This is a genomic window from Streptomyces sp. HUAS TT11, from assembly GCF_051553595.1.
Lineage (GTDB): Bacteria > Actinomycetota > Actinomycetes > Streptomycetales > Streptomycetaceae > Streptomyces.
The window spans coordinates 4505465-4620170 of sequence record NZ_CP196184.1; the positions used below are offsets into that span (position 1 = coordinate 4505465).

Sequence of the window (114706 nt, forward strand, 5' to 3'; positions counted from 1 at the left end):
CGACGTGTACTCGCTCGGCTGTGTGCTCTACCAACTCCTCACCGGGCACCCGCCGTTCCGCGCCGACACCGCGATCGCGATCCTCCACCAGCACCTGGACGCCGCCCCGGTGCCGCCGCGCGAGCTGGGCGTCACACTGCCGCCGGCGTTCGAGAACTACCTCCTCGGACTGCTCGCCAAGCGGCCCGAGGACCGGCCCACCGCCCGGCAGGCCGCCGACTGGTTCGCCACGGGTGCCTGGCAGGGCCGTCCCGAACCGCTGCCGGCCACCGCCCCCGAGCCACGTCACGCACCGGTACCGGCGGTGGAACCGCCGGCGCTCCCGCGCGGTGCGGCGGGCCCGGCGACGACGTACAAGCTCCCGTCCGCGCCCGGGGCGCCGAACCGTCGCGCGTCCCACCGGCAGCGGCTGTCGACGGCGGCGCATCGCGAACGCCCCGCGACGGGCGGTCACCGCGAGCGGACGCCGGTGGGCGCCCGCCGGGACCGGCAGCCCACGGCGGCGCACCGCGACCGGGCGGCGGCGGGGCGCCGGGAGCGCCCGTCGATCCGCGCGTTGGCCGCCCGCTCACCGCGCACGGTGGGGTTGATCGCCGCGGCGGCGCTGTTCCTGACCGCGATGCTGGTCAGCATGGCGATGTTCTCGCCGGACAGCAGCTCGGCGCAGACACCGGAGGAGACCCGGTCCGGTCCGGCCACGCCCACACCCTGACCACCGGGGCGCACCGGCATCCACCCCTCCCCTCCCAACTTTCGTTCTCCGCCGTCGAGTTGAGTTGACGGAAGGTTGACCGATCGAAAAGAGAACGGTGGTGGTCGCCGACTGTATGTTCACCGGCATGCCCCCACAGCCCCCACGTCTGCCGGTGCTGCCGTACCGCAAGCCCACACGCGGCCGCGACTACTGGGTCCTCGACGACGTCCTGCCGAACGTGGACGAGGTACGGGCCCGGTGTCTCGCCAAGGACGAGGACGACTGGGCCAAGGGGTTCCCGTACACGCAGGAGAGCTGGCCGGGGCTGCGCACCATGCCGGGTCTCGAGCCGGACGAGCTCGCGCGCGTCGAGGGACTGGTGCGCAAGGAGACCGGGGCGCAGACCCTGTGGCAGGAGACGGCGCCCGGCGGCGGCACCCTCAACCACAACTGTGTCCAGGTCGTCGGCAAGGACGAGGGTGAGCCCCGTCCGCACACCGACTCGCGCGCCCTGTGCCGCTATGCCGCGGTGCTCTACCTCAGCCCGAACGTCCCGAAGGACTGCGGCACGAGCTTCTACCGGCAGAGCCTGCCCGGTGGGGTCCTCGGCGGCAACATGGTGCAGGCGCCGCACACCAATCTGGTCGAGGCCCTCGGCACCCGGTACGTCTCCCCGGACGCGTTCACCGAGGACATCCGTGTACCGCAGCGCTACAACCGGCTGCTGCTGTACAAGGCCAACATCATGCACAGCGCGACCGGCTACTGGGGCGGCGCCCTGGACGAGAGGCGCATGACCGCCGTCTTCTTCTGGATGGCCTGACCGGACCTCCCGGCGGTTCGTCCGCGGGACCGGGACCGGGACCGGGACCGGATCGCGGGCGCGCGGGTGGTCCGTCGTCAGCGGGACGGGGCGAGCGGAAGGTCGTCGGTGTAGGCGTTCACCGGGCGGGTGATCCGCTCGACGGTACGGGTGTCGAGCGCGACCGGCGCGGACGGCGTCCCCAGGGTCCCGCCCGGGTGCCAGGTCCCCGTGACCGCCACCCAGGTGTCGGCGGGCGGGGCCGCGGACCCGTGGATCCGCACCTTCACGGTGCGTGCGTCCGCCGCACAGCACGAGAAGATGATCCGGGTCAGGTACCAGCCGCCTCCCCTCCCCCGCGGTGTGACGAACCCGGTCATCTCGATGTCGCGTCCCTTGACGGCCCGGGCGCGGTCCTGGCGCACACGGCCGGTGAAGTCGGAGAGGGTCATCGGGACGGGCGATGCCGCGGGCAGCGGATCGAAGTGCTGCCGCTCGTCGACGGCCGTGGGGGTCTCCCGGGTGGCGGTGTACGCGCCGAGGGCCGGCGGGGCGTACAGGAGCAGGCTCAGCACGGGGAGGAACAGCAGCCATGCGGCGCGGGGCATGCCGGAGTGGTCGTGACCGTGCCCGCCGTCCTCACCGTCGTGGCCCTGTGCCTCGCGGTTCTCCCGGCCGGGGGCACCGACGTCGTGGCCGCTCTGCCCGTGCCGCTCTCCGCGGTGCCGCCACTGCGACACCGCGTCCGCCGCTCCGAGCAGAAGCAGCAGGACACCCGAGGCGATCAGCACCGGGCGCAGGTCCTGTTTGACGTATCTCAGATACAGATCGGTGAGGAGCGAGGCGCGCAGCAGGCCGAGACCGCCGAGCACGAGCAGTACAACCTGGACCGGCCGTTTCACAGCAGCGCCCCTCCGATCAGCGCGCTGCACAGCACCGCGACGACCAGGGTGGCGGCGGAGAACCGGACCGCGAAGGCCCGGCCGAAGGTGCCCGCCTGAAGGGCGATCAGCTTCAGGTCGACCATCGGCCCGACCACCATGAACACCAGTCGTGCGAGGGGCGAGAAGCCGGTGAGCGAGGCCGCGACGAAGGCGTCCGCCTCGGAGCAGACCGCGAGGAGGACGGCCAGCCCGGCCATGAACAGCACCGACAGCCAGGGCGAGCCGGAGAACACGTCCAGCACGGACCGTGGGACCGCCACGTTGAAGGTGGCCGCCGCCATGGCTCCGAGCACGAGAAAGCCGCCGGCGTGCAGGAAGTCGTGCTGGAAGCCGAGCCGGAACTCCCGCAGGCGGCTGTGGCCCGGCCGGTGCCCGGTGTGCCGCACGGCCGGCTTGAGCCACTCGTCACGTCCCAGCCAGAGCCACAGCCAGCCCATCGCGGCGGCGGTGGCGAGCGAGGCGAGCAGCCGGGCCAGGACCATGGCGGGGCTGCCGGGGAAGGCGATGGCCGTGGCGGTCAGCACGACCGGGTTGACGGCGGGTGCCGACAGCAGGAACGCGAAGGCGGCGGCCGGGGTGACGCCCCGGCGGATCAGGCTGTTCGCCACCGGCACCGAGGCGCATTCGCATCCGGGCAGGACGACTCCCGCGACCCCCGCGACGGGGACGGCGAGCACCGGCCGCCGGGGCAGCACACGGCTGAACATCCGGGCCGGCACGAACGCGTTGATCGCTCCGGACAGCGCCGTGCCCAGCAGCAGAAAGGGCAGCGCCTGCACGGTGATGGCGAGACACACCGTCCGCCAGGCCTGCACGGCAGGTTCGTCCAGCCAGCGGGCGAGGACAAGAAGGACCGGACCGGCGAGGGCGGCCGCCACGAACAGGAGCGGCCAGGGCAGGCGCCGGCCCCGTTCGGAGGCCTCACCGGCAGCCGCCGGCACCGCGGCCGCCGAGGACGCCTCCTCGGCCAGTTCTTCCGTCTTCTGCATGCCGGCTCCGAATGTCGGATGTTCGGATCGAACATAACGGGCGCCCCTGCGTGCACCCCGTCACCGCCACGCGCCCGCACAGGGGAATCCTCGGCCGCGCGGACAGCACCGGGCGCACGCGCCGCGAGGGTGGAACCGGCCGGCCGCTCGGCGCCGCGCGCCGGGGACGCCCGTCCGGTCTCCCGGGCCGTGGCCGCCGCCCGCCGCTCGTGGCCCGTGGCCCGGAGGCCGGAGGTCGGGGCCGGAGGCCGGAGGTCGGAGGTCGGGGCCCGTGGCCCGGGGCCCGTGGCCCGGAGGCCGGGGGCCGGAGGTCGGAGGTCGGGACCCGTGGCCCGGGGGCCGTGGCCCGGGGCCCGTGGCCCGTGGCCCGGGGGCCGGGGGCCGGGGGCCGGAGGTCGGGGCCCGTGACCCGTGGCCCGGGGGCCGGGGCCCGGAGGCCGGAGGCCGGGGCCGGGGGCCGGGGCCGGGGGCCGGAGGCTTCGCGGTGTGACGACCCCCACAGCGCGGGTCGTCAATTTTGCCTCGGGGAAAGGTTCTTGGTCCCGGCTGTACCCGTACCTCTGGGCGTACGAACAACCAGGAGGTGCCATGCGCATTTCGCGGAGCGCGGCCGGAACCCTTTTTGTGGTCGGCGCCCTGACGCTGACACTGACGGCTCTCGTCTATCCCTCGATGCTGGGCGTACAGACCGTGTCCAGCTCCCCGACGCGCGTGATCGCCACCACCTCGTCGGGACCGCTCACCGAGGCGGACCGCGACTTCGTCGTCAAGGTGCGGGCGGCCGGCCTGTGGGAGTTCCCCTCCGGAGAACTCGCCCTGAAGAAGGGCACCACCCCCGCCGTACGCACCGCCGGTCAGCACCTGATCAACGGACACGCCAACCTCGACGCGACCTGCCGGAAGGTGGCCACGCAGCTGGGCATCACGCTGCCGAACCAGCCGAGTCCCCAGCAGCAGGGGTTCGTCGCCACGCTGACCGCGGACCAGGGCAAGAAGTTCGACCAGGACCTCGCGAACATCCTGCGCGTGACACACGGCCAGATCTTCCCGGTCATCGCCAACATCCGCGCCACCACCCAGAACACCCTGGTCCGCCAGCTGGCCGACCAGGCCAACGACACGGTCCTCGACCACATCACGGTCATGGAGCAGACGGGTCTGGTGAACTTCGACTCGGTCCTGTTCCAGGAGACCACCCCGCCGAAGCTCCCGAAGAGCAGCATGACCCCACCGGCCCCGGCGCCCGGCGAGCCGACGGTGATCCTCTCGCCGCCCGCGGGATTCACCCCGCCGCCCTCGACAACCCCCTCACCGGCCCCCACCACGGGCTGAGCCCGCGTACGCAAGAAGGTGGGCCCGGCGCTCTCCGGGGGAACAGAGCGCCGGGCCCGTGGAGGATGGTCACGAGGACGCCGCGGACGTCACGCCCGGGTTCGGGACGTACGGCGCCGTGTGGCGAGCGCGATGCCCGCGCCGGCCGCGACGAGGACCGCCGCGCCCGCGGCGATCGGCAGCGCGTTGCCGCCGCCCGTCTCGGCGAGGTCGCCGGGCGGGGTGGACGAGCCGCCGTTCGGTGTCGGCGCCGCGGGTGCGCTGGACTCGTCGGCGGGCGGGGTGGAGGCAGAGGCGGAGGGCGAGGCCGGGGTCGCCGGGCTCGACGCGGGCGGGGTGGTGGCCGGCGCGGAGACGGGCGGCGTCGAGGCGGGCGGCATCGACGCGGGCGGCGTGGTCTCCGGGGTGCTCGGCGGCTGCGCGGTGCAGTCCTTCGTGCCGCCGTTCCAGGAGGCGATCAGCTTGTCCTTGATCACCGGGCGGTCCGGGCCCTTGGGCAGGTCACCGTGGTCGAAGCCGTCGTTCGCGCCGAGGTTCCCGTCGTACTTCACCTTGCCCCGGTACAGGTCGATCTGCGCGAAGCAGCCCGCGTCCGGCACCGAGATGTCCAGCGAGTCGGTCGCACCCCGCTCCACCGTCACCGAGTCGAAGTCGTGGAAGACCTGCAGGCCGGAGGTGTTGAAGGTGGCGCCGTGCGCCCGGTACGAGGCGAGCGAGGCCGTGCAGGTGGTCGCGTCGCCCGCGACGCGGACCCTGATGTGGATCTTGCCGTCCTCGGTGGGCCTGAGGTTCTGGTCGTCGACGCGGACCGAGTCGGTGAAGGCGCTGCCGTCCAGCGAGAACTGGCAGTGGTCGGCCTGCGTCACCGTACCCGGGCCCTTGCCGGACGCGTAGCCGCGGCCGCCCTTGTTCCAGCCGTCGCCGCCGGGTGTGCCGCCGGCCCACGCGGCACCGCCCGTGACGGCAGTGAGCGTGAGCGCCGCGGCGCCCGTCATCAGCAGCCGGCGTACGGTGGCACGTCTGGCAATGGACATGCGTTCCCCCACATTCATGAACCGGGACCCGGGCAGGGGCAGCGCGAAGCCGCCGGCACCGTGGCCGGGAAGGAGTGGTCGAAGAGAAACACCGGGCTCACTGGTCACATGAGCCACAGTTCGAGCACATAATCGATCAACCGGAATGTGCTGTCAACCTCGTTGAAACCACTACTATGTGACGGCCCATCACCTTTCGGCCACATAAGGAATCGGATGCTCCGGCAGGCGGCGAGCGGCGCCACCTCCCCCCGGGCCCGGACTCCGTCCTCGCGTCCCGGGCCCGGCGACCGTCAGATCACTCCGGCACGGCCGCGGCCCGCACCATCACGCAGTCGAACTCCACCACCCGTCCCGTGGACGCCTCCCGCGTGACGGGGTACATCCCGGTGATCTCGAAGCCCCGGCTCTCGTACTCGGCGACGGACTCCTGCATGCGCGGGCTGCCCTCGTACAACCGAAGCAGCGCCACCTCCGACTGGAGCCCGACGAACTCACCGGCCCGCTCACCGGCGCCCTCGAAAACCTGCAGGTCGTAGCCCTGAGTGTCCATCTTCAGATAGGGACGCGGGTGATCGATGCCGGCCATCGCCTTGTCCATCACCCCGTCGAGCCGGCGGATCTCGATCTCCTCCGTCTGCGACTTCGCGAACCGGAGGTAGCGGTCGCGGCCGTAGTCGCTCGGCGGCAGCAGGGAGTTCATGGTGTTCCAGGCCGTGTGGATGGACATGGTCTCGTCCTCGCGGCCCAGCCCGAAGGGGTACACCGTCCAGTCCGGGTCCCCTTCCGCGGCCTTCTCGAGCTTGGCGAACGCCGCGGCCGTGGGTTCGAACGACACGATGCGGCCGGCATAACCGTGACGGCGCAGCCGGCGTGCGTACTGACCGGTGTTGGCGCCCACGTCGAACACGCAGTTCACCTCGTACCGCGCGAGCAGCGCGGCCACGTGGTGGGCGCACAGATACTCGGCCGCCGCCAGCTGGAGCCCTCGCTCGTCGGCCGCCGCCCGCGGGTCGAGCACCAGGTGCCCACCGCTGCTCCCCAGCCGCACGCTCTGCCATGCGCCGCCCGGCGCCTCCGGCTCCCCGGCGGCCCCCCGGGTGACCAGCCACTGCTCCGGCCCCATCTGCGACACCGCGTACGGGCGGCGGCCGGTCCGGGCCACCAGATCCGCGCCCGGCCCCACGGGAATCCGGGCACGGGCTCCGCGACGCGAGACGACGGCCTCGCCGGGGCCGAGGTCGACCACCTGCACCCCGAGTCGGGGGAGCAGCTTGAGCAGGCTTCGATAAAGGGTCCGCATCAAGCCACCCTGCCAGAGGCAGGCTCGAACACTCCACCGAGTGACGTTAAATTCCTCACACTGGTCACGATCGCCGCGGACCGCGGCGGCGGGTGCCGCCGCGGTCCGGACCACGGCCCTGCGGCGTGGCCCGCTTGGCCGAAGTCGTCGCACTTACGGATGACTTACGTCCCCCGCCTCGCGGGCCGGGAACTTCGCCGCCTGCACCGTCGGTTCACAGGGGCGACGGCTCGGCGTGCGGCACTCCCGGACGCCGGCCGGCGTCGAAGGACGACAGTGCGACCAGTGAAGGAGCGACACCGGCATGGTGTTCAAACGACTGCTCGGCGCGATCGGGGTGGGCGGTCCCGCGGTGGACACGGTGCTCGACACCGGCGTGGCACTGCCCGGCGGTCCGCTGTCCGGGCAGGTGCATCTGCGCGGCGGCGACGCGGCTGTGGAGATCGAGCACATCGGTCTCGAGCTGGTCGCACGCGTGGAGGCCGAGCACGAGGAGGGCGAGAGCGAGGGCACGGTCGCCTTCGCCCGGTTCACGGTCGGGGGCGGCTTCCGGCTGGGCGAGGGGGAGCAGTGCAGTGTGCCGTTCGGCGTGACGCTGCCGTGGGAGACGCCGATCACCGAGCTGTACGGGCAGCAGCTGGGCGTCGTCCTCGGCGTGCGTACGGAGCTGGCGGTCGCCGGTGCCAAGGACAAGGGCGACCTGGATCCGCTGGCGGTGCGCCCGCTGCCGGTCCAGGAGGCGGTGCTGGAGGCCTTCGGCCGACTCGGTTTCGGCTTCCACTCGGCGGACCTGGAGTACGGGCGCATCGGCGGCACGGGACAGCGACTGCCCTTCTACCAGGAGATCGAGCTGACCCCGGCACCGCAGTACGCACACGCGGTCGACGAGATCGAGCTGACCTTCCTCGCCGCACCCGAGGGTGTGGAGATCGTCCTGGAGGCGGACAAGCGGGGCGGTCTGTTCTCCTCGGGCCATGACGCGCTCGTCCGCTTCACGGCCGGTCACCAGGACGTCCACACCCGTGACTGGGTCGCGGATCTCGACGGCCGGGTCGGGCAGCTGGTCGAGCACCGATCGGCCCACGGTGGGCACGACCCGTACGCGGGTCACGGCCACCACGGCGATCACCACGGCCACCACGGCGGGCATCACTCCGGCCCCGGTATCGGCACGGCGGTCGCCGCGGGCGCGGCGGGGCTCGCCGTCGGGGTGGTCGGCGGTCTGGTGGCGGCCGAAGTGGTGGACGAGATCGGGGACTTCTTCGAGGGGGACGAGGACTGACGCGTCCGCATCACGGCCTCAGGTCCTGATCCGCGCCGGCCGCACGCGCCCGGTGGTGCGCGTGCGGCGCTCGCTCGCTGCGGGGGGCGTCGATCGGGGCGCAACGGGGCCTCGGGCCGCTCGGTCCGGAAAGGACGAGCGGCCCGGTGGGCCACCACGGGGTCAGGGGGTGCCGGTGCCGCCGAAGAAGGAGACCGTGCCGGTCGGCCTCGGTGTCGCGGGCACGCCGCGGACCTCGGAGGCCCCACGGAGCGGGTCGGAAGAGGACCCGCCGCCCTCGATCTCGACCACGTCCCCCACACGCAGGTGCCCGTGCAGCCACTTCGCGTTGACGAGGTCCAGACCGATCCAGCCACTCGTCACGTCGTAGTGGCCGGGAGCCTTGGCGTTGTACATCAGGCCGCCGAGATAGGTCGTGGTGCCGTCCGCCGCGCGGAGTTCGACCACCCAGCGGACCTTGGCCCGGTAGGGGCCCTTGAGTCCGACGTCCTTGCCGGACACCGTCTTCATGCCCGCCAGGGCGGTGACCGTCATCCGTCCGGTCGGTGTGCGGGCGCGCACCGTGCCCGCGGAGACGGGAAGTTCACGCCCGCCGACGGTGAGCGTCCGCCGGGTCAGGTCCACCGTCGCCGCGGGTCCCGCCTGGGGACTCCGCGCGCTCGACGGCATCGCGGCCTGGGAGGTCCGCGAGGGGGGTGTGTCCGCTCCGGTGAAGCCCAGCAGGGCCACGACGCCCAAGGCCGCCGTGGCGCAGGCACCGGCGAACGCTGCCGTCGTACGACGGCGGCGCCGGCGCACGCCCGCGCGGCGCCTGATCTCCGCACCGGGGACGGGGGGCGGGGCCTGGCCGGACTCGGCCAGTGCGCGCAGCCCGGCGGTGAGGTCATCGGACACGGTCGTCCTCCCTCTCCTCCTCGCCGGCGGCCAGTTCTCGCGCCAGCGCCGCCCGGCCCCGGGACAGCCTGGCCTTGACCGTCCCCACCGGGGCACCGGTCTCGGAGGCTACCTGCTCCACACTGAGGTCGCACAGATGGTGCAGGACCAGGGCCATCCGCTGCGGCTCGGGCAGTTTGCGCAACGCGGTGACGAGCACGGCCCGTTCGGGGCCGGGCCCCGGAGTGTGCTCCAGCGGCGGAGTACTGCGCACCAATTCGAGCCAGCGCCGCGCCCGCCGCCAGCGGCTGACCGCGAGCCGCATCGCCACGGTCCGTATCCAGGCCTCGGGCGCCCCGTCGGCCAGGAACTCCCGACGCCGGTGCCAGGCCCGTACGAAGGCCTCCTGCACAACGTCCTGCGCCTCGCTGTGATCCCCCGTGAACGCGTAGAGCTGGCCGGTCAGCCGTGGGAACGCGGTGGCGTAGAACGCGTCGAACTCGTCTTCGGTCATGCCCCCGCCACGCTCTCGGTCATGCCCCCGCCACGTGCTCGCCCATGGCCCCGCCTCACGTTCCTGCGACGTTCCGGACTTCGTGGTGCAGACCGGTCGTCGCGCCCGTGCGTAAAGGTCCCGTACGTCGCACATGGAAACACACCACGGGGGCGCCCCGACGAGCCGCGGAGCCTGGAGCGGGCGCCGGGGGCCCGTCCGGGCGGGCGGGCCGGTCCGCGGCGACCTCGAACGGGCCTCCACCGCTGGCCCCCCGCATTCCCCGCCCGGAAGCTGGGCCCATGGACGCCGCGCCCCGTGACGGTCTGCCGCTCTTCGAGGACCGCACCGACTTCGAGAACGCCGACCGCGGGTTCGTCTCCGCCCTCGTGCCCGGGGTGGTGACGGCCGACGACGGGCGGGTGGTGTGGGACGGGGACGCGTACGGATTCCTCGACGGCGACTGCCCCGCCACCGCGCACCCCGGCCTGTGGCGGCAGTCGCAACTGTGCGCACGGCAGGGGCTGTACGAGGTGGCCGAGGGCGTCTACCAGGTGCGCGGGCTGGACCTGGCCAACATGACCCTGGTGGAGGGGCACGACGGCGTCCTCGTCATCGACCCGCTCGTCTCCAGCGAGTGCGCGGCGGCCGCCCTCGCGCTCTACCGGCGGCACCGCGGGGAGCGGCCCGTCACCGGGCTGATCTACACCCACTCCCATGTGGACCACTTCGGCGGTGCCCGCGGGGTGCTGCCGCCCGACGCGGAGTCGGGCGTGCCGGTCCTCGCACCCGTCGGATTCCTGGAGCACGCGGTCAGCGAGAACGTGTTCGCCGGACCCGCGATCGCCCGGCGGGCCGGCTTCATGTACGGGGCATCGCTGCCGAAGGCGCCGGACGGGCAGATCGGCACGGGGCTCGGCGCGACCGTGTCGACCGGTACGGTCACCCTCGTTCCGCCCACCGTCGACATCACGCACAGCGGGCAGACGGAGGTCGTCGACGGGGTGCGGATCCTGTTCCAGCTGACGCCGGGCACCGAGGCCCCGGCCGAGATGAACTTCCTCCTCACCGAGCAGCGCGCCCTGTGCCTCGCCGAGAACGTCACCCACACCCTGCACAACATCCTGACCCTGCGCGGCGCCCTCGTCCGCGACGCCCGGGTCTGGTCCCGCTACCTCGACGAGGCCATCGACTTCTTCGGCGACGCCTACGACGTGGCCTTCGCCTCCCACCACTGGCCGACCTGGGGACACGAGAACGTCGTCCGGCTGCTCGCGGAGCAGCGGGACCTGTACGCGTATCTGCACGACCAGACGCTGCGGCTGCTGAACAGCGGACTGACGGGACCGGAGATCGCGGAGGAGCTGCGGCTGCCGCCCGCGCTGGAGGCCGCCTGGCACGCCCGGGGCTACTACGGTTCCGTCAGCCACAACGTCAAGGCCGTCTACCAGCGCTACCTGGGGTGGTACGACGGCAACCCCGCGCATCTGTGGGAGCACCCGCCGGTCCCGCTCGCCGAGCGGTACGTGGAGATGGCGGGCGGCCCCACCGCGATGCTCGCCGCGGCACGCCGGTACGCCGACGCCGGGGACCTGCGCTTCGCGGCCACCCTCCTCAACCACCTCGTCTTCGCCGAACCGGGCGACGAGGAGGCGAGGCGGATGCTGGCGGACGTGTACGAACGGCTCGGGCACGGGTCCGAGAACGGGCCCTGGCGGAACATCTATCTGACCGCAGCGCAGGAGTTGCTGACGGAGGCGGGCGGTCCCGCCGTCACCACCGACTCGGCCGAGCTGACGTCGGCGCTCTCCGTCGGCATGCTGCTGGATTCCCTCGCGGTGCGCATCGACGGGCCCCGGGCGGCGCGCGAGCCGCGCCTGATCATCGATCTGGTCGTGATCGACGAGCAGCGCCGGCACCGGATCAATCTGGAGCACGGCGCCCTCACGCACCGCAGCCTGCCGCTGCACCGCACCCCCAGGCCGCAGGCCGGACTGACACTCACCCTGACCCGTCCGGAACTGCTCGGGCTGCTCGCGGGCAAGGGCCTTGCGGGCATCGGGACGGAAGGGGACCGGGAGCTGCTGAAGCGGCTGTTCTCCCATGTGTCCCGACCGGACCGCGGGTTCCCGATCGTCACGCCCTAGCGTGTCCCACCGCTCCCCGGTCCGCGCCGCCCGGTTCCGGCCGCGGGCCGTCGTCAGAGCGGCGGCTGCGCGGGGGCCGGACCGAGGGTCGTCGTGCCGGGCGCGGTGCGGTGGCCGAGGCCCGTGCGGTAGGCGTCGAGGGCGGCCTCCACCCGGCCGGTGCGGCGCAGCAGATCGCCGAGCAGCCGGCACAGGTCCGCGAGGTCGCCCGCCGCGCCCGCCCGCTCCAGCAGGCTGAGCGCACGCACATAGTGCTCCTCGGCGGCCTCCGTGTCCCGGGCGTCCTCCGCGATGATGCCGAGGAGGCGGTGCGCGGCGGCGGAGTGCACCGCGCCGCGCTCGGGGCCGATGTCGCCGAGGACGCCGTGCAGCAGCTCCGCGGCCTCCTCTGACCTGCCGCGCCGGTGCAGCACGTCCGCCAGCTCCACCGCGACCTGACTGCTGTAGAGGGCGGCCCGCTTCTCGGCGAGCATGGCGAGAGCCTCGCGCAACTCCTTCTCCGCGCGCTCGAGTTCGCCGTTCTGGACGTACAGATATCCGCGCATCCAGTGGCAGTTGGCCAGTTCGGTGCGGATCTGCAGCTGCCGGTACAGCTCGGCGGCCTTGGCGAGGGAGGCGTCCGCCTCGGCGACCCGGCCCTCCGCGAGGAGCGTGCGCGCCACGGATCGGTGCATGCGTGCGACGAGTGCCGGGTCGTCGACCTGGGGCGCGAGGGCCAGGGCGAACTCGGCCGCCTGGGCGGCCCGCGCGTGCGCCCCCATGTCCATGTACGGGCCTATGGCGCTCGCGTAGAGCAGCAGGAGGGCGTCCGGGTCGTGCAGTCCGGAGCGGTTGAGCTCGTCGAGCGTCGACTCCAGCAGATAGCAGGCGTAGCGGAGTTCCCCGGCGAGGTAGTGGGAGACGGCGCGGCCGCGCAGCGCCGGGACCCGGCTGGGCAGCGGCGCGTCGGCCAGGCTCTTCTCCGCACGCTCGAAGTGCCGCCGCGCCACCGCCAGATCGCCGACGTCCAGGGCGCACTCGCCCAGTCCGAGCTGCGCGGCGGCCTGCTCGGCGTCGAGCCCGTGCCTCTCGGCCTCGGCCAGCAGCGCGGCGTACTGCTCGGCCGCCGCCTCGGCCTCCCCGGTGGCCAGGGTGCGCTGTGCGTCGGTGAGCCCGAGCCGCAGGGTGGTGGCGAGATGGGCGGGGCGCCCGGTGGCCAGCTCGTCGAACTCGACACCGAGCCGCTCGGACAGATGCCGGAGCGCCTCGTCGGAGGGACGGACGCGTCCGGCCTCCAGGGTGGAGATGTAGGCGGGTGTGTACGCGGGCTCTGCCAACTGTTTCTGCGTCATGCCGCGTTCACGCCGCAGTTGCTGCACCCTGCGCCCGATGATCTCCGGGTCGTCTCGCTCCGCCATGCGATTAATCATGCCATTAAGCACAGTTATCGAGCCCGGTTTCTTGACCAGGGGTCAATCTTGCGTTCGAAGGGTCCAACTTCCCTTGGCGCTCTTCCGGTTCGACCGTCCCACCCCCTACGTTAGAAGCACTTTAAGCATGCTTAATCCATCGCTGTCATTGCGAGGTCGGTTGCCGTGCTCGGACGCCTTTCCGTTCACCGCGGACGTATATCGCCCCGCTACGCCAGAGGACTCGCCGCAGCCGTCGTGGCCGTGGCCGCCCTGATCACGGCGGCCAACACGGGCCCGGCCAGGGCGTCGGGACCACTGCCCGCCCAGCACGTCGCACAGGACTCGCGCTGAACCGACCGGACAGGGCGAGCGGCGACGGGACGACCCGGGCGGCGGCCGCCGGCGGAGGCCCCCCTCCCGTCGGCGGCCGCCTGCTTCCTGTGCCGCGGTGGGCTTCGAAAGCCCCGGTGCCGGTGAACGGCCCGGCGCATACCCTGGCCCCGTGACCTCTCCCGCCGCACACACCGCGCTGGACCTCACCGCCGACCTCCCGACCACCGCCCTGGAGGAGTGCTACCGGGATCTGCACCGTCATCCGGAACTGTCACTGCGTGAGCACCGGACCGCCGGGAAACTCGCCGGACTGCTGCGCGCGGCCGGCTACGACACCGCCGAGGGCGTCGGCGGCACCGGGATCGTGGGTGTGCTGCGCAACGGCGACGGCCCCACCGTCCTGCTGCGCGCCGACATGGACGCGCTTCCGGTCGCCGAGGAGACGGGTTTGCCGTATGCCTCCCAGGTGCCGGGCGTGATGCACGCCTGCGGGCACGACCTGCACGTCACCTGGCTCGCGGGGGCGGCCGGGGCGCTGGCCGCGGGGCGCGACGCCTGGTCGGGCACGCTGCTGGTGGTGGGCCAGCCCGCCGAGGAGAGCGGTCAGGGGGCCCGCGCGATGGTCGCGGACGGTCTGTACGACCGCGTCCCGCGCCCCGACGTCCTGCTCGCCCAGCACGCGGCCCCGGGCCCGGCCGGCCTCTACGCGCACTCACCGGGACTGATCCTGTCCGCCTCGACGGACGTGGACATCGTCGTGCACGGCCGGGGCGGTCACGGCTCGCGTCCGGAGTCGACGGTGGACCCGGTGGTGACGGCCGCCTACCTCGTCACCCGGCTTCAGACGGTCGTCAGCCGCGAGGTCGCGCCGCGTGATGCGGCGGTGCTGACGGTGGGCCGGATCGAGGCGGGCACCGGCAACAACATCATCCCGTCGCATGCCCGCATCGCACTGAACCTGCGTACCCAGTCGGCCGTGGTCCGCGACCGGATGGTCGCCGCGATCCGGCGCATCGCGACGGGCGAGTGCCTGGCCGCGGGCTGTCCGCGCGAGCCCGAGGTGACCTTCGGCGCCGACTTCCCGGTCACGGTCAACGACGCCGACACCGACCGCCGCGTCGCCGCCGTGCACGGCGAGGTGTTCGGCCCGGGTACCGTGTTCGACCCCGGCCCGGCGATGGGCAGCGAGGACTTCTCCGAACTGGCGCCGGACGGCGTCCCGTACGCGTACTGGTTCGTGACCAGCACTCCGGCCGCCGTCTGGGAGGCGGCGCCCGGCGCGGACCTCATGGAGAAGTTCGCGGCGGTACCGAGCAACCACAGCCCCCGCTTCGCGCCCGACCTGTCCACGGTCGGACCCGGCGTGCGAGCCCTGGTGTCGGGAGCGCTGGCGCACCTGTCGCCGGCCTGACCGGGCCGTCACCCGTTCCGGGGCGGGTGCGCCCCGCCGCACGGCGTCACGGCTGTGTCTGGAGCCCGCCCTGCAGCCGGCGAAGACGCTCCTGTACGTGGTGCAGGGCGCCCTCGCGCCGTCCCGGTACCCGTTCCCGCAGTGCGACGAGCGCGGGACCCAGTGCCCGGGCCCGCCCCGGATCACTCATGTGGCCCCACTGGTGGTGGGCGCGGTCGACGGCCGCCTCCACCGCCGGGTCGGCCGGGCTCCGGCCGGCCGTGAGCCGGGCGGCGGCCACCGCGAGCCAGGTCTCGCAGCTGCGGCCGGGGTCGCCCGCGAGCATCGCGAGGTCCGCGCGCACCTCCATCCAGTGCAGTGCCTCCTCGGACCCGGGTCCGTGCGCCCGCAGCGCGATCTGCTCCCACTGCGCGGCGAGCACGGCCGCCTCGGCGTGCCGGCCGTCCTGGACGGCGGCGGTGAGCGCGGCGTGCGGGTCCGGGGGTGCGGCCGCGGGCGGCACGGGCACGAAGGGCGGCGGCATGAGCGGGCCGCGTCCCGGGACCGGCGCACCAGGGGCGAGCACGATGTCCCCCTGCCCGCCCGTGTCCGCGTGTGCCCGGGTCAGCGCCTGGTGGTGCAGGGTCGGCGGATCCGGGCGGTGGCCGCTGCGCAGGATGGTCGCCACGGCCTTCATGTACGCGGGGACCGCCAGCGCACGGCGCGGTGGCGGCGGGGCCACACGGCCGTAGAGGGGGACGGCCGGACCGCAGTCGAGAGGCGCGGTGTGCAGATGGCGCCAGGTCTCCGGGTCCGCGTGCAGATCCGCGAACACCGTCGTGGTCCCGGGCACCCGCAGCCGCAGCTCCTCGCGGATCCAGTGCCAGGGGAAGCCGGTGTAGCGGACCGTGGCCGGGGTGGTGCGCGCCAGCGCCAGATGCGGCAGGTGCTGGCGGCGGTCGAGCTGGAGCTGTCCGCTGAGGAACACCGTCAGCGGGCCGGGGGCGGTCGCGGCGGCCCGCAGCCGGGTGAGCACGGCCTGCGGCTCGAGCGGGTCGGCGAGCTCGACCACGTTCGCCGTGTCCGTGCCGGACAGCACCGGCGGGGCCACGGCCGCGAGCACCGGAAGCACGGACGCCGCGTCCACCAGGCACCCCTTGCCCGCCGGTGAGGCCGCGAGCAGCAGCACGGTTCCGGGCATCGTTCCCTCCCCCGATCGATCAGCCACGGCAGCACCGTAACCGCTGCGCCTGCAAAGCTGCGACGGAGGAAGAGCAAACGCACGCGTATGGACTGCCGGCGCGCCCGGGTGCGGGGCACGGTCCAGCCCCGCGGGACACGGCCTCACCTGCCGTCGGCCGCACGGCGCCGCAGCGCGAAGATCGTCGTGTCGTCGGCGAGATGGCCGCCGCAGTGGCGCAGCGTGCTGTCACGGACGAAGCGCACCAGACGCCCGGGCTCGGCGATGCGCGGATCCTCGGCGAGCGCGTGCGCCAGGGTGTCGCGCAGCGGGAAGAACTCCCCCGCGGCGTTCCGTGCCTCGGACACCCCGTCCGTGAACAGCAGCAGGGTCTCGTCGTCCGCGAGCGGCAGACGCAGCGCCGGTGGCGGTCCTCCGGCCAGCCCGGCCAGCCCGAGCGGGAGCCGCTCGCCGATCGGCAGGGACCGTACGCCGTCGGGCGCGACCACCAGCGCGGGCTCGTGCCCGAAGTTGATCACCTCCACGCACCGGGTCCCGGTCTGCGGGAAGCCGACCAGCACGGCGGTGGCGAAGCGGTCGTCGTCGTCGCGGCCGATCTCGGCGCCGTAGCGCACATGCCGCCGCATCCGGGTCTCCAGCCGTTCGGCGACCGTGGCGAGAAGGGGCTCGTGGTATCCGGCCTCGCGGAACGTGCCGAGCAGCGCCGACGCCGCCGCGACCGCGTCGAGCCCCTTGCCCTGGACGTCGCCGAGCAACACGCGGGTGCCCCGGGGGCCCGGCTGGATGTCGTAGAAGTCGCCGCCGACGCGGGCGACGCTGTCCGCGGCGAGGTAGGCCGCCGCGTGCTCGAGTCCGCCCCAGCCCGCCGGCATCGGCCGCAGCACCGTGCGCCGGGTGGTGTCGGCGATGTCCTGCATATGCAACATCCGCCGCTCGCCGCGCAGGCGGACCGCACAGGCCAGCACGGCGAGGCCGCTGCCCACGACGACGAGGATGAAGTCGGGCACCCCGGTCCGGAACTGGTGGGGCCAGGCGTTGTCCTCCAGCTCGTAGGTGAGGACGGCCAGCACGGCGATGCCGATCGTGGTCCACAGCCCGCAGATCGCGGCGGCGATGCCGGGGACCAGCACCACCCACGAGATGGTGCGGAACTCGCCGGCGGTCTTCCAGTCGACCACGGCGATGGCCGCGAGGAGCACGAGCGGTGGTACCCAGGCGACGCTGTACCCGCCCACCCGCAGGAACTGGTGTTCCGCGGGCCCGCCGCCGGAGCCGGGAAGGTCGGGCAGCAGGTGGTGCGCTCCCGCCGACCCGCCGCGAACCGCCGTCGCGTGTTCGTCCTCCGGGGCCCGGGGCGGCGCCCCTTGCGCCGCCGAGGCGTCCGAGGGGGCGGTCCCGAGGACCGCCGCCCCGGGGGCGCCGCGGGAGCCGCCGAAGTGCGGGAGGGCGCGCCGCCTGCGGGGCTCGGTGGCGTCCTGCTCCTTCCGGCTCTTCTCCGGCCGGCCCCGGGACGGCCGCCTGGCGGGCACCGGCGCCCCCGTCCCTCAGTAGGCCACGGACATACGGGCGCGCGGATGCGTCTCCTGCTCCAGCTCGTCGACGAACGCGACCGCGAAGTCCTCGGCGCTGATCCGGCTGTTGCCGTACACGTCGGTGAGCAGGCCGTCGTCGTCCGACCGGAAGCGGCCGGTGCGCTCGCCCGGGGCGATCTCGGCGGCGGGGGAGACGCAGGTCCACTCCAGATCGTCGACCGTGCGGTAGTACTCCAGGACGGCACGGTGGGCGAGCGCCTCGGGGAGCAGCTCCTTCGGGAATCCGGGCTGGTCGCACAGCTGCTGCCCGGGCGCGACCTCCAGACTGCCCGCGCCGCCGACCACGACGAACCGCCGCACTCCGGCGTCGCGTGCGCCCTGCACGAGAGAGTCGTTCAGGGTGAGGAACGGTCCCTTCGGGTCCGACCCGTCCCGCGGCGGCGCACACGCGTTCGCCACCGCGTCGGCCCCCGCCATCAGCGCGGAGGCCTTGGCCACGTCCGAGGCGTCCGCGGCAGCGGCGGTCACCCCGGGCACGGGGGACCGGCCGGAGCGGCTGACGGCCGTGACGCGGTGCCCGCGCCGTGCCGCCTCCGCGGCGATCCGGCTGCCGACCATTCCCGTCGCCCCGAACAGCACGATCTTCATGGGCCCCAGCGAAACACGGCCCCGCTGACCACGCATCCCGACTTGCCGGGTGCCCCCACCAGGTGTGCGCTGGAAGGCGGGGGCGAGGAGAGAGGAGCGTTCCCATGGCTCATGCGGCACCCGTGCCGGGGACATCGCACACACCCGCCACAAAGCCCCGTGGAACCGTCGCGACCTACCGCCCGCCCGAGGTCTTCGAGCCGCGCACGCACGCGATGGCGCGGATCGTGGGACCCATCGCCATCGGACTCGTGTACGGGTACTGGGCCGCGGCGATCCGCCGCGCAGGCGGTCCGATCACCGGCTGGAACGTGCTGTTCGGCTTCGTGTGCGTGATCGTGTTCGCGGCGCTGTGCATCGGCCTGCTGCGGGTGGCACCGCACCTGTCCCGCGGACCGCACGCGCTGGCGTGGGCGGTGTTCGCGGGTATCGCGTTCGGCTTCCTGTACAGCCAGACCGGCCACAGCGTGCTGCGCAGCATCGGTATCTCACTGGCGGTCGCCGTGGCCACGTTCGTCTTCGACTACTACCGCTACTACGTGCACCAGGAGCCGCTGGGCGAGCACTGGGCGAAACGCTGACCTTCCGGTCGGCCCGCCTTCCGGCGCACGAAGCCCCGGCCGTCGGCCCACGTCGACGCCGGGGCCTCGTGCGTCTCCCTCACTCACCCGTCTCCCGGAGTTGCGTCCCGGGAGCGGTCGAGGAGCCCGAGCCGTCCTTTTCCCCATCACCAGGTAACACCCGTTCGGATGAACCCTCCACCGGAGGGCATACCCGGCGAGCGGTCCCGGTCCGGTGGACGCCACGCCGTGACCCGCCCATCGGATCGTCATATGCACCCATTTGCAGTCAAACAGCTCGCCGATCGCCCGCTGACGCGGTTCTCTGGTGACGTGTCTCGACGTGCCCGGAGCCTGCTCTCCGCCGTGCTGGTCGGCCTCGCGTGCCTGCTCGCGCCGCTGGGCCTGCTCGCCGTGTGGGCGAAGTACGGCATCGAGGACAGCGCCCGGTACGCCGCAACGACCGCGCCGCTGGCCTCCGACGCGCAGGTCAGGGACGCCATCGCCGCCGCCGTCACGGACGGCATCATGCGCGAGGTGCACGTCGGCACCCCCCTGGAGGGCTCGGTGCAGGCCTTCGTCCACGACGCGGTCCGCTCGTTCACCGACACCGCGGCCTTCCGCACCGCCTGGGACACCGCGAACCTCAGCGCACACGACGCCGTGATGCGCGCCCTGCGGAACGACGGCGACACCCCCGTGACCATCGACCTCGCCCCCGCCACCGAGCGCATGAAGAGGCAACTCGTCGACGAGCACGTGCCGTTCGCGGGCCGTATCCCGATCGCGCACACGGAGATCACCCTGCTGCAGTCGAAGGACCTGACGAAGTTCCGGAAGGGGTTCCGCGTGCTCGAAGTGACCGGCTTCTGGCTGCCCGTGGCCGCGGTCGTCTTCGCCGTGAGCGGGATGCTGGTGTCGGTGTGCCGCCGCCGGGCGGTGCTGGCGACCGGTCTCGGCACGGCGCTGGGCGCGGCACTGCTGGCCGTCGCGATCGCCGTGGGCCGCCGGATGACGCTGCGGGACCTGCCCCCGGACGTCTCCCACCCCGCGGCGGCCGCGGTCTACGACGCACTCACCGAGACACTGCGCACGGCAGCCTGGGTGATGATGGCGCTCGGGCTCACTGTCGCCCTGGTCGCATGGCTCACGGGGATGTACGCGCGACGTCGGCGAGCGTCCGCAGGGCCCCCGCAAGCTCCCTCGGAGGAGCCGACGCAAGTCCGAGCCTGACGCAGTCCGCGGCGGAGCCCTCCGATCCGCTCCCACCCGCGGCGAAGGCGGGTCCCGGGGTCACCGCGATCCCCCGCTCGGCCGCGGCGGCCACGAACGTGTCGGCGCGCCACGGCCGCGGCAGCTCCCACCAGGCGAAGTACGCCCGCGGATCGCTCCGCACGGCGAAGCCGTCGAGGTACCGCTCGACCAGCCGCCCGCGTGCCCGTGCGTCCGCCTGCTTGACCGTGACGAGCCGCTCGACGGTCCCGTCCCCGATCCACCGCACCGCCGCCTCCAGCGCGAACCGTCCCGCCGTCCAGCCGCCCGACCGCAGTGCCCCCGCGGCCTCCTCGCCGCATCCCTCGGGCACGACGAGGAATCCGACGGTGAGCCCGGGCGCGACCCGTTTGGACAGCCCGTCGACGACGTAGGTGCGCTCCGGCGCGTGGGCGGCGAGGGGCCTTCCGCTCTCCTGCCCGCACAGGAACGCCCAGATGCGGTCCTCGACGACCGGCAGCCCCAGGAGCCGCACCGTGTCCGCGAGTCGGCGCATCCGCTCCTCCCCCGTCGTCGCGGACGTCGGATTGTGCAGCGTCGGCTGCACGTACAGCGCGGACAGCGGCGTGGAGCGGTGCGCGGCGACGAGCGCGTCCGGGCACAGGCCCTGGTCGTCCATGGCGAGCGGGACGAGGAGTATGCCCAGGCGCGACGCGATCTCCTTGACCAGCGGATACGTCAGTCGTTCGACACCGACGCGACCGCCGGGCGGCACGACGGCGGCGAGGGCGCCCGCGATGGCCTGCCGCGCGTTGCCCGCGAACAGCAGCCGCTCCGGGTCCGGACGCCAGCCACCGGCCGCCAGCAGGCCGGCGGCGGCCTCGCGCGCGGCCCGGGTTCCCGTGGCGGGCGCCGTGCGGGTCGCCCCGGCGAGGACGTCGGGCCGCAGCAGCGGTGCGAGCCCGGCCGCCAGCAGCTCCGACTGGCCGGGGGCGGAGGGGTAGTTGAGCTCCAGGTTGACGGGCGCCGTGGTCGCGGGCTCGGCGAGCGCACGGCCCGTCGGCACCGGGGCGGCCCGGACGAAGGTGCCCCGTCCGACCTCGCCCACGACAAGGCCCCGCCGCACGAGTTCGCCGTACACCCGGCCCGCCGTGGAGGCCGCCAGCCCGTGCCGGCGCGCGAACGCCCGCTGCGGCGGCAGCCGTTGACCGGGGCGCAGCCGTCCTGCGGCGATGTCGGCGGCGATCCGGTCGGCGATGCGCCGGTAGTCCTCCACGGGTCCCCCTTGGATTGCACCGAGAGCAAAGATCTTATTGCACCGAGGAGTTGGCGACCCTAGGGTCGAGGCCATGGCACCCTTCCTTGCATACGAGGACAAAGGCGCGCATACATCGCGGCTGCCCCTCGTCCTCGTCCACGGCCATCCCTTCGACCGCACGATGTGGACCCCGCAGCTCGCCGCCTTCGCCCGCACGCGCCGCGTGATCGCCCCGGATCTGCGCGGCTACGGCGCCTCCCCGGTCGTCGCCGGCGTCACCCCGCTGTCGGTGTTCGCGGACGACATCGCCTCGCTCCTCGACGACCTGGAAGTGGGCCGCTGCGTCCTCGTGGGGCTCTCCATGGGCGGCCAGATCGCCATGGAGTGCTGGTCCCGCTTTCCCGGGCGGATCGCCGGGCTGGTGCTCGCGGACACCTTCCCGGCCGCGGAGACCGAGGAGGGCGGGCGGGCCCGGTACGCCATGGCGGACCGGCTGCTGCGCGAGGGCATGCGCCCGTACGCCGACGAGGTGCTGTACCGGATGGTCGCGCCGCACGCCGACCCCGCGGTGGCGGCGCACGTGCACCGCATGATGGCCGCCGCGCCCCCGGAGGGCACGGCGGCGGCCCTGCGCGGCCGGGCGGAGCGCCCCGACTACCGCGACCTCCTCACCCGTGTCTCGGTCCCGGCGCTCGTCGTGGTCGGCGCGGACGACACATACACACCCGTCGCGGACGCGGAGGCCATGCACGCCGCCCTGCCCGACTCCACGCTCCGGGTGGTGGCGGACGCCGCGCACCTGCCGAACCTCGAACGCCCGGAGGAGTTCGACACGGCACTGGAGGCGTTCCTGAAGCGCGTGGACGCCTGACGCGCCGCGCCGACGATCACCCGATCGGCCTACCTCCTCCTGCGTCGCTGCTCCTTCGGGGCGAATCTGCGGATGAACGTCCCGTCCAGAGGAGGCGACCCCATGGTCCAGAACACCGCACGCGCCACGCACCCGAAACGCGAGGCGTGGTCGACCGGCGGCACGACGTTCGCCGGGGTCCTGATGATCGTCGGCGGGATCGTGGGCGTGCTGAACGGCATCGCGGGCATCGCCGCGAACAACGTCTACGTCAGGGTCGGGAACTACGTGTACGAGTTCAGCCTCACCACATGGGGCTGGATCCACCTGGTCGTCGGCGCACTGGTCGTGATCACCGGCTGGGGGGTGCTCCAGGGCATGGAGTGGGCGCGCGCGGCGGGTGTGGGGCTGGCGGCCCTGTACATGATCCTCTACTTCATGTTCCTGCCCTACGCCCCGATCTGGTCCATCATCGCCATCGCGATCGGGGGCTTCGTGATCTGGTCCCTGGTGACGGCGGACCGCACCAGGACGACGCTGTAACCGGTCCCGGGGACCACGGCCCGTGGTCCCCGGGCGGCGCCGCCCGGCAACCTTTTTCCCTCCCACCCCGTCTTCGGGGGAGGATTCGGACATCGGGTCCGACGAGGGGAGGGCGGCGCCACGTGCGGACAGCGACCGCGGAACGGACCGGGCCGGCCGACACCCGGCGCCGGCCCCGGGGGCGGAGCGCGGCGGCCTGGCTCGCCGGGCTGGTGCTCGCCGGTGTGAGCGTCGTCGTGGGCTGCCGTGCCGCCGACACCGACGCGATCACACCGGTCCCCCAACTGCTGGCCTTCCTGCCGTGGTTGCTCGCCCCGGCCGCCTTCGCCCTCCTGCTGGCCCTGCTCGCGCGCTGGCGCACCGGCATGGCCTGGAGCGTCCTCGTGCTGGCCGCGCTCGCCTGGTTCATCGAGCCCTACGGCAGGCCCGCCGAGCCCACCGGCACCCCGCTCGCCGAGTTCCGGGTGCTGACCTCCAACGTGGAGTTCGGTCGCGGCACGGACTCCCTCCTGCCCGCGATCCGCCGTGAGCGCCCGGACATCGTGTTCGTCGAGGAGTGCGAGTACCGCTGCTCGGCCGCACTGGAGCGGGCCTTCGGCGGAGCGGCCGGCGCCTACCCCTACCGCCGGGCCGTCGAGGGCGCCGGTTCCGACGGGTCGGTCATCCTCAGCCGGTTCCCGCTGAAGGCCGCGCCCGGTGTGCCCGGCACCATGGGCATGCCCGGGGCCGTCGCCGACGTCCGCGGCCACACCGTACGTCTCCAGCTCGCCCACCCCATGCCCCCGCTCCCCGGCCAGCTCGCGCTCTGGCACCACGAGCTGGGTGAGCTGCGCAGCTACGCGGAGGCCGCCGGAAGCACCCCCACGATCGTCGCCGGGGACTTCAACGCCTCCCAGGACCACGCCGCCTTCCGCCACATCCTCGACACCGGCCTGCGCGACGGCGCCCGTCTCGCCGAGGCCCCCCGCACCCCCTCCTGGCCGGCCAGGACCGCCCCGCCGCTCGGCGCCCAGATCGACCACGTCCTCGTCTCCGGGGACTTCTCGGCGAACTCGGCCCGCTTCCTCGACATCGCGGCCACCGACCACCGCGCCCTGCTCGTCGACATCACCCTCCACCGGCACACCTAGGGCCTGTCGTCCGGGGACGACGGCCGCCCGGCATGCGGACGGGTGCGGACACCGCCGCGGACACGGGGAAGGGGCGGCGTCCGGCCGGCCCCGCCCCCGCGTCCTGCCGTGCCCGTGACGGGTCCGCCCCGAGGATCAGACCCCTATGTCGCAGCCGTCCGCGCGCCACACGGCGACGACGGCAGGACGGACGATCCTCCCGGGCCCGTCGGGCCAGGCGCCGGCCGGCTTCTCGACGGTCGCACCGTCGAGCTCGCCCGGGTGCTGCACGGCCACGACCACCCGCCGGTCCTCGATGATCGGACCGCAGGTCTCGGCGCCCTTCGGCACGGTCAGGAACTGCTTGAGCTCACCACGCCGCTCACCGCGCGTGGCGACACCGAAGAGGCCGTCGTGGGATCCCAGCTGGTTGCCGTCGGTCGAGATCCAGAGGTTGCCGTGCGGATCGAACGCCACATTGTCCGGGCAGGAGATCGGGCTGACCCGGCCCTTGGGGAATCCGGCGAAGTACGTGGAGGGGTCGGCGGGGTCCCCGGCGACGAGGAAGAGCGACCAGGCGAACGACGTGCTCTCCGCGCGGCTGTGGCGTTCGGTGAGCTCCAGGATGTGCCCGTGCTTGTTGCCGCTCCGCGGGTTGGCCTCGTCGGCGGCCGGCGAGCCTGCCTTGCCGCGGTTGGTGTTGTTGGTGAGGACGACGTACACCTTCCCGGTGTGCGGGGAGGGCTGGATGTCCTCGGGCCGGTCCATCTTGGTGGCGCCGACCTTGTCGCCCGCGAGCCGGGTGAACACGAAGACCTCGTCGGCGCTCATGCCCTCGACGTGGGACACGGCCCCGTGGGCGGTCGCGGTGGCGAGCGGGATCCAGGTGCCGGAGCCGTCGAACTCGCCGTCGCCCGGAAGCTTGCCGCTGCCGTCGATGTCGGTCGCCGGGGAGTCGCCGGTGAGCTTCGCGACGTAGAGCGTTCCCTCGTCGAGGAGCGAGAGGTTGTGCTCGCGTGCGGACCGGGAGTTCCCGTGCCGCATCCGCTTGCTGCCGACGAACTTGTAGAAGTAGTCGAACCGCTCGTCGTCACCGGAGTAGACGACGGGCCGCCCGTCGTCGGTGAGCCGCACGGTGGCGGCCTCGTGCTTGAAGCGGCCGAGCGCGGTGTGCTTGCGCGGCGTGGAGCCGGGGTCGTACGGATCGAACTCGACGACGTACCCGAAGCGGTGCACCTCGTTGGGCTCCTGGGCCAGGTCGAAGCGGCGGTCGAACCGCTCCCACTTGCGCTCGGTCGCGGCGGTGCCGATGCCGTACCGCAGGTCGGTGGCGCTGGACCCGTTGGCGAAGTACTGGTTGAAGTTCTCCTCGCCGTGCAGGGTGGTGCCCCAGGGGGTGGTGCCGCCGGAGCAGTTGTTGAGGGTGCCGAGGACCTTGCGGCCGCTCGGGTCGGCCGACGTCTTCAGCAGGTCGGAGCCCGCGGCCGGGCCGGTGAGACGGAATGTGCTGGTCGCGGTGACCCGGCGGTTGAGGGGATGGCGGGGGACCGCGGTGAGGCGCCCGCTCCTGCTGTCCTCCTCGACGACGACGGCGGTGAGACCGTGGGCGGCCCAGGCCACCTCCACCTGCCGGCGGGTCGGGTTCTGGGGGTCGTATCCCCGGAACATGAGCACCTCGTCGGTGTACTCGTGGTTGGCGACGAGGAGCCGGCGGTCGCGCTCGCCGGGGACCGGCAGCAGGGCGAGGAAGTCGTTGTTGTATCCGAACTGGCCGGCCTGGGCCGCCGCGGTCTGGTTCTCGGGGTCGAAGGCGGGAGCGCCGCGGAGAATGGGTTCGCCCCAGCGGATGACCACGTTCTGGCGGTAGCCGTCGGGCACCGTGACGGCGTCGGCGGTGTTGGGGGCGACGGGGGCGAAGCGGAGACCCCGGGCGGCGGCGGTGTGCGCCCCGCCGTTCCGGCCCGCGGGGGCCGCGGCTGCCTGCGGGACCGTGGCGGCGGTCGCCGCGCCGGTGGCGGTCGCGACCGTGACGACGGCTGCGGCACGCAGTGCGGAACGGCGGCTGAGGGCCCCCGCGATGACGTCGCCGACGTATTCGTTGTCGCTGGTGTTGGGCACCTCGTGGAAACAGGCGTCGCCGCAGCGGTAGCGGCAGGTCAGGGCGGACCGTCCGCCGGGATGCGAGCCGGACGTCGTTCCGATCAGCGGCAGCAGCTTGCGCACTTTACTCTCCCCTTACGATCCCTTGGTGTGGCCGTGACGGTAGGGGCATGGATGTGCGGGAGCAGGGCGGGCACATGAACGACCGGTGAACCGGAGAGATCCGTACGGGGGTTGATGCGCGAGATCTCGGCGTACGGCCGGCGGAGCCGGGCGCGGTGCCGCCGGGGCGGGCCGCACGCTCGGTGACGGCGGGATCGCGGTGTTGACATCGGGCCCTTCCGATGGTCGGACCCTACCCAAGATCGCCGTCTGTGACCGCTAACCTTACGTGTCCGTCCTGGCCAGGGATTGACGGGCATCAACTCATGCGAAGGGTTGCGCACATGGGCATTCTCACTCTCCTGCGGAACGCGTTCGGCCGCTCACGCAAGGGTCGCTCCGCCGAGGGGGAGCCCTCGCGGGAGACGCAGGCGGCCTCGGAGCCGACGGTTTCGGAGACCGCGGCGGCGCCTCAGCCGCCGGCCGCGAAGTCCCCCCGGCCGGCCGCGACCCCCGAGATCCCGGCGCAGCAGTCGTCGGGCCCCGGGGACGAGCACGAGCTGGTGTCGGCGGCGTTCGACAACGTGACGGTGCCCCGGCAGGCGACCCCGATGGAGGAGCCGTCGCCGGAGATCGCGCCGGCGCCGAAGGCTGCCGAGAAGACGAAGCCCGAGGTCGCGCAGGCGACGGCGACCGAGGCCGCCACCGTGGTGGCCGCCGAGGCTGAGACCGAGGTCGCCGCGGAGCCGGAGACCGCCACCGAGGCCGAGACCAAGGCCGAGGTCCCGGCAGAGGCCGCCACCGAGGCTGAGACCGTCGTCGAGGCGGACGCCGACCCGGAGCCGGAGATCGCGGAGACGACGGCGCCCGAGGCCGCCGCGGAGTCCGAAGCCGAGGTCGAGCCCGAGGTCGCCGCGGAGCCTGAGGCCCAGGCCGAGGCTGAGGCCACCCCCGAGCCCGAGGCCGAGGTCGAGGCCGCCGCGGAGCCCGAGGCCGAGGTCGAGGCCGCCGCGGAGTCCGAGGCCGAAGTCGAGGCCGCCGCGGAGCCTGAGGCCCAGGCCGAGCCCGAGGCCACCCCCGAGCCGGAGACCGAGGTCGAGGCCACCCCCGAGCCCGAGGCCGCCGCGGAGCCTGAGGCCCAGGTCGAGGCCACCCCCGAGCCCGAGGCCCAGCCCGAGGCCGCCGCGGAGTCCGAGCCGGAGACCGCCCCCGAGGCCACCCCCGAGGCCGTCGCCGAGGTGCCCGAGCCGAAGGTCGCGGAGACGCCCGAGCCCGAACCTGAACCCGAGGCCGCCCCCGAGGTCACCGCCGAAGCGGAGCCCGAGCCGGAGACCGAGCCCGAGGCCGCCGAGCCCGAGCCCGAAGCCGCCGACGCGGAAGCCGCCGGACCTGAGGCCACCGCCACCCCGGAGCCCCAGGCGGAAGCCGACCCCGAGGCCGTACCCGAGCCCGTCGCCGCCGAGGCCGGTGATTCGGCGGCCGCCGAGCCCGCCCTCACCCTGGCCGGTCTCACGTCGCGCGCACCGGGGCTGACCTCCGCCTACGAGGCCGCAGGGGCCGCCCTCGACAAGCACGGCCTCACCGGCACCCGGGCCGGGGTCTACCTCGTCCTGGACCGCTCCGCCTCCATGCGCCCCTACTACAAGGACGGCTCCGCCCAGGCCCTCGGCGAACAGGCCCTCGCGCTCGCCGCGCACCTGGACCCCGAGGCCAGCGTCCACGTCGTCTTCTTCTCCACCGAACTGGACGGCACCGGCGAACTGACCCTCACCGACCACGAGAACAAGATCGACGAGCTGCACGCGGGCCTCGGCCGCATGGGCCGTACCAGCTACCACGTCGCCGTGGAGGAGGTGCTCGCCCACCACGAGAAGTCGGACCCGGCCGTTCCCGCCCTGGTGATCTTCCAGACGGACGGCGCCCCCGACGCGAAGACCCCGGCCACCCAGTCCCTCACGGACGCCGCGAAGAAGCACCCCGCCGTCTTCTTCTCCTTCGTCGCCTTCGGCGACCCCGCGCACAAGGCCTTCGACTACCTGCGCAAGCTCAAGTCGGACAACACCTCCGCCTTCCTGGCCGGAGAGACCCCGCTCGAGCTGACGGACGCGGAGGTCTACGAGGGCATCCTGGCGGCCTGGCGCCCGTAATCCGGGTCCGCCCGGCAGGCCACACCGCGGCCGCCCCTTCCCACCCTGCACAACGGGAAGCGGGCGGCCCACCCATGTCGGCTACGATTTCAAGGTTCGTAGACGATGCAGACGACCTGAAATCGGACGCGCCGTCACCCCACGTAGCGACTTGGGAGCAGCCCGCGATGGCTCGACACCTCATCACCAGCGCCCTTCCGTACATCAACGGGATCAAGCACCTGGGCAACATGGTGGGGTCCATGCTCCCGGCGGACGTGTACTCCCGGTACCTCCGCCAGCGTGGCCACGACGTCCTGTACATCTGCGCGACGGACGAGCACGGCACCCCCGCCGAGCTCGCGGCCAAGGAGCTGGGGCTTCCGGTCGCCGAGTTCTGCGCCCAGGCCCACGACGCGCAGAAGGCCGTGTACGACGGCTTCAACCTGGCCTTCGACTACTTCGGGCGCAGCTCCTCCCCGCAGAACCGGGACATCACGCAGGAGATCGCCCGCGAACTCAAGGCGAACGGGTTCATCGAGGAGCGGGCCATCCGCCAGGTGTACTCGAACGCCGACGGCCGCTTCCTGCCCGACCGGTACATCATCGGCACCTGTCCGCACTGCGGTTACGACAAGGCGCGCGGCGACCAGTGCGAGAACTGCACCCGTGTCCTGGACCCCACGGACCTGATCGAGCCGCGCTCGGCGATCAGCGGCAGCAGCGACCTCGAGGTCCGCGAGACCAAGCACCTGTTCCTGCTCCAGTCCGCGCTGGCCGGCGAGGTCGAGGCGTGGGTGGACGAGCGCGCCGACGACTGGCCGGTGCTGGCCTCCTCGATCGCCCGCAAGTGGCTCACCGAGGGGCTGCACGACCGCGCGATCACCCGTGACCTGGACTGGGGTGTCCCGGTCCCCGCCGACACCTGGCCGGAGCTCGCGTCCGAGGGCAAGGTCTTCTACGTCTGGTTCGACGCCCCGATCGAGTACATCGGTGCCACGAAGGAGTGGGCGGACCTCGACCCGGAGAACCGCGACTGGCGCTCGTGGTGGTGGAAGTCGGACGCGGACGTCCATTACACGCAGTTCATGGGCAAGGACAACGTCCCCTTCCACAGCGTGATGTTCCCGGCGACCCTGCTGGGCACCCGCTCGCCGTGGAAGAAGGTCGACGTCATCAAGGCCTTCAACTGGCTGAACTACTACGGCGGCAAGTTCTCGACGTCCCAGAAGCGCGGCGTCTTCACCCACGACGCGTTGGAGATCCTGCCGGCGGACTACTGGCGCTACTTCATGATGGCGAACGCGCCGGAGTCCGACGACTCCTCCTTCACCTGGGAGCACTTCACGGCCACGGTGAACAAGGACCTGGCGGACACGCTGGGCAACTTCGTCAACCGCGTGCTGTCCTTCTCCCGCAAGCGCTTCGGCGACGAGGTGCCGGCCGGCGGCGAGCCGGGCGAGGCGGAGGCGAAGCTCGGTGCGGAGATCGCGCGACTGCTCGCCGAGTACGAGGAGCACATGGAGGCCATCCAGTTCCGCAAGGCGGCGGCCTCGCTGCGCGCCCTGTGGTCGGCGGGCAACTCCTACCTCGAGGAGAAGGCCCCCTGGCTGGAGATCAAGACGAACAAGGAGGGCGCGGCCCTCACCCTCCGCACGGCGATGAACCTGATCCACCTCTACGCGGTCGTCTCGGAGCCGTTCATCCCGACGTCCTCGGCGGCCATGCGCGGCGCCTTCGACCTGGCGGACGACACCGCCGTGTGGGTGACGCAGGAGGAGGCCAGGTCCCTCACCGCCGTCGCCGCGGGCACGCCGTTCACCGTCCCGCCGGTCCTCTTCGCCAAGCTCACGGAAGAGGATCTGGAGAACTACAAGGAGCGTTTCGGCGGCGAGACCGCGTAGGACCGCGGAACGCAGGCCGGCAGGACCTCAGGGGGCCCGGGAAGCAGCACGCTTCCCGGGCCTCTCCGTCGGGTCACCGGGGCGTTTCATCACGCCCGGTGAGGACGTCGGGTGGCTGCTGCCGGCGCCGCAGACGCGCCGGGACCCCGGGGCACCACACGGGCATGGTCCCTCTCCGTGACTACGGGTACACCTTCTCGCCCTTCGCCAGCATCGCCACGTACTTCTCGATCCGGCGCGCCCGGGTCCCGGCCTTCTTGGCGTCCTGGATCCGGTACAGGATCGCGTAGCGGTTCTGCCGGTCCAGTGTCTCGAAGAACTCCGCGGCGCCCGGGTCGGCGGTCAGGGCCGCCGCGAGGTCGTCCGGCACCGTGGCGGTCTTCGCACCGTCGTAGGCCGCTTCCCAGCGGCCGTCCGCCCTGGCGCGGTCGACCTGGGCCTGCCCCGGCGGACGCATCCGACCCTGCTCGATCAGAGCGGCCACCTTGTCCCGGTTGACCTTGGACCACTTGCTGCGCGGCGTGCGCGGCGTGAACCGCTGGGTCCACCACTGGTCGTCGAACTTGGCCTTCTGGCCGTCGATCCAGCCGTAGCAGAGTGCCACGTCGAGCGCCTGGGCGTAGTCCAGCGCGACGATTCCGGGGCCCTTCTTACGAAGCTTGAGCCAGATGCCGGGCGAGACGGCGTGGTTCTCACCGAGCCATGCCTCGAACGCCTCGGCGGATGCGAATGCGACGATCTCCAAGTCCTGAGTCACCCCAGCAGCGAACCACACCCGGCCGATTGTCATGACCTATTCGGGCACGGCCCCGGATGCAGGGGGGTGTCCGTCGCACGGGTCGAGCGGCCGGCCGACGGAAGGCGCCGAGTTCACCTGGTCACGGCCGACGAGAGGGCCAGGGCCCGCCCGGGCTGCGGGGTGTTCGCCACCCGGGTGAAGGGCTCGGCGGTGACCCGGCCGCGCGATCTCTCTTGCGAAGATCGGGCAGCCGCTGCCGGCGGCCTGGATCGCCGAGGAGAACCTGCGCACCCTCCTCGCCCTGGCCCGCACCGGCGCCGACCGCCACCAAGTCGGCCGCACCCGCCGGAAGTTCCTCACCTGGTGCGCGGACTCCGACATTCCCGAAGCCCGCCGGCTCGCCACCACCGTCGACCGCTGGCGGCCCGAGATCGCCGCGTTCATCAACACCGGACACAGCAACGCCAAGAGCGAAGGGATCAGCCTCGTGATCAAGCTCGTCGCCCGCAACGCGTTCGGCTTCCGCAAAGCCGAGAACCAACGCCTGCGGACGCGCTGCGTCACCACCCGCCGAGCCCGCGGACACCTCCACACCGCTCACCTTTGAAGACCCGGAGAAGGACGGGCCCGGAACCCCTGCCGGGGTTCCGGGCCCGCTCTCGTCGCGCGCGCCTACTTCGGCTGCGGCTTGCGGATGGACAGGTGCAGCTCGCGCAGCCGCGTCTCGTCCAGCTCCGTCGGCGCGCCCATCATCAGGTCCAGGGCGTTGCCGTTCAGCGGGAAGGCGATCGTCTCGCGGATGTTGGGCTCGTCGGCCAGCAGCATGACGATGCGGTCCACGCCCGGCGCGATGCCGCCGTGCGGCGGGGCGCCGAAGCGGAAGGCACGCAGCATGCCCGAGAACTTGTCCTCGACGGTCTCCCGGTCGTAGCCCGCGATCTCGAAGGCCTTGAGCATGATCTCCGGCTCGTGGTTCCGGATGGCGCCGGAGGACAGCTCGACACCGTTGCAGACGATGTCGTACTGCCAGCCCAGGATGTCCAGCGGGTCCTGGGTCTCGAGCGCCTCCAGGCCGCCCTGCGGCATCGAGAACGGGTTGTGCGAGAAGTCGATCGCGCCGGTCTCCTCGTCCTTCTCGTACATCGGGAAGTCGACGATCCAGCAGAAGCGGAACACGCCCTCCTCGAAGTGGCCCGCGCGCTTGGCGGCCTCCACCCGTACGGCGCCCATGATCTTGGAGACCTCGTCGAACTCGCCCGCGCCGAAGAAGACGGCGTGGCCGGCCTCCAGACCGAGGCGCTCGGTGAGGACCTTGACGTTCTCCTCGGTGAGGAACTTGGCGATCGGGCCCGTCAGCGAGCCGTCCTCGGCGACGCGCACCCAGGCCAGTCCCTTGGCACCCAGCGAGACGGCGTAGTCGCCGAGCTGGTCGAAGAACTTGCGCGGCTGGTCCTGCACGGCCGGCACCGGCAGCGCACGCACGTGCTTGCCCGCGAAGGCCTTGAACTCCGAGCCCTCGAAGACGTCGGTGATGTCCACAAGCTCCAGCTTGGCGCGCAGGTCCGGCTTGTCCGAGCCGTACTTCAGCATCGCCTCGCGGAACGGGATCCGCGGGAAGGGGGAGGTGACGTGACGGCCACCGCCGAACTCCTCGAAGATCTCCGTCATGAGCTTCTCGATCGGCTGGAAGACGTCCTCCTGCTCGACGAAGCTCATCTCGACGTCGAGCTGGTAGAACTCGCCCGGCGAACGGTCCGCACGGGCGTCCTCGTCACGGAAGCAGGGCGCGATCTGGAAGTAGCGGTCGAAGCCGGAGATCATCAGCAGCTGCTTGAACTGCTGCGGGGCCTGCGGCAGCGCGTAGAACCTGCCCGCGTGCAGACGGGAGGGGACGACGAAGTCGCGGGCGCCCTCCGGGGAGGTCGCGCTGAGGATCGGCGTCGCCATCTCGTTGAAGCCCATCGCCGCCATCTTGTGGCGGATGGACGAGATCACGGAGGTGCGCAGCATGATGTTGCGGTGCATGCGCTCACGGCGCAGGTCCAGGAAGCGGTGCTCCAGACGCCGCTCCTCGTTCACCCCGTCCTCGGCGTTGATCGTGAAGGGGAGCGGGGCGGCCTCGCCCAGCACCTCCACCTCGCCGACCTCGATCTCGACCTCACCGGTCGGCAGGTCGGGGTTCACGTTCTCCGTGCCGCGGGAGACGACCTTGCCGTCGACACGGACGACCGTCTCCTTGGAGAGCTTGTCGAGCGTCTCGTAGGCGGGCGTGCCCGGACGCGCGACGAGCTGCGTGATGCCGTAGTGGTCGCGCAGATCGATGAAGAGGATGCCGCCCAGGTCGCGCCGATTGTGCAGCCAGCCGCTCAGCCGGACGTCGCTGCCGACGTCAGAGGCGCGGAGCTCGCCGCAGGTGTGGGACCTGTACCGATGCATCGTCGTTCATCCAGTCTTCGCGAATCGAGGTCTTTCCGGGGTCGCGCCCCGGAGCCTCCGGGCGGTCACGGCCCGGACCTATCAAGGGTACCGGCCGCCCCAAGATCGCCTCCCCCTCATTTCGCCCGGGGCGCGCCCGGATCCCGGTCCCCCACGTCGTCCGCAGAAGCACCGGGTCGCTCCGGGCCTTCGCAAGATCCGTGATTTCCGGCGATCGGTGGCACCCTTCGATCACCTCTTCTTACAGTGGGGCAATGCGCACTGGTGAGCCCCTGCCCGCCGTAGGGGACGTCCTGGCCGCTCTCGCGACCGGTCTGTGGCGCTACGACGCCGCCGCAGGACTCGTGACGCTGGACGCCGAGGCCGCGCGGCTGGTAGGGCTGCCCGCGCAGGCGACGACGCTCACCCAGGCCGGGATCCGCGCCCGGTTCCACCCCGTCGACTGGAACGAGGTCGACGGCGTCGTCCAGCTCGCCCTGGCCGAGGGCACCATCGCCGAGGTGCGGATGCGGATCATGGACGGGCACGGGCGCGTCGTCCGTACGGTCCGCAGCCGCTCCAAGCCGTCGATCGACCCGCGGACGGGCAGGTACGAGCTGGTCGGCACCCTCCAGGAGGTCACCGACCCCTCCCCGAACGCCGCACGCTCCCCCATCACCGGCGACTGGCGCCGCTCGCGCGAGGCGTTCCTGCTGGACGCGGGGCGCGCCCTCGCCGAGGCACGCTCCACACAGGAGGTGCTGCGGGTGGCGGCCGGGCTGGCGATGCCCGGCTTCTCCCCGGACGGGCTCGCGGTCTTCGGGGCCGAGGGCGACCGGCTGACCGTCGTCGGGCACCACGGGCACGAACCGGGGGACGAGGAGCCCTTCACCGAGATGTCGCTCGGCACGGACTACCCGGCCGCCGAGGTCGTGCGCACCGGCCGGGCGGTCTATCTGTCCTCGCCCGAGGAGTACCGGGCCCGCTATCCCGCCTCCTGGCCGCTCGCGGCGCCCTTCGGCCGCCAGTCGTGGGCCTATCTGCCGCTGACCGTGGCGGGCCGCACGATGGGCGCGTGGATGGCGGCCTTCAAGTACCCGGTCACGTTCACGCCCGACGAGCGCTCGGTGCTCACCACCGTCGCCCGGATGCTCGCCCAGGCGCTCTCCCGGGCGGGTGCCGCCGAGACGGAGCGGGAGCTGACGGACGGACTGCAGCGCTCGATGCTGCCCACGCTGGGCCCGGAGATACCGGGGATGGCCGTGGCAGCGCGCTACATACCCACCGGCGGCGGACTCCAGGTGGGCGGCGACTGGTACGACATGATCCAGCTGCCCGGCGGCCGGTTCGCGCTCACCATCGGCGACGTCCAGGGCCATGACGTGCGTGCCGCGGGCCTCATGGGCCAGCTGCGGATAGCGCTGCACGCCTACGCCTCCGAGGGCCATCGCCCGGACGCGGTCCTCTCCCGCGCCTCACGTTTCCTGCACGGCATGACCTACGGCGAGGACGGCGCCGACCTGCGCTTCGCGACCTGCCTCTACGTCGAGGTGGACCCGGCGACCGGAACGCTGGAGATCGCCCGCGCCGGACATCCCGACCCCGCCATCCGCACCGCCGACGGGACGGTGCTGATGCGCCCGACCGCGGGCGGACTGCCGCTCGGCATCGACCCCGACGCGGACTACCCCACCACCCGGCTCGTCCTGGAGCCCGGCGAGACCATGCTCATCTGCACGGACGGGCTGATCGAGACCGGCGGACACGATCTGGACACCGGCTGGCGGCGGATACGGCGGATCCTGGAGGAACACGAGGGCGACACGGAGGAGTTGGCCGAGGCGCTGGTCCAGGCCGTGCACGGGCCCTCCTCGCACCACGCCACGGGGCCGCTGACCGACCGGCGCGAGGACGACATCGCCGTACTGCTGCTGTGCCGGTCCGGCGACGGGAACCGCAGCACCGCCGTGTCGGGCGGCCGGCATGTGGTGCGCCGCACGATGCTGACGGTCAAGCAGGCCGAGCCGGAGCGGGTCGCGGTCGCCCGGCAGCAGGTGCGCGAGCTGCTGCACGACTGGTCCTCCGAGGATCAGGTCAACTCGGCCGTCCTGCTGGTCTCCGAGGTGCTCACGAACGTCCTCGTGCACACCGACACCGACGCGCTCCTCGTCGCGGAGGTCTTCAGCGACCCCGACGGCCTGGACAGTGCGGACGGCAGGCGCGGGCGCCTGGTGCGCGTGGAGGTCACGGACGGCGGCGACGACCTCCCGCACAAGCGCGACCCGGGGGAGCTCGCCTCCTCCGGACGCGGTCTGGTTCTCATCGAACTGCTCGCCGACGCCTGGGGGGTGGACCCGCGGGGCAAGGGCAAGAGCACCTGGTTCGAGCTGCACGAGGAGCCCGCGAAGGAGGACGGGGAGGTTCAGGACCCGCTTCGGTGAGGGGCGGCGAGGGCGTCCCGCACACCGCCGGGCTCACCGTCCGCCCCCGGGTTCCGGTGGCGGGGTCCGGTCCGCCTCGCCGTCGCCGTAGCGCGCCTTGAGCTCGTGGGCGACGCCGAACGCCGCCGCCGTCAGCGGGACGGCCAGCAGCATTCCCAGGATCCCGGCGACCGACGCGCCCGCGGTGATCGCCAGCAGGACGGCCGCGGGATGCATCTGCACGGTCCGGCTCTGGATCACCGGCTGGAGCACATGCCCCTCCAGCAGCTGCACGGCGACGACCACACCGAGCGCCCACAGGGCGATGACGAACCCGCGGTCGGCGAGGGCGACCAGGATCGCGACCGCGCCGGAGAGGAAGGCCCCGAGGTAGGGGACGTAGGCGCCGACGAAGACGAGCGCACCGAGCCCGATCGCACCCGGCACGCGCAGGATCAGCAGCCCCACGGTGATGCAGATCGCGTCGATGAGCGCGATGATCGTGGTCCCGCGCATGAACCCCTCGACCGCCTCGAAGGCGCGCCGCGCCATGACCTCGACGCTGTCGGCGGCACCGTGCGGGACGAGCGAGCGCAGTACTCCGGTGACCCGGTCGGAGTCGCGCAGGAAGAAGAAGACGAGGAGCAGGGCCAGGACGGCCATGGCGATCGTCTCGCCGACGACGCTGACCCCGCTGATGACGTTGGAGGCGGCGGTCCCGCCGAACTTGGTCAGCAGTTCCCGGGAATGGGACACCAGGTCGTCCAGTGAGGTCCCGGCGGCCCCGAAGTGCTGCGCGAGCGACTTCGCGGCGTGTCTGAGCGAGTCGACGATCTGCTGGCCACTGTCCATGAGCGCCGTGACGACGACGTACACGGCCCCGCCCACCACGGCCACCACGGCGACACAGGTGATCACGGCGGCGAGCGACCGCTGCACGCCGATCTGTACGAGCCGCCGGTACAGGGGCCCGAGGAGCGCGGTTCCGAGGAGCGCCAGCAGCACCGGCACGACGGCTGTGCGGAACACTCCGCACAGCCGGATCACGACCCAGCCGACCCCCGTGACCAGCAGGACGACGGCGCACCACGCGGCGAGCCGGCGAACGGGGTCGGGAAGGAGCTGCACCTTCCAAGACCAGCATGCCGAGGGCGGGCTGTCCTGTGCGGACGGCCCGCCCGGGTGACGCGGCGTCAGGCCCGCTCGGCCGCGCGGCTCGTGGTCAGGAGCCCTGCGGACCGCTCTCGGTCATCCCGTGCACCGCGGGGACCGTGCCGAGCCGGCCCTTCTGGAAGTCCTCGAAGGCCTGCTGCAGCTCCTCACGGGTGTTCATCACGAACGGACCGTAGTGCGCCATCGGCTCACGGATCGGCTGCCCGCCCAGCAGGACGACCTCCAGGTCCGGCGTGTTCGAGTCCTGCTTCTCGTCCGCGCGGACGGTCAGCGAGGAGCCCGCTCCGAACACGGCGGTCTGGCCGACGTGGATCGGCCGCCGCTCCGCGCCCACGGTGCCCCGTCCGGCCAGGACGTACGCGAGGCCGTTGAAGTCCTCGCGCCAGGGCAGGGTGACCTCCGCGCCCGGCGCCACGGTCGCGTGGACCAGGGTGATCGGGGTGTGCGTGATGCCCGGGCCCTTGTGGCCGTCCAGCTCACCGGCGATGACGCGCAGCAGCGCGCCCCCGTCGGGGGTCGTCAGAAGCTGCACCTGGCCGCCGCGGATGTCCTGGTAGCGCGGGGCCATCATCTTGTCCTTGGCGGGCAGGTTGACCCAGAGCTGGATGCCGTGGAACAGGCCGCCGGACATGACCAGCGACTCCGGCGGGGCCTCGATGTGCAGCAGGCCCGAACCGGCGGTCATCCACTGGGTGTCGCCGTTGGTGATGGTGCCACCACCGCCCTGGGAGTCCTGGTGGTCGAAGATCCCGTCGATGATGTAGGTGACGGTTTCGAAGCCGCGGTGGGGGTGCCACGGGGTGCCCTTGGGCTCGCCCGGCGCGTACTCCACCTCGCCCATCTGGTCCATCATGATGAACGGGTCGAGGTGGCGGTAATGGATCCCGGCGAAGGCGCGACGGACCGGGAAGCCCTCGCCCTCGAAACCGCTGGGTGCGGTCGTGACACCGAGCACGGGTCGGGCCACCGCGTCGGCCGAAGCGACCACGCGGGGCAGGGTCAGCGGGTTTTCGACGGTCACTGCAGGCATGTCGGTACCTCCTTGTGCTCTTACTTTAGTTGATGGTTGAACTTTCTGCCACCCGGAACACGGAAAGCCCGGAGGGAATTCCCTCCGGGCTCCCGTCGCCGCACCGGTGTGTCACTTGGTGAAGTACAGGCACTTCCGGGCGCCACACACCGTGGAGTTCACGGTGCCGCCGGGCCTCGGAGTCCACCGAGCAGGGCCGGCCCGGCCGGGGCGGATCCCGCCGCGGCCGCGCTCGGCGCGACCGAACCGGATGAGGACCGCGAGCGCCGTCGCGGCCGAGGTGCTGCGCACACGCACAGTGCTGGAACCCCCGCAAGAGATCCCGGGATCGCCGGGAGACGAGGGCGCCGCGCGACACGCGGACACCACCGCGTGAGGGTCGGTCGGCATGCGGGCGCGGCCGCCGGAGGGAACTCTATGTCATGCCCGTGACAAAAATGGCGGGGATCACCCTGCGGCCGGGAGCAGCACGGTCCGGGAGATCGGCCGTCCGTGCGGCCGAGGCATACGGCTCACGGCCGGACATGGGCGTCGGACATACGCGGCACATGCGCCCGGCCGCCCGCACGGCAACGGCGACCCGTCGTCGGCGTGGAGCGGGTGTCCAGCCGAGGAGCGGGTGTCCAGCCGTCGGTGAAGCGGTGGCGCCCCGCGACGCCGGCATGATCCGAACGGCAGGCCCTAGCCGTACATCCGCCGCATCGCGAACTCCACCATCTGCTCGACCGCCTTCGCGTCGAAGACCATCCGGTGCTCACCCTCCATGTCGAGGACGAACCCGTACCCGGTCGGCAGCAGATCGATCACCTCGGCCCCGGTGATCACGAAGTACTTCGACTCCTTGCCGGCGTACCGGCGCAGCTCCTTGAGCGAGGTGAACATGGGGATCACGGGCTGCTGGGTGTTGTGCAGCGCCAGGAATCCCGGGTTGTCGCCGCGCGGGCAGTACACCTTGGACGTGGCGAGGATCTGCTGGAAGTCCTCGGCCGACATCGATCCGGTGGTGAACGCCCGGACCGCGTCCGCGAGCGACGGCGGGGACGGCTCGGGGTACAGCGGGGGCTGCTGGCCGTACCCGCCGGGCATCTGCCCGCCCGGCATCTGCTGCCCGGGCATCTGCTGCTGCGCCGAGGCGTACTGCTGCTGCGCGCCCGTGTTCTGGTAGCCGTACATGCCCCAAAGAGTAGTGGGCCACATCAGGGCCATGAGGGGTTGATTCTTATTACCGACGGGTAGCATCATCGGAGCTACTAGTTGGTATGTGAACCAGATGCGAGGAGACAGTGCCTCGCCGATCCCGCTACGGAGCCGTCGCCATGGGGCACTACAAGTCGAATCTCCGCGACATCGAGTTCAACCTCTTCGAGGTGCTCGGGCGCGACAAGCTGTACGGCACCGGTCCGTTCGCGGAGATGGACCCGGACACCGCCAAGAGCGTCCTCGCGGAGCTCACCCGCCTGTCCGAGAACGAGCTGGCGGAGTCCTTCATCGACGCCGACCGCAACCCGCCGGTCTTCGATCCCGAGACGAACACCGCGCCCGTCCCGGCGTCCTTCAAGAAGAGCTACAAAGCCTTCATGGACGCCGAGTACTGGCGCCTCGGACTGCCGGAGGAGATCGGCGGCACCGCCACCCCTCCGTCGCTGATCTGGTCGTACGCGGAGCTGGTCCTCGGCTCGAACCCGGCGATCTGGATGTACTCCTCCGGCCCGGCGTTCGCCCGCATCCTCTTCGAGGAGGGCAACGAGGTCCAGAAGAAGATCGCCCGGATCGCCGTCGACAGGACCTGGGGCTCCACCATGGTGCTCACCGAGCCGGACGCCGGCTCGGACGTGGGCGCCGGGCGGGCCAAGGCCGTCCAGCAGGAGGACGGCTCCTGGCACATCGAGGGCGTGAAGCGGTTCATCACCTCCGGTGAGCACGACATGGAGGAGAACATCCTCCACTACGTCCTCGCCCGTCCCGAGGGTGCCGGCCCCGGCACCAAGGGTCTGTCCCTCTTCCTCGTCCCGAAGTACCTCTTCGACTTCGAGACCGGCGAGTTGGGCGAGCGCAACGGCGTGTACGCCACCAACGTCGAGCACAAGATGGGCCTGAAGGCCTCCAACACCTGCGAGATGACCTTCGGCGACCGCCACCCGGCCAAGGGCTGGCTGATCGGCGACAAGCACGACGGCATCCGCCAGATGTTCCGCATCATCGAGTTCGCCCGCATGATGGTCGGCACGAAGGCGATCTCCACGCTGTCCACCGGCTACCTGAACGCGCTCGAGTACGCCAAGGAGCGCGTGCAGGGTACGGATCTGGCCAACTTCATGGACAAGGCCGCGCCCAAGGTCACCATCACGCACCACCCCGACGTGCGCCGCTCGCTGATGACGCAGAAGGCCTACGCGGAGGGCATGCGCGCCCTCGTCCTGCACACCGCCTCCGTCCAGGACGCGATCGCGGTCAAGGAGGCGAACGGCGAGGACGCCTCCGCCGAGCACGCCCTGAACGACCTGCTCCTGCCGATCGTCAAGGGATACGGCTCCGAGAAGGGCTACGAGCAGCTCGCCCAGTCCCTGCAGACCTTCGGCGGCTCCGGCTTCCTGCAGGAGTACCCGATCGAGCAGTACATCCGCGACGCCAAGATCGACACCCTGTACGAGGGCACCACCGCCATCCAGGGCCAGGACTTCTTCTTCCGGAAGATCGTCCGCAACCAGGGCGCGGCACTGAACTCCCTCGCCGAGGACATCAAGAAGTTCCTGGCACTCGGCACGGGTGGCGAGGATCTGGCAGGTGCCCGCGAGCACCTGGCCAAGGCGGCCGTCGAGCTGGAGGCCATCGTCGGCCTGATGCTGACCGACCTCGCCGCCACCGAGAAGGACGTCAAGAACATCTACAAGGTGGGGCTCAACACCACCCGCCTGCTGCTGGCCTCCGGCGACGTCATCGTCGGCTACCTCCTGCTGAGGGGTGCCTCGGTCGCCGCCGAGAAGCTTCAGACGGCCTCCACGAGGGACAAGGCGTTCTACACCGGCAAGATCGCGGCGGCGAAGTTCTTCGCGGCCAACGTCCTGCCGGGCGTGACGCTGGCCCGCAAGGTGGCCGAAGGCGTGGACCTGGACCTCATGGAGCTGGACGAGGCCGCCTTCTAGGACGCCGCCGGCCCGGTCCCGTCGCCCGCGGCGTCCGCGCGGGCCCGCAGGCGCTCCGGCCCGTCCGGAACCCCGACTCTCCACATCCCCCTTACGAGGGCCCGCTCCCGATCACCGGGAGCGGGCCCTCGTCCGTCGTTAAGGTGAACACATGAGCACAAGCCTCCGCTTCGACCGCGGCCACACCGACGACCTCATGTCCTTCCTGGCGGCGAGCCCATCGCCGTACCACGCCGTGGCGCACGCCGCCGAGCGGCTGGAGAAGGCGGGCTTCCGCCAGGTCGCCGAGACGGATGCGTGGGACGGTACGAGCGGCGGCAGGTACGTGCTGCGCGGGGGCGCGATCATCGCGTGGTACGTCCCCGAGGGTGCCGAAGCCCACACGCCGTTCCGGATCATGGGCGCGCACACCGACTCCCCGAACCTTCGGGTGAAGCCGCGGCCGGACAGCGGTGCGCACGGCTGGCGGCAGATCGCCGTGGAGATCTACGGCGGCCCCCTGCTCAACTCCTGGCTGGACCGCGACCTCGGCCTCTCGGGCCGGCTGTCCCTGCGCGACGGCTCCACCCGCCTGGTGAACGTCGACAGACCGCTGCTGCGCGTGCCGCAGCTGGCCATCCACCTGGACCGCTCGGTCTCCGCCGACGGGCTGAAGCTCGACAAGCAGCGCCACCTCCAGCCCGTCTGGGGTCTGGCCGACGACGTGCGGGACGGGGACCTGATCGCCTTCCTGGAGGAGGAGTTCGGCCTGGCCGCGGGCGAGGTGACGGGCTGGGACCTGATGACCCACTCCGTCGAGCCGCCGGCCTACCTGGGCCGCGACAAGGACCTGGTGGCGGGGCCGCGCATGGACAACCTGCTGTCGGTGCACGCGGCCACCGCGGCACTGGCGGGCGTGGCCGCCTCCGACGCCGGGCTGTCGTACATCCCGGTGCTCGCGGCCTTCGACCACGAGGAGAACGGCTCCCAGTCGGACACGGGTGCCGACGGCCCGCTGCTCGGATCGGTGCTGGAGCGCTCGGTGTTCGCCCGCGGCGGCACGTACGAGGACCGGGCCCGTGCCTTCGCCGGCTCGGTCTGCCTGTCCTCCGACACCGGGCACGCCGTCCACCCCAACTACGCGGAGCGGCACGACCCGACCCACCACCCCCGCGCCAACGGCGGCCCCATCCTCAAGGTGAACGTCAACAACCGCTACGCCACGGACGGTTCGGGCCGGGCCGTCTTCGCCGCGGCCTGCGAGAAGGCGAACGTGCCCTTCCAGTCCTTCGTGTCGAACAACTCGATGCCCTGCGGCACGACCATCGGCCCCATCACCGCGGCCCGCCACGGCATCCGCACCGTCGACATCGGCGCGGCGATCCTGTCCATGCACAGCACCCGCGAGTTGTGCGGCGCGGACGACCCCCACATGCTGGCGAACGCGCTGGTGGCGTTCCTGGAGGGGTGAGGAACGGAGCCGCGCCCGCCGCCGCGCATGCCCACCCCGGACCCGGGTACCCGGGTCCGGGGCCGGAAGGGCCGGCCCCGCAGGGAGGGCAGGAGACATGGGCCTGGGCGGATGCATCATCCTGATCGCCGTGGGGGCCATCCTCGCGTTCGCGACCGACTGGCACATGCAGGGCGTCGACCTTCAACTGGTCGGAGTCATCTGCATGATCGTCGGCCTGATAGGGGTGGCCACGTTCAGCAGCATCTACCGCCGCAGGCGGGTCGTGGTGCCGCCACCGGTCGTCGAGGAGGAGCGGCACCACCCCCGGGACGGGTACGGGCTCTGACCCCGGACCCGCCCGGCCCGTCGGGTACTACTCCGCGTCCATGCCCGCCAGCACCAGGGGAAGCCGCTCCGCTCCGCCCTGTGTCAGACGGACGGGGACTCCCCAGTCCTGCTGGTGGACGTGGCACGCCGGGTACTCGTTGGCGGGATCGTCGTCGCAGGACGCGGCCATCGCCGAGACGTGCAGGACGCCCTCGGACACGGCCGGGTTCAGCTCCAGCTCACGCGAGAGGTCCGTGTCCGCTCCCTCGCCCTTGAGCAGCAGCTCGGGCGGGGTCGAGGAGACCAGCAGCCGGGTCGAGGGGCCGTAGCGGGTGTCGAGCTTCTGACCGGCCGGAGCCTGGAAGATCACATCCAGCCGCAGCCCGCCCGGCGCCACCTCGGTCGCCGCCCGCTGGGTGCGGTGGGCGACCGAGGCGACCTGGACCGCCTCCTCGGGCAGCCGCAGCCGGGTCAGCCGGTGGCGGGCCGACTCCACGACCACGATGTCCTCGCCGACGAGCACCGCGTCCGAGGGCTCCCGCAGATCCGTCGCCAGCGTGCTCACCTCGCCGGTGGCCGGATCGTAGCGACGCAGGGCGTGGTTGTAGGTGTCGCTGACCGCCACCGAGCCGTCCGGCAGGGCGGTCACGCCCAACGGGTGCTGGAGCAGCGCCTGCTCCGCCGCGCCGTCGCGGTGCCCGAAGTCGAAGAGCCCCGTGCCGACGGCCGTGCGGACCGCGCCGTCCCGGTCCACCCAGCGCAGGGCGCTCGTCTCGGAGTCCGCCAGCCACAGCCGCTCCCCGTCGGTGGAGACCGCGAGCCCGGAGGGCTGGGCGAACCAGGCCTCGTCGCCCGGGCCGTCCACCAGCCCCTCGTTGGTGGTCCCGGCCGCCACCGCGACCGAGGCCGACTCCGGGTCGTACGTCCACAGTTGGTGCACACCGGCCATCGCGATCCAGACCCGGCCGCCGAAGACCGCCACGTCCCACGGTGAGGAGAGGTCCACCTCCCGGGCGGGACCGGACGTGGGCGAACCCTGCCACCACTGCCTGCCGGTGCCCGCCAGGGTGGTGACCTCGCCGGTCGCCAGGTCCAGTCGGCGCAGCGCGTGGTTCACGGTGTCGGCGACGACCACCGCCCCGTCGTCCAGCAGCGCGAGTCCCTGCGGTTCGCTGAAGGCCGCCGCATCCGCCGGGCCGTCCGCGAAGCCCCGCGCGCCCGACCCGATCCGGCGGACGACCTCCTCCCCGTCCGCAGCCAGCTCCACCAGCTGGTGCCGGGTGGTGTCGCTGACCAGGAACGTCCCGGACGGCAGCAGAAGCGCCTTGCCCGGGAAGCGCAGGGATGTGGGGCTGGGCTCCGGCGCCACGTACGGCCCGTCGCCGCGGCGCAGGGTGCCCTTGGCCGCGTGCTCCTCCTCCAGCTCGGCAACGAGCCGCGCTATCGCGTGCGCATGCCCCTCCCCCGCGTGCTGGGCGACCACATAGCCCTCGGGGTCGATGACCACGAGCGTCGGCCACGCGCGGACGGCGTACTGCTTCCACGTGGCGAGTTCGGGGTCGTCGAGGACGGGGTGCTCCACTCCGTACCGCTCGACGGCGTCCACCACCGCCTGGTGCTCCGCCTCGTGGACGAACTTCGGGGAGTGCACGCCGATGATCACCACGGTGTCGCGATGCTTCTCCTCCAGCTCGCGCAGCTCGTCCAGGACGTGCAGGCAGTTGATGCAGCAGAACGTCCAGAAATCGAGGATGACGATACGTCCTCGCAGGTCGGCGAGGGTGTACTGCTCACCGCCCGTGTTCAGCCAGCCACCCTTGCCGATCAGCTCGGGGGCACGGACACGGACGCGACGCGGTGCGGAGTGGTTCATGGGTCAAGAGTGCCATCCGGGGCGAGATCACCGCGGAGCCTGTGGACAACTTCGGTGACCGTGCGTACACGCCCGTCCACCGGATGCGGTCGTGCGGTCACCGGGAGATGCTCGACCCAGACAGGGGGGTCATCGCAAGGGAGCAGTTCCATGCCACGAGACATCGACGACCAGATGCCCCGCCGGGACCGCGCACGCGAGTACGGCGAGATCTCCGGCGAAGGGTCGCGCGACCGGGACGGGCACGAGCAGGACCCGGGCGGGTCCGACGCCTCGGACCCCGACCTGCGCCGTGAGCGCGGTGACGGTCGCACGTCGTGGGACGACGACGATGACGACACGCAGCAGGGCTATCGGTAGGCCCTGTCCCGGCCCCGGGCTCCGCCGGTGGCCCCACTCGCGGTGTCCGGGCGAGTCCCCCGCGGTCCGGCGGGGGACTCGTCGGCGTCACCAGGGCCAGGGCCGCCGGCCCTGGGACTCATCGGGCCAGCGGGTGCCCCGTGGTCGCGTCCACATGGCCGGGGATCTCCTCGTGGCGGTCGCCGACCGTCACGGTCCCGGTCGGCTCGAACATGAGGATGGAGGCGCCGGCGGGGGCGGACGGCTTGTGCGCCGTACCCCGGGGGACGGTGAAGACCGAGCCCCGGGGCAGCGTGACAGTGCGCTCGCCGGCCGGCTCGCGCAGCGCGATGCTCAGTTCGCCGTCCAGGACGAGGAAGAACTCGTCGGTGTGGTCGTGCGTGTGCCAGAGGTGCTCGCCCTCGACCTTGGCGACGCGGACGTCGTAGTCGTTGACGGCGGTGACGATGCGCGGGCTCCACAGCTCGGTGAAGGAGGCGAGGGCCGCGGCGAGGGAGACGGGTTCCTTGGGTTCCATGCCGCCATCGTGCGGGTGTTCCCCGGCCCGCACGAGTGCTAGAAATCGCATATGCCGCAAGGATCCTCTCAGGCGTCGTCCGTGCACCGGGTCGTCCTGGTCGTGGACGAGAACTCGAACCCCTTCGAGATGAGCTGCGCCATCGAGGTCTTCGGGCTCGAGCGGCCCGAGCTGGGCCGCAGGCTCTACGACTTCCGGTTGTGCGCGGCGGCGCCGACGACCCGGATGCGGGACGGCTTCTTCTCACTGACCGGCGTCGCGGGCCTCGAGGCCGTCGACGACGCGGACACACTGATCGTGCCGAACCGGCCCGACACCGACACCCCGCGCTCGCCGGAGGTCCTGGACGCCGTACGCGGGGCGCACGCACGGGGAGCACGGCTGATCGGTTTCTGCTCCGGCGCCTTCACCCTCGCCGAGGCCGGGCTGCTCGACGGGCGGCGCGCGGCCTGCCACTGGATGTGGGGCGCGTCGTTCCGGGCGCGGTTCCCCCAGGTCGAGTTGGAGCCGGACGTGCTCTTCGTGGACGACGGCGACATCCTCACCGCCTCCGGCAGCGCGTCGGCCCTGGACCTCGCGCTGCACGTCGTGCGCCGCGACCACGGAGCCGAGGTCGCCAACGCCGTATCCCGCCGGCTGGTCTTCGCGGCGCACCGCGACGGCGGACAGCGGCAGTTCGTGGAGCGGCCGGTGCCCGAGGTGCCGGACGAGTCGCTGGCACCGCTTCTGGCCTGGACGCAGGAACATCTGGCCGAACCGCTCACCGTCGCCGGCCTCGCGGCGCGCGCCGCGGTGAGCACCGCCACCCTGCACCGCCGCTTCCGCGCCCAGCTGGGCACCACTCCGCTGGCCTGGCTGACCGGCGAGCGTGTCGCCCTCGCCTGCCGGCTGATCGAACGGGGGGAGGCGCGGCTTGACGTGGTCGCGACGCGCAGCGGCCTCGGCACGGCCGCCAACCTGCGGGCACGTCTCCGGCGCGAGACCGGACTCAGCCCGTCGGCCTACCGGCGGCGTTTCGGACCGGCCACGGGGGAAGCCCTTCTCGTATGAGATTCCTCGTACGCGACCGGCTCCTCGGCTTCGGTGACGACTACTGGATCGAGGACCAGCACGGCAACAAGGTCTTCCTGGTCGACGGCAAGGCGATGCGACTGCGGGACACCTTCGAACTGAAGGACACGCAGGGGCGGGTCCTGATCGACATCCACCAGAAGATGTTCGCCCTGCGCGACACGATGATCATCGAACGTGACGGCGAACCGCTGGCCAGGATCAAGCGCAAGCGGCTGTCCCTGCTGCGCAACCACTACCGCGTCTCGCTGGCGGACGGCTCGGAACTCGACGTCAGCGGCAAGATCCTCGACCGCGAGTTCGCCATCGACTACGACGAGGAGCTGCTCGCGCAGATCTCCCGCCGCTGGCTGCACGTCCGGGAGACGTACGGCGTCGACATCGTGCGCGAGGACCTGGACCCGGCCCTGCTGATCGCGGTGGCCGTGTGCGTGATCCACCTGGCCGAGAAGGAGCGCGAGGAGGACTGAGCGGTCCGGCCGCAGGGTGCTGCCGGGACGGACGGACGGCACCGGGTCGGTCCGGTGCCCTCCTGCGGCCTGCCCGGGAACCGGCCCCCTTCAGGGCCGGCCCCCCTGCCTCACTTCGTCACCGCGAACGCCAGGAAGATCGCCGCCGTGAGTTCCGGGTCCCCCTCGGCCTTGATGCGGTCCGCCACGACGTCCGCGGGGACGCGACCGCAGGCGAGTCGGACATAGGTCTCCCAGTCGAGCGTGAGCGACACCGCGGGGCCGAGGGAGGGCGCGCCGTCGATCGAGCCGCGGCCCTCCGCGTCGAGCCGGACCGTCCGCAGGAACTCGACGGGGCCGTGGACGTCGAAGACGGTCGCCGAACCGGCGGGCGCCCCGGCCTCCTCGACCACCTTCGGCAGTGCGGCCAGCAGTTCGTCCCGCGTGATGTACGCGCCGGGCGAGTCCAGGTTCCCCGGCCGGCCGAGGGCCGCCCGCAGGTCCTGCTCGTGCACCCATACGTCGAACGCGCGGTACCGCATGGCCTCTTCGAGGGTCTGCTCGGTGCCGAGCGGACCGCGCACCTTGGCCCCCGGGTCCCGTGTCTCGTTCCGCAGCTGACGGTTGCGGCGGATGATCGTGTACTCCAGCTCGGAGGTCATCTCCGGTGCCGTGTGATGGCGGCGGACGTCGACCTGCATCTCCATGTAGCGCTGGTGCTCGTTCGTGACGTGGAACAGGTCGCGCGGGAGCGTGTGGATCGGCCGCGGGTCGCCGAGCATCTCGCAGTCCATGCCGATCACATGGGAGACGATGTCGCGCACCGACCAGCCGGGGCAGGGGGTCCTGCGGTTCCATTCGCCTTCGACCAGCGGCTGAACCAGTTCGGATATCGCTTCGATGGAGTGGGTCCAAGCGTCGGCGTAGGGCTGGAGAGTGGGATGCAGACTCACGGAACGGGACCCCTCGGGCGGTCGGTGCACGGGCGGTTGGTGCGGCAGTGTCGACGGGCGGCGACTGTCGGCGGGTGTCTCGGAACGTTAAGTTACGCTGCTGTGAGGCACCCCGGCAGTGCTTTCGTGTGACGATCGTAGGCCCGAAGAGACGGCTCGAATGCCAGGACGGTGGTAGTGTGCGCGCCTCCCTCATCCAATTCCGGGTAGACGACGACGAATCGGTCGATTCGCGTCGCCGTCGCGCCGCGGCTCTGGTGCGCGATCAAGCCGGAGTCGATCTGGTGGTGCTGCCCGAGCTGTGGACGACCGGGGCGTTCGCCTACGAGCGGTTCGGAACCGAGGCCGAGCCGCTCCGGGGGCCGACGTACGAGGCGATGGCCGAGGCGGCGAGGGACGCGGGCGTGTGGCTGCACGCCGGGTCGATCCCGGAGCGGGGCGCGTCCGCGGGCGGCGCGGACGACGGCCCCCTGTACAACACCTCGCTCGTCTTCTCCCCCTCCGGTGAGCCGGCCGCCTTCTACCGCAAGATCCACCGCTTCGGCTTCGACAAGGGCGAGGCCGTGCTGATGGGCGCGGGCACCGAGACGGTGACGGTGCGTCTGCCGGAGACGACGCTCGGCGTGGCCACCTGCTACGACCTGCGCTTCCCCGAGCTGTTCCGCTCGCTCGTGGACGCGGGGGCCGAGACGCTGGTGATCCCCGCGGGATGGCCCGAGCGCCGCCGGTCCCACTGGACGCTGCTGGCACAGGCGCGGGCGGTCGAGAACCAGGCGTACGTCCTCGCCTGCGGAACGGCCGGCACGCACGCCGGGGTTCCGCAGGCGGGTCACTCGATCGTGGTGGATCCCTGGGGCGAGGTCCTCGGGGAGGCGGGGGCCGACGAGGAGATCCTCACGGTGGAGTTCGACCCGGCGAAGGTCGCGACCACCCGGGACCAGTTCCCGGCGCTGAAGGACCGGGTGCTGGGCCTGGACCGCCCGCACCGCTGACGGGACGTTCCGCGAGCGGGCGGCGTCCGCGCCGCCCGCGCCCCGGCACCGGCGGCCGATCACCGGCCGGCCGCGTGACCGACCGGCCCGGACAGCACACCTAGGCCGGTACGTGCACCGTCTCCACCCGGCTCGCCACCAGCCGCTCGCGCTCCCGGCGCGCCGCCTGTTCGCGCAACCGCAGGATCTGGCTGAGCCCCAGCGCCTGGAGGACGAACACCGTGCAGAACGCCACGGTGTAGTTGTCGCCGGTGGCGTCCAGGAGCACACCGATCGCCAGCAGCGTCGTCATGGAGGCCACGAAACCGCCCATGTTGGTGATGCCGGAGGCCGTGCCCTGACGCTCCGGCGGGTTCGCCGGGCGGGCGAAGTCGAAGCCGAGCATGGAGGCCGGGCCGCAGGCCCCGAGCACCGTGCACAGCACGATCAGCAGCCACGTCGGCGCGTGCGGGCCCGGGTAGGCGAGCGTCGCCGCCCAGACGGCCGCCGTGGCGCCGACCGTCCCGAGCGCCAGCGGCAGCCGTGCCGCGTGGTGCCGGGCGACGATCTGCCCGTAGACCAGTCCGACCACCATGTTCGACAGCACCACGAGCGTCAGCAGGTCACCGGCCGTCGCCCTGGACAGGCCCTGGGCCTCGACCAGGAACGGCAGGCCCCACAGCAGCAGGAACACCATCGCCGGGAACTGCGTCGTGAAGTGGACCCACATGCCGAGGCGGGTGCCCGGCTCCTTCCAGGACGCGACGATCTGCCGCCGCACGTAAGCCGAGCCGTGGTGCGGGAACGGCTCCGGCTCGTACCCCTCGGGGTGGTCCCTGAGGAAGACCAGAAGCAGCACGAAGACGACCGCTCCGGCGAGCGCGCTGCCGCCGAACGCCGCGGTCCAGCCCACCCCGTGCAGCAGCCGGGCCAGCACCAGGGTCGAGACCAGGTTGCCCGCCATGCCCACCAGACCCGCGAGCTGGGCGACCAGGGGACCGCGCCGGGCCGGGAACCAGCGGGTGCCGAGCCGCAGGACGCTGATGAAGGTCATGGCGTCGCCGCAGCCGAGCAGCGCACGCGAGGCGAGCGCCATGCCGTACGACGGGGAGAGGGCGAACCCCACCTGGCCGGCCGTGAACAGGACGACCCCGATGGCCAGCACCTTCTTGGTGCCCAGCCGGTCCACCAGCAGGCCGACGGGTATCTGCATGCCCGCGTAGACGAGGAGTTGCAGGATGGAGAAGGTCGACAGGGCCGAAGCGCCCACATGGAAACGGTCCGCGGCGTCGAGTCCGGCCACGCCGAGGGACGTGCGGAAGATGACGGCGACGAAGTAGACCGAGACACCGACGGCCCACACGGCCACGGCACGACGGCCGCCCGGCGGATCGCCGGGCAGCGACGCGGTTCGGGCGCCCACGGAGCGGGAACTCATCGCACCTCACCCCGTGCGAGGTGGGAGAACCAGCTGACGTGGCGGTGGACGATGTCGACGGCCGCCGCGGCGTCGCCGGACCGCAGGGCGTCCAGGATCTCCTCGTGCTCGGTGAGCGTCTTGGCGATCCGGTCGGGGTGCGAGTGCATGACCGCGACCCCCATCCGCAGCTGGCGGTCGCGCAGTTGGTCGTACAGACGGGAGAGGATCTCGTTGCCGCCGCTGCGCACGATCTCTGCGTGGAAGGCGCGGTCCGTGACCGCGGCTGCGGCCAGGTCGCCGGCGGCGGCCTGCTCCTTCTGACGGGCGAGCAGTTCCTCCAGGCGGGTGATCAGGCCGGCCGGGGCGGGCACGGCCTTGCGGGCCGCGTGCTCCTCGACGAGCTGGCGTGTCTCGACCACGTCCGCGATCTCCTGGGCGGAGACGGGCAGGACGAGGGCCCCCTTCTTCGGGTAGAGCCTGATCAGTCCCTCGACCTCCAGCCGCAGCAGCGCCTCCCGCACCGGGGTCCTCGAGACGCCGACCGCCTCGGCGAGCTCGCCCTCGGTGAGCAGCGTCCCGCCCTCGTAACGGCGCTCCAGGACACCCTTCTTGACGTGGGCGTACACACGGTCGGCGGCGGGCGGCTGCTTGACGGACGGCTTCTCGGGCGCCGGCGCGGCGGACGGGGCTGAAGGCATGCGCACATCATAGATACAACGCGTACACATGCCGATGGACGTCCATCATGCGGACGGCGCCCCCATCCGAAAAATCCCCCCGCCAACCGCACATCCATCTGACCCACTTACGAGTCTCACGAGAAGGCGGCCTTGCCATCTGGCCGTCCTCCAGGGGCATTTGGATGTTTTCTGAGGCATCAAAGACGCAATCGGAGCGTTTGACTTGATTACCGGCATTAAGGGCACGCGAGTTCGCAGGGCCGTAGCGGCAGTGATCACCACCGGTGCCGTGCTCACCACCGGAGCTCTCACCGCGGCGCCCGCGCAGGCCGTCACGAAGCCCTCGATCACCGCCAAGGGCGGGTTCGTGATGAACAACGGCAGCGGCAAGACGCTGTTCACCAAGGCGGCCGACACCCGGCTGTCCACCGGTTCCACCACCAAGATCATGACGGCGAAGGTGGTGCTGGCACAGCCGCACCTGAACCTGGACACGAAGGTCACGATCCAGAAGGCGTACAGCGACTACATCGTCGCCAACAACGCCTCGTCCGCCCACCTGATCGTGGGTGACAAGGTCACCGTCCGCCAGCTGCTGTACGGGCTGATGCTGCCCTCGGGCTGCGACGCCGCCTACGCGCTCGCCGACAAGTTCGGCACCGGCTCGACGCGAGCCGCGCGCGTGAAGTCGTTCATCGGCAAGATGAACAGTTCCGCCAAGAGCCTCGGCCTGAAGAACACGCACTTCGATTCGTTCGACGGCATCGGCAAGGGCAGCAACTACTCCACGCCCCGCGACCTCACCAAGATCGCGAGCAGCGCCATGAAGAGCTCCACCTTCCGCGCCGTCGTGAAGACGAAGTCCACGAAGCAGAAGGTGACCACCAAGAGCGGCGGCTACCGCTACTACACCTGGACCAACACCAACCCGCTGCTCGGCACCTACAGCGGCGCCATCGGCGTCAAGACGGGCTCCGGCCCGCAGGCCAAGTACTGCCTGGTCTTCGCCGCGACCCGCAACGGCAAGACGGTCATCGGCACGGTCCTGGCGTCCTCCTCGGTCGCCAACCGCACCGCGGACGCGAAGAAGCTCCTGAACTACGGCTTCGCCGTCTGACCTTCACCGCACACGGCACGAAGGGGCCCGGCCGCACTCCCGCGGCCGGGCCCCTTCGCCTGTGTTTCGCGTACATGGAGTGCGGAAGTGCCCCGGGGACTAGCCCCAGGTGATCAGGCGCTTGGGCTGCTCGAGGACGGCCGCCACATCCGCGAGGACCTTCGAGCCCAGCTCGCCGTCGACCAGGCGGTGGTCGAAGCTGAGGGCCAGGGTGGTGACCTGGCGGGGCTTGACCTTGCCCTTGTGGACCCACGGCTGGAGCTTGATCGCCCCGACCGCGAGGATCGCCGACTCGCCCGGGTTGAGGATCGGCGTGCCGGTGTCGACGCCGAACACGCCCACGTTCGTGATGGTGACCGTGCCGCCCTGCATCGCGGCCGGGGACGTCCTGCCCTCGCGGGCCGTCGCCACCAGCTCGCCCAGCGCCTCGGCCAGCTGCGGGAGCGTCTTGTCGTGCGCGTCCTTGATGTTCGGCACGATCAGACCGCGCGGGGTCGCCGCCGCGATGCCCAGGTTCACATAGTGCTTGCGCACGATCTCCTGGTTGGCCTCGTCCCAGGACGCGTTGACGTCCGGGTTGCGCCTGATCGCCACGAGCAGGGCCTTGGCGATGAGGAGCAGCGGGTTGACCCGGAGCCCCTGCATGTCCTTGTCCTGCTTGAGCTCCTCGACCAGCTTCATCGTCCGCGTCACGTCGACCGTCACGAACTCCGTGACGTGCGGGGCGGTGAAGGCCGAGCCGACCATCGCCTGTGCGATGGCCTTGCGGACGCCCTTGACCGGGATACGGGTCTCCCGGGCGCCGTCGTACGTCACCGCGGGCGCCGGCGCCGGCGCGGCGGCCGGTGCCTCGACGGCCGCGGGCACCGCGGGGGCCGGTACGGACGCCACGGCGGCGTGCACGTCCTCGCGGGTGATGATCCCGTCCGGACCCGACGGCCGCACCGACGCCAGGTCGACGCCCAGATCCTTGGCGAGCTTGCGCACCGGAGGCTTCGCGAGCGGGCGGTCGACCGCCTGCGTGCCGCCGTGCCCGTTCAGCTCGCTCTGCAGCGCCGTGGCCGCCTGGAGGGCCTCCTCGGCGGGCGCTGCGGTCTTGCGGGGCCTGCGCCGGGTGGAGGACTCGGCGACGCCGTACCCCACGAGGACCGGCTGGCGCCCCTGCCGCTCGGGCTCCTCGGCCGGGGCCTCCTCGGCGGGCGCCGGAGCCTCCTCGGCCGGGGCGCCCCCGGTCACGTCGACCGCGATGATCGCGGTGCCGACGTCGACCGTGGTGCCCTCGGGGAAGCGGAGTTCGCGCACCACTCCGTCGTACGGGATGGGCAGCTCCACGGCCGCCTTCGCGGTCTCCACCTCGCAGACGACCTGTCCGTCGGTGACCGTGTCACCGGGCTGCACGTACCACTTGAGGATCTCCGCCTCGGTGAGTCCCTCGCCCACGTCGGGCATCTTGAACTCGCGAACGGACGCGTCAGTCATCGTCGTCACGACCCTCTCCTCAGTACGCCAGGGCGCGGTCGACTGCGTCGAGCACCCGGTCCAGGCCCGGCAGGTACTCCTCCTCCAGCCGCGCCGGCGGGTACGGGGCGTGATAGCCGCCGACCCGCAGGACGGGCGCCTCGAGGTGGTAGAAGCACCGCTCGGTGATACGGGCGGCGATCTCCGCACCCGAACCGAAGAACACCGGGGCCTCGTGCACCACGACCAGGCGGCGGGTCTTCTCCACCGACGCCTGGACGGAGTCGAAGTCGAGCGGGGAGACCGAGCGCAGATCGAGGACCTCGAGGGACTTGCCCTCCTCCTCGGCCGCGGCCGCGACCTCCTGGCACACCTTCACCATCGGCCCGTAGGCGACGAGCGTCAGGTCCGTGCCCTCACGCACCACACGGGCCTTGTGCAGCGGGCCGGGGATGGCCTCGACGTTCACCTCGCCCTTGTCCCAGTAGCGCCGCTTCGGCTCGAAGAAGATCACCGGGTCGTCGCTCTGGATCGCCTGCTGCATCATCCAGTAGGCGTCCGAGGCGTTCGAAGGGGAGACGATCTTCAGGCCCGCGACATGGGCGAACAGCGACTCGGGGGACTCGCTGTGGTGCTCGACCGCGCCGATGCCGCCACCGTAGGGGATGCGCACGACGACCGGCATCTTGACCTTGCCGAGCGAGCGGGCGTGCATCTTCGCCAGCTGCGTGACGATCTGGTCGTACGCCGGGAAGACGAAGCCGTCGAACTGGATCTCCACCACCGGCCGGTACCCGCGCAGGGCCAGGCCGATCGCCGTGCCGACGATGCCCGACTCGGCGAGCGGGGTGTCGATGACCCGCTCCTCGCCGAAGTCCTTCTGCAGGCCGTCGGTGACCCGGAAGACACCGCCGAGCTTGCCGACGTCCTCGCCCATCACCAGGACCTTCGGGTCCGACTCCAGGGCCTTGCGCAGCGATTCGTTGATCGCCTTGGCCAGCGCCATCTTCTCCGCCATGTCACCGACCCCCTTCTGCGTCCGCGAACGACGCCTGGTAGGCGGCGAACTGGGCGCGCTCCTCGTCGACGAGCGCATGCCCGTCCGCGTACACGTTCTCGAAGATGGCGAAGTGGTCCGGGTCCGGCATGGCGCGGACCGCCTCGCGTACTCGCCTTCCCAGCGCTTCGCTCTCGGTCTCGAGTTCCGCGAAGAATCCCTCGTCCGCGTGACCGGAGTCCAGGAGGTAGGTCCGCAGGCGGGCGATCGGGTCCTTCGCCTCCCAGGCGGCCCGCTCGTCGTCGTGGCGGTAGCGGGTCGGGTCGTCGGAGGTCGTGTGCGCGCCCATGCGGTACGTGAACGCCTCGACCAGGGTCGGCCCCTCGCCGTTGCGCGCCCGCTCCAGCGCCCACTTGGTGACCGCGAGACAGGCCAGGACGTCGTTGCCGTCGACCCGCACGCCCGGGAAGCCGAAGCCCTGGGCGCGCTGGTAGAGCGGCACACGGGTCTGCTTCTCGGTGGGCTCGGAGATCGCCCACTGGTTGTTCTGGCAGAAGAACACGACCGGGGCGTTGTAGACCGCGGAGAAGGTGAAGGACTCGGCCACGTCGCCCTGGCTGGAGGCGCCGTCGCCGAAGTACGCGATCACCGCCGAGTCGGCGCCGTCCTTGGCGACGCCCATGGCGTAGCCGGTGGCGTGCAGCGTCTGCGAGCCGATGACGATCGTGTACAGGTGGAAGTTGTTGCTGTTCGGGTCCCAGCCGCCGTTGTTCACACCGCGGAACATGCCGAGCAGATTGGTGGGGTCGACGCCACGGCACCAGGCGACACCGTGCTCCCGGTAGGTCGGGAAGACATAGTCGTCGTCGTTCAGGGCCCGGCCCGAACCGATCTGGGCGGCCTCCTGGCCGAGCAGCGAGGCCCACAGGCCCAGCTCGCCCTGGCGCTGCAGGGAGGTCGCCTCCGCGTCGAAGCGGCGGGTCAGCACCATGTCCCGGTACAGACCGCGCAGCTCGTCGGGCGTGATGCCCTCCACATAGCGGTCGTACTCGGGGTTCTCGACACGCTCGCCCTCGGGTGTCAGCAACTGCACGAGGTCGGGGTCGGCGCCCTTCTTGGGCGTGGTGCGGCTGGTGCGCTTGGTGCCGGTGGTGCCGGCCTTGCTTCCGGCGCTGCGTCGCGGCTTGCGCGCGGCAGTGCTCTCCACGGTCACGTGTGCTCCTCCGTCGGTCCGGCCCCCGGGTTCGCCGGGTGCCTGGGGGTCCCATCAGCCCGTTCCGGGCCGATGGAAGCGGCTCGCCTGCAGCTCACGGACGCACAGGGTGGGTGCGACTCGTTCGAAACGACAGACGTGACAGGTGCCCCGGCGAGCGCCCTGCAAAGGGCACGTTACCCAGTGCCCCACAATTCTGTGAAACCCCTCCTGACCTGGGATTTTGCTTGGATTTCCAAGTAAATCGAGGAAGTCGGGAACAGCGCTGGTCAGGGCCTTGCAGAGGGCCGGAACAACGGCACGTTATCCCGCTCACCTGGAACACGGGAAGACATCGATCGGGGTGGCGCCGAGGACCGGCCCGGTGGAGCGCCGGTCATTCGGTCACCACGGTCGTGATCACCTTGCGGACTCCATGTGACCGAGTACGACTGCCTGTGACAAGGCCCAGCTTGCGGGTCCGGCTCGTGGCCTACCATCTGGCGCGTGCCGCGCTCATCTGTACCACCCCCCGTGTCGCATGCGCCCCCTCTGGGCGCCCTGCTCCGCCGATACGGTGCCGGATCCGTGCTCGCCTGCGACCCCGTCGACCAGGGACTGCTCAACGGCGGGTACCGGCTCCGCACGACACGCGGCCGCTACTTCCTCAAGCACCACTGCGACCCCGAGACCGCCGACCCCGCGTCGATCGCCCGCCAGCACCGGGCCACCCAGCGCCTGGCGGACCTCGGGGTCCCGGTGGCACCGCCGCTGACCGGGCGCGACGGCCGTACGGTCGCGGTCGTCGGCGGCCGCGCCTACGCCCTGCACCCGTGGATCGACGGCCGGCATCGGCACGGCGGTCAGCTCACCGCGGAGCAGTGCGGGCGGCTGGGTGCGCTGCTGGGGGTGGTGCACGCGAGCCTGGAGCGGGTCATGTCCCGCGCGCCCGGTTCACCCCTGGAGAGCGCCGACCCGGCCGACACCTTCGCGCTCATCGACGATCTGCTGTGCCGGGTGACCCGGCACCGTCCCGTGACGGCCTTCGACGAACTCGCCCGGCACCGGCTGGTGGAGCGGCGGACGCTGCTGGAGCGGCACACGGACCGGCGTCCGCCGCGCGGCGGGGCGGTGGGCTGGGTGCACGGCGACTTCCACCCGTTCAACCTGCTCTATCAGGGCGACGCACCCGCCGCGATCGTCGACTGGGACCGGCTCGGCGTCCAGCCGCGCGCCGAGGAGGCGGTGCGCGCCGCGGCGATCTTCTTCGTCCGCCCCGTCGGCACGCTCGACCTCGCGAAGGTCCGGGCCTACGCACGCGCGTACCGCCGCACGGCCGGGGCGCCGCCCGGCGAGCTCGCCGCCGCCGTGCACCGGGTGTGGTGGGAGCGGCTCAACGACTTCTGGATGCTGCGCTGGCACTACGAGCGCGGCGACAGCCGCGCGGATGCGCAGTTCCCGGCGGCCTCGGCCCTGGCTGTGTGGTGGACACGCGCCTACGACGCGGTGCGCGAGGCGTTCACACACTGACCCCCGGTGTGCGGGGGCGCCGGCGGACACGGGCGTGACCGCACACCCGTCAGGATGCCGGCGAGCCCCCGCCGTCCGCGCCCCCGTCCGTCGCGGACGGGCCCGTCGGGTCGCCGCCACCGTCCGTGGGCGTGTCCGTCGGCTCGCCGGAGGGTGTCGTGTCCGTGGGGTTGTCGGTCGGCTGGTCCGGCGTCTGGGACGGCTGGGCCGGCGGCCGGCTGTAGGTCTGCGAGGGCGGATCGGAGGGCGTGTAGTCCGAGCCGCTGCCCGTGTCCGAGCCGTCGCTCGTGGACGGGTCGGTCGCATCGTCCGACTGCTGCTCGGTGGGCTGCTTCTCCTCGTGCGACTGTGTGACGGCCGGGGACTCCGTCGTGCCGCTGCCGCCACCGCCGCCGCTCGTGGTGTTCAGCGCCAGCGCGACGCCCGCCACGACGGCCACGACCGCGAGGACGGCGAGGATCCACAGCTTGCCGCGGCCGCTGCCCCTGTTTCCGTGGCCCTCGAACCCGCCGTCGTCCCCGCCGCCGTACCCCGGGGGCATGATCGACTGGGGGATCTGCGTGGTTCCGGGCTCACCGGGGTGCGGCATCACCGTGGTGCCGGCGAAGCCCGCCGCCGGAGTGTGCCGGCCGTCGTGCATGTCCACCGGGCCGGTGTTCCAGGTGCCCGTGTGGCTGCCCTGGTCGTACAGCATCTGCAGCGCGTACTGGACCAGGCCGCGCATCTCCTCGGCGGTCTGGAACCGGTCGTCCGGCTCCTTGGCGAGGGAGCGCATGACGAGCCCGTCCAGCTCCGGCGGCGCGGCGCCCTCCGAGATCCGGGACGGCGGCACCGGAAGGTCCTGGACGTGCTGGTACACCACGGACAGCGGTGTCTCGCCGATGAACGGCGGGCGCAGCGCGAGCAGTTCGTACAGGAGGCAGCCGGTCGCGTACAGGTCGGACCGGTGGTCGACGGCCTTGCCGAGCGCCTGCTCCGGCGAGAGGTACTGCGGCGTGCCCATCACCATGCCGGTCTGCGTCATCGTCGTGGACGCCCCGTGCAGGGCGCGGGCGATGCCGAAGTCCATCACCTTGACGGCGCCGTTGTGGGTGATGATCACGTTCGCGGGCTTGATGTCGCGGTGCACGATGCCGTGCTGATGCGAGTAGGCCAGCGCCTCCAGGACGCCCGAGACGATGATCAGGGCCTGCTCGGAACCGGGTGCCTCGGCGTTGAGCAGCAGATCGCGGATCGTACGGCCCTCGACCAGCTCCATCACGATGTACGGCACCGGCTGCCCGCCGACGAAGTCCTCGCCGGAGTCGTACACGGCGACGATCGCATGGTGGTTGAGTCCGGCCACCGACTGTGCCTCGCGGGTGAAGCGGGCCTTGGCGACCGGGTCCTCGGCGAGATCGGAGCGGAGCAGCTTGACCGCGACGGTCCGGCCGAGGCGCACGTCCTCGGCCGCGAACACCTCGGCCATGCCGCCCCGGCCGAGTCTGTGGGTGAGCCGGTACCGACCGTCCCCCACAAGCCCGCCGTTGCCCCACATGTCCGGTGTGTCCGACATCCCGCCGCCAGTCGCCTCGGGGTCGGACGGGCCCTGGGCGCGCTGCGTCTGTGCCATCAGTCCTCGCCGTCGTTTCTGCCCGCGGTCTGCGCGGTGGTTGTCACGGTCTCCGACGGGCCACGCTACAGGCTCCACGCAAGGCGCCGGTCCGGGACGAAGTCGAGACGGACCCACCATGGAACCGTGCACGCGGTCCCACGTGCAAATCCCGTGTACCGCCCGTACAACGCCTGTAACGCTTGCGCGACGCTTCTTTCGCGTACGGTCACGGAACGGGCACCGAGCTTGACGTGTCACTGCCCTGGGGCAGACTTGGCCGGGAATGAGCCTGTCGATCACGGAACAACCGCGTCGATCGCCACACATACGAACAGGGATCACGGACCGCGGGAGCACATTCAGCCGCTGCCGCCGCGCCGATGGGGGACGCTGAAGATGAGCCAGGACGGCGCGCAGGGCCGCTATGCGGGGCGATCGGTCGCCGGGGGCCGCTACCAGCTGCGCGACTTGCTCGGCGAGGGTGGCATGGCCTCGGTGCATCTCGCCTACGACACCGTGCTGGACCGCAATGTGGCGATCAAGACGCTTCACACGGAACTCGGTCGCGAACAGGCCTTCCGTGAGCGGTTCCGCCGCGAGGCGCAGTCCGTGGCGAAACTCACGCACACGAACATCGTCTCGGTGTTCGACACCGGTGAGGACGAGCTCGAAGGGCTGGCGACCCCGTACATCGTCATGGAGTACATCGAGGGCAAGCCGCTCGGCTCGGTCCTCGAGGAGGACGTCCGCCGGCACGGCGCGATGCCGGCCGACAAGGCCCTGAAGGTCACCGCCGACGTGCTGGCGGCCCTGGAGATCAGCCACGAGATGGGCCTGGTGCACCGGGACATCAAGCCGGGCAACGTCATGGTGACGAAGCGGAACGTCGTCAAGGTCATGGACTTCGGCATCGCCCGCGCCATGCAGTCCGGTGTCACCTCCATGACGCAGACGGGCATGGTGGTCGGCACCCCTCAGTACCTGTCCCCGGAGCAGGCCCTCGGCCGGGGCGTCGACGCGCGCAGCGACCTGTACTCGGTCGGCATCATGCTGTTCCAGCTCGTCACCGGACGGCTGCCGTTCGAGGCGGACTCACCGCTGGCGATCGCCTACGCGCACGTGCAGGAAGAGCCGGTCGCTCCTTCGTCGATCAACCGCTCGCTGCCTCCCGCGGTGGACGCTCTGGTCGCCCGGGCCCTGAGGAAGAACCCCAACGAACGCTTCCCGAGCGCCGAGGCGATGCGCGACGAGTGCCTGCGCGTGGCCGCGTCCCTCACGGCCGCCGCGCCGAGCATCGTGCCGGGCGCCCGGACGTCCAACGGCGCCGGTGTGAGCTCCGCGGTCTTCCCCCCGGTCGACCGGGCGACGCCGCCCCCGCCGGGTCCGGTGCAGACGCCGTACCAGCCCGGCCCCTACGGCACGCCACCGCCCGCGTACGGCTACCCGCAGCAGGGCGGCTACCAGGCCCCGCCGCAGACCGCCGCGTACGCGCCCCAGCAGTCCGCCTCCACCCCGCCGCCGTACAACCTCTCGCCGCACTCGGGGGTGCCCGGGGGCGGCTCGGGCGGGCAGAAGGGCGGCCGTGGCGTGATCATCGGCTCGGTCGTGGTCGCCCTGGTCGCCATAGCCGGCCTGATCACGGCCCTGGCGCTGAACGGCGGCAACAGGGACGACACGGGTGGCGGTCCCAGCAGCAGTACCACCGGATCGTCCTCGAGCGCGGTCGCCGGCCACAAGGGCCCGGACCTGACCAAGACGATCGACACGACGAAGTGCACGGAGCCGGAGGAGTCGTACAACGACGACAAGAAGATCCGGGTGCCGGACTTCGCGTTCAAGAACATCCAGACCGTGAAGTCGTGTTTCCAGGCCGCAGGCTGGCGGATGAAGATCAAGGACTACGACGAGAACACCTACGGCGAGGGCACGGTCATGGACCAGTTCCCCTCCGCGGGTACGGACGTCGACCCGAAGAACATGCCGGAGATCGAGCTCAGCGTGTCGACGGGCGACCCGTCGTGATCCGTTTCCGACACACGATCCGCTTCTGACCCACGGCGAAGGGGCCCGGCACCTGCGCGGTGCCGGGCCCCTCGCACGATTGGGCTGCCTAGAGGTACGGGCCCCCGGAACGACCGCCTGCGCGGGCGTCCTCCTCGCCGTCGGGGGAGCCCACACCCGGCGGGAGGGCGCGGCGCATCTGCTCGAGCTGGGCCCGCGCCGCCATCTGCTGGGCGAACAGGGTGGTCTGGATCCCGTGGAAGAGCCCCTCGAGCCAGCCGACCAACTGGGCCTGGGCGATACGCAGCTCGGCGTCGCTGGGGATCGCCTCGTCCGTGAAGGGCAGTGAGAGCCGCTCGAGCTCCTCGACGAGTTCGGGGGCGAGGCCGTCCTCCAGCTCCTTGACGGAACTGGCGTGGATCTCCTTCAGCCGCTGCCGGCTCGCCTCGTCCAGAGGAGCGGCGCGCACCTCCTCCAGCAGCTGCTTGATCATGCTGCCGATGCGCATGACCTTCGCCGGCTGTTCCACCATCTCCGTCACCGGGACCTCGCGGGATCCGTCGTCCCCGGTGCCGCCGAGAGCCAATCCGTCCTGGCCCACGACCAGGATCTTCTGGGCGTTCTCCGACGAGCTGTCGTTCCTCGGCATCTCCATGTGGCCATTCTCTCGCACCCGTACACCTCATCGGCCATGTGCCCCCCGTGGCGGGTGATCCACCCTCTCCCGGTGCCGCCGGAGCACGGCGTCCCCCGGGGGTTCCGGTCGCGACGGCCGCGTACGGTCCGGTCCGTGCGGCGCCCCGGGCGCGCCGATGACCACGACCGGCCGGATCGCCCGTCCTCGTGCGGCGGACACCCGCGTTCCACCGGACGGGTGTATTCGGCTCAGCGGTTCGGCCCCGCCTCCCCCGACGAGCGGGTGCGGCGTGCTGCCCTGCGCGTCCCGCCTCCGGCAGATATCCCCTCCCGCCCCTTCGGGCGCCTCGGCCCCCGTCCGCCCGGCGTCCGGCCGGTACGGACCCGGTGCGCGCCTCGCCTTCGGCGGCGGCCCGGCACCGTCCCGGGCCGCGTTCCGGCATCGCCGGCGGGTTGTGGCGCAGCACCATGGCGGCATCCGCAGAGGGCGGCCCGGGGGAGTCCCGGCCGCGCTCCGCCGCCTCGGGGCCGTGCGGCCGAGATGCCGGAGTCCGAAGTCCGTGTGACGCTGAAGCCGTTGATCTTGCCGCCCGACCACGGGAGGGGGTCACGCTGGTGACTCCAAGGCTGTGTACGCCGTCCACGCTCCGCGCGCTCCGTGTGGCCGTTGCGCCGCCGGTCCTCATGACGACCGGCCTGCTGTGGATATCCGCCGCCCACGGCGTTCTGCCCGGGAACGGGTCCGGTCTTCCGTACGGCCACCGGACCGCCGCCTCGTCCACCGTCCGGTCCGCCCCCGGTGCCGGGTCCCCCGGCGCGGCCGACCGGCCTGCGAACGACGCCCGAACCACTCACCCCGTCCGCGGCTCCGCTGCACCGCCCGGCGCCCTCGCGCACACCACGGGGCTGACGACGTCCGCCGCAGCCGTCCCCCACGCCCCCGGGCACGGGCACTCCGTCTTGATCGGCGCCGTGTCTCCGTCCGGGCACCAGGACTCGGGCCCCGCACGCCGCTGGCCCGCGATGCCCTCCTTGCCGCTCGGCGCGTTCCCCCTCACGAACGGGACGTCGGCCCTGCTCGGCCTCCTGCCCGCCCCCGCGCGCAAGGCGCCGCCCGGCGCCGCCGGTGCCCCCGCCTTCGGGCACTCCGCCGCCCGCCTGCCCGCCACCGGGCCCTCGCCCGGCGCCTCCCGTGCGGGCAGCGAGGCAGGAGTGGGACGGGCGCGGCCCGGACGAGCGGACGCGGCACCGCAGGACGAGACAGCCGGTCCGATGGACACAACCCCGGACGCAACGGCACCGGATGTCCTGCCGTCCGCCGACGCAACCGCGGAAGCGATCGGCCCCGCCGCGTCCTCCCCCGCTCCCTCACAGAACCCGGCCGTCCTCGCCCGGGAGGCCGCCACCTCGGAGCCCGTGGTGGAGATACTGCCCCTCGGCAGCGGCCTGGTCCTCGTCGGTGCCGGACTGGCGTTGGCGCTTCTGGCTCTGCGCATGCGCCGGGAATGACCGTCGCATCCGCCTACGACGTCACCAGCAGCACCTTTCCGATGTGGCCGCTCTCCTCCAGCACCTGGTGGGCCGTGGCCGCGTCGTTCATCGGGATCTCCCGGTCGACGACCGGGCGGACGTGGCCGGAGGCGATCAGCGGCCAGACATGCTCACGCACCGCCGCAACGATCGCCGTCTTCTCGGCGAGCGGACGCGCCCGCAGCGAGGTCGCGGTGATCGCCGCCTGCTTGCGCAGCAGCGTGTTGATGTTCAGCTCGCCCTTGACCCCACCCTGCATGCCGATGATCGCCAGGCGCCCGTTCACGGCGAGCGCCTGGACATTGCGGTCGAGGTACTTCGCGCCCATGTTGTCGAGGATGACGTCCGCGCCCTCCCCTGCCGTCGATTCCCGGATCTCCTCCACGAAGTCCTGCTCGCGGTAGTTGATCAGCACGTCCGCACCGAGTTCCGCGCAGCGTTCCAGCTTCTCCTTGCTGCCCGCGGTGACCGCGACCTTGGCACCCACCGCCTTGGCCAGCTGGATCGCCATCGTGCCGATGCCGCTGGAACCGCCGTGCACGAGCAGCGTCTCGCCCGGGCGCAGATGGGCCACCATGAAGACGTTCGACCAGACCGTGCAGGTCACCTCGGGAAGCGCGGCCGCCTGGCGGAGATCGAGCCCGTCCGGCACCGGCAGCAGCTGCCCCGCCGGAACGACGACCTTCTCGGCGTACCCGCCGCCGGCGAGCAGCGCGCAGACCTCGTCACCGACGGCCCACCCCGAGACGCCGGGGCCGAGCGCGGCGACACGCCCCGAGCACTCGAGGCCGGGATACGGGGACGCACCGGGCGGAGGGTTGTAGAAGCCCTGCCGCTGGAGGACATCGGCGCGGTTGACGGCGCTGGCCACCACCTCGACCAGCACCTCACCCTCACCGGGGACGGGATCAGGGACCTCGGTCCACACCAGCGCCTCGGGCCCACCGGGTTCAGGAATCGTGATCGCGTACATGAAAGGGACGCTACTCCTCGGGGTGAGCCGCCCAGGACCCGTGCAGCCGTTTTCCGAGCTCGGGGACCGGACACCGGACGACCCCGCCGCCGAATTTCACCCGATGCGACGAGGCGCTCGTCCGGTCGGCCCGTGAGGGGAGGACCGGATCGGACGTTTCACGTGAAACATGCCCCTTTCCTCGGACCCCTGCCGGATTCCTCGGACCCCTGCCGTCCTCTCGGTACCGACCGGACATGGCGCGGCTCACGGACCCGGCGGAGCTCACCCCGCCCATGGCCGGGGCAGCTCGAGGAGTTGCAGTTCCTGACCCGGCCGGGCGCCACCCGGCGGTACGACCGCGAGTGCGTCCGCTGCGGCGATACCGCGCAGCATCGCCGGGCCGTTGTAGTGGAGCGGCACGGCGTGACCGCCGCGCACCGCGACGGGGATGAGCCGGGTGTCGTGCGGATGGCCGTGGACGGAGTCGGTCAACGTCTGCGTCCACGGCTGCGCTTCCGTCCGGCCCCGGAGAATGCGCAGCAGCGGTTCGGCGAGTGTGAGCAGTCCGGACACCGCCGCGAGGGGGTTGCCGGGCAGGCCGACCAGATGCTGCTCCTCATGCATGCGTGCAAGGAGCATGGGGTGGCCCGGGCGCACCTTCACCCCGTCCACAAGGAGTTCGGCTCCGGCGCGGCGCAGGGTGGGGTGGACATGGTCCACCGGGCCCGAGGCCGTACCCCCGGTCGTGACGATCAGGTCGGCCGTCGAGGACGTGATCGCCCGGTACAGGGCTTCGGCGTCGTCCCCCAGCCTGCGGACGGCCACCACCTCAGCGCCGAGGGCACGCAGCCACGGCGGCAGCATCGGACCGAGCGCATCCCGGATGAGACCGTCCCTCGGCGGTCCCTCCGTCAGCAATTCGTCGCCCAGGACCAGGACTTCGGCCCGCGGCCGGGGCAGCACGGTCAGGTCGTCGTACCCGGCGGCCGCGGCAAGTCCGAGCACGGCCGGGGTGACCTGGGTACCGAGCGGCAGCAGTCGGTCCCCGCTGTGGCACTCCTGCCCGCGTGGCCGGATGTCCTGACCGTGCACGAGCGTGGAGGTCCCCCCGGCACGAGCGGAGCCCCCGGCCCGGGGGCCGGCCTGCAGTCGCCCCTTGTCGTCGGTGTGCCCGTGTTCGCTGCGCAGGACCGCGGTGGCACCGGGCGGGACGCGCGCTCCGGTGGCGATCCGCACGGCCTCGCCGTCGCCGAGGGGCGCGTGCTCGGCGTGCCCGGCGAGGATCCCCTTCTCCCGCACGTCCCAGGGACCGGGGCCCGCGACCGCCCAACCGTCCATGGCCGAGGTGTCGAAGGAGGGCAGATCGGTGAGCGCCGTGAGGGGGGTCGCGAGCACCAGGCCGAGCGCCGCCTCGAGGGGGACGCCGACCGGTTCCCGGCGTGACACGGACCGGGCGGCGCGCTCGGCGACGGTCCTGGCCTCGGACCAGGGCACGGCCTCGTCCCGTGCGCCGTGCTTCGACGCTCCGGCGGCCGGGGACCGGTTCTCCGCCCTGCTGTCCGGGACCGGCGCACGGTCGTTCTCGTGCCCGGCGGGCCGGGGCATGGATGCGGGTGCACCGGCGCCGGTTCCCGAACGGGGCGTGCCGGGCCCCGGGCCGTGCGGGTCCCGTTCCCGGACCAGGGCGAGGGCCTCGTCCAGATCCGGGTCCTGCTGATCCTCGGGCGGACGGGCGGGGCGGGTCTCCTGCGGACGGTCCCGGCCCCCGCTCTCGTTGGCCACGGCCAGGGCCTCCTCCACATGGCGTTCCTCGGTGTCCAGGTTGCCCTGGGCGCCCGGCCCGGTCACTCCGTGTCCGGCTTGGCCTCGGCGGAGTCCTCGTCCGCCCAGCGCAGGGCCAGGGCAACGGCCTTGCGGGCGGCCTCGGCGACCGCCTCGGGCCCGCCGCCCGACTGCGCGGCCGCATAGCCGACGAGGAACGTCGTCAGCGGAGCCGCGGGGCGGGCCACACCGTGTGCGGCGTCGCGGGCGAGGTCGAGGAGAACACCGGTGTCGACGTCGAGGTCGATGCCCAGTTCGTCCTTGACTGCGGAAATCCATTCATCCAACACGTGCTCATGCTCCCTGATACGTGTCCGGGCGGTGGCGATGTCGTCCCAGGTGTCGCAGTCGAAGGACGCGACGGGGTCGCAGATGCGTACAAGGCCCAGCCGGGCGACCAGGCGCCGCAGCGGAAGGCCGTTCAGACCGGCGTGCTCGGTGGACAGCCGGGCCAGCTCGCGGCGCAGGGCCGCGCTGCGGTAGGCGGCGACGAGGGTCTGGTCACGCCCTTCGCCGTCGGTGAGGACGGCCCCCTCGGCGTCGCTCGCCGCGAGTCCGCCCAGCAGTCGTAGCAGCGTCTCCTGGTCCAGGAACGGCAGATCGGCGGAGAGCACGACGACGTACCCGGCCGTGGTCCGGCTCAGGCCCGCGCCGAGCGCGGCCACCGGTCCACCGCCGGGTGGCTCCTCACGGGCCCAGACCACCGGGCGCGCGGTCAGCCTGGGCTCGGCGACGACCACCGTGGTGGCCGCGCCGGCACAGGCCGCGAGCACGCGGTCGAGCAGGGCCCGGCCGCCGATGCGCACGCCGGGTTTGTCGGCACCGCCGAGCCGTCGTGCGGCACCACCGGCCAGCACGACGGCGTCGTACCCATCGACGCCCGGGACGCCCGAGGTCTCGTACGCGGTCATGCCCCGAGTATGGGCGCCGCGTGGATCATTGCCACCCCCGCGCACACCGGCGGTGCGCGGGAGCTTGCTCACAGTTTCAGCGGCATCCGGTCAGGGACGCTGCTCACAGGGTGCGCAGCAGCACCGCCGGCTGTTCCACACAGTCCGCCACATACCGCAGGAAGCCGCCCGCCGTACCGCCGTCGCACACCCGGTGGTCGAAGGTCAGCGAGAGCTGAACGACCTGCCGCACCGCCAACTCCCCCTCGTGCACCCACGGCTTGGGGACGATACGGCCGACACCGAGCATGGCCGCCTCCGGGTGGTTGACGATCGGTGTGGAGCCGTCGACACCGAACACGCCGTAGTTGTTCAGCGTGAAGGTCCCGCCGGTCAGGTCGCCGGGGGTGAGCGTCCCCGCGTGTGCGGCCTCGGTCAGCCGGGCGAACTCCGCGGTCAGCGACTCGGCGTCCCGCGAGTGCGCGTCCCGCACGACGGGGACCACGAGTCCGCGGTCGGTCTGCGCGGCGAACCCGAGGTGCACCTGGTCGAGCAGGACGATCTCACGGGCTTCCGTGTCGACGGTGGAGTTGAGCTCGGGGAAGCGGCCGAGCGCGGAGGTGCAGATACGGGCCAGCAGCGCCAGCAGGGAGATCTTCGGGCCGCCGGCCGCGTTCATGGCGGTCCGTGCACGCATGAGTTCCGTCGCGTCGGCGTCCACCCAGCAGGTGGCGTCCGGGATCTCGCGACGGCTGCGGGAGAGCTTGTCGGCGACGGCGCCGCGCAGGCCCTTGAGGGGGATGCGCGTGCCCGCGGTGGCCGCCCCGCGTGCGGAGGCACCCGCCGCGGCGGCGATCGTCGCGGACGCTTCCGTCCCGGGGGCGCTCGGCGCGGACACGGTCGCGGTGGCCGCGGTGCCGGCACGGACCCTGGCCGCAGAAACCCTGATGGCGTCCTCGACGTCCGCCCGCAGGATCAGCCCGTCCGGCCCGGAACCCGCCAACCGCCGCAGGTCGAGGCCGTTCTCACGGGCGAGCCTGCGGACGAGCGGGGAGATCACCGCGACGGGGCCGTCGGGCCGTTCCGGGGCGTCGACGCGGTGCGTCCGGACGCTCGCACCGGGGGCCGCCGGAGCCGGCGGCCGTTCGGCGACGGCCGGGGCGGGACGGGCCACACCGTCCGCGGTCGGCGCCACGGGCCGGGACGCCCGCACCCGGCGACGGCGGGCCGGGGCGGCGGACGTCCCGTACCCGACCAGCACGTTCCCGGAGGACTCCTCGGCCGGTTCGGCGGCCCCGACGGCGACCGTCAACAACGATGCGCCCACGGGAAGCTCCGCGCCCTCCTCGCCGAAGCGGGCCGTGACCACGCCCCCGTAGGGGCAGGGCACCTCGACCATGGCCTTGGCGGTCTCGACCTCGACGACCGGCTGGTCGACCGCGACGACGTCGCCCACCTGGACCAGCCAGCGGACGATCTCCGCCTCGGTGAGTCCCTCCCCGAGGTCGGGCAGCCTGAACTCCAGGACCTGGGCCATCAGCTCCCCGCCTCCCACTGCAGGCGCCCCACGGCGTCCAGGATCCGGTCGACGCCCGGCAGGTGGTGGCGCTCCAGCATGGGCGGCGGATACGGGATGTCGAACCCGGCCACGCGCAGCACCGGCGCCTCCAGGTAGTGGAAGCAGCGCTCGGCCACCCGCGCGGCGATCTCGCCGCCGGGGCCGCCGAAACCGGTCGACTCGTGCACCACCACGGCCCGGCCCGTGCGGCGCACGGACGCGGTCACCGTCTCGTCGTCGAACGGGACCAGGGAGCGCAGATCGACGACCTCGAGGTCCCAGCCCTCGGCGCGGGCCGCCTCGGCGGCCTCCAGGCAGACGGGCACCGACGGCCCGTAGGTGATCAGGGTGGCGCTGCGGCCCGCGCGCCGGACGACCGCACGGCCTATGGGCTCGACCGTCTGCGGCTCCTCGGGGTTCCAGGAGTCCTTGGACCAGTACAGCCGCTTGGGTTCGAAGAAGACGACCGGGTCGTCGGACGCGATCGAGGCGCGCAGCAGTCCGTACGCGTCGGCGACCGTCGCGGGCGTGACGACATGGAGCCCCGGAGTCGCCATGTAGTACGCCTCGGAGGAGTCGCTGTGGTGCTCGACGCCGCCGATGCCGCCCCCGTAGGGGATACGGATGGTGATCGGCAGCGGCATCGCGCCGCGGGTGCGGTTGCGCATCCGCGAGACATGGCTGACGAGCTGCTCGAACGCCGGATAGGCGAACGCGTCGAACTGCATCTCCACGACCGGCCGCAGGCCGTACATCGCCATGCCGACGGCCGTGCCGAGGATGCCCGCCTCGGCCAGCGGGGTGTCCGTGCAGCGGTCCTCGCCGAACTCCTCGGCAAGCCCGTCGGTGACCCGGAAGACACCGCCGAGCGTGCCCACGTCCTCACCCATGACATGCACGGACGGGTCGGCCGCCATGGCATCGCGCAGCGCTCGGGTCAGCGCCTGCGCCATGGTGGCGGGCTTGAGGGCAACGGTCGTCATCGCCCGGCTCCTTCCGGTCCGGCGGCCTCCGCGTCCAGCTCCGCCTGCACCTGGGTCTCCTGCTCGAGCAGTTGTGTGGTGGGCTGGGCGTACACGTGGGCGAAGAGGTCCATCGGGTCCAGTGACGGGTCCTGGTTCATCCGTGCCCGCAGGTCCGCCGCCATCGCCTCGGCGTCGTCCCGCACGGCCCGGATCCCGTCCTCGTCGAGCAGTCCGCGCTCGGTCAACTCGCGCTCCAGCAGCAGGATCGGGTCGTGGTCGCGCCATGCCTCGACCTCGGCGTCACCGCGGTAGCGGGTCGCGTCGTCGGCGTTCGTATGGGCGTCCATGCGGTAGGTCACGGCCTCGATGAGCATGGGGCCGCCGCCGGCGCGCGCACGGCGCACGGCGTCGGCGAGGACCTCGTGCACGGCGGCCGCGTCGTTGCCGTCGACCAGGCGGCCCGGCATGCCGTACCCGACGGCCTTGTGGGCCAGGGAGGGCGCCGCGGTCTGCTTGTCGAGCGGGACGGAGATCGCGAAGCCGTTGTTCTGCACCAGGAAGACGACCGGTGCCTGCCAGACGGCGGCGAAGTTCATCGCCTCGTGGAAGTCGCCCTCGCTGGTGCCGCCGTCGCCGACCAGGGCGAGCGCGACCACGTCGTCGCCCTTCAGGCGCGCCGCGTGGGCGAGGCCCACGGCGTGCGGCAGCTGGGTGGCGAGCGGGGTGGACAGGGGGGCCACGCGATGCGCGTACGGGTCGTAGCCGGTGTGCCAGTCGCCGCGCAGCAGCGTCAGGGCCTCGACCGGGTCCACGCCGCGGGCGACGACCGCGAGCGTGTCGCGGTAGCTGGGGAAGAGCCAGTCGCGCTCCTCGAGCACGAGCGCGGCGGCGACCTGGCAGGCTTCCTGACCGGTGCTGGAGGGGTAGACGGCCAGGCGGCCCTGCTTGGTGAGGGCTGTCGCCTGCGTGTTGTACCGGCGGCCGCGCACCAGGTGCGCGTGGAGCAGGCGCAGCAGCTCCGGGTCGGCCTTGGCGGCCGCCTCGGTGCCGAGGACGCGGTAGGGCAGTGCGTCGGGCAGCAGCGGAGCGGGGTCGGTACGGGGCTGCCAGGCGGGCGGCGGTGTGGGCCGGTAGGCGCCCCGCTGCTCCATGACCGTCATGACGGCACCTCCTCGTGGGAGCGGCTTCAGGCGCGCCACGGGAGTGACGCCCCTCACCTACCGATTGTTCGGTCGTCGGCACATTTTGGCTACAGGCGCCTCCAGGCTGTGGACAAACGGTTCTCCACAACCTGAGATGTACGCAGTACGTCCATGGTAGAGAGGCGGGGGCGCATGGCACCTGAACAAATGGCCGAGCCGCCGGAGCACGGCTCCGCGCCGTCGGTTCCCCGCCCTCTCGACGCCATCGACCGCGACATTCTGCAGATTCTCCAATCGGACGGCCGTGCCTCCATACGGGCGGTCGCGGAGCGTGTCCACGTCTCGCGGGCCAACGCCTACGCCCGGATCAACCGGCTCATCGACGACCGTGTGATCCGCGGTTTCGGCGCCCGGGTGAACCACGAGCGCGCCGGCCACAGCACCTCGGCGTACATCACCCTCAAGATCGTGCAGAACTCCTGGCGGACGGTCCGCGAGCAGCTGCGCATGCTGCCAGGCGCCTCCCACATAGCCCTGGTGGGCGGCGACTTCGACGTACTGCTGCTGGTGCACACCCCCGACAACAGAGCGCTGCGCGAACTGGTCCTCACCCGGCTCCAGGCGATCCCCGAAGTGCTCAGCACACGCACACTGCTGGTGTTCGAAGAAGAGGACCTGGAGCCGGAGCGCTGATCCGGCGCAGGGTGCGCGCCGGCCGGCCTCAGCCGTCGTTGCGCAGCCCGGAGAAGACCAACTGCACGACGGCGTCGGCGACTTCCCGTTCGCCGATGCCGCGCCCGTCGGGCCGGTACCACTCCACGATCGAGTTGATCATCCCGAAGACGAGCCGTGTGGCGAGCCGCACCTCCACATCGCCGCGGACGTCCCCGTCGGCCGCCGCGGCCTTGAGCAGCTCGGCGACCCGGTGGTCGAACTCACGGCGCCTCTCCAGCGCCCACCGCTCGGTTCCGGTGTTGCCCCGCACCCGCAACAGCAGCGTCACATAGGGAAGTTCCGCGGTCAGCACCTCGACCATGCGCCGCACCACGTACTCCAGCCGCCGCACGGCACGCCCCTCGCGCGCGTGCTCCTCCTCCAGAATCCCGAAGAGGCCGTCCAGCGCCCGGCTGACGGCGCGGCGCAGCAGCTCCTCCTTGCCCGCGACATGGTGGTAGATCGACGACTTGGAGATGCCGGCCGCCTTGGAGAGGTGCTCCATGGAGGTGCCGTCGTAGCCCCGCTCGTTGAAGACCTGCACGGCGACGGCGAGCAGGGTCTCCGGGGTGTACGTGTCGCGTTTGGCGGTGGTCATGGGGTGCCCTCCCGCTTCTCGGAGGCGTACGCGTGGCGGTAGAGCGCGAGGGACGGGGCGTACCGTCCGGAGGGGTCCCGCATGTGCAGGTCGTCCAGCAGGTCGTAGGCCCAGCTGCGGCCGAGCCTGCGGCTCCATTCGAACGGCCCGAGGGGGTAGTTGACGCCGAGGCGCATCGCGGTGTCGATGTCCTCCTCGGTGGCCACGCCCTTGGCGACCGCGTCGTGCGCCAGGTCGACGACCCGGGCGACCGTGCGGGCGACGATCATTCCGGGCGCGTCCCCGATCACGCTGACGTCCTTGCCGAGCGCCTGGAAGAGCCCGATGGCCTCGGCGAGGGTGCCGTGCGAGGTGTCCTGGGAGGCGGACAGGGCGATCCGGGTCGCCTGGCGGTAGTCGAGTGCCAGGTCGAAGTAGACGACGTCGCGGAACTCGACGGAGGTCTGCCCGTCCGCGAGGGCGAGCTGGCCTCCGCCCGGCAGCACAAGACGGGTGCCGTGGTCCTCGTCGTCCTCACGGACGCCGATGCCCGCCTCGCGTATCAGCGCGAGAAGTTCGGATGCGGGCCCCAGGTCGCCCTCGGCGACGACGTACGCGGGCGGCTGCGCCCGCTCCGCGGTGTGCGGCTCGGACCGCTCGGCGTCGTCCGCGTAGTCGTACCAGCCCTGTCCGCTCTTGCGGCCGAGCCGGCCCGACTCGACCAGCCGCCGCTGGGCCAGCGACGGGGTGAACCGCACGTCGTGGAAGAAGGACTCCCACACGGAGCGGGTCACGGACTCGTTGACGTCCTGCCCGATGAGGTCGGTCAGCTCGAAGGCGCCCATACGGAAGCCGCCGGACCCGCGCAGGACCGCGTCGATGGTGGCGGGGTCGGCGGCCTGCGCCTCGAGGACCGCGAACGCCTCCGCGTAGAACGGCCGGGCGATGCGGTTGACGATGAAGCCGGGGGTGTCCGCGCAGGCCACCGGGGTCTTGCCCCAGGCGCGAGCCGTCTCGTACGCGCGCGTCGCCGAGGTGACGTCGGTGGCGAACCCGGAGACGACCTCCACGAGCGGCAGCAGCGGGGCCGGGTTGAAGAAGTGCAGTCCGACGAAACGGCCCGCGTTCCGCAGCGCGCCGCCGACGGCGGTCACGGACAGGGACGAGGTGTTGGTGGCGAGCAGGCAGTCGTCGGCGACGACGTCCTCCAGCTCCCGGAACAGCTGCTGTTTGACGTCCAGCCGCTCCAGCACCGCCTCGACGACGAGCGAGCAGTCCGCCAGCTCCGCCAGGCTCTCGGCCGGCAGCAGTCGGGCGCGGGCCGCGTCCCGCTCGGCACCGGTGAGCCGGTCCTTCTCGACGAGCCGGTCGAGGCGGGCGCCGATCGCGGCCGCCGCCTCCCCGGCGCGGCCCGGGACGGCGTCGTACAGCCGTACGCGATGCCCGGCGACCAGCGCGACCTGGGCGATGCCCTGGCCCATGGTGCCGGTGCCCACGACGGCCACGGGGCTGCTGAGGTCCAGTGCTGTCATGTGCGCGATCCTCCCGCACGGGGTTTTCCACAGATGCGGCGGTCCCCCTTGTACCGACCGATCGTTCGGTTACTCTAACTCTGTCCGCCTGTTCCTGCCCAGGTCATGAGTTCAAGGAAGAGCTCGAGAGACGAGGAGTTGGTCCCGCATGGCCGCCGAACTCACCGCGCACCAGCTGATCGCCCAGCACCGGCCCACCCTCGATCAGACGCTGGAAGCGATCCGCACACGCGCGTACTGGTCCCCGCACCCCGAGCACCCCAAGGCCTACGGCGAGGGCGGCAGCCTGGACGCGGCGGCCGGCAAGGCCGCCTTCGACGCCCTCCTGGGCACCCGCCTCGACCTCGGCCAGCCCGGCACGGACGACTGGGCGGGCGACGAAGTGTCGCCGTACGGGATCGAGTTGGGGATCACCTACCCCCACGCCGACATCGACGCCCTGCTGCCCGCCATGCGCGCGGGCCAGAAGGCCTGGCGCGACGCGGGCGCCGAGATGCGCGCGATGGTGTGCCTGGAGATCCTCAAGCGCATCAGCGACCGGACGCACGAGTTCGCGCACGCCGTCATGCACACCAGCGGCCAGGCCTTCATGATGGCGTTCCAGGCCGGCGGGCCCCACGCGCAGGACCGCGGCCTCGAAGCGGTCGCGTACGCCTACGTGGAGCAGATCCGCACCCCGGACACCGCGGAGTGGACCAAGCCCCAGGGCAAGCGTGACCCGCTGGCGCTCACCAAGACGTTCAAGCCGGTCCCGCGGGGCATCGCGCTGGTCATCGGCTGCAACACCTTCCCGACGTGGAACGGCTACCCGGGTCTGTTCGCCTCCCTGGCCACGGGCAACGCGGTCCTGGTCAAGCCCCACCCGCGGGCGGTGCTGCCGCTCGCGCTCACCGTGCAGGTGGCCCGGCAGGTGCTCACCGAGGCGGGCTTCGACCCGAACCTGGTGTCCCTGGCCGCCGAGCACCCCGGCGAGGGCATCGCCAAGACGCTCGCCGTGCGCCCCGAGATCCGGATCATCGACTACACGGGCTCCACGGCGTTCGGCGACTGGCTCGAGGCCAACGCCCGTCAGGCGCAGGTCTACACGGAGAAGGCCGGCGTCAACACGGTGCTCGTGGACTCGACGGACAACTACAAGGGGATGCTGTCGAACCTGGCGTTCTCGCTGTCCTTGTACAGCGGCCAGATGTGCACCACCCCGCAGAACCTGCTGATCCCCCGGGACGGCATCACCACCGACCAGGGCCCGAAGTCGTACGACGAGGTGGTCGCCGATCTCGCCCGCTCGGTGGACGGCCTGCTCGGCGACGACGCCCGCGCGAACGCCCTGCTCGGCGCGATCGTGAACCCCGACGTCAAGGCCCGTCTGGAGGCAGCAGCCGGCCTCGGCGAGGTCGCCCTGGCCTCGCGGGAGATCGTCAACCCGGACTTCCCCGGGGCGGTCGTCCGTACACCGGTGATCGTGAAGCTGGACGGCGCCAAGCCGGACGCTGAGGCCGCCTACATGAGCGAGTGCTTCGGCCCGGTCGCCTTCGCCGTCGCCGTCGACTCGGCGGCGGACGCGGTGGACCTGCTGCGGCGCACCATCCGGGACAAGGGCGCCATGACCGTCGGCGCCTACACCACCTCCGAAGAGGTCGAACAGGCCGTCGAGGAGACCTGTCTGGAGGAGTGCGCGCAGCTCTCGCTGAACCTGACGGGCGGGGTGTACGTGAACCAGACGGCCGCCTTCTCCGACTTCCACGGCTCCGGCGGCAACCCCGCGGCCAACGCGGCCCTGTGCGACGGCGCGTTCGTGGCGAACCGCTTCCGCGTGGTGGAGGTGCGCAGGGAGGCGTAGGACCGCCTCAGGCGGGTGCGCCCCCGGTGGCGCTCCAGTGGTACAGCGCCATGGCCACACTGGTCGCGAGGTTGTAGCTGGAGACCTGGGGGCGCATCGGCAGGGCCACCAGGTGGTCCGTGCGGGCGCGCAGCTCGGCGGACAGACCGGTGCGTTCGGAACCGAAGGCGAGGACGGCGTCGTCGGGGAGCTTCAGTCCGCGGATGTCCTCGCCCTCCGGGTCCAGCGCGAACAGCGGGCCGGGGGGCAGCTCGGCCACGGTCAGCCGCTCCACCGCGGTCGCGAAGTGCAGCCCGGCCCCACCGCGGACCACCGTCGGATGCCACGGGTCGAGCGTGCCGGTCGTGACCACCCCGGTCGCGCCGAATCCGGCCGCGAGCCGGATCACCGCACCCGTGTTGCCCAGGTTGCGCGGATTGTCGAGAACGATCACGGGTGCGCTGCGGCCGGGGCGGGCGAGGGTCTCCAGGTTGGCCTCACGCGAGGGACGCTCGGCGAGTGCGGCGACCCCGGTGGGATGCGGACGGGGCACCAGGCTCCGGTACACCTCCTGGGGGACCTCCGCCAGGAGCGCCTCCAGGGCGTCGCGCACATCGGGGGCCAGTTCGTCGGCGAGGGCGAGCGCCGCGCGCCGGTCGGTGGTGACGGCCACCGGGACGCGCGCGTGGAACCGCACGGCGTGCTTGAGCGCGTGGAAGCCGTCGAGCAGCACGGAGGCGTCGGCGAGCCGGTGCCAGGTGCTCAGCGGGGCGGTGGTGCCGCGGGCCGGATCCGTCATGCCGTGCAGCCTACGTGCGGCGCGGGCGGGACCGCCTCCGCGCGGATCACAGCCACCGGGGCAGGCGGCGGACGTGAACCGTACGGCCCGGGCCGTGCTGCCCGAGCCGCACAACCCCGCTCGTGGTGCCCGAGCGATACGGCCCCTTCGTGCCGCCCGGGCCGGCCGGCCCGGGCGTGGTGTTCGAGCCGTGCGGCCCCTCTGTGGGGCCCGAGGTCGTGCGCTTCGGGCATCACGGCTCGAACACGGCGGACCGTGGCACCGGAGCCGTCGATGCGCGGCTCACGCCCTCGAGCCGGCGGGCGTGTGCTCGGCCGTATCCCCGGCCGTCGGCGGGGCCTCCGTGCGCGGTCCGGGCAGCGCGAGACGGGCAAGGCCTCCGCGGGCGAACCGTCCGCGCGCGCGGGCCGTCTCCGCGCCCACCCGGCGCAGGAAGGACGTCGGCAGGAACACGGCATCGGCCGCGATCATCGCAAGCGAGAAGAAGGGCAGCCCGAGCACCACGGCGATCACCGCGTGCTCGGTCATCATGGCCGCCAGCAGGACGTTCTTCGCCCGCCGGTTGAGCAGGGTAAACGGGAAGGCGACCTGCACGGCGACCGTTCCGTACGTCACCAGCAGCACGATCACGCCGTACGAGGACATCAGATCGGACAGGGCGGGCCACGGCGTGAAGTAGTCCAGATGGAGCGGGTAGTAGACCGCGGTGCCGTCCTGCCAGCGGGAACCCTGGATCTTGTACCAGCCGGCGGTCGAGTAGATCAGACACGCCTCGGCCATGATCACGAACAGGGCCGCGTTGTGGACGGCGTTGGCGACGACGTCCAGCAGGATGCGTGACTGGGAGTGCGGGGCGCGCCTGCCCACGTACCACCACAGACCGTGCGCGGCCCACAGCACCCAGAACACGATGAGCCAGCCGACGCCCAGGAAGCCCGCGCCCGTCACCACGGCCAGTGCGAGGCCGAGCACGCACCACAGAGCGGAGCCCGCCCGGTCGGGCGCCGGGAACTCGCCGCGCGCGCGTGCCGCTCGGGCCCGCCGTGCGCGTCGCTCGTCCAGGGACCACACCTGCCCGCAGCGCGTGAACACCAGGTATATCGCCATCAGGTGGATGACGTTGTCGCCGCCGTCGCCCACGAAGACGCTGCGGTTCTGCAGCGACAGCACGCCGATCATGAACAGCACGGACATCGTGCGGGTACGCCAGCCGACCAGCAGCAGGGCGCTCGAGAGCAGCGCGAAGACGTAGACGGTCCCGAACCACACCTGGCCGCCCGACCACGTCAGGACGGTGAAGGCGTGGTTGTTCGCGACGAGCTGCCGGGCCATGTCCAGGCTCCACGGCGCGTCCGGCCCGTACATCTCCTGCCGGTGGGGGAACTCCCGCAGCAGGAAGAGCAGCCAGGTGCCCGCGAAGCCGATACGGACGACCGCCGTCTGGTACGGACCGAGGGCGGCCTCGGAGACGCGGCCGATACCGCGCGAGACGGCCAGAGCGAACCGGCTCATCAGGCGTTCACCCCCGACTGCTCGCTTTCCGGCACCGACCACCAGGGCAGTTCACGGTAGACGGGCGTCCTGGACACCTTCTCGTCGCTCCATCGGGGAGGCGGCACATTGGTGGTGCTGGAGCGGACCTGGACCCGTGCGAAGGCGTCCCCGCGGCCGAGCGCGTGCTCACGGCCGAGCCGCATCACGACCAGGCGGCGCAGATAGTCCTCGGACAGGGCGCCGCGCAGACCCGAGGGCCGGTTCGCGGTGTCGTGCGCACCGAGGTAGAAGTCCCAGGCGCGGCGCAGTTCGTTCTGCTGGCTGTGGCTCGGCAGCGGATTGCCGTGGATGGCGGCGCCGTCGAGTGCGGACAGGTCGTACCAGCCGGTCGTCCGCACACCGCCGTCCGCGGTGAGCACCTCGGCGCGGACCTGGACGTCGATGTTCTGCTGCAGCGGGTTCGGGGCGAACAGCTTCCAGTTCTGCTCGAACTCGGGGTAGATCCATTCGTCGATCGCCCTGCCGTGCTTCTTGGTAAGGGTGTTCGACGGCGCGATGTGCAGAAACACCATCCCGACGTGCACACAGGCGCCCACGGCGACGACCGCGAGCGCCAGAGCGGCGGCTATCTGGTACCGCAGGGACAGGGCGGCCATGCCACGGCGAGGAGCGACCGAAATCGCGCCGCCGGGGTCCTCGACAGGGACGGGGGGTGGTCCCTGCGGGTCCGCCGCCTCCGGAACGGGGCTGCCCCTTTCCATGGGCCGCGCGACCTCGCCCGCCTCGTCCGGGTCCGGACGATCGGGACGGTCCGGACCCGAAGCATCTACGGCGCCGCCCGTACCGTCCGCGGCCGGACCGCCCTCGGCCGCAGCTTCCGCGGACTCGCCCGCCTCACCCGGAGCCGCACCGTCCGGGCCCGGAACAGGAACGCCGTCGTCCGCCGCCTGATCCTCCCGCTCGTCCCGCGCGGCGCCCGCGGTCAGACGGGACACCGGGTCGTCGGAATCGCCCGGCCGGTCCTCCGGCTTCTCGTCGTACGTGTCCATCCCGCCCCGTCTTTCGAGCCTCGCCTGCCTCGGTGCCCTGCCGCGCACACCAGGACCGTCCGGCAGCCGCCGTCACCACCACGGACCGCATCACCCGTTCGCAGCACGGCGCCGTACATGCACCGGAACGGTACTCAGACCCACCCGTACCGCACACCCCAATGGACACAGCGGCCGCACCACGGCCCGGAGGTTGTCCACAGCAGTTGACACCCTACGGCGCCTCGGCCCACCATTGAATTCAACGGACCGAACGATCGGTCGGGAGACGGAATGGTCGAGGGGGACCGCATGGCGACAGCAGCAGCGCACCGGACGGCCCACGCGGACGGCGCGGCACAGGAGGACACATCGGCCTTTCAGGCCGCCTTCGACGCCGCCGTGGCCGCGGAAGAGCGCATCGAGCCGCGCGACTGGATGCCCGACGCCTATCGGGCCACCCTGGTCCGGCAGATCGCCCAGCACGCGCACTCCGAGATCATCGGCATGCAGCCGGAGGCCAACTGGATCACCCGCGCCCCCTCCCTGCGCCGCAAGGCGATCCTGATGGCCAAGGTCCAGGACGAGGCGGGCCACGGCCTGTATCTGTACAGCGCGGCGGAGACACTCGGCACCGGCCGGGACGAACTGCTGGACAAGCTGCACACCGGTCGGCAGAAGTACTCCTCGATCTTCAACTACCCCACGCTGACCTGGGCGGACGTCGGTGCCATCGGCTGGCTCGTGGACGGCGCCGCGATCACCAACCAGGTGCCCCTGTGCCGCTGCTCCTACGGCCCGTACGCGCGCGCCATGGTCCGCATCTGCAAGGAGGAGTCCTTCCACCAGCGTCAGGGCTACGAGCTGCTGCTCTCCCTCAGCCGCGGAACCGCCGAGCAGCACGCGATGGCCCAGGACGCGGTGGACCGCTGGTGGTGGCCGTCCCTGATGATGTTCGGACCGCCCGACGACGAGTCGGCGCACTCCGCGCAGTCGATGGCGTGGAAGATCAAGCGGCACTCGAACGACGAGCTGCGCCAGCGCTTCGTGGACATCTGCGTCCCCCAGGCCGAATCCCTGGGCCTCACCCTGCCCGACCCGGCTCTCACCTGGAACGCGGAGCGGGGCCACCACGACTTCGGCCCCATCGACTGGACCGAGTTCTGGGACGTCCTCAAGGGCAACGGCCCCTGCAACGACCAGCGGATAGCGCGGCGCAGGCAGGCACACGACGAAGGCGCATGGGTACGAGAGGCGGCCGCGGCCCACGCGGCGAAGCACAGCAACGCCGGGACGGGAGCGACGCACGCATGACGAACACCGACTGGCCCCTGTGGGAGGTCTTCGTGCGCTCCCGCCGCGGCCTCTCCCACACACACGCCGGCAGCCTGCACGCCCCGGACGCCGAACTCGCCCTGCGCAACGCACGCGATCTCTACACCCGGCGCGGCGAGGGCGTCTCGATCTGGGTCGTCCCGTCGTCCGCCGTCACGGCGTCCTCGCCGGACGAGAAGGACCCCTTCTTCGAGCCGGCCGCCGACAAGCCGTACCGGCACCCGACGTTCTACGAGATCCCGGAAGGGGTGAAGCACCTGTGACCGCCACCGTGCACACATCGGCCGCGCTGGCCCTCGGCGACGACGCCCTGGTGCTCTCACACCGTCTGGGGGAGTGGGCCGGGCTCGCACCCGTGCTCGAGGAGGAGGTCGCCCTCGCCAACATCGCCCTGGACCTGCTCGGCCAGGCCCGGGTGCTGCTGTCGATGGTGGGCGACGAGGACGAGCTCGCCTACCTCCGCGAGGAGCGCGCCTTCCGCAATCTGCAGCTGGTGGAGCAGCCCAACGGCGACTTCGCGCACACCATCGCCCGCCAGCTGTACTTCTCCACCTACCAGAGCCTCCTCTACGGTCGGCTGGCCGAGGGACAGGGCGAGTTCGCCGCTCTCGCGGCCAAGGCGGTCAAGGAGGTCGCCTACCACCAGGACCACGCCGAGCAGTGGACGCTGCGGCTCGGCGACGGCACGGACCTCAGCCATGAGCGGATGTCGCACGCCTGCGAATCGCTGTGGCGGTTCACAGGTGAGATGTTCCTCCCGGTCGAGGGCGTGGACGTCGACTGGACGGGCATGAAGGACGCCTGGCTGCAATCGGTGAGCGACGTACTGCGCCGGGCCACCCTGAAGGTCCCGCAGGGACCGCAGTCCGGAGCGTGGACCGCCGGCGCCGGGCGGCAGGGCCTGCACACCGAATCCTTCGGGCGGATGCTCGCCGAGATGCAGCATCTGCACCGCAGCCACCCGGGTGCGACATGGTGACCACCACGGCTCTCGAAGAGGAACTGCGCCGGCTGGCCGGCTCGGTCCCCGACCCGGAGCTGCCCGTGCTCACCCTGGAGGAACTGGGCGTCCTGCGGGCCGTCCACGCCCGCGGCACGGACACGGTGGAGGTCGAACTGACCCCCACCTACACCGGATGCCCCGCCATCGAGGCGATGTCCCTGGACATAGAGCGGGTGCTGCACGCGCACGGTGTACGGGACGTCGTCGTCCGCACGGTACTCGCGCCCGCCTGGTCCACCGACGACATCACTGACGAAGGCCGCCGCAAGCTGCGGGAGTTCGGGATAGCACCACCTCGGCGGCACCACGAGGCATCCGGCCCGGTGGCCGTCCGGCTGAGCCCGACGCGTACGGCAGCCGAGGCGCCCCACCCGCAGGACGAGCCCGTGCGCTGCCCGCACTGCGGATCCTCCGAGACCGAACTGCTCAGCCGGTTCTCCTCCACCGCGTGCAAGGCACTGCGCCGCTGCCTGGACTGCCGCGAACCGTTCGACCACTTCAAGGAGTTGTGATGGCCCGGTTCCACCCGCTCCCGGTGGCCGCGGTCGACCGGCTGACCGACGACTCCGTGGCACTGACGTTCTCCGTGCCGCCCGCCCTGCGCGAGGAGTACCGGCACGCCCCCGGCCAGCACCTGGCCCTGCGCCGGACCGTCGACGGCACGGATGTCCGCCGCACCTACTCGATCTGCTCCCCCGCCCCGGCACCGGACGGCGCGGCCCCGAGCACACTGCGGGTCGGAGTACGCCTGGTCGACGGCGGGGCCTTCTCCACGTACGCGCTCAAGGAGATCGCCGTCGGCGACGAGCTGGAGGTGATGACCCCGGCGGGCCGGTTCACCCTGGATCCCGCACCCGGGCTGTACGCGGCGGTGGTGGGCGGCAGCGGGATCACACCGGTGCTGTCGATCGCGACGACCCTGCTGACACAGGAGCCCGGGGCCCGGTTCTGCCTCATACGCAGCGACCGGACGTCCGCCTCCACGATGTTCCTGGAGGAGGTCGCCGACCTCAAGGACCGCTTCCCCGCGCGGTTCCAGCTGGTCACGGCGCTTTCCCGGGAGGAGCAGCAGGCGGGCCTGCCGTCCGGGCGGCTGGACCAGGAGCGGCTGTCCGGGCTGCTGCCGGCCCTGCTGCCGATCGAGGAGGTGGCCGGCTGGTTCCTGTGCGGGCCCCTCGGGCTGGTGCAGTCGGCCGAGCGGGCGCTGCGCGGACTCGGGGTGGCGCGGACACGCATCCACGAGGAGATCTTCCATGTGGACGCCGGGGCCCTGGTCGCGCCGGCCGTGCCTGCGCCCGCACACAGCACGGTGACCGCCCGGCTCGACGGACGCGGCGGAAGCTGGCCGGTGCAGGACGGCGAATCACTGCTGGAGACGGTGCTGCGCAACCGCCCCGATGCCCCGTACGCCTGCAAGGGCGGGGTGTGCGGGACCTGCCGCGCCTTCCTGGTCTCCGGTGAGGTGCGCATGGACCGCAATTTCGCACTGGAACCGGAGGAGACGGACGCGGGATATGTACTGGCCTGCCAGTCCCACCCGGTCACGGAGAAGGTCGAGCTCGACTTCGACCGATGAGCGGCGCTGAGCCCGGCGCGGGCGAGCAGCGGGCGCCGTCCCCGACAGCGGTGCGGCGCCCGACCGTTCCCTTCTTCTAGAACCTGTTCTATCTTGACGCTCCGTCAGAGAACCGGACGCGCCGGGAGGACAGGCCGTGGACTTCACCTTCAGCGACGAGCAGCAGGCGGCGCTCGAAGCGGCTCAGACCGTGTTCGCCCGGATCGCACCGGACCAGGTACCCAGTCCCGCACTCACCACGGGCGCCGTCGCCGACGACATCGACCGCGCGCTGTGGAAGCGGCTCGCGGACGCCGACCTGCTGAGCCTGCTGCTGGACCCCGAACACGGCGGGGCGGGCCTCGACCCGATCGCCCTCTGCCTGGTACTGCGCGAGTCGGCGAAGGTCCTGGCCCGCGTACCGCTGCTGGAGAACACGGCCGCCACCGGGGCCCTCCAGGTCTACGGCAGCCCGGAGTTGAAGGCGGACATCCTCGCCCGGGCAGGTCGCGGAGAACAGATCCTCACGGTCGCCGCACACGGCCGCACCGGCCACGACCCGGCCGAACTCGCCGTGGTCGCACGACAGGACACGGACGGCACCTGGGTGCTGGACGGAATCCACACAGCGGTCCCCTGGGCGTACAACGCCGACGCCGTCCTCCTGCCCGCACACACCGACGACTCCGGCCGAGCCGTCCTCGCCCTGGTGCCACGGCTGCACACAGGCGTCGTACTGGCCGAACAGTTCTCCACGACGGGGGAACGGCTCGCGGAACTACGGCTCGAATCCGCGCGGCTCGCACCGCGCTACATGATCGACACCGAACAGGCCTGGGAGTGGCTGCGACTGCTGCTCACCACCGGGACGTGCGCGCTCGCGCTCGGCCTCGGCGAAGCCGTGCTGGCGATGACAAGCGCGTACACGGGCAAGCGGGAGCAGTTCGGCCACCCCGTCGCCACGTTCCAGGCCGTCGCCGTACAGGCCGCCGACCGGTACATCGACCTGCGCGCCATGGAAGCCACACTGTGGCAGGCCGCATGGCGGATCAGCTCCGGGGCAGCGGGCGCCCTGCCGGCGTCGGCAGACGTGGCGGTTGCCAAGATCTGGGCATCCGAAGGCGTACGACGGGTGGTGCAGACGGCCCAGCACCTGCACGGAGGCTTCGGCGCCGACACCGACTACCCGCTGCACCGCTACCACGCGTGGGCCAAACACCTGGAACTCTCGCTCGGGCCGGCGGCCGCCCACGAGGAGACACTCGGCGACCTGCTCGCGGCACATCCCCTGGGATGAGCCGCGGCACGGTCCGGCCCGGGCCCGCAGACCCGATCTACAGCACGAAGCCCGACCCGCCCTTGGCATCCACAAGAGGACGGCCCGAGGCCGCCCAGACCTGCATACCGCCGTCGACGTTCACCGCGTCGACGCCCTGCTGGACCAGGTACATCGCGACCTGAGCCGAACGGCCACCGGAGCGGCAGATCACATGGACCCTGCCGTCCTGCGGCGCCGCCTCCGTGAACTCTCCGTACCGTGCGACGAACTCGCTGAGGGGGATGTGCAGCGCCCCCTCGGCGTGACCCGCCTGCCACTCGTCGTCCTCACGGACGTCCAGCAGGAAGTCGCCGTCCTTGAGGTCCGTGACCTCGACCGTGGGCACACCAGCTCCAAAATGCATGCTTCGACGCTACCCGACGCCGTCCCATGGCCGCCGCGGCCCCGACCGCCGGTACCGTGAGCGACCGGCCGTGCACAGCCGATCACCTCGCGGCCGCCGCCGCACGGCTGTTCCCGCCCGGTTCAGTCGCGCAGCGCCTCCAGCTCGGCTTCCTTCTGCGCCACCTGGGCCAGCAGCTGTTCCGCGATGTCGTCGAGGAGACGGTCGGGATCGTCGGAAGCAAGCCGCAGCATCGAGCCGATCGCGCTCTCCTCCAGCTCCCGAGCCACAAGCGTGAGCATCTCCTTGCGCTGCGAAAGCCACTCGAGGCGCGCGTAGAGCTCCTCGCTGCGGCTCGGCCGGCGCTCCGGGGGGACGGGACCGGCAGCCCACTCCGCGGACAGCTCCCGCAGCAGGGCCTCGTCGCCGCGGGCGTAGGCGGCGTTGACCCGGGTGATGAACTCCTCACGCCGCTTGCGCTCGTCGTCGTCCTGAGCCAGGTCGGGGTGAGCCTTGCGGGCGAGCTCACGGAAGAGCTTGCGGGCCTCCTCACTGGGGCGGACACGCTGCGGAGGCCGCACGGGCCGGTCCGTCAGCATGGCCTCCGCCTCCGGGAACAGCCCTTCCTCGGAGTCCAACCAGCCGTGGAACAGTTCCTCCACGCCCGGCATCGGCATGACCTGGGCACGCGCCTCCTGGGCACGACGAAGGTCCTCGGGATCGCCGGTACGGGCGGCCCGCGTCTCGGCGATCTCCGCCTCCAGCTCGTCGAGGCGCGTGTACATCGGGCCGAGCTTCTGGTGGTGCAGCCGCGAGAAGTTCTCGACCTCGACCCGGAACGTCTCCACGGCGATCTCGAACTCGATCAACGCCTGCTCGGCGGCCCGCACGGCCCGCTCCAGCCGCTCCTCGGGGCGCGCACCGCCCTCGGTACCGTCCTCGCTTGGGCCCGCGGTCTCCCCGGACCCGGCGCCCTCGGCAACCGGCTCCTCGGCAGCGGACAGCGACTGGCTCTGCTCGGCTTCGGGCGTCGTCACCGAACCAGCGTAAGACACGTCCGCGGGGGCGCTTCCCGCTCCGCCGAAGTCATGGGGATCGGGGATCGGGGGCGCTGAGGGTGACTCGGGCGCTTGGGGGGCCTCCCCCTCCCCCCTCCCTCCCCCACCCCCCCTCGATCTCAGACCCCCGTCTCCCCCTGGATCCGCCCACCGCGCACCGCCGCCACCAGTTCCTCGTGGTCCGCCTCCGTGCGGTCCGCGTAGGAGACGGCGAACGTGGCGATCGCCTCGTCGAGTTCCTCGTTCTTGCCGCAGTAGCCGGAGATCAGGCGTGGGTCGGCGCTGTGTGCGTGGGCGCGCGCCAGCAGCGCGCCGGTCATGCGGGCGTAGTCGTCGACCTGGTCGGCGGCCAGTGCCGCCGGTTCGACGCTGCCTTTGCGGTTGCGGAACTGCCGTACCTGGTAGGGCCGCCCTTCGACCGATGTCCAGCCGAGCAGGATGTCGCTGACGACCTGCATCCGCTTCTGGCCGAGGACGACCCGGCGGCCTTCGTGCTCCACCTTCGGCACCGGGTGGCCGGCCGTGGCCAGATGGGGGAGCAGCGCGGACGGTCGGGCTTCCTTGACCTGGAGGACGAGCGGCTCGCCCCGGTGGTCGAGGAGCAGCACCACGTACGAGCGGGTGCCCACGCTGCCCGTGCCGACCACACGGAACGCCACGTCGTGCACGGCGTACCGGGCCAGGAGCGGGAGGCGGTCCTCGGACAGCGTTGTCAGATACTCCTCGAGCGATGCCGCGACGGCCGCCGCCTCGGAGTCGGGTATGCGGCGCAGTACCGGCGGTGCGTCGACGAAGCGGCGGCCGCCGTCCTCGACGGGTTCGGTGGACTTTGCCGCGAACCGTCCGCTCGTGTTGTTCCGTGCCTTCTCCGACACCCGCTCGAGGGTGCCGAGGAGGTCGTGGGCGTCGGTGTGGGAGACCAGTTCCTCGTCGGCGATCGCGTTCCAGGCGTCGAGGACCGGGAGCCGGGCCAGCAGGCGCATGGTGCGGCGGTAGGCGCCCACGGCGTCGTGTGCGGCTGCCCGGCAGGTGTCTTCGTCGGCCCCGGTCTCGCGGCCGGCGAGGACCAGTGAGGCGGCGAGGCGCTTGAGGTCCCACTCCCAGGGGCCGTGTACCGTCTCGTCGAAGTCGTTCAGGTCGATGATCAGGCCGCCGCGTGCGTCTCCGTACAGGCCGAAGTTGGCCGCGTGTGCGTCGCCGCAGATCTGGGCGTTGATGCCCGTCATCGGGGTGCGCGCGAGGTCGTGGGCCATGAGGCCGGCCGAGCCGCGCAGGAAGGCGAAGGGTGTGGCGGTCATCCTGCCGACGCGTATCGGTGCGAGTTCGGGGATCCGGCCGCGGTTGGACTCCTGGACCGCGGTGACCGCGTCGGGGCGGTCGGTGTCCGCGGCGAGTTCGGCGTGTGAGCGGCGGCGGACGCGGGCCCGCAGAGCTTTGCCCTCTTCTTTGGGGGAGCCTTGGACCGGCCACCGCGCGAAGCCGCGCACCGGGGAGATCCTCGCCCGCTGTCGGGGCACCGACACCCCGATCTCCGTTCCGACCTCGGTCACGTCGACCGCCTCCCCCGCTGACCATGCTGGCGTGTGAACATCAACTGCGGACGACCGTACAGCCGGGGGGTGGGGAGGCGTCAGGCCTTGTGGACAAGTCGGTTGTTGTGGAAAACCCCGGTGGGCTTGGGCCTGTTCGGGCGGCCGACCGTGCGACGGCGATCCGGTTGTGCGACCGGGATTTTGACGCTCCGGCCGTGCGACCCGGTCTCGGGAGCTTCGCCTGTGCGGTCCGATTCCCTGACGTTCCGCCCGTGCGGTCCGATTCCCTGACGTTCCGGCCGTGCGGCCGGGTCTGCTCGATGTTCCGGCCGTGCGACGGGTCTTCCGACGCCCGGACCGCGTGAGCGGAAGTCCCGACGGCCAAGCCGTGCGACCCGGGGCCCTGTCCGTCCGACATCAGGCTCTCGGAAGGGGATCGGAAAGGGAATCGGGACCAGCGTCCGACCTGGAGTCGGAGATGCGAGGGCCGTCCGCTCGGGACCCGAACCCGAGGACATCGGCCCCGGCCCGAACGCCGCTCCGAGTGCATCGGCCTTCGTCCGAACCGCCCTCAGAGCCCCGGCCACACGCCCGGACGCGAAGTCCGTATACCTGAGAGCTTCCTCACATCCTGGACTGCACGAGGCCGCGCCTCTCGAGGCCGGGCAATAGCAAAACGGTCGTCATCGGGATCCGATGACGACCGTCTCGTCTGGTGCGCGAGGGGGGAGTTGAACCCCCACGCCCTTTCGGGCACTGGAACCTGAATCCAGCGCGTCTGCCTATTCCGCCACCCGCGCATTGGGTGTGTCTTCCGGCTCCTGCGTCTTGCGGTGCGGCGCCTTCCGACATCCAGAACATTAGCATGCTGGCGAGGGTGCGTTCACATCCCTTTCCTGGCCTGACCGGGGGCCCACGACCGGTAACCCGGGCCCGACCAGCGAAGACCCCGACGGCCCGGCCGCGGCCGGGGTCCGAGGGGGCGGGACCGCGGCCGGCCGGCGGGGAGGGAGGCCCTCCGGCGTGGACCTGCCGCACCCGGTGCAACGTCGTCGGGGGGCGGGGCGGACGGCGCGCGGCACTCCGGGCCGGATGTCCGGGCCCGTTGCGGATCGCCGTCCTCCGCGCTCGGCCCCCGAACCCGTCGTACAACGTCTCGACGTGTGCTTGTTCACGTATCAACCTCGTACCGGTCCAGCGCATCTACCCAGGAGACGGACAGGGGCCGCGGTCAGGTGCGGGACACTGGTCTACGGCCCCCTCTACGATCCATGCCAGGAATGCATGCGGGAAGTACGTGCAAGGAGTACGTCCGGGATGAGTTCGAAGGGGTCGTCGGCAGGGAACCCCCGTGGCGTCGACACCCGTCGACAGGGCCGACAGGGGGAACCACCCGATTTTCCGGCGCGTGGATACGATCAGTAAGCAGTACCAGGTACGAAGCAGAACGCAGGACGGCAGCAACGGAGGAGGTGCCCTGTGGGAGTCCTGAAGAAGTTCGAGCAGCGTCTCGAAGGTCTGGTCAACGGCACCTTCGCCAAGGTGTTCAAGTCCGAGGTCCAGCCTGTGGAGATCGCCGGAGCGCTCCAGCGGGAGTGCGACAACAACGCGACCATCTGGAACCGCGACCGGACCGTCGTACCCAACGACTTCATCGTGGAGCTGAGCACGCCGGACTTCGAGCGGCTCAGCCCCTACTCGGGGCAGCTCGGCGACGAGCTGGCCGGCATGGTGCGCGACTACGCCAAGCAGCAGCGCTACACGTTCATGGGGCCCATCAAGGTCCATCTGGAGAAGGCGGACGACCTCGACACCGGTCTGTACCGGGTGCGCAGCCGTACGCTCGCGTCCTCCACGGACCAGCAGGGTCCCGCGGCCGCTCCGGCGGGCCGGCAGGCCCCGGGCGGCTACGGCTACCCGCCGGCCGCCGGTTCCCAGGGTGTCCCGCCCATGCCGTCCGCGCCGCCGCCGGGTGCCCGGCCCGGTGCCGCGCCGTACGGCCAGCGGCCGGCGGCCGCGCCCACGGCGGGCGGGCGCACCCGCTACTGGATCGAGATCAACGGCGTCCGCCATCAGATCTCCCGCCCGACGCTGGTGCTGGGCCGCAGCACCGAAGCCGACGTGCGGATCGACGACCCCGGCGTCTCGCGCCGGCACTGTGAGATCCGGACCGGAACGCCCTCGACGATCCAGGATCTCGGGTCCACCAACGGCATCGTGGTGGACGGGCAGCACACCACCCGCGCTACGCTCCGCGACGGCTCGCGGATCGTCGTGGGCAGCACCACCATCATTTACCGGCAAGCCGAAGGGTGAAGCGGGGGCAATGTCAGAGCTGACCCTCACGGTCATGCGGCTGGGTTTCCTGGCCGTACTGTGGCTGTTCGTGATCGTGGCCGTGCAGGTCATCCGTAGCGACCTGTTCGGTACGCGCGTCACACAGCGCGGCTCGCGCCGGGACAGCGGACGGCCTCAGCAGGCCGCCCGTCAGGCGGCGCCCCCGCCGCAGCGCCAGCAGCCGAGCGGCGGCCGCCAGCGCCGTGGTGCCCCGACGAAGCTGGTCGTCTCCGAGGGCTCCCTCACGGGTACGACGGTCGCGCTGCAGGGCCAGACCATCACGCTCGGCCGTGCCCATGACAGCACCATCGTGCTGGACGACGACTACGCCTCCAGCCGGCACGCCAGGATCTATCCCGACCGGGACGGGCAGTGGATCGTCGAGGACCTCGGGTCCACGAACGGCACCTACCTCGACCGGACCCGGCTGACGACCCCCACACCGATTCCGCCGGGTGCGCCGATCCGCATCGGCAAGACCGTCATCGAGCTGCGGAAGTAGTACGAAAATGAGCGAGCGGAGCGAGCACGCAGCGGTGGCCCACATCCCGGGCCCCGGCGCGCTCCCGACCGGAGGGTGGGCACCGTGCGGATGTACCCGGAGCCGACGGGCGAGGTGCGCATGAGTCTGTCACTGCGCTTCGCCGCCGGATCGCACAAAGGCATGATCCGCGAGGGCAACGAGGACTCCGGTTACGCCGGTCCGCGCCTGCTCGCGATCGCGGACGGGATGGGCGGCCAGGCGGCCGGCGAGGTCGCCTCCTCCGAGGTGATCTCCACCATCGTCCCGCTCGACGACGACATCCCCGGCTCCGACATCCTCACCTCGCTCAGCACCGCGGTGCAGCGCGCCAACGACCAGCTGCGGGCGATGGTCGAGGAGGACCCCCAGCTCGAGGGCATGGGGACCACGCTGACCGCCCTGCTGTGGACGGGTCAGCGGCTGGGCCTCGTCCATGTCGGCGACTCCCGGGCGTACCTGCTGCGGGACGGCGTCCTGACGCAGATCACCCAGGACCACACATGGGTGCAGCGGCTCGTCGACGAGGGCCGCATCACGGAGGAGGAGGCCACCACCCATCCGCAGCGCTCCCTTCTGATGCGCGCGCTGGGCAGTGGCGACCATGTGGAGCCCGACCTGTCCATCCGTGAGGTGCGGGCCGGCGACCGGTACCTGATCTGCTCCGACGGGCTGTCCGGGGTCGTCTCCCACCAGACCATGGAGGAGACCCTCGCCAGCTACCAGGGTCCGCAGGAGACGGTGCAGGAGCTGATCCAGCTCGCGCTGCGCGGCGGCGGCCCGGACAACATCACGGTCATCGTGGCCGATGTCCTCGACCTGGACACCGGGGACACCCTCGCGGGGCAGCTGTCCGACACCCCGGTCGTGGTGGGCGCTGTCGCCGAGAACCAGAACCACCTGCACGACAACGGCATCATGCAGACGCCCGCCGGACGCGCCTCGGGCCTCGGCCGCCAGGTGCCCGGCCAGGGCGGCGGGGGCCAGTTCGGCCCGCCCGGGAGCGGTGACACCACCGGCTACGTCCCGACGGACAGCTTCGACGACTACAGCGACGAGGACTTCGTCAAGCCGCGCCGTGGACGCAGGTGGCTGAAGAGATCCTTCTTCTCCGTTCTCGCGCTCGCCGTCATCGGCGGCGGGTGCTACGGCGCCTACCGGTGGACGCAGACGCAGTACTACGTCGGCGCCAACGGCGAGCACATCGCGCTGTACCGCGGTATCAGCCAGGACCTGGCCTGGGTGTCGCTGTCGAAGGTGCAGAAGGACCACCCCGAGATCGAACTCAAGTACCTGCCTCCGTATCAGCAGAAGCAGGTCAAGGCGACCATCGCCGAGGGCGGTCTCCCGGCGGCGCAGTCGAAGGTCTCCGAGCTGGCCGTGCAGGCGTCGGCGTGCAAGAAGGAGAACGAGCGCCAGAAGGCCGAGGCCGAGAACCAGGCCGGGACGGGCGACGACACCACGGGAACCACACAGACCTCGTTGACGTCCAAGGCCTCGCCGACCCCGAATCCCTCGGGTTCGACGACCAAGACCCCAACCGCACCCACCCCCACACCCGGCCCCACCCTCTCGGAGGAAGAGCAGAAGGTCGTCTCACTGTGCGGAAAGCAGTAAGCAAGCCGTGAGGGGCCCTGTCACACCATGAGCAGCAGTACGAACACATCGACGCACCACACGTCCACGATCGGCTCGATCGGTGCACCGAGCCGGCGCAACACCGAGCTGGCGCTGCTGGTGTTCGCCGTCGCCATCCCGGTGTTCGCCTACGCCAACGTGGGCCTGGCCATCAACGGTTCGGTCCCCGCCGGACTCCTCGGCTACGGGCTCGGCCTCGGTCTGCTGGCGGGCGTCGGCCATCTGGTCGTCCGCAAGTTCGCGCCGTACGCGGACCCGTTGCTGCTGCCGCTGGCGACGCTGCTGAACGGGCTCGGTCTGGTCGTCATCTGGCGGCTCGACCAGTCCAAGCTTCTGCAGTCCATCCATGTGGCGGGCGGCAAGGCGACCAATCAGCTGCTGTACACGGCGATGGGTATCGCGCTGTTCGTGCTGGTGCTGGTCTTCCTGAAGGACCACCGCACTCTGCAGCGCTACACGTACATCTCCATGGTCGCCGCGCTGTTCCTGCTGCTGCTCCCGCTGGTGCCGGGTCTGGGCCTGAACGTCTACGGCGCCAAGATCTGGATCTCGGTCGGCGGATTCACCATCCAGCCCGGTGAGTTCGCCAAGATCGTGCTGGCGGTGTTCTTCGCCGGCTATCTGATGGTCAAGCGGGACGCGCTCGCCCTGGCCAGCCGCCGCTTCATGGGCCTGTACCTGCCGCGCGGCCGCGACCTGGGCCCGATCCTCGTGGTCTGGGCGATCTCGATCCTGATCCTGGTCTTCGAGACCGACCTCGGTACGTCGCTGCTGTTCTTCGGAATGTTCGTCATCATGCTGTACGTCGCCACCGAGCGGACCAGCTGGATCGTCTTCGGTCTGCTGATGTCCGCGGCCGGCGCCGTGGGTGTGGCGAGTTTCGAACCGCACGTGAACATGCGTGTCCAGGCCTGGCTCGACCCGATGGGGGAGTACGCGCTCAGCCGCAAGGGTGTGGCGGGCCACTCCGAGCAGGCCATGCAGGCCCTGTGGGCGTTCGGCTCCGGCGGCACGCTCGGCACGGGGCTGGGCCAGGGTCACTCCGAGCTGATCCGGTTCGCCGCCAACTCCGACTTCATCCTCGCCACGTTCGGCGAGGAGCTGGGCCTGGCGGGCATCATGGCGATCCTGCTGATCTACGGGCTCATCGTGGAGCGCGGCGTGCGCACCGCGCTCGCCGCCCGCGACCCGTTCGGAAAGCTGCTCGCCGTCGGTCTGTCCGGCGCCTTCGCGCTCCAGGTCTTCGTCGTCGCGGGCGGTGTGATGGGCCTCATCCCGCTGACCGGTATGACGATGCCGTTCCTCGCGTACGGCGGTTCGTCCGTCATCGCCAACTGGGCGCTGATCGGCATCCTCATCCGCATCAGCGACACCGCGCGCCGTCCGGCCCCGTCCCCCGCCCCGAACCCCGACGCCGAGATGACCCAGGTGGTCCGCCCGTGAACAAGCCCCTGCGCCGGATCGCGATCTTCTGCGGGCTTCTCGTCCTCGCGCTGCTCGTCCGCGACAACTGGCTCCAGTACGTCAAGGCCGACGCGCTGCGCAGCGACCTGGAGAACCGCCGTGTGCTGATCGCCCGGTACTCGACGCCGCGCGGCGACATCATCGTCGACGGAAACCCGATCACCGGGTCCAAGAAGACGCCCACCGACAGCCTGAACGACTTCGCCTACAAGCGCACGTACAAGGACGGCGCGATGTGGGCGCCGGTCACCGGGTTCGCCTCCCAGGCGTTCGGCGCCACGCAGCTGGAGTCCGTCGAGGACGGCATCCTCACCGGCGACGACGACCGGCTCTTCTTCCGCAACACCCTCGACATGCTGACGGGCAAGCCCAAGCAGGGCGGCAACGTCGTCACCACACTGAACGCGGCCGCGCAGAAGGCCGCGTACGACGGTCTGAAGAACGTCGGCGGCAAGGGCGCGGCGGTGGCGCTCGACCCGCAGACCGGCGCGATCCTGGCGCTGGCGTCCTACCCCTCGTACGACCCGTCGTCCTTCGCGGGCAACTCGACCTCGGTCGACTCCAAGGCCTGGACGGCACTGCAGAAGAAGAACAACCCGAGCGACCCGATGCTGAACCGGGCGCTGCGCGAGACCTACCCGCCGGGCTCCACCTTCAAGGTGGTCACCGCGGCGGCCGCGCTGGAGAACGGGCTGTACAACAGCGCCGACGAGAACACCGACTCGCCGCTGCCGTACATGCTCCCGAACACCCAGACCGAGCTGAAGAACGAGGGGAACATCCCCTGCAAGAACGCGACCATGCGCGTCGCGCTGCAGTTCTCCTGCAACACGGTCTTCGGCAAGATCGGCGCCGACCTCGGCAAGGACAAGATGCTGGCGGAGGCGAAGAAGTTCGGCTTCGACTCCGAGCAGTTCACGCCGGTGCGCTCCAACGCCTCCAACTTCCCCGACAAGATGGACCGGCCGCAGACCGCGCTCAGCTCGATCGGTCAGTTCGAGACGGCCGCGACCCCGCTGCAGATGGCGATGGTCGCCTCGGCGGTCGCCAACGACGGCAAGCTGATGAAGCCGTACATGGTCGACAAGCTGGAGTCCTCGAGCCTCGACGCCCTCACCCAGACCCAGCCGGAGGAGCTGAGCCGGCCGCTGTCCGAGAAGAACGCCCAGGTCCTGCAGTCGATGATGGAGACCGTCGTCCAGAAGGGCACGGGTACGAACGCGAAGCTCCCGGGCGTGACCGTGGGCGGCAAGACCGGTACCGCCCAGCACGGTCTGAACAACAGCGAGAAGCCGTACGCGTGGTTCATCTCGTACGCCAAGCTCCCCGACGGCAGCTCGCCGGTGGCGGTCGCGGTGGTGGTCGAGGACGACAAGGCCAACCGTGACGACATCTCCGGTGGCGGCCTCGCCGCTCCCATCGCGAAGAACGTCATGGAGGCGGTCGTCAAGAGCAAGAAGTGACCCCCGTCACGTTCCCTTCACATCGGTGCACGTTGCGATACCGGTCCTGTATCGGGTGGCGGATGTGGCCAGGTCACGCAGAGCGAGCCGGGTACCGTATGCCCGGACAGCACACCGCCGGATCACACGCGGGTGTGGTCGGGATCGACGGAGAGGGCTGGTAGGAAGCTATGGAAGAGCCGCGTCGCCTCGGCGGCCGGTACGAGCTGGGCCAGGTGCTCGGCCGTGGTGGCATGGCCGAGGTCTACCTCGCGCACGACACCAGGCTGGGTCGCACCGTGGCGGTGAAGACGCTGCGGGCGGACCTCGCACGTGATCCGTCGTTCCAGGCCCGGTTCCGCCGGGAGGCCCAGTCGGCCGCCTCACTCAACCATCCCGCGATCGTCGCGGTGTACGACACGGGCGAGGACTACATCGACGGGGTCTCGATCCCGTACATCGTGATGGAGTACGTCGACGGGTCCACTCTGCGTGAGCTTCTTCACAGCGGCCGCAAGCTGCTGCCGGAGCGGGCCATGGAGATGACCATCGGCATCCTCCAGGGCCTCGAGTACGCCCACCGCAGCGGCATCGTCCACCGCGACATCAAGCCCGCGAACGTCATGCTGACGCGCAACGGCCAGGTCAAGGTCATGGACTTCGGTATCGCCCGCGCGATGGGCGACTCCGGTATGACGATGACGCAGACGGCCGCGGTGATCGGCACGGCCCAGTACCTCTCGCCGGAACAGGCGAAGGGCGAGCAGGTCGACGCCCGGTCGGACCTGTACTCGACCGGTTGCCTGCTGTACGAGCTTTTGACGGTGCGGCCCCCGTTCGTGGGCGACTCGCCGGTCGCGGTCGCCTACCAGCACGTCCGCGAGGAGCCGCAGCCGCCGAGCATCTTCGACCCCGAGATCACGCCCTCGATGGACGCGATCGTGCTCCGGGCGCTCGTCAAGGACCCGGACTACCGGTACCAGAGCGCCGACGAGATGCGCGCCGACATCGAGGCCTGTCTCGACGGCCAGCCGGTCGCGGCCACGGCGGCCATGGGTTCCGTCGGCTACGGCGGCTACCACGACGACCAGGCCACGACGGCCCTGCGTGCGGACCCCGGTGCCGGCGCGACCACGATGCTCCCGCCGACGAACCCCGACGACGGCGGCTTCGGCTACGACGAACGCCCGGACCGCCGCCGCCAGAAGAAGTCGAACACCTCGACGATCCTGCTGGTCGTCGCGGGTGTGCTGGTGCTGATCGGCGCGATCCTCATCGGCAAGTGGATGTTCAGCGGCAACGGCGGTGTGGGCAACGACAAGGTCTCCGTGCCCAACTTCGTCGGCCAGACGAAGGCCGACGCGCAGCAGCTCGGCGACAACGCCACCCTGAAGCTGACCTTCAAGCAGCAGCCCTGCGAGGACCAGAAGAAGGGCAACATCTGCAGCCAGGACCCGACCGCGAACGCGGAGGTCAAGAAGGACTCCACGGTCAACCTGGTGGTCTCCACGGGCGCGCCCAAGGTGACGGTGCCGGACGTCGTCGGCCAGAACGTCGACGACGTCACGACGAAGCTCGAGGGCGACGACTACCAGTTCAAGGTCGAGACCAAGGCGAAGGAGTCCTCCCAGGAGGCGGGCACCGTCCTGGAGACCGACCCGAAGTTCGGGCAGAAGGTCGAGAAGGGCAGCACGATCACCCTCACGGTCGCCAAGGCCGTGGAGACGGTGACGGTGCCCGACGTGACCGGCCAGGGCTGTGACGCCGCCAAGCAGCAGATGCAGGCGAGCGGCCTGACGGGCAACTGCTCCGAGGTGGACACCAACGACCCGAACCAGGCCGGCAAGGTGATCCAGACCTCCCCGGGCAAGAACGAGACGGTCAAGAAGGGCTCCACGGTCACCATCCAGATCGGCAAGCAGGCCCAGCAGGCGACCGTCCCGCCCAACATCCAGGGGCAGAAGCTCAAGGACGTCCGGGGGATGTTGCAGCAGGCGGGCCTCCAGGTCGGCAACATCACCGGCTCCCAGGACGACAACGCCACCGTCATCGGGTCGAACCCGGCGCCGGGCTCCCAGGTCGCCCCGAACACCCCGGTGAACCTGTTCACCGGAGGTGGCGGCGGCGGTCCGGGCAACGGCGGGAACGACGGCGGCTCGAACTTCTTCGGCGGGGTCACCGGCCGAAGGAACTGACCCGCCCGCTGTCACGACGGAGCCCCGGCACCCTTCATGGGTGCCGGGGCTCCGTCGTGATCCAGGGTCCGGGGAGGAACCGCTCAGCCCAGTTCCTTCGGCGGCGTCCGCTCGCTGTCCACCTTCTGCACCCGCTCCAGCTCACCCCACACGATGTAGCGGTACTCCGAGGTGTAGACGGGGGTGCACGTCGTCAGGGTGATGTAGTGGCCGGGCTTGGTGACGCCCGCCTGCTTGGGGACCTGGGTGAGGACCTTCACGTTGTACTTCGACGTCTGCGGGAGGATCGCGAAGACCTTGTAGACGTACCAGTCGTCCTTCGTCTCGAAGACGACCGGGTCGCCCTCGCGCACCTTGTCGATGTTGTGGAACTTCGCCCCGTGCCCGTCACGGTGCGCGGCCAGCGAGAAGTTGCCGGTCTTGCCCGTCATCGGCAGCGTCGCCTTGACGGGGTCCACGTAGTAGCCCGCCACACCGTCGTTGAGCACGTCCGTCGACGTGCCCTTCTCGACCAGCACGTCGCCGTTCTTCATCGACGGCACGTGCAGGAAGCCGATGCCGCCCTTGGTGTCCAGCGCACCCGGCCCCGGGTCCTTTTCGGCCGCCCAGTGGTCACGCACCTTGTCGGCCTCGCGGTGCGACTTGCGGTCCGCTATCACGTTCGTCCACCACAGGGAGTAGACGACGAACAGGGCGAGCACCAGGCCGGCCGTGATGAGCAGCTCGCCGAAGACACTGACGGCCGTCGCGACAGGGCCGCGCCCGCGGGGCCGCGCCCGGGAGAGGGAGGCGGAGCCCGGCGACGGTGCGCCGGTCTGCTCGTCCTGGTCGGTCGTCACTCCCACTGCATCTGCCCCGTCTGTTCCAGGTGCCTACGAGTTCGCGTGTCCGTGCGCCCTACGAGATGAGCGCGTCCGGCTTGCCCTTGCTGCGCGGCCGTTCCTCGACCATCTTGCCCCAGACGATCATCCGGTATGTGCTGGTGAATTCCGGGGTGCAGGTGGTCAGCGTGATGTAGCGGCCGGGCGCGGTGAAGCCGGAGCCCGCGGGTATCGCGTCGAGCACGCTCGTGTTGGAGGGAGACGTCATCGGCAGGATCGACGTCATCTTGTAGACGAAGTACTTGTCCTGCGTCTCCACCACGATCGGGTCGCCGGGCTTGAGGCGGTTGATGTACCGGAACGGCTCGCCGTGGGTGTTCCGGTGGCCCGCGAGCCCGAAGTTGCCCGTCTTGGCGTCCGGCATCGCCGTCTTCAGGGTGCCCTCTCCGTAGTGCCCGACCATGCCCTTGTCGAGCACGTTCGTCTTGCTGGTGCCCTCGGCGATCGGAGCGACCACGTCCAGCTTGGGGATGTGCAGGATGGCGAAGCCCTGTCCGGGGGCGAACTCGCCCGGCTCCCGCCTGCCGTTCGCCCAGTCCTGCTGGAGATGCTTCGCGGCGCTTCCCGCCTCCTGGTGCGCCCGCACGTTCGACCACCACAGCTGGTACGTCACGAACAGCAGCATCACCACACCGGACGTGATGAACAGCTCGCCGACCAGGCGGCTCACCAGGACCGCTCCACTGGGCTTCTGGGCGCGTGCGGCCCGCCGGGCCTCCATGCGGGACCTGGGCGCCTCCGAGGCCGTCTCAGCGGCCTTCTCGGCCGTCTGAGGCCCGTTTCCGTGCCGCCCGTGCCTCCTGGCCGCCTTACGCCGCGCCGCACGGCCTCCCGGCGCCGGCGCGGACGCCGTTCCCTCGTCGCGCTCCGCGGCCCGCCGCGCCGCCCCGACGTCCGCAGCCCGCAACGCGACGGTCTCGTCGTCCACAGGCGACGCCATGGGCCGCGAACCGTCCCTGGGGGGCGGGGGGCCGTACGAGGAACCGGGCGCCGGGTCGTCGTACGAGGGGAGGACCGCCGTCGCGTCGTACGGCGGCTGCTGCGCCTGCTGCGCCTGTCCGTACGGCTGCGCCGCGGTGTGCCCCCCGCTCCCGTCGCCGGGGTGCTCGTAGCCGGACCACTCCTGCGCCTCGTGCCATGCACCGGTACCCCCGTACGGCTGCTGCCCGTACGGGGGTCCGGATTCGGCGGTGCCCTCGTACGGGGCACCGCTCTTGCGCTCGGGGCGCAGTGCGGTCACGCCGTGGCCCTGCCCACCACCGGGGCGAGCCCCGCCGATCTCGCCACGGCGCCCCGGTCACCGCACTCGGACAGCCAGTTGGCCAGCATCCGGTGGCCGTGTTCGGTCAGTACCGACTCGGGGTGGAACTGGACGCCCTCGACCGGAAGTTCGCGATGCCTGAGCCCCATGATGATCCCGTCGTGTGTGCGCGCCGTGACCTCCAGCTCGGCCGGCACGGTCGCCGGCTCGGCGGCCAGGGAGTGGTACCGGGTCGCCGTGAAGGGGGAGGGCAGTCCGGCGAAGACGCCCTTGCCCTCGTGCTCGACCAGCGAGGTCTTGCCGTGCAGCAATTCCGGCGCCCGGTCGACGACACCGCCGTAGGCCACCTGCATCGACTGCATGCCCAGGCAGACACCGAAGACGGGGACGCCGGTCGTGGCGCAGTGCCGCACCATCTCGACGCAGACGCCCGCCTCCTCGGGGGTGCCGGGGCCGGGTGACAGCAGCACACCGTCGAAGTCGTCCTGCGCATGCGCCGTCGAGACCTCGTCGTTGCGCAGGACCTCACACTCGGCGCCCAGCTGGTACAGGTACTGCACCAGGTTGAAGACGAAGCTGTCGTAGTTGTCGACGACGAGGATGCGCGCGCTCACTGGTTGTCCACCGTCACATCGTTGAAGGGCAGGAGCGGTTCGGCCCAGGGGAAGATGTACTGGAAGAGGGCGTAGACCACGGCCAGGACCAGCACGAGGGAGATCAGTGCCTTCAGCCATGCGTTGCCCGGCAGATGCCGCCAGATCCAGCCGTACATGCCGTCCCTTCCGTCTCACCACGGCACCAGACTCACGCCGTACGCCACCAGACTAACGGCGCAGAGCCCTCGGTTTGCCTGCCTCCACAGGCTGTGTGGAATCCAGGTGCGCCCAGACGATCAGCCGGTGACTGTGCCCCCATTCGGGATCGCACGTGGTCAGCGTCAGATACCGGCCCGGACGCGCATACCCCGACTTACGTGGCACGGGGTCGATAACTTCAACGTCTGTGGGCACGGTTTTGTAAGGGCCTTTGTCGATCCGATACGTGAACCAGGTTGATCCGTCGGTGAGGACGACCGCGTCGCCCGGCCGCAGCCGGGGGAAGTCCTTGAAGGGGTCGCCGTAGGTGCGCCGGTGGCCGGCGACCGCGAAGTTGCCCCTCTGGCCGAGCCGGGCGGTGCCCGTGTAGTGGCCGAGGCCCTTCTTCAGGGTGCCCACGGCCGTGTTCTCGAGCACCGGCTTGTTCCACGTGAAACCGAGCCGCGGGATGTACATGACGGCGAACGCCCGGCCTGGCGCGTAGGGCTCGGGCTCGGCGGGCCTCGCGGAGCCGTGGGGCGCGGCCGTCGGTGCCACGGCCCCCTTCGACCACTGCCGCTGCAGCCGGTCGATCTGGTCGTTCATCGCGCCGTCGGCCTTCACCCCGGTCCAGAACAGGATGTAGCCGACGAAGAGCACGATGAGGGTGCCGACGGTGATGCACAGTTCGCTGACGGTCCTGACGAGCGCGCGCACCGACACAGGTCCCCCAGCGGCCGCTGTTCCGGGCTTCTACTCCACGGGCTTCGCGTAGTGCAGATCCACTGTGCCGGAGTAGCCGGGAAGAGTCACCGTCCCGTCCTCCGTGACTTTCCAGCCGAGTCCGTAGACGTTGACGTACACCATGTAGTTCTGGATCGCGGGCGAGTCGGCGAGCGCCTTCTGGAGCTTGTCCGGGTTCCCGATCGCGGTGATCTTGTACGGGGGCGAGTAGACACGGCCCTGGAGGATCAGGGTGTTGCCCACGCAGCGCACGGCGCTGGTGGAGATCAGCCGCTGGTCCATGACCTTGATCCCCCGGGCACCGCCCTGCCAGAGCGCGTTCACCACGGCCTGCAGGTCCTGCTGGTGGATGACCAGGTAGTCGGGCTGGGGCGCGGGGTAGCCGGGGAGCTTGGCGGTCGCGTCGGGTGGGGCGTCGTTCAGGGTGACCGAGACCGACTCGCCGGTCAGCCTCTGGGTGCCGGCGTTCTTCTCCAGCGCGCCGAGCCGGGCCTCCTCGGCCTTGCTGCTGCCGCCGCCGGTGCGCTTGGCCAGCGCCTCGTTGCCGTCGCGCAGTGTGGCGTTGGACTCGTCGAGCAGGCCGTTCTTGTGGCTGCGCTCGTGGATCAGGTCGGAGAGCTTCAGCAGCGAGGAGTCCGTGCGGATGTTGGTGCCCTTGGCCGTGTTGAAGCTCGTGATGAAAAGGAGCCCGGCGAGGGCGAAAACGCCCACGGTGAGCACCCGTGCGGGTCTCAGCCGGCGCGAGCGGGGCGGCGTGGCCCCCGTTTCCGGGGTTCCGTGACCCGCCTCGTGGGAGTCGGCAGTATTGCTCAACGTACCCTTATCTCCTTCGGCGCCGCGGAAGCACTACGCTAACGGACGCCCGGGGGAGCGCTCGGTGTCCCCTTGTACGCTGCTCCGGAGTCCGCCCCCAGTACCCTGCGCGGCCACGCAGCGCATCGACAGGAGAGACCCTCGTGCCGAAGTCACGTATCCGCAAGAAGGCCGACTACACGCCGCCCCCGACCAAGCAGGCCACGGCCATCAAGATGAACAACCGTGGCTGGGTCGCGCCCGTGATGCTGGCCATGTTCATCATCGGTCTCGCATGGATCGTGGTCTTCTACGTGACCGACGGCTCCCTGCCGATCCACGCGTTGCGCAACTGGAACATCGTGGTGGGCTTCGGCTTCATCGCGGCGGGGTTCGGCGTCTCCACGCAGTGGAAGTAGCGGCCCCGGTCGGCTTGCCGCCGGCTCTGCCCATGGCTGTGCACTGAGTTATCCACAGCCTTGTCCACAGAAGCGGCAACCGGTGGAAAAAGAACGACCATCTGTGGATAACGCATCGAGCATTGACACCGGTATGACGGAATCACCGGCCTCCGCAAACATGTTCGCCCCCTGCCTCACCTGGGAAAACTCCGGTGGGTGACAGGGGGCGCATGCATGTCCCGCTGGATGCACAAGATCCACCACAGACTGTGGACAACGCTGGGTACAACCTCGGGCTACGGCCCGTGCACATCTGCCGTTCAGGTGAGCTGGGCGGTTCTCAGCACCGTCATGAGGATCACGGCGGCCAGCACCACGGCGCACACTCCGTACTGCACGAGGACGCGCCGCTCGCGGGGGGCGTGGACCATCGCGTATCCGACCACGACACCGCCGACGAGCCCGCCGATGTGGGCCTGCCAGGCGATGTTGCCCCACCCGAAGGTGAAGATCAGGTTGATCACCAGCAGCGCGATGACGGGACGCATGTCGTAGCGGAGCCGGCGCATCAGCACGGCCGTGGCGCCGAAGAGCCCGAAGATCGCGCCGGAGGCGCCGAGCGAGGGCTGGTTCGGAGCAGCGATCAGATAGGTGAGCGCACTGCCGGCCAGCCCGGAGACGAAGTAGAGCGCGAAATAGCGGGCGCGGCCGAGGGCCGCCTCCAGCGGGCCGCCGATCCACCACAGGCTGAGCATGTTGAACAGGATGTGGATATAGCTGGCATGCAGGAACATCGCGGTCAGCAGCCGGTACCACTGGCCCTCCGCGATGCCCTCGACCCCGCCGAGCAGCGGCACGTAGGCCCGCCCGAGCAGCTCGAACCGGTCCGTGAAGCGATCACCGACGGACAGCTGAACCAGGAAGAGGGCCAGATTGACGCCGATCAGCACCTTGGTGAGCAGCCGGGGGTCGGCCGTGACGGTGCCGCCCGCGAGCGTGCGCGGTGCCGAGGCCGCGGGGGCGTGCCCCGTGCCGGAACCGCTGCGCACACACTCCGGGCACTGGAAGCCGACCGAGGCGTTGACCATGCACTCCGGGCAGATCGGGCGCTCACAGCGGGTGCAGCGGATACCGGTCCCGCGGTCCGGGTGCCGGTAGCAGACGGGCAGCTCCCCGGATCCGTGCGGCTCCTGGTTCGGCGGTCCCTGCGGCGGGCTGCCTGGCGCCTGGTCCATCGGGTCCCTCACTCTCCGTACGACGGGGTGCCCCGCCCTTCCTTGTACGGACGGGCGGGGCGCTTTTGTTCCCTCGTGCGGTGTGCCCCGGAGGGGCTCAGCCCTCGCGGGACTGGACGACGACGGACTCGATGACGACGTCGTTCACCGGCCGGTCCGTGCGCGGGTTGGTCTGGGTGGTGGCGATGGTGTCCACGACCTTCTGGCTGGCCGCGTCGGTGACCTCGCCGAAGATGGTGTGCTTGCGGGTCAGCCAGGCCGTCGGGGAGACGGTGATGAAGAACTGCGAGCCGTTGGTGCCCGGACCGGCGTTGGCCATGGCCAGCAGGTAGGGCTTGTCGAAGGCGAGGTCCGGGTGGAACTCGTCCTCGAACTGGTAGCCAGGGCCGCCGGTGCCGTTGCCCAGCGGGTCACCGCCCTGGATCATGAACCCGCTGATCACCCGGTGGAAGACCGTGCCGTCGTAGAGCTTCTTCGCGGACTTCTCACCCGTCGCGGGGTGGGTCCACTCACGCTCGCCCTTGGCGAGCTCGACGAAGTTACGGACCGTCTTCGGCGCGTGGTTCGGCAGAAGCCGGACCTCGATGTCGCCGTGGTTGGTCTTCAAGGTGGCGTAAAGCTGCTCAGCCACGATCTGCCTTCCGTTGTCCTTTGTGACCCCCTGATCCTCGCACGGTACGCGTCCGGCATGGCCGGGCCTCACCTCTACGCGAACATTCCCGGGCCGGTGTCGCGCGGATCGGGGGCGCATGCCCGTCCCTCGCGGGTCGGCGGCCGCCGTGCGTGCTCCGGGCGCGCAGAAAACCGGTCGAGTACTGCCGTCGCGGGGGCGCAGCGCACCGATCCGTGGCATTGTCGTCGACAAGCTCCCGTTGCCCTGTATTCATCCGCTATCGCGCGTGATCAGGCCGAAATACACGATCGTCCCGATCGCTTCCCGCCCGGAGGCGGACCGGACCGGCCTGGGTGGGCCGGATGACCCGGTTGCTCGTCCTCGCATGCCCGGGAGCTCTTCGGGAGGCATGATCCGTAAAAGGCGGGAAAGTCGAATTACCGTACGCCACCGAGGAGGAGGAACCCGTGACCCGCATCGACAGCGTGCGCGCCGCGACCGGTTCGGCGAAGGACAGCGTGCTGCATGCCGCGGAAGTGGTGGCGCCCTACGCCGACACGGCCAAGGACAAGGCAGCGCACTACGCACACGAGGCGCGCGTCCGACTCGCGCCCAGGGTGTCGCAGGCCGCCGAGCAGGCCCGCGTCCAGTACGACGCCCATCTCGCCCCACGCCTGGAACAGGCGCGCACTCATGTTCCGCCCAAGGTGGACCAGGCCGCCCAGGATGCCGCCCTCTACACGCGCAAGGCCGCCCGGCAGGCGGCCGACTACTCCCGCCCCAGGATCGGCCAGGCGGTCGCCGCGGCGGGACCTGCGCGGGAGGAGGCGGTGGCCCGTGGCGCTGCGGCGCTGGCCGCGCTGCGCGGTCAGGTCACGCCCCGGCAGATCGAGAAGCTGGTGCGCCGGCAGCAGCGGCGGGCGAAGATGGGCCGCATCGCCAAGGGACTGGCGGTGCTGGCCGCCATGGCCGGCGGAGCCTTCGCCGCCTGGAAGTGGTGGGACAAGCAGGCGAACCCCGACTGGCTGGTCGAACCGCCCGCCGCGACGGAAATGCCGCAGAGCGACCGTCTGTCCTCGGTGGACGGCAGCGGCCCGAGCGCCTTGGACCCCGAGGTACAGGCGAAGCAGGCCGAGGAGGACTCCGCGGGGAACGACGACGACCGCCACTGAACCCGCTCGGTAGGCAACCACGGTGTGGGGCAGGAGACTTGCGCTCTCCTGCCCCACAGTGCTGACCGTCCCGCGAACCGCCGGCCGGGAAGAGGGGCGGGCGGCGCAGGAACTCCTCCACCGACACCTGGAAGACGGCCGTCCGGCCATGCCACGACATCACCGATGACGCGGAACCGCGGGTTCCGACGGGCGGTGATGTTTCACGTGGAACAGGAGGGGTTCACACTTTCCCCGCTTGATGACGTTTGCAACGCACCGAGTGTGGGAGTTCCGTGGAGACTTCGTTTACGGAATGCACTCTCCTGCTTACACATCTTTGGGCGCACTTGATCCTATAAGTCTGCCTATATCACCCCACACTGCCCTTCACGCGGACCTGGCACCCGGTCGGGGTGTCCCGGGCCATGGACTGTTTCGACTGTTTGCGCAAAGGAATGCAACGGGTGCAAATCATCCCTTGTGGCACCGCTCGCCACGAACGAAGGACCGGCCGGCCGCCACGAGGGCGGCCGACCGGTCCGAGGTGTGGAGCCTAGGGGAGTCGAACCCCTGACATCTGCCATGCAAAGACAGCGCTCTACCAACTGAGCTAAGGCCCCGAAGGAGCCACGTCCGGCCTGGGAACCAGGGCCGGCGGGCGCTCCGCACCAGCGTACCCGGTCATCCCCTGCATCTCACAAAAAGATTGGGGGTCCCCGTGGGAGACCACCCTCCGTAAGATGCACCTCGTGGTTCGCTAGAGCGAACCGCGGTACTTGGGGAAGCGATGGGGAGACGCAATGGACGCCGCACAGCAGGAAGCCACCGCGAGAGCGCGGGAGCTGCAGCGGAACTGGTACGGAGAGCCGTTGGGGGCGCTCTTCCGTAAGCTCATCGAGGATCTCGGGCTCAATCAGGCTCGTCTGGCCGGTGTACTGGGACTGTCCGCTCCGATGTTGTCGCAGCTGATGAGCGGTCAGCGCGCCAAGATCGGCAATCCGGCGGTGGTCCAGCGGGTTCAGCTGCTGCAGGACCTGGCGGGGCAGGTCGCGGACGGCAGTGTGAGCGCCGCCGAGGCCACCGAGCGGATGGACGAGATCAAGAAGTCGCAGGGGGGCTCCGTGCTCAACAACAACACCACGCCGACGACGAACAGTTCGGGCGTTCCCACGGTCAAGCGGGTCGTCCGTGAGATCCAGTCGCTGCTGCGCTCGGTGGCGGCGGCGGGGGACATCATCGAGGCGGCGGACACCCTCGCCCCGAGCCACCCGGAACTGGCAGAGTTCCTCCGGGTGTACGGCGCCGGCCGCACCTCGGACGCCGTCGCCCACTACCAGTCGCACCAGAGCTGAACCGACACCCGACCCCGTTGAGGACTCTCGCGCCGGGGGGTGCGCGGGAGTCCTGATCGCCGGTCCGGAAGGGGGCGCGACGCACGACCATGGGTGAGGTCTTCGCCGGACGGTACGAGCTCGTCGATCCCATCGGGCGCGGGGGAGTCGGTGCGGTCTGGCGCGCCTGGGACCACCGTCGGCGCCGCTACGTCGCCGCCAAGGTCCTGCAGCAGAGCGACGCCCATGCGCTGCTGCGGTTCGTGCGAGAGCAGGCGCTGCGCATCGACCACCCGCATGTGCTCGCACCCGCCAGCTGGGCGGCGGACGACGACAAGGTCCTGTTCACCATGGACCTGGTCACCGGCGGCTCGCTGGTCCACCTCGTCGGGGACTACGGCCCGCTGCCCCCGTCCTTCGTCTGCGTGCTGCTGGACCAGCTGTTGTCCGGGCTCTGCGCGGTGCACGCGGAAGGTGTGGTGCACCGCGACATCAAGCCCGCCAATGTGCTCCTCGAAGCGACCGGCACCGCCCGGCCCCGGCTGCGGCTGTCCGACTTCGGCATCGCCATGCGGCTGGGAGAACCGCGGTTGACGGAGACCGACTATGTGGTCGGCACGCCCGGTTATCTCGCACCCGAGCAACTGACGGGCGCCGATCCGGACTTCGCCGGCGATCTGTTCGCCGTCGGCCTCGTCGCGCTGTACCTGCTGGAAGGCGCCAAGCCGGACACCAAGGCACTCGTCGCGTACTTCGCGGCCAACGGCACGCCCGGGCCGCCACGCGGTGTTCCAGGGCCTCTGTGGGAGGTCGTGGCCACACTGCTGCAACCGGACCCGGCCGCACGGTTCCGCACCGCCACCGGCGCCCGCAAGGCCCTGACCGCGGCCGGGGAGCTGCTGCCGGAACCCGGCCCCGACGACGAGCAGGTGGAGGTCTTCGACCAACTCGGACCGCTCCCACCGGGGTTCACCCCCCAAGGACCGCTGCGCCCGCCGCCGGCGGTGACGCACCCCGTGGCCTCCCCGCCGCACACGAACGGCGCCTCGACCGGCGCGGCACACCCGACGGGATCCTCGGGAGCGCACGGCACCTCCGGAACGGCAGGCGGCCCTGCGCGGCCCACGAGCGGTCCGCCACCTCCGCGGCCGGCCGCCGCCCCCACCCCCTCCGCGGCGCCCCCTCCCTCCGCCGGCGGCTCGCCCGGGGCCGCCGCCTCCGCAGCCTCCTTCTCCGCGGTCGCGCCGACGCCCCCTCCCCCTGCCGCACGGCCCGGGCCCGCGCCCTTCGTCGTACCGCCCAAGCCCCCGGTCGATCCCACGCCCTCCCCGCGACCGGCCACGATGTCGGACACCGGAAGCTTCCATCTGCCGCCCCCGCTGCCCCGCGAGGCGCTCTGGGCGGCCTCGCGCCCACCCTCGCAGCCGTCCACACCACCGGCCCCGGCTCCCGCCCGCATTCCGCGTCACGCGCCCACGTCCACGCCCACGCCCACGCCCACGCCCACGCCCACGCCCACGCCCACGCCCACAGCCGGAGCGTCTCCCACCCGTAGTGCCCCCTCGGCACAACAGCCCGGCCGTGGACACCCCGTCGGGTCCCTGCACGCCCCCACCCGGCCGCAGGAGATCACGCGGCGCGGCGGGCGACCGGCGGCCCGGCGTCCCGGACCGCCGGCGACGATCGCCCTGCCGGTGCTGCTGCTCGCGCTGGCCTGCTTCGCCGTGGGGTTCTGGGCGCTGGCACGGCTCTGAGCGCCCTCACCCGGCCCAGCGGTCACGCGCCCGCCGCCGGGCGGCCGCGGTCCACCACACCAGCCCCAGGACCAGCACGCTGCCGGTGCCGATCCCTCCCGCGGCGACCAGCCGCATCGTGCCGGTGTCCTCTTCCGGTCCCCCGCGGCCGGTCCCGTCGCCGCGCGCTCCGCCGTCCTCGCTCGCCATCGCGCCGGCCCCGGGCGCGCCTTGGGAGGCGCCCCGGTCCCCCGTCGCACCCGGCGCGGCCTCCTCGCGGTCCGCGGCCGTGACGGTGAAGACGTCGCTTGGTGCGGCGCGTCCCGCGTACGCCGGAGCGGACACCGGCGTCCCGCTCACCCGCACCCGCAGCGTCAGCCCGAACGGCCCGTCCCCGAACCTGTCCGCCACCGGGGCGCCCAGGTGCACGGCGAGGTAGTACCAGCCCGCGAACCGCATCGCGCCGACGCGGTCACCGACGGCATGACGGTTGGCGTGGTCGACGGGCGGCAGCGGCTCGAGCGCCGCGGAGGTCTGCGCACCGTTGTACCCGGCGTCGGCGTCGGCGACGTGGGCGCGCACGGGGTTGTACAGCGACATGGCCAGGGCGGTGCCGACGAAGCCGTCGCCACCGGTGGAGCTGCCCATCTCCACGGTGGCGGAGAGCTGCTGCCCCCAGTCGACGGGCACCTTGTAGAAGAGGGTCTGCCCGGGTCCGATGGCGTCCTGCCAGACGCCCTGCCCCAGGGCGCTCGCGCCGGCGAAGCCCGCTCCGCCCGCCCGTCGGGTGGGGTCGCCCAGAACGGCCTCGGGCGTCGCGGAGTTCCAGGGTCCGGGCGGGGCCGTCACGCCGTCCCGGTCGAGGGCCGGTTCCGAGACGTAGTCGAGTTCGAGGTCCCAGTCACCGGCCGTGGACGCGGACGACCCGGGAACGCGCCGCTCCACGACGACGTAGTACACCCCCGCGCCCTTGCACCCGTAGGTACCGGCACCCGTCTCGCGCGAGGCCCAGGCGGCGATGGGATGCGGGCTCCGGGTGGGCCCGAAGTGCGCGGTCCCGGTGGAACAGGTCGTTCCACCGGCGTCCTGAACGGACACTTCGAGTCCGTCTGCGGAGGAGACCCGCGCTCCCGCCTCGGGGACGGCCGTCGCGGAGACATAGGCGTTGGCCGCCGAGTCCAGCTCGAGGCGGTAGTAGCGCTTGCCGGTGGCCGGCAGGGCGCTCCGGTAGGTGTGCCCGGGGTCCAGGCGCACGGCGTCCGCGGTGACGGTGGCGCCCTCGGCCCTCGTGTCGTCCTCGGCGAAGGCGTACGGGGTCGGCGCGCCCTCGGTGCCAGGGGCGCCCCACGCCGGGTGCGCCACGAACGTCGCGAGCGCCGCGGCGGCACACAGGGTCACCGTCCCGCGCGCCGGTGTCCACCCGTGTCCGAGTGCTCCCCGTCCCGCCCCCGTGCGCCGCCCCATCTCACGCCCCCTCGCCCCGCACCACCCGGACCGCCCATCCTGCCCCGCGGGCCACGGGGGCATCCGGGCATTGCGTCCGAGCGTCCGAAACGCTCCCTTCCCGCAGGCCGTGTCTCCCGGACAACACAAAACCCCGACCGCGACGGCGGTCGGGGTTTGCTCCGAATCTGTTGTCCGTAGGACCTCACGAACCCGTGGGCACGGAGTCGGTCGCCTCCGTCCACAGATCCTGCTCGGCGCGATCCGCCTGGATCTGGCGGTACACGAGGAGCCCGCCGATGGCGGCCAGTGCGACCAGGAGAAGCTTCTTCACCGCGCGACCTCGTCTTTCCTTGACGTAGGGGACCTCTGGCGCCCGACTATACACACCGACCGATATCGATCGGCGTGCCTGAGTCCGCCCTCAACTCGGGCCCGGAGCACCGCAGTACGGCCGGCTGTGATCGCCGTCGCCCGCGGGTGATCACCCATCACAGACTGTGACGTTCACAGCCGTCCCCTCTCATTCTCCGACTTTCCGGACCTCTTACGTCCATCCGAGTGGTGTTCATCCGAAGAACGACGCGCCACGGGCGTCGGTCCACCACTTCGCGACCCACATACACATCATGAGGAAAGTACGCAAATCGCCCGACCCGAAAGTGAGGGGACATGACCGGGAACAAGCTCACTCAGCTCTGGAACACCGTCGTCACGGCTCTCCTGGCACTGTGCACCGCGCTCGGACTCATCAAGAAGACCGCCACCGCCGCGGTACCTCAGCCCCAGCCGGAACGCAACTGCGACCTCCAGGCCCGCCGGATCCTTCCGGCCCGCCGGGTGGATCCGGTCCATCCGACGCCGACGGTGACGCTACCGAGACAGACCCGGTCCGAACGGTCCCGAAGTCGGGCCCTTCCCCCCACGATGAAACAACGCATCAGGGCCGAGGCCCACGGTTCCTCCCCGAGCTGCCGACGGCGAACACCCGCGGACATCGTCCCGGCCATCCCCCTCGCACGCTCCTCCCTCCGGCCCCGCTGCGAAACGGCAACCGCCTCGCACGAACCGACGGCTCGGCTCCAGTGCTGATCCAGCCCCTTCCTCTCCGGACCCTTCACCGCCCCCACGGGCGCCCCTGAACCAGCACAGGCGATCTTGCGTACACCGCCACAGCAAGCGGCCCGGCACCTGCTCCCAGGTGCCGGGCTGCTGATGTCCGGAAACCGAAGTCCACCGTTGCCGCCGACCGCGGATGTCAGCTCGTCGCGCCGTCGACACAGCCTCTCGGCCGCAAGCCCGTCGGGCCGGACACGTGCGTTCTCAGGGCGTTGTCACTGACGCCGTTGGCCGAGGACACAGAACTCGTTGCCTTCGGGGTCCGCCATGACGACCCACGACTGCTCTCCCTGGCCGATGTCGACACGCTGCGCGCCGTGAGCCTCGAGGCGAGCCACCTCGGCGTCCTGGTCATCGGGCCTGAAGTCCAGATGCAGCCGGCTCTTGACCTTCTTGCTCTCCTCGATCCGGACGAAGTCCAACCCTGGCAGGCGATCCGGCTCCGGGCGGATCTCGAACTCATCGTCGGAGGAGTGGACGACAACCCAGCCGAGAGCCTTGGCCCACCACTGCCCCAGGGCGACCGGATCCACCGAGTGAACAATTACCTGTTCCCATTCCAAGGTCATGCGCCGAGCCTAGGCGCAGCCGGGCTGCGAGAACAGGCGATTGAAGCGCTCGGAGGGAGGCCCGCGGCGGCTGACCCGTCGGCTTCCGAACTACCGGCGCAGGGCGGCTACCAGGGCCGGGAGGGAGACCTGCGCCTCGCGGCCGACCAGCGATGCCCTCCGCATGCCGGCCGAGCCGACACCGTCAGCCGATGTCGGCCGTGAATGTCAAAGACCCCCAGCCGTGATCGACTGAGGGTCTTTTCGTATGTGGGGCTAACAGGATTTGAACCTGTGGCCTCATCCTTATCAGGGATGCGCTCTAACCAACTGAGCTATAGCCCCGCCGCGCTTTGCGGTGTGTGTCCCGCGCGCTGACCCCTGAAGATTAGCGCACGAGGTGGGAAGTCCCAAAATCGATACCCGAGGGCCCGGGACCCCTACGAAGAGAGCGCATCCCGTCAGGGACGCGCTCTCGTACAGGCCTCGGCCCGCGGGTGCCGAAGGCACCCGCAGAGGCCGGCTACTCGTCCTCCGCCAGCGTCAGCTCGACGCCGCCGACGAAGCCCGCGGAGATGTTGTAGATGAACGCGCCCAGTGTCGCGAGCGCGGTCGCCAGGACGACGTCGATGACCGCGATGATCGCGGTGAAGGTCAGGACGTGCGGCAGGGACAGGAACGCCTGGAGGTCGAAGCCGTTCGAATCGGTGGAGCCGGTGGCCTCCGACAGCGTGCCGCCGACCGTCGAGAAGACGCCCATGGCGTCCATGACCATCCACAGCACCGCGGACGCCACGACCGTGCAGACGCCGAGCGCGATGGAGAGCAGGAAGCTGACCTTCATCACCGACCACGGGTCGGCCTTCGCCACCCTCAGGCGTGCCTTGCGCGTGCGCGGAGCGGTGCGCGCCCCGGTCCGGGGACGGCGTACGGCACCGGCCGGCGGCTGCGCCTGGTACGCCTGCGGCGGGTGGTAGGGCCCCGCGGGCTGCTGGGCCTGCCGCTCCCCCGGAAGAGGGGAGGCGGGCGGTGCGGTGGGCGCCTGGCCCACGGGTGCCGCGGCAGGCTGCACCCCCGGCACGGGCTGCGCGGCACCGGGAGCGGCCGGGCCCGCTCCAGCCTGGTGCTGCTGGGTCTGCGGGCCTCGGGTGTCCGTCACAGTTCCCCCCTGGGATCCATGAGAATCATGGGAGTGCGTCGAGTTCGTGGCGGAGCCACGGCCTCCGCCGTCCGTTTCCGTACCGGTCGGTCCGGAACCCGTGGCTCCGCTCACGCTGACTCACTCCTCGTGTTACTCGGCCGAGGGCGTATCGCCCTCGACCGTGCCGATGGTGTCGTCGTCCGCGGTCTCGTCCACGACAACATCGCCGTCGACCTCCTCCGCCTCGCGCCCCGCCTCGGCGTTACGAGCGATACCGACCACGGCATCGCGCTTGCCCAGGTTGATCAGTTGGACGCCCATGGTGTCACGGCCCGTCTCCCTGACCTCATTGACTCGCGTACGAATCACACCGCCCGACAACGTGATGGCGAGGATCTCGTCGGTCTCCTCGACCACCAGCGCGCCGACGAGCGAGCCGCGATCCTCGACGATCTTGGCAGCCTTGATGCCGAGGCCGCCACGCCCCTGGACGCGGTACTCGTCGACAGCGGTTCGCTTCGCGTACCCACCGTCTGTTGCAGTGAACACGAACGTACCGGGTCGAACAACATTCATCGAGAGCAGCTCGTCGCCCTCACGGAAACTCATGCCCTTGACGCCCGAGGTGGCGCGGCCCATCGGACGCAGGGACTCGTCGGTCGCCGTGAACCTGATCGACTGAGCCTTCTTGCTGATCAGAAGCAGATCGTCCTCGGGTGAGACGAGTTCGGCGCCGATCAGTTCGTCATCGGAACCGTCGTCCATCTCGCGAAGATTGATCGCGATCACACCGCCGGAACGCGGCGAATCGTAATCCTTCAGAGGCGTCTTCTTGACCAGACCGCCCTTGGTGGCGAGCACCAGGTACGGCGTGGCCTCGTAGTCGCGGATGGCGAGGATCTCGGCGATGGCCTCGTCCGGCTGGAAGGCGAGCAGGTTCGCGACGTGCTGACCGCGCGCGTCCCGGCCGGCGTCGGGCAGCTCATAGGCCTTCGCCCGGTAGACACGACCCTTGTTGGTGAAGAACAGCAGCCAGTGGTGCGTGGTGGACACGAAGAAGTGGTCGACGATGTCGTCTTCCTTGAGCTTCGTGCCGCGCACGCCCTTGCCGCCGCGCTTCTGGGCGCGGTAGTCGTCCGCCTTGGTGCGCTTGATGTAGCCGCCGCGGGTGACCGTGACGACGATGTCCTCTTCGGCGATCAGGTCCTCGATGGACATGTCGCCCTCGTACGGGATCAGCTTGGTCTGGCGGTCGTCGCCGTACTTCTCGACGATCGCGGCCAGTTCCTCGCTGACGATCCCGCGCTGACGGACCGGGGAGGCGAGGATCCGGTTGTACTCGCTGATCTTCGCCTGGAGTTCGTCGTGCTCCTGGACGATCTTCTGGCGCTCCAGGGCGGCCAGACGGCGCAGCTGCATCTCGAGGATCGCGTTCGCCTGGATCTCGTCGATCTCCAGGAGCCCCATCAGGCCCTCGCGCGCGACCTCGACGGTGGCGCTGCTGCGGATCAGCGCGATGACCTCGTCGATGGCGTCCAGGGCCTTCAGCAGACCGCGCAGGATGTGCGCCCGCTCCTCGGCCTTGCGCAGCCTGAAGCGCGTACGGCGGACGACGACCTCGATCTGGTGCGTCACCCAGTGGCGGATGAACGCGTCCAGGGACAGGGTGCGCGGCACACCGTCGACGAGCGCCAGCATGTTGGCGCCGAAGTTCGTCTGCAGGTCGGTGTGCTTGTAGAGGTTGTTCAGGACGACCTTGGCGACCGCGTCCCGCTTGAGCACGATGACCAGGCGCTGGCCGGTACGGGACGACGTCTCGTCGCGTACGTCCGCGATGCCGCCGATCTTGCCGTCCTTGACCAGGTCGGCGATCTTCTGCGCGAGGTTGTCCGGGTTGACCTGGTAGGGCAGCTCGGTGACCACCAGGCACTGGCGGTTCTGGATCTCCTCGACCTCGACGACCGCGCGCATGGTGATCGAACCGCGCCCGGTGCGGTAGGCCTCCTCGATGCCCTTGCGGCCCACCACGAGGGCGCCCGTGGGGAAGTCGGGGCCCTTGATGCGCTCGATGAGGGCCTCGAGCAGCTCCTCGTGCGAGGCCTCCGGGTTCTCCAGGCACCACTGGGCGCCCGCCGCGACCTCGCGGAGGTTGTGCGACGGGATGTTGGTCGCCATGCCGACCGCGATACCGGCGGAACCGTTGATCAGCAGGTTCGGGAAGCGGGACGGAAGGACCGTCGGCTCCTGGGAGCGGCCGTCGTAGTTGTCCGTGAAGTCGACGGTCTCCTCGTCGATGTCGCGGACCATCTCCATGGACAGCGGCGCCATCTTGCACTCGGTGTAGCGCATGGCGGCCGCGGGGTCGTTGCCCGGAGAGCCGAAGTTGCCGTTGGAGTCCACCAGCGGCATCCGCATCGACCACGGCTGCGCGAGGCGGACCAGCGCGTCGTAGATCGAGGAGTCGCCGTGCGGGTGGTAGTTGCCCATGACGTCGCCGACCACGCGGGCGCACTTGTAGAAGCCGCGCTCGGGTCGGTATCCGCCGTCGTACATCGCGTACAGGACACGGCGGTGGACGGGCTTGAGGCCGTCCCGGACGTCCGGCAGCGCCCGGGACACGATGACGGACATCGCGTAGTCCAGGTACGAGCGCTGCATCTCCGTCTCGAGCCCGACGGGCTCGATGCGGACGATATCGCCGGCCGCCTCTGCAGGCGTGGCGGGAGTGTTCTCGTCGGCCATTGCTGGTGAAGATCCTTCCTGATGCGGTCAGCTGAGACCGACTCAGATGTCGAGGAAGCGGACGTCCTTGGCGTTGCGCTGGATGAACGCGCGGCGGGCCTCGACGTCCTCGCCCATGAGGACCGAGAACAGGTCGTCGGCCTGGGCGGCGTCGTCGAGCGTGACCTGGCCGAGGACGCGGTGCTCGATGTCCATGGTGGTCACCCGCAGCTCCTCGGCGTTCATCTCGCCGAGGCCCTTGAAGCGCTGGATCGAGTCCTCCCGGACCCGCTTGCCGCGCTGGCGGCCCATCTCCAGCAGTGCGTCGCGCTCACGGTCGGAGTACGCGTACTCGACCTCGTCCCGACCCCACTTGATCTTGTAGAGCGGAGGACGCGAGAGGAACACGTGCCCGGCCTCGACCAGCGGCCGCATGAAGCGGAAGAGGAACGTCAGCAGCAGGGTGTTGATGTGCTGGCCGTCGACGTCGGCGTCCGCCATCAGGATGATCTTGTGATAGCGGAGCTTCTCGATGTCGAAGTCCTCGTGCACGCCGGTGCCGAACGCGGAGATCAGCGCCT

Annotated in this window: 100 protein-coding genes and 3 tRNA genes (2 of these 103 cut by a window edge); 45 read left to right on the top strand and 58 right to left on the bottom strand. The window is 71.3% G+C overall.

Features of this window, described 5'->3' with window-relative positions:
* Together ACSHXN_RS20125 and ACSHXN_RS20130 are read left to right on the top strand one after the other, a co-directional pair.
* Window positions 1-712: the 3' portion of a serine/threonine-protein kinase gene (locus tag ACSHXN_RS20125; RefSeq protein ID WP_383354259.1), read on the top strand. The gene continues 563 nt to the left of window position 1, outside the view; 712 of the gene's 1275 nt are visible here — the last part of the coding sequence; its start codon lies off the left edge, out of view; it ends in the stop codon at window positions 710-712.
* A 127-nt stretch (window positions 713-839) separates the two neighbouring features.
* Window positions 840-1517, top strand: coding sequence for a DUF6445 family protein (locus ACSHXN_RS20130; RefSeq protein WP_355128864.1), 678 nt, complete (start codon window positions 840-842; stop codon window positions 1515-1517).
* Between the two features lie 77 nt (window positions 1518-1594).
* Here ACSHXN_RS20130 and ACSHXN_RS20135 read toward each other — a convergent pair whose 3' ends face one another.
* Window positions 1595-2398: a TIGR03943 family putative permease subunit gene (locus tag ACSHXN_RS20135; RefSeq protein ID WP_438303468.1), complete on the bottom strand. Its 804-nt coding sequence runs from the start codon at window positions 2396-2398 to the stop codon at window positions 1595-1597.
* Window positions 2395-3429 carry a permease gene (locus tag ACSHXN_RS20140; protein ID WP_355128860.1) on the bottom strand — a complete coding sequence of 345 codons (1035 nt, stop codon included), beginning with the start codon at window positions 3427-3429 and terminating at the stop codon, window positions 2395-2397. Before ACSHXN_RS20140 ends, ACSHXN_RS20135 begins: the two co-directional genes overlap by 4 nt.
* A gap of 588 nt (window positions 3430-4017) precedes the next feature.
* Here ACSHXN_RS20140 and ACSHXN_RS20145 point away from each other — a divergent pair.
* Window positions 4018-4761, top strand: a complete 744-nt coding sequence (locus ACSHXN_RS20145) for a DUF4142 domain-containing protein (RefSeq protein WP_355128858.1) — start codon at window positions 4018-4020, stop codon at window positions 4759-4761.
* A gap of 89 nt (window positions 4762-4850) precedes the next feature.
* On the opposite strand, the gene ACSHXN_RS20150 is transcribed toward ACSHXN_RS20145, so the two are convergent.
* Window positions 4851-5795 carry an LAETG motif-containing sortase-dependent surface protein gene (locus ACSHXN_RS20150; protein WP_438303470.1) on the bottom strand — a complete coding sequence of 315 codons (945 nt, stop codon included), beginning with the start codon at window positions 5793-5795 and terminating at the stop codon, window positions 4851-4853.
* A gap of 298 nt (window positions 5796-6093) precedes the next feature.
* Entirely contained in the window at window positions 6094-7098 is a 1005-nt protein-coding gene (locus ACSHXN_RS20155) for an FkbM family methyltransferase (protein ID WP_355128854.1), read from the bottom strand.
* Between the two features lie 304 nt (window positions 7099-7402).
* Here ACSHXN_RS20155 and ACSHXN_RS20160 point away from each other — a divergent pair, with 304 nt between their 5' ends.
* Window positions 7403-8380 carry a sporulation protein gene (locus ACSHXN_RS20160; RefSeq protein WP_438303471.1) on the top strand — a complete coding sequence of 326 codons (978 nt, stop codon included), beginning with the start codon at window positions 7403-7405 and terminating at the stop codon, window positions 8378-8380.
* A 162-nt stretch (window positions 8381-8542) separates the two neighbouring features.
* On the opposite strand, the gene ACSHXN_RS20165 is transcribed toward ACSHXN_RS20160, so the two are convergent.
* On the bottom strand, window positions 8543-9274 hold the full coding sequence (locus ACSHXN_RS20165) for a L,D-transpeptidase (RefSeq protein WP_355128850.1): 732 nt from the start codon (window positions 9272-9274) through the stop codon (window positions 8543-8545).
* Window positions 9264-9767: a SigE family RNA polymerase sigma factor gene (locus ACSHXN_RS20170; RefSeq protein WP_355128848.1), complete on the bottom strand. Its 504-nt coding sequence runs from the start codon at window positions 9765-9767 to the stop codon at window positions 9264-9266. The genes ACSHXN_RS20165 and ACSHXN_RS20170 overlap by 11 nt, the downstream gene beginning before the upstream one ends.
* Before the next feature lie 281 nt (window positions 9768-10048).
* Here ACSHXN_RS20170 and ACSHXN_RS20175 point away from each other — a divergent pair, with 281 nt between their 5' ends.
* Complete coding sequence (locus ACSHXN_RS20175) at window positions 10049-11893, top strand: alkyl/aryl-sulfatase (protein WP_355128847.1); 1845 nt, start codon at window positions 10049-10051, stop codon at window positions 11891-11893.
* Between the two features lie 53 nt (window positions 11894-11946).
* Here ACSHXN_RS20175 and ACSHXN_RS20180 read toward each other — a convergent pair whose 3' ends face one another.
* Complete coding sequence (locus tag ACSHXN_RS20180) at window positions 11947-13290, bottom strand: helix-turn-helix domain-containing protein (RefSeq protein WP_355128845.1); 1344 nt, start codon at window positions 13288-13290, stop codon at window positions 11947-11949.
* Window positions 13291-13786: 496 nt separating this feature from the next.
* On the opposite strand from ACSHXN_RS20180, the gene ACSHXN_RS20185 reads away from it, so the two are divergent.
* Window positions 13787-15028: an amidohydrolase gene (locus ACSHXN_RS20185; RefSeq protein ID WP_438303472.1), complete on the top strand. Its 1242-nt coding sequence runs from the start codon at window positions 13787-13789 to the stop codon at window positions 15026-15028.
* A 46-nt stretch (window positions 15029-15074) separates the two neighbouring features.
* Here ACSHXN_RS20185 and ACSHXN_RS20190 read toward each other — a convergent pair whose 3' ends face one another.
* From ACSHXN_RS20190 to ACSHXN_RS20200, 3 genes are all read right to left on the bottom strand, one after another.
* On the bottom strand, window positions 15075-16208 hold the full coding sequence (locus ACSHXN_RS20190) for a hypothetical protein (protein WP_438306483.1): 1134 nt from the start codon (window positions 16206-16208) through the stop codon (window positions 15075-15077).
* A 143-nt stretch (window positions 16209-16351) separates the two neighbouring features.
* Complete coding sequence (locus ACSHXN_RS20195) at window positions 16352-17500, bottom strand: PP2C family protein-serine/threonine phosphatase (RefSeq protein WP_383352825.1); 1149 nt, start codon at window positions 17498-17500, stop codon at window positions 16352-16354.
* A gap of 252 nt (window positions 17501-17752) precedes the next feature.
* Window positions 17753-18388 carry an NAD(P)-dependent oxidoreductase gene (locus tag ACSHXN_RS20200; protein ID WP_355128839.1) on the bottom strand — a complete coding sequence of 212 codons (636 nt, stop codon included), beginning with the start codon at window positions 18386-18388 and terminating at the stop codon, window positions 17753-17755.
* A gap of 104 nt (window positions 18389-18492) precedes the next feature.
* Between ACSHXN_RS20200 and ACSHXN_RS20205 the strand changes: the two genes are divergently transcribed.
* Together ACSHXN_RS20205 and ACSHXN_RS20210 are read left to right on the top strand one after the other, a co-directional pair.
* A complete protein-coding gene (locus ACSHXN_RS20205) occupies window positions 18493-18969 on the top strand; it encodes a hypothetical protein (RefSeq protein WP_356107870.1) in 477 nt (158 codons plus the stop codon).
* A gap of 312 nt (window positions 18970-19281) precedes the next feature.
* Window positions 19282-20181: a hypothetical protein gene (locus ACSHXN_RS20210; protein ID WP_355128835.1), complete on the top strand. Its 900-nt coding sequence runs from the start codon at window positions 19282-19284 to the stop codon at window positions 20179-20181.
* Here ACSHXN_RS20210 and ACSHXN_RS20215 read toward each other — a convergent pair.
* The gene (locus tag ACSHXN_RS20215) at window positions 20096-21436 is read right to left on the bottom strand and encodes a PLP-dependent aminotransferase family protein (RefSeq protein WP_355128833.1); all 1341 of its coding nucleotides are present in this window, start codon (window positions 21434-21436) and stop codon (window positions 20096-20098) included. The genes ACSHXN_RS20210 and ACSHXN_RS20215 overlap by 86 nt on opposite strands.
* Window positions 21437-21509: 73 nt before the next feature.
* On the opposite strand from ACSHXN_RS20215, the gene ACSHXN_RS20220 reads away from it, so the two are divergent.
* The 3 genes from ACSHXN_RS20220 (at window position 21510) to ACSHXN_RS20230 (ending at window position 23941) form a co-directional block, all read left to right on the top strand.
* Complete coding sequence (locus tag ACSHXN_RS20220) at window positions 21510-22289, top strand: alpha/beta fold hydrolase (RefSeq protein ID WP_438303473.1); 780 nt, start codon at window positions 21510-21512, stop codon at window positions 22287-22289.
* Between the two features lie 102 nt (window positions 22290-22391).
* Window positions 22392-22811 (top strand): DUF7144 family membrane protein, encoded by a 420-nt coding sequence (locus tag ACSHXN_RS20225; protein ID WP_355128829.1) that lies wholly within the window; start codon window positions 22392-22394, stop codon window positions 22809-22811.
* A 122-nt stretch (window positions 22812-22933) separates the two neighbouring features.
* Complete coding sequence (locus tag ACSHXN_RS20230) at window positions 22934-23941, top strand: endonuclease/exonuclease/phosphatase family protein (RefSeq protein WP_438303474.1); 1008 nt, start codon at window positions 22934-22936, stop codon at window positions 23939-23941.
* A 135-nt stretch (window positions 23942-24076) separates the two neighbouring features.
* Here ACSHXN_RS20230 and ACSHXN_RS20235 read toward each other — a convergent pair whose 3' ends face one another.
* Window positions 24077-26143 carry a PhoX family protein gene (locus tag ACSHXN_RS20235; protein ID WP_355128825.1) on the bottom strand — a complete coding sequence of 689 codons (2067 nt, stop codon included), beginning with the start codon at window positions 26141-26143 and terminating at the stop codon, window positions 24077-24079.
* 323 nt (window positions 26144-26466) lie between these two features.
* Between ACSHXN_RS20235 and ACSHXN_RS20240 the strand changes: the two genes are divergently transcribed.
* Complete coding sequence (locus ACSHXN_RS20240; RefSeq protein WP_438303475.1) at window positions 26467-28269, top strand: VWA domain-containing protein; 1803 nt, start codon at window positions 26467-26469, stop codon at window positions 28267-28269.
* A 167-nt stretch (window positions 28270-28436) separates the two neighbouring features.
* On the top strand, window positions 28437-30152 hold the full coding sequence (gene metG / locus ACSHXN_RS20245) for a methionine--tRNA ligase (protein WP_355128821.1): 1716 nt from the start codon (window positions 28437-28439) through the stop codon (window positions 30150-30152).
* Window positions 30153-30333: 181 nt separating this feature from the next.
* On the opposite strand, the gene ACSHXN_RS20250 is transcribed toward metG, so the two are convergent.
* Window positions 30334-30942 carry a YdeI/OmpD-associated family protein gene (locus ACSHXN_RS20250; protein ID WP_356107880.1) on the bottom strand — a complete coding sequence of 203 codons (609 nt, stop codon included), beginning with the start codon at window positions 30940-30942 and terminating at the stop codon, window positions 30334-30336.
* Between the two features lie 190 nt (window positions 30943-31132).
* Between ACSHXN_RS20250 and ACSHXN_RS20255 the strand changes: the two genes are divergently transcribed.
* Window positions 31133-31498: a transposase gene (locus ACSHXN_RS20255; protein ID WP_356108064.1), complete on the top strand. Its 366-nt coding sequence runs from the start codon at window positions 31133-31135 to the stop codon at window positions 31496-31498.
* A 65-nt stretch (window positions 31499-31563) separates the two neighbouring features.
* Here ACSHXN_RS20255 and aspS read toward each other — a convergent pair whose 3' ends face one another.
* Window positions 31564-33327, bottom strand: coding sequence for an aspartate--tRNA ligase (gene aspS, locus ACSHXN_RS20260; RefSeq protein ID WP_355128817.1), 1764 nt, complete (start codon window positions 33325-33327; stop codon window positions 31564-31566).
* A gap of 254 nt (window positions 33328-33581) precedes the next feature.
* Between aspS and ACSHXN_RS20265 the strand changes: the two genes are divergently transcribed.
* Complete coding sequence (locus ACSHXN_RS20265; protein WP_355128815.1) at window positions 33582-35747, top strand: SpoIIE family protein phosphatase; 2166 nt, start codon at window positions 33582-33584, stop codon at window positions 35745-35747.
* A 33-nt stretch (window positions 35748-35780) separates the two neighbouring features.
* Here the strand turns inward: ACSHXN_RS20265 and ACSHXN_RS20270 are convergent, their stop codons facing one another.
* The 3 genes from ACSHXN_RS20270 to ACSHXN_RS20280 form a co-directional block, all read right to left on the bottom strand.
* Window positions 35781-36854 (bottom strand): AI-2E family transporter, encoded by a 1074-nt coding sequence (locus ACSHXN_RS20270; protein ID WP_355128813.1) that lies wholly within the window; start codon window positions 36852-36854, stop codon window positions 35781-35783.
* Between the two features lie 94 nt (window positions 36855-36948).
* Window positions 36949-37929 (bottom strand): pirin family protein, encoded by a 981-nt coding sequence (locus ACSHXN_RS20275; protein ID WP_355128811.1) that lies wholly within the window; start codon window positions 37927-37929, stop codon window positions 36949-36951.
* A 681-nt stretch (window positions 37930-38610) separates the two neighbouring features.
* Complete coding sequence (locus ACSHXN_RS20280; protein WP_059130386.1) at window positions 38611-39102, bottom strand: SseB family protein; 492 nt, start codon at window positions 39100-39102, stop codon at window positions 38611-38613.
* Between the two features lie 143 nt (window positions 39103-39245).
* Here ACSHXN_RS20280 and ACSHXN_RS20285 point away from each other — a divergent pair, with 143 nt between their 5' ends.
* From ACSHXN_RS20285 to ACSHXN_RS20295, 3 genes are all read left to right on the top strand, one after another.
* Window positions 39246-41072: an acyl-CoA dehydrogenase gene (locus ACSHXN_RS20285; protein ID WP_438306485.1), complete on the top strand. Its 1827-nt coding sequence runs from the start codon at window positions 39246-39248 to the stop codon at window positions 41070-41072.
* A gap of 151 nt (window positions 41073-41223) precedes the next feature.
* Window positions 41224-42522 (top strand): M18 family aminopeptidase, encoded by a 1299-nt coding sequence (locus tag ACSHXN_RS20290; protein WP_355128807.1) that lies wholly within the window; start codon window positions 41224-41226, stop codon window positions 42520-42522.
* Between the two features lie 97 nt (window positions 42523-42619).
* Window positions 42620-42850 (top strand): DUF6458 family protein, encoded by a 231-nt coding sequence (locus ACSHXN_RS20295; protein WP_059130383.1) that lies wholly within the window; start codon window positions 42620-42622, stop codon window positions 42848-42850.
* Between the two features lie 27 nt (window positions 42851-42877).
* On the opposite strand, the gene ACSHXN_RS20300 is transcribed toward ACSHXN_RS20295, so the two are convergent.
* Complete coding sequence (locus ACSHXN_RS20300) at window positions 42878-44704, bottom strand: thioredoxin-like domain-containing protein (protein WP_438303477.1); 1827 nt, start codon at window positions 44702-44704, stop codon at window positions 42878-42880.
* 150 nt (window positions 44705-44854) lie between these two features.
* On the opposite strand from ACSHXN_RS20300, the gene ACSHXN_RS20305 reads away from it, so the two are divergent.
* Entirely contained in the window at window positions 44855-45064 is a 210-nt protein-coding gene (locus tag ACSHXN_RS20305; protein WP_355128803.1) for a hypothetical protein, read from the top strand.
* A gap of 118 nt (window positions 45065-45182) precedes the next feature.
* Here the strand turns inward: ACSHXN_RS20305 and ACSHXN_RS20310 are convergent, their stop codons facing one another.
* The gene (locus ACSHXN_RS20310) at window positions 45183-45581 is read right to left on the bottom strand and encodes a cupin domain-containing protein (RefSeq protein ID WP_355128801.1); all 399 of its coding nucleotides are present in this window, start codon (window positions 45579-45581) and stop codon (window positions 45183-45185) included.
* Window positions 45582-45632: 51 nt separating this feature from the next.
* Between ACSHXN_RS20310 and ACSHXN_RS20315 the strand changes: the two genes are divergently transcribed.
* Both ACSHXN_RS20315 and ACSHXN_RS20320 read left to right on the top strand, forming a co-directional pair.
* Complete coding sequence (locus ACSHXN_RS20315; RefSeq protein ID WP_355128799.1) at window positions 45633-46631, top strand: GlxA family transcriptional regulator; 999 nt, start codon at window positions 45633-45635, stop codon at window positions 46629-46631.
* On the top strand, window positions 46628-47122 hold the full coding sequence (locus tag ACSHXN_RS20320; protein ID WP_059130378.1) for an LURP-one-related/scramblase family protein: 495 nt from the start codon (window positions 46628-46630) through the stop codon (window positions 47120-47122). The genes ACSHXN_RS20315 and ACSHXN_RS20320 overlap by 4 nt, the downstream gene beginning before the upstream one ends.
* 110 nt (window positions 47123-47232) lie before the next feature.
* Here ACSHXN_RS20320 and ACSHXN_RS20325 read toward each other — a convergent pair whose 3' ends face one another.
* Window positions 47233-48054 carry a maleylpyruvate isomerase family mycothiol-dependent enzyme gene (locus ACSHXN_RS20325; RefSeq protein ID WP_355128795.1) on the bottom strand — a complete coding sequence of 274 codons (822 nt, stop codon included), beginning with the start codon at window positions 48052-48054 and terminating at the stop codon, window positions 47233-47235.
* Window positions 48055-48233: 179 nt separating this feature from the next.
* Here ACSHXN_RS20325 and ACSHXN_RS20330 point away from each other — a divergent pair, with 179 nt between their 5' ends.
* Window positions 48234-49046, top strand: coding sequence for a carbon-nitrogen family hydrolase (locus tag ACSHXN_RS20330; protein WP_355128794.1), 813 nt, complete (start codon window positions 48234-48236; stop codon window positions 49044-49046).
* A gap of 100 nt (window positions 49047-49146) precedes the next feature.
* Here the strand turns inward: ACSHXN_RS20330 and ACSHXN_RS20335 are convergent, their stop codons facing one another.
* Entirely contained in the window at window positions 49147-50463 is a 1317-nt protein-coding gene (locus ACSHXN_RS20335; RefSeq protein WP_355128792.1) for an MFS transporter, read from the bottom strand.
* Entirely contained in the window at window positions 50460-51143 is a 684-nt protein-coding gene (locus ACSHXN_RS20340) for a GntR family transcriptional regulator (RefSeq protein WP_355128790.1), read from the bottom strand. Before ACSHXN_RS20340 ends, ACSHXN_RS20335 begins: the two co-directional genes overlap by 4 nt.
* 205 nt (window positions 51144-51348) lie before the next feature.
* On the opposite strand from ACSHXN_RS20340, the gene ACSHXN_RS20345 reads away from it, so the two are divergent.
* Complete coding sequence (locus ACSHXN_RS20345; RefSeq protein WP_355128788.1) at window positions 51349-52242, top strand: D-alanyl-D-alanine carboxypeptidase family protein; 894 nt, start codon at window positions 51349-51351, stop codon at window positions 52240-52242.
* A gap of 99 nt (window positions 52243-52341) precedes the next feature.
* Here ACSHXN_RS20345 and ACSHXN_RS20350 read toward each other — a convergent pair whose 3' ends face one another.
* Genes ACSHXN_RS20350 through pdhA (ACSHXN_RS20360) form a run of 3 tightly spaced genes read right to left on the bottom strand, consistent with a single transcriptional unit; the run spans window position 52342 to window position 55910 of the window.
* Window positions 52342-53730: a dihydrolipoamide acetyltransferase family protein gene (locus ACSHXN_RS20350; protein ID WP_355128786.1), complete on the bottom strand. Its 1389-nt coding sequence runs from the start codon at window positions 53728-53730 to the stop codon at window positions 52342-52344.
* Window positions 53731-53740: 10 nt separating this feature from the next.
* Complete coding sequence (locus ACSHXN_RS20355; RefSeq protein ID WP_059130371.1) at window positions 53741-54718, bottom strand: alpha-ketoacid dehydrogenase subunit beta; 978 nt, start codon at window positions 54716-54718, stop codon at window positions 53741-53743.
* A 1-nt stretch (window position 54719) separates the two neighbouring features.
* Entirely contained in the window at window positions 54720-55910 is a 1191-nt protein-coding gene (gene pdhA, locus ACSHXN_RS20360) for a pyruvate dehydrogenase (acetyl-transferring) E1 component subunit alpha (RefSeq protein WP_355128784.1), read from the bottom strand.
* 513 nt (window positions 55911-56423) lie between these two features.
* Between pdhA (ACSHXN_RS20360) and ACSHXN_RS20365 the strand changes: the two genes are divergently transcribed.
* Window positions 56424-57419 (top strand): phosphotransferase, encoded by a 996-nt coding sequence (locus ACSHXN_RS20365; protein WP_355128782.1) that lies wholly within the window; start codon window positions 56424-56426, stop codon window positions 57417-57419.
* Between the two features lie 49 nt (window positions 57420-57468).
* Here ACSHXN_RS20365 and ACSHXN_RS20370 read toward each other — a convergent pair whose 3' ends face one another.
* On the bottom strand, window positions 57469-59031 hold the full coding sequence (locus tag ACSHXN_RS20370) for a protein kinase domain-containing protein (RefSeq protein ID WP_361151417.1): 1563 nt from the start codon (window positions 59029-59031) through the stop codon (window positions 57469-57471).
* 378 nt (window positions 59032-59409) lie between these two features.
* Here ACSHXN_RS20370 and ACSHXN_RS20375 point away from each other — a divergent pair, with 378 nt between their 5' ends.
* Window positions 59410-61035, top strand: a complete 1626-nt coding sequence (locus tag ACSHXN_RS20375) for a protein kinase domain-containing protein (RefSeq protein WP_438303478.1) — start codon at window positions 59410-59412, stop codon at window positions 61033-61035.
* An 88-nt stretch (window positions 61036-61123) separates the two neighbouring features.
* On the opposite strand, the gene ACSHXN_RS20380 is transcribed toward ACSHXN_RS20375, so the two are convergent.
* Window positions 61124-61669, bottom strand: coding sequence for a bacterial proteasome activator family protein (locus ACSHXN_RS20380; protein ID WP_355128777.1), 546 nt, complete (start codon window positions 61667-61669; stop codon window positions 61124-61126).
* 641 nt (window positions 61670-62310) lie between these two features.
* On the opposite strand from ACSHXN_RS20380, the gene ACSHXN_RS20385 reads away from it, so the two are divergent.
* Complete coding sequence (locus ACSHXN_RS20385; RefSeq protein ID WP_438303479.1) at window positions 62311-63159, top strand: hypothetical protein; 849 nt, start codon at window positions 62311-62313, stop codon at window positions 63157-63159.
* Window positions 63160-63172: 13 nt separating this feature from the next.
* Here ACSHXN_RS20385 and ACSHXN_RS20390 read toward each other — a convergent pair whose 3' ends face one another.
* From ACSHXN_RS20390 to pdhA (ACSHXN_RS20415), 6 genes are all read right to left on the bottom strand, one after another.
* Entirely contained in the window at window positions 63173-64153 is a 981-nt protein-coding gene (locus ACSHXN_RS20390; RefSeq protein ID WP_361246366.1) for an NAD(P)H-quinone oxidoreductase, read from the bottom strand.
* Window positions 64154-64417: 264 nt separating this feature from the next.
* Entirely contained in the window at window positions 64418-65983 is a 1566-nt protein-coding gene (locus ACSHXN_RS20395; RefSeq protein ID WP_438303480.1) for a molybdopterin molybdotransferase MoeA, read from the bottom strand.
* Window positions 65980-66867, bottom strand: a complete 888-nt coding sequence (locus ACSHXN_RS20400; protein WP_438303482.1) for an NTP transferase domain-containing protein — start codon at window positions 66865-66867, stop codon at window positions 65980-65982. The genes ACSHXN_RS20395 and ACSHXN_RS20400 overlap by 4 nt, the downstream gene beginning before the upstream one ends.
* A gap of 103 nt (window positions 66868-66970) precedes the next feature.
* Entirely contained in the window at window positions 66971-68383 is a 1413-nt protein-coding gene (locus ACSHXN_RS20405; RefSeq protein ID WP_438303483.1) for a dihydrolipoamide acetyltransferase family protein, read from the bottom strand.
* Window positions 68383-69387, bottom strand: coding sequence for an alpha-ketoacid dehydrogenase subunit beta (locus ACSHXN_RS20410; RefSeq protein WP_355128767.1), 1005 nt, complete (start codon window positions 69385-69387; stop codon window positions 68383-68385). Before ACSHXN_RS20410 ends, ACSHXN_RS20405 begins: the two co-directional genes overlap by 1 nt.
* On the bottom strand, window positions 69384-70529 hold the full coding sequence (pdhA, locus tag ACSHXN_RS20415) for a pyruvate dehydrogenase (acetyl-transferring) E1 component subunit alpha (protein ID WP_438303484.1): 1146 nt from the start codon (window positions 70527-70529) through the stop codon (window positions 69384-69386). Before pdhA (ACSHXN_RS20415) ends, ACSHXN_RS20410 begins: the two co-directional genes overlap by 4 nt.
* Window positions 70530-70718: 189 nt before the next feature.
* On the opposite strand from pdhA (ACSHXN_RS20415), the gene ACSHXN_RS20420 reads away from it, so the two are divergent.
* Window positions 70719-71204, top strand: a complete 486-nt coding sequence (locus ACSHXN_RS20420) for an Lrp/AsnC family transcriptional regulator (RefSeq protein WP_355128933.1) — start codon at window positions 70719-70721, stop codon at window positions 71202-71204.
* A gap of 28 nt (window positions 71205-71232) precedes the next feature.
* Here the strand turns inward: ACSHXN_RS20420 and ACSHXN_RS20425 are convergent, their stop codons facing one another.
* Window positions 71233-71823: a TetR/AcrR family transcriptional regulator gene (locus ACSHXN_RS20425; protein ID WP_355128763.1), complete on the bottom strand. Its 591-nt coding sequence runs from the start codon at window positions 71821-71823 to the stop codon at window positions 71233-71235.
* Window positions 71820-73334, bottom strand: coding sequence for a 3-hydroxyacyl-CoA dehydrogenase (locus ACSHXN_RS20430; RefSeq protein WP_356107911.1), 1515 nt, complete (start codon window positions 73332-73334; stop codon window positions 71820-71822). The genes ACSHXN_RS20425 and ACSHXN_RS20430 overlap by 4 nt, the downstream gene beginning before the upstream one ends.
* A gap of 148 nt (window positions 73335-73482) precedes the next feature.
* Between ACSHXN_RS20430 and paaN the strand changes: the two genes are divergently transcribed.
* The gene (gene paaN / locus ACSHXN_RS20435; RefSeq protein WP_356107914.1) at window positions 73483-75174 is read left to right on the top strand and encodes a phenylacetic acid degradation protein PaaN; all 1692 of its coding nucleotides are present in this window, start codon (window positions 73483-73485) and stop codon (window positions 75172-75174) included.
* A gap of 7 nt (window positions 75175-75181) precedes the next feature.
* Here paaN and ACSHXN_RS20440 read toward each other — a convergent pair whose 3' ends face one another.
* The 3 genes from ACSHXN_RS20440 to ACSHXN_RS20450 all read right to left on the bottom strand — a co-directional run bounded on the left by ACSHXN_RS20440 (window position 75182) and on the right by ACSHXN_RS20450 (window position 78495).
* Window positions 75182-75952: a TrmH family RNA methyltransferase gene (locus tag ACSHXN_RS20440; protein WP_355128757.1), complete on the bottom strand. Its 771-nt coding sequence runs from the start codon at window positions 75950-75952 to the stop codon at window positions 75182-75184.
* Between the two features lie 282 nt (window positions 75953-76234).
* Window positions 76235-77464, bottom strand: a complete 1230-nt coding sequence (locus tag ACSHXN_RS20445; RefSeq protein ID WP_356107916.1) for an HTTM domain-containing protein — start codon at window positions 77462-77464, stop codon at window positions 76235-76237.
* Window positions 77464-78495: a DUF5819 family protein gene (locus tag ACSHXN_RS20450; RefSeq protein ID WP_355128753.1), complete on the bottom strand. Its 1032-nt coding sequence runs from the start codon at window positions 78493-78495 to the stop codon at window positions 77464-77466. The genes ACSHXN_RS20445 and ACSHXN_RS20450 overlap by 1 nt, the downstream gene beginning before the upstream one ends.
* 291 nt (window positions 78496-78786) lie before the next feature.
* Here ACSHXN_RS20450 and paaA point away from each other — a divergent pair, with 291 nt between their 5' ends.
* The 6 genes from paaA to ACSHXN_RS20480 all read left to right on the top strand — a co-directional run bounded on the left by paaA (window position 78787) and on the right by ACSHXN_RS20480 (window position 83664).
* Window positions 78787-79788, top strand: a complete 1002-nt coding sequence (gene paaA / locus ACSHXN_RS20455) for a 1,2-phenylacetyl-CoA epoxidase subunit PaaA (protein ID WP_438303485.1) — start codon at window positions 78787-78789, stop codon at window positions 79786-79788.
* A complete protein-coding gene (paaB, locus tag ACSHXN_RS20460; RefSeq protein WP_189695943.1) occupies window positions 79785-80072 on the top strand; it encodes a 1,2-phenylacetyl-CoA epoxidase subunit PaaB in 288 nt (95 codons plus the stop codon). The genes paaA and paaB overlap by 4 nt, the downstream gene beginning before the upstream one ends.
* The gene (gene paaC / locus ACSHXN_RS20465) at window positions 80069-80788 is read left to right on the top strand and encodes a 1,2-phenylacetyl-CoA epoxidase subunit PaaC (RefSeq protein ID WP_438303486.1); all 720 of its coding nucleotides are present in this window, start codon (window positions 80069-80071) and stop codon (window positions 80786-80788) included. Before paaB ends, paaC begins: the two co-directional genes overlap by 4 nt.
* Complete coding sequence (gene paaD, locus ACSHXN_RS20470; RefSeq protein WP_356107922.1) at window positions 80782-81324, top strand: 1,2-phenylacetyl-CoA epoxidase subunit PaaD; 543 nt, start codon at window positions 80782-80784, stop codon at window positions 81322-81324. Before paaC ends, paaD begins: the two co-directional genes overlap by 7 nt.
* Window positions 81324-82388 carry a 2Fe-2S iron-sulfur cluster-binding protein gene (locus ACSHXN_RS20475; RefSeq protein ID WP_356107925.1) on the top strand — a complete coding sequence of 355 codons (1065 nt, stop codon included), beginning with the start codon at window positions 81324-81326 and terminating at the stop codon, window positions 82386-82388. The genes paaD and ACSHXN_RS20475 overlap by 1 nt, the downstream gene beginning before the upstream one ends.
* 136 nt (window positions 82389-82524) lie before the next feature.
* Complete coding sequence (locus ACSHXN_RS20480) at window positions 82525-83664, top strand: acyl-CoA dehydrogenase family protein (protein WP_438303487.1); 1140 nt, start codon at window positions 82525-82527, stop codon at window positions 83662-83664.
* A gap of 37 nt (window positions 83665-83701) precedes the next feature.
* On the opposite strand, the gene ACSHXN_RS20485 is transcribed toward ACSHXN_RS20480, so the two are convergent.
* The 4 genes from ACSHXN_RS20485 to ACSHXN_RS20500 form a co-directional block, all read right to left on the bottom strand.
* The gene (locus tag ACSHXN_RS20485; protein ID WP_355128931.1) at window positions 83702-84031 is read right to left on the bottom strand and encodes a rhodanese-like domain-containing protein; all 330 of its coding nucleotides are present in this window, start codon (window positions 84029-84031) and stop codon (window positions 83702-83704) included.
* A 140-nt stretch (window positions 84032-84171) separates the two neighbouring features.
* Window positions 84172-85065, bottom strand: coding sequence for a hypothetical protein (locus ACSHXN_RS20490; protein ID WP_355794878.1), 894 nt, complete (start codon window positions 85063-85065; stop codon window positions 84172-84174).
* 140 nt (window positions 85066-85205) lie between these two features.
* Entirely contained in the window at window positions 85206-86636 is a 1431-nt protein-coding gene (locus ACSHXN_RS20495) for a DUF2252 domain-containing protein (protein ID WP_438303488.1), read from the bottom strand.
* Window positions 86637-87331: 695 nt separating this feature from the next.
* Window positions 87332-87418, bottom strand: a tRNA-Leu gene (locus ACSHXN_RS20500).
* A 679-nt stretch (window positions 87419-88097) separates the two neighbouring features.
* On the opposite strand from ACSHXN_RS20500, the gene ACSHXN_RS20505 reads away from it, so the two are divergent.
* The 6 genes from ACSHXN_RS20505 (at window position 88098) to pknB (ending at window position 96214) form a co-directional block, all read left to right on the top strand.
* Window positions 88098-88934, top strand: coding sequence for a DUF3662 and FHA domain-containing protein (locus ACSHXN_RS20505; RefSeq protein ID WP_356291606.1), 837 nt, complete (start codon window positions 88098-88100; stop codon window positions 88932-88934).
* Window positions 88935-88944: 10 nt separating this feature from the next.
* Window positions 88945-89457, top strand: coding sequence for an FHA domain-containing protein FhaB/FipA (locus ACSHXN_RS20510; protein WP_059132303.1), 513 nt, complete (start codon window positions 88945-88947; stop codon window positions 89455-89457).
* 90 nt (window positions 89458-89547) lie between these two features.
* Entirely contained in the window at window positions 89548-91092 is a 1545-nt protein-coding gene (locus tag ACSHXN_RS20515; protein ID WP_355128929.1) for a Stp1/IreP family PP2C-type Ser/Thr phosphatase, read from the top strand.
* A gap of 27 nt (window positions 91093-91119) precedes the next feature.
* A complete protein-coding gene (locus tag ACSHXN_RS20520; protein WP_355128736.1) occupies window positions 91120-92556 on the top strand; it encodes an FtsW/RodA/SpoVE family cell cycle protein in 1437 nt (478 codons plus the stop codon).
* Window positions 92553-94040 carry a peptidoglycan D,D-transpeptidase FtsI family protein gene (locus ACSHXN_RS20525; protein ID WP_355128734.1) on the top strand — a complete coding sequence of 496 codons (1488 nt, stop codon included), beginning with the start codon at window positions 92553-92555 and terminating at the stop codon, window positions 94038-94040. Before ACSHXN_RS20520 ends, ACSHXN_RS20525 begins: the two co-directional genes overlap by 4 nt.
* 170 nt (window positions 94041-94210) lie before the next feature.
* Window positions 94211-96214, top strand: a complete 2004-nt coding sequence (gene pknB / locus ACSHXN_RS20530) for a Stk1 family PASTA domain-containing Ser/Thr kinase (RefSeq protein ID WP_438303489.1) — start codon at window positions 94211-94213, stop codon at window positions 96212-96214.
* An 83-nt stretch (window positions 96215-96297) separates the two neighbouring features.
* Here the strand turns inward: pknB and ACSHXN_RS20535 are convergent, their stop codons facing one another.
* Genes ACSHXN_RS20535 through ACSHXN_RS20560 form a run of 6 tightly spaced genes read right to left on the bottom strand, consistent with a single transcriptional unit; the run spans window position 96298 to window position 100707 of the window.
* Window positions 96298-97059: a class E sortase gene (locus tag ACSHXN_RS20535; RefSeq protein ID WP_356107941.1), complete on the bottom strand. Its 762-nt coding sequence runs from the start codon at window positions 97057-97059 to the stop codon at window positions 96298-96300.
* Window positions 97060-97111: 52 nt separating this feature from the next.
* Window positions 97112-98335, bottom strand: coding sequence for a class E sortase (locus ACSHXN_RS20540; RefSeq protein WP_438303490.1), 1224 nt, complete (start codon window positions 98333-98335; stop codon window positions 97112-97114).
* A complete protein-coding gene (locus tag ACSHXN_RS20545; RefSeq protein ID WP_355128726.1) occupies window positions 98332-98970 on the bottom strand; it encodes an aminodeoxychorismate/anthranilate synthase component II in 639 nt (212 codons plus the stop codon). The genes ACSHXN_RS20540 and ACSHXN_RS20545 overlap by 4 nt, the downstream gene beginning before the upstream one ends.
* Window positions 98967-99128 (bottom strand): hypothetical protein, encoded by a 162-nt coding sequence (locus tag ACSHXN_RS20550; RefSeq protein ID WP_355128724.1) that lies wholly within the window; start codon window positions 99126-99128, stop codon window positions 98967-98969. The genes ACSHXN_RS20545 and ACSHXN_RS20550 overlap by 4 nt, the downstream gene beginning before the upstream one ends.
* A gap of 52 nt (window positions 99129-99180) precedes the next feature.
* Complete coding sequence (locus ACSHXN_RS20555; RefSeq protein WP_355128722.1) at window positions 99181-99867, bottom strand: class E sortase; 687 nt, start codon at window positions 99865-99867, stop codon at window positions 99181-99183.
* A 36-nt stretch (window positions 99868-99903) separates the two neighbouring features.
* Window positions 99904-100707, bottom strand: a complete 804-nt coding sequence (locus ACSHXN_RS20560; protein ID WP_355128720.1) for a DUF881 domain-containing protein — start codon at window positions 100705-100707, stop codon at window positions 99904-99906.
* A 143-nt stretch (window positions 100708-100850) separates the two neighbouring features.
* Between ACSHXN_RS20560 and crgA the strand changes: the two genes are divergently transcribed.
* A complete protein-coding gene (gene crgA / locus ACSHXN_RS20565) occupies window positions 100851-101105 on the top strand; it encodes a cell division protein CrgA (RefSeq protein ID WP_355128718.1) in 255 nt (84 codons plus the stop codon).
* Between the two features lie 302 nt (window positions 101106-101407).
* Here the strand turns inward: crgA and ACSHXN_RS20570 are convergent, their stop codons facing one another.
* A complete protein-coding gene (locus ACSHXN_RS20570) occupies window positions 101408-102322 on the bottom strand; it encodes a rhomboid family intramembrane serine protease (protein ID WP_355794858.1) in 915 nt (304 codons plus the stop codon).
* A 97-nt stretch (window positions 102323-102419) separates the two neighbouring features.
* Complete coding sequence (locus ACSHXN_RS20575) at window positions 102420-102953, bottom strand: peptidylprolyl isomerase (RefSeq protein WP_355128714.1); 534 nt, start codon at window positions 102951-102953, stop codon at window positions 102420-102422.
* A 449-nt stretch (window positions 102954-103402) separates the two neighbouring features.
* Between ACSHXN_RS20575 and ACSHXN_RS20580 the strand changes: the two genes are divergently transcribed.
* Entirely contained in the window at window positions 103403-104107 is a 705-nt protein-coding gene (locus tag ACSHXN_RS20580) for a DUF5324 family protein (protein ID WP_355128712.1), read from the top strand.
* 529 nt (window positions 104108-104636) lie between these two features.
* On the opposite strand, the gene ACSHXN_RS20585 is transcribed toward ACSHXN_RS20580, so the two are convergent.
* Window positions 104637-104709: transfer RNA gene (locus tag ACSHXN_RS20585), tRNA-Ala, on the bottom strand.
* 180 nt (window positions 104710-104889) lie between these two features.
* Here ACSHXN_RS20585 and ACSHXN_RS20590 point away from each other — a divergent pair.
* Window positions 104890-105441 (top strand): helix-turn-helix domain-containing protein, encoded by a 552-nt coding sequence (locus ACSHXN_RS20590; protein ID WP_059132291.1) that lies wholly within the window; start codon window positions 104890-104892, stop codon window positions 105439-105441.
* Between the two features lie 89 nt (window positions 105442-105530).
* Window positions 105531-107174 carry a serine/threonine-protein kinase gene (locus ACSHXN_RS20595; RefSeq protein ID WP_438303492.1) on the top strand — a complete coding sequence of 548 codons (1644 nt, stop codon included), beginning with the start codon at window positions 105531-105533 and terminating at the stop codon, window positions 107172-107174.
* 6 nt (window positions 107175-107180) lie between these two features.
* Here the strand turns inward: ACSHXN_RS20595 and ACSHXN_RS20600 are convergent, their stop codons facing one another.
* Together ACSHXN_RS20600 and ACSHXN_RS20605 are read right to left on the bottom strand one after the other, a co-directional pair.
* On the bottom strand, window positions 107181-108617 hold the full coding sequence (locus ACSHXN_RS20600) for a hypothetical protein (RefSeq protein ID WP_438303493.1): 1437 nt from the start codon (window positions 108615-108617) through the stop codon (window positions 107181-107183).
* Between the two features lie 184 nt (window positions 108618-108801).
* Window positions 108802-108930 (bottom strand): DLW-39 family protein, encoded by a 129-nt coding sequence (locus tag ACSHXN_RS20605; protein ID WP_003999697.1) that lies wholly within the window; start codon window positions 108928-108930, stop codon window positions 108802-108804.
* 593 nt (window positions 108931-109523) lie between these two features.
* Between ACSHXN_RS20605 and ACSHXN_RS20610 the strand changes: the two genes are divergently transcribed.
* On the top strand, window positions 109524-109688 hold the full coding sequence (locus tag ACSHXN_RS20610; RefSeq protein WP_356108074.1) for a DUF6344 domain-containing protein: 165 nt from the start codon (window positions 109524-109526) through the stop codon (window positions 109686-109688).
* 242 nt (window positions 109689-109930) lie between these two features.
* On the opposite strand, the gene ACSHXN_RS20615 is transcribed toward ACSHXN_RS20610, so the two are convergent.
* The 5 genes from ACSHXN_RS20615 to gyrB form a co-directional block, all read right to left on the bottom strand.
* Window positions 109931-110284, bottom strand: a complete 354-nt coding sequence (locus ACSHXN_RS20615; RefSeq protein WP_355128704.1) for a VOC family protein — start codon at window positions 110282-110284, stop codon at window positions 109931-109933.
* Between the two features lie 250 nt (window positions 110285-110534).
* A tRNA-Ile gene (locus tag ACSHXN_RS20620) sits at window positions 110535-110608 on the bottom strand.
* A gap of 178 nt (window positions 110609-110786) precedes the next feature.
* Entirely contained in the window at window positions 110787-111536 is a 750-nt protein-coding gene (locus ACSHXN_RS20625; RefSeq protein WP_355128702.1) for a DUF3566 domain-containing protein, read from the bottom strand.
* A gap of 18 nt (window positions 111537-111554) precedes the next feature.
* Window positions 111555-114146, bottom strand: coding sequence for a DNA gyrase subunit A (gyrA, locus tag ACSHXN_RS20630; RefSeq protein ID WP_355128700.1), 2592 nt, complete (start codon window positions 114144-114146; stop codon window positions 111555-111557).
* A 42-nt stretch (window positions 114147-114188) separates the two neighbouring features.
* Window positions 114189-114706: the 3' end of a DNA topoisomerase (ATP-hydrolyzing) subunit B gene (gene gyrB / locus ACSHXN_RS20635; protein WP_355128698.1), read on the bottom strand. 1543 nt of this gene lie beyond the right edge of the window; the window shows 518 of its 2061 coding nt (coding positions 1544-2061); its start codon lies beyond the right edge, outside the window; it ends in the stop codon at window positions 114189-114191.

Coding starts and splice junctions, on each gene's coding strand:
- ACSHXN_RS20250 (WP_356107880.1), bottom strand. CDS start 30,942: ATGACAATCGGCCGGGTGTGGTTCGCTGCTGGGGTGACTCAGGACTTG.
- ACSHXN_RS20220 (WP_438303473.1), top strand. CDS start 21,510: ATGGCACCCTTCCTTGCATACGAGGACAAAGGCGCGCATACATCGCGG.
- ACSHXN_RS20410 (WP_355128767.1), bottom strand. CDS start 69,387: ATGACGACCGTTGCCCTCAAGCCCGCCACCATGGCGCAGGCGCTGACC.
- pdhA (WP_438303484.1), bottom strand. CDS start 70,529: ATGACGGTCATGGAGCAGCGGGGCGCCTACCGGCCCACACCGCCGCCC.
- ACSHXN_RS20315 (WP_355128799.1), top strand. CDS start 45,633: ATGCCGCAAGGATCCTCTCAGGCGTCGTCCGTGCACCGGGTCGTCCTG.
- ACSHXN_RS20275 (WP_355128811.1), bottom strand. CDS start 37,929: ATGCCTGCAGTGACCGTCGAAAACCCGCTGACCCTGCCCCGCGTGGTC.
- ACSHXN_RS20400 (WP_438303482.1), bottom strand. CDS start 66,867: ATGACCGCGTACGAGACCTCGGGCGTCCCGGGCGTCGATGGGTACGAC.
- ACSHXN_RS20590 (WP_059132291.1), top strand. CDS start 104,890: ATGGACGCCGCACAGCAGGAAGCCACCGCGAGAGCGCGGGAGCTGCAG.
- ACSHXN_RS20355 (WP_059130371.1), bottom strand. CDS start 54,718: ATGGCGGAGAAGATGGCGCTGGCCAAGGCGATCAACGAATCGCTGCGC.
- ACSHXN_RS20425 (WP_355128763.1), bottom strand. CDS start 71,823: ATGACCACCGCCAAACGCGACACGTACACCCCGGAGACCCTGCTCGCC.
- ACSHXN_RS20595 (WP_438303492.1), top strand. CDS start 105,531: ATGGGTGAGGTCTTCGCCGGACGGTACGAGCTCGTCGATCCCATCGGG.
- ACSHXN_RS20610 (WP_356108074.1), top strand. CDS start 109,524: ATGAAACAACGCATCAGGGCCGAGGCCCACGGTTCCTCCCCGAGCTGC.
- ACSHXN_RS20550 (WP_355128724.1), bottom strand. CDS start 99,128: ATGTACGGCTGGATCTGGCGGCATCTGCCGGGCAACGCATGGCTGAAG.
- ACSHXN_RS20510 (WP_059132303.1), top strand. CDS start 88,945: ATGTCAGAGCTGACCCTCACGGTCATGCGGCTGGGTTTCCTGGCCGTA.
- ACSHXN_RS20305 (WP_355128803.1), top strand. CDS start 44,855: ATGCCACGAGACATCGACGACCAGATGCCCCGCCGGGACCGCGCACGC.
- ACSHXN_RS20155 (WP_355128854.1), bottom strand. CDS start 7,098: ATGCGGACCCTTTATCGAAGCCTGCTCAAGCTGCTCCCCCGACTCGGG.
- ACSHXN_RS20310 (WP_355128801.1), bottom strand. CDS start 45,581: ATGGAACCCAAGGAACCCGTCTCCCTCGCCGCGGCCCTCGCCTCCTTC.
- ACSHXN_RS20280 (WP_059130386.1), bottom strand. CDS start 39,102: ATGTACGGCTACCAGAACACGGGCGCGCAGCAGCAGTACGCCTCGGCG.
- ACSHXN_RS20440 (WP_355128757.1), bottom strand. CDS start 75,952: ATGACGGATCCGGCCCGCGGCACCACCGCCCCGCTGAGCACCTGGCAC.
- ACSHXN_RS20140 (WP_355128860.1), bottom strand. CDS start 3,429: ATGCAGAAGACGGAAGAACTGGCCGAGGAGGCGTCCTCGGCGGCCGCG.
- paaN (WP_356107914.1), top strand. CDS start 73,483: ATGGCCGCCGAACTCACCGCGCACCAGCTGATCGCCCAGCACCGGCCC.
- ACSHXN_RS20430 (WP_356107911.1), bottom strand. CDS start 73,334: ATGACAGCACTGGACCTCAGCAGCCCCGTGGCCGTCGTGGGCACCGGC.
- ACSHXN_RS20475 (WP_356107925.1), top strand. CDS start 81,324: ATGGCCCGGTTCCACCCGCTCCCGGTGGCCGCGGTCGACCGGCTGACC.
- ACSHXN_RS20615 (WP_355128704.1), bottom strand. CDS start 110,284: ATGACCTTGGAATGGGAACAGGTAATTGTTCACTCGGTGGATCCGGTC.
- ACSHXN_RS20145 (WP_355128858.1), top strand. CDS start 4,018: ATGCGCATTTCGCGGAGCGCGGCCGGAACCCTTTTTGTGGTCGGCGCC.
- ACSHXN_RS20370 (WP_361151417.1), bottom strand. CDS start 59,031: ATGGCACAGACGCAGCGCGCCCAGGGCCCGTCCGACCCCGAGGCGACT.
- ACSHXN_RS20170 (WP_355128848.1), bottom strand. CDS start 9,767: ATGACCGAAGACGAGTTCGACGCGTTCTACGCCACCGCGTTCCCACGG.
- aspS (WP_355128817.1), bottom strand. CDS start 33,327: ATGCATCGGTACAGGTCCCACACCTGCGGCGAGCTCCGCGCCTCTGAC.
- ACSHXN_RS20420 (WP_355128933.1), top strand. CDS start 70,719: ATGGCCGAGCCGCCGGAGCACGGCTCCGCGCCGTCGGTTCCCCGCCCT.
- ACSHXN_RS20190 (WP_438306483.1), bottom strand. CDS start 16,208: ATGCCCGGAACCGTGCTGCTGCTCGCGGCCTCACCGGCGGGCAAGGGG.
- gyrA (WP_355128700.1), bottom strand. CDS start 114,146: ATGGCCGACGAGAACACTCCCGCCACGCCTGCAGAGGCGGCCGGCGAT.
- ACSHXN_RS20205 (WP_356107870.1), top strand. CDS start 18,493: ATGGCTCATGCGGCACCCGTGCCGGGGACATCGCACACACCCGCCACA.
- ACSHXN_RS20265 (WP_355128815.1), top strand. CDS start 33,582: ATGCGCACTGGTGAGCCCCTGCCCGCCGTAGGGGACGTCCTGGCCGCT.
- paaB (WP_189695943.1), top strand. CDS start 79,785: ATGACGAACACCGACTGGCCCCTGTGGGAGGTCTTCGTGCGCTCCCGC.
- ACSHXN_RS20390 (WP_361246366.1), bottom strand. CDS start 64,153: ATGTACGCGATCACGATTCCTGAACCCGGTGGGCCCGAGGCGCTGGTG.
- ACSHXN_RS20295 (WP_059130383.1), top strand. CDS start 42,620: ATGGGCCTGGGCGGATGCATCATCCTGATCGCCGTGGGGGCCATCCTC.
- ACSHXN_RS20600 (WP_438303493.1), bottom strand. CDS start 108,617: ATGGGGCGGCGCACGGGGGCGGGACGGGGAGCACTCGGACACGGGTGG.
- ACSHXN_RS20335 (WP_355128792.1), bottom strand. CDS start 50,463: ATGAGTTCCCGCTCCGTGGGCGCCCGAACCGCGTCGCTGCCCGGCGAT.
- ACSHXN_RS20300 (WP_438303477.1), bottom strand. CDS start 44,704: ATGAACCACTCCGCACCGCGTCGCGTCCGTGTCCGTGCCCCCGAGCTG.
- ACSHXN_RS20340 (WP_355128790.1), bottom strand. CDS start 51,143: ATGCCTTCAGCCCCGTCCGCCGCGCCGGCGCCCGAGAAGCCGTCCGTC.
- ACSHXN_RS20180 (WP_355128845.1), bottom strand. CDS start 13,290: ATGGCGGAGCGAGACGACCCGGAGATCATCGGGCGCAGGGTGCAGCAA.
- ACSHXN_RS20225 (WP_355128829.1), top strand. CDS start 22,392: ATGGTCCAGAACACCGCACGCGCCACGCACCCGAAACGCGAGGCGTGG.
- ACSHXN_RS20520 (WP_355128736.1), top strand. CDS start 91,120: ATGAGCAGCAGTACGAACACATCGACGCACCACACGTCCACGATCGGC.
- ACSHXN_RS20445 (WP_356107916.1), bottom strand. CDS start 77,464: ATGAGCCGGTTCGCTCTGGCCGTCTCGCGCGGTATCGGCCGCGTCTCC.
- paaA (WP_438303485.1), top strand. CDS start 78,787: ATGGCGACAGCAGCAGCGCACCGGACGGCCCACGCGGACGGCGCGGCA.
- ACSHXN_RS20290 (WP_355128807.1), top strand. CDS start 41,224: ATGAGCACAAGCCTCCGCTTCGACCGCGGCCACACCGACGACCTCATG.
- ACSHXN_RS20320 (WP_059130378.1), top strand. CDS start 46,628: ATGAGATTCCTCGTACGCGACCGGCTCCTCGGCTTCGGTGACGACTAC.
- ACSHXN_RS20150 (WP_438303470.1), bottom strand. CDS start 5,795: ATGTCCATTGCCAGACGTGCCACCGTACGCCGGCTGCTGATGACGGGC.
- pknB (WP_438303489.1), top strand. CDS start 94,211: ATGGAAGAGCCGCGTCGCCTCGGCGGCCGGTACGAGCTGGGCCAGGTG.
- ACSHXN_RS20285 (WP_438306485.1), top strand. CDS start 39,246: ATGGGGCACTACAAGTCGAATCTCCGCGACATCGAGTTCAACCTCTTC.
- ACSHXN_RS20200 (WP_355128839.1), bottom strand. CDS start 18,388: ATGAAGATCGTGCTGTTCGGGGCGACGGGAATGGTCGGCAGCCGGATC.
- ACSHXN_RS20515 (WP_355128929.1), top strand. CDS start 89,548: ATGTACCCGGAGCCGACGGGCGAGGTGCGCATGAGTCTGTCACTGCGC.
- ACSHXN_RS20570 (WP_355794858.1), bottom strand. CDS start 102,322: ATGGACCAGGCGCCAGGCAGCCCGCCGCAGGGACCGCCGAACCAGGAG.
- ACSHXN_RS20405 (WP_438303483.1), bottom strand. CDS start 68,383: ATGGCCCAGGTCCTGGAGTTCAGGCTGCCCGACCTCGGGGAGGGACTC.
- ACSHXN_RS20450 (WP_355128753.1), bottom strand. CDS start 78,495: ATGGACACGTACGACGAGAAGCCGGAGGACCGGCCGGGCGATTCCGAC.
- ACSHXN_RS20175 (WP_355128847.1), top strand. CDS start 10,049: ATGGACGCCGCGCCCCGTGACGGTCTGCCGCTCTTCGAGGACCGCACC.
- ACSHXN_RS20240 (WP_438303475.1), top strand. CDS start 26,467: ATGGGCATTCTCACTCTCCTGCGGAACGCGTTCGGCCGCTCACGCAAG.
- ACSHXN_RS20130 (WP_355128864.1), top strand. CDS start 840: ATGCCCCCACAGCCCCCACGTCTGCCGGTGCTGCCGTACCGCAAGCCC.
- ACSHXN_RS20160 (WP_438303471.1), top strand. CDS start 7,403: ATGGTGTTCAAACGACTGCTCGGCGCGATCGGGGTGGGCGGTCCCGCG.
- metG (WP_355128821.1), top strand. CDS start 28,437: ATGGCTCGACACCTCATCACCAGCGCCCTTCCGTACATCAACGGGATC.
- ACSHXN_RS20380 (WP_355128777.1), bottom strand. CDS start 61,669: ATGGAGATGCCGAGGAACGACAGCTCGTCGGAGAACGCCCAGAAGATC.
- ACSHXN_RS20375 (WP_438303478.1), top strand. CDS start 59,410: ATGAGCCAGGACGGCGCGCAGGGCCGCTATGCGGGGCGATCGGTCGCC.
- paaD (WP_356107922.1), top strand. CDS start 80,782: ATGGTGACCACCACGGCTCTCGAAGAGGAACTGCGCCGGCTGGCCGGC.